Here is a 112,520-nt window from a genome sequence, read left to right as displayed (position 1 = left end):
CCGGCGCAGACAGCAGCGGAACTCGAAGACCTCCGCGCGCCGCCGCTTTTTTGGCCAACCGGACCGCTCCCTGGTCCGGTTATTCGCTATTACCTTCTTGAATACGATCGTGCGCTTTTCACCTGCCGTAAGCCATCAACGGAGCGTCAGGGCATCGTACCGGTTCCCAGTCAAAAGATAAATCTACAGAATGCAAATCGATGTCGGGATGATGCGTGTGCACCATGTAATTGAAGAGCGGATGACGCGCTTCTTCCCAACGCTGACGCGCCGCGGCGACATCTTTCGCGAGCACGCGATGCGGCAGGCCGCCCACGTGCGACATCGGCAGGAATTCGTTGACGCCGAAAACATCCTTGAACAGCATCGCCTCGTACTCCCGATCCAACGGCGTGCGCGCCGTGATCACCATGTAATCGATCTCGTGCAATTCGCAGAACATCCAGAGCGCCTTGCACAACGCCACCTTCACTACTCGTCCAACCATGCCGCCCGCGACGCCCAGACGCGTCGCTTCCGCGAGGCGGCCGGTCGCCAGATTCTCGGGCAGACGCACCGACTGCTCGACGGCGAGCGGACCATACGCATTGGTCTGAATGCGCATGGTGCCGAGCGGCGCGCCGTCCAGCTTCGATTCCGCCAACAGCACGGCCGAGCCGCGATCGCGATCCGACTGCTCGATCGTCATCTTTTCGGCGAATTCGGGCAGATGCCGCCCGTAGGCCGAACGTCTGATGCTCACGGCTTTCTGCAATCCGCCATCGTCTTGGACGATACGAATAGTAAACGGCATGCGCTCCGTTTTCTGAAGTGCGGGGACGACCGTGAGAGTCGGGCGAACCGCCGATTCGGTTTGGTTAGCGGCGGCATTGTTGGCAAGGTTCAGACGTTCCATTTGTAAACCCCATTTTTTCTTGGCGATTGGAAAGTGCCGCGTGTTGAGGACGTTTATTGGTGGGTTCCTTACACGGGCGAATCGAGCCTCTCACGAAGTCAAATAACGAGGTGCGCGCTTGCCACTGTTTCTCAGCAACTTTCAGGCTAATTCAGTGGAAGAAAGCTTCTAATTGGCAGGTAGCCAATCGCCGGCAGTCGCCGCAAACGAATATGCATATGCCGTCCAGGAATATGCGAGCCCGATCAGGGTGAAAGAACGAGGGTAAGCAGCCATCGCTCGACGCGAGAGGCAATCAGGAGAATAGCGTTCGCCGAACAGTCGCGGATCATCGCGTAAACGCTGGAAAACACTTAAAAAAAGGGGTTCGGTAACGTTTGCTTACATTTTTTCTTCGCAGAATGTGCGAAACGGCCAAAGCGCAAAGATTGGGATTCGAGGCGGGCGGGAGAGGCCAAATTAAAAAGCGGGCGTCCTTTCAAAGGAGGCCCGCTTATCACGACATAATCATGTCGACAGTATGAAAACCGCTAAAACGAATTAGAAAATCAGTCTTCGTCGTCGAGCCAGGGGATATCCACGTCGGTAATGAACGCGACCATCGCGAGCGGACGGCCTTCCTGCCGCCCGATATTGCCGTCGGCGCGTTGCCATTCGCAGCGGAAAATCGTCGCGGGCGTATCGGCGAGCAGCGTGATGGTGCGAATCTCGTCGGGATCGTTATCTTCGACCGGGCCATCGAGCGACACGAGTAATTGCTGGGGCCACACGCCATCGGCGGGATCGTAGATTTTGTCCCCGTCGTGAATGACGACGTGCGCCTCGACGCCGATCGTCGCCGACGCCTCGACGATCATCTTTCCGAGGGCGCGCAGCACTGCGGTGGCGCGGCCCGAGTTGGCCTGGCGGATCGCGAGATCGCCGCGCGTCAGCGCCTGCTCGAGTTTGGGATTGGTTTTCTGTTGCGCCATATCTCTCTCTAGGGGTTCGTTGCGACTTTCGACGGGCGCTGCCCGGCTTAAGTTGCAGGCGGATCGTAGCATCGCACCAACAAAGATAGGTCGCGCGGGCGTCGGCGGCAAACCGGAAGGCGGCCGAAGCCCTCTCGACGGATAGACGACTTCGCGCTCAAGTTTGCGCACGATCGGCCGATATTGGGCTCATCCCCACCGAAATGCGTGACTGCCGTGCCGTTCATCGACCTGACTGCTCCTTTGCGCGTTCGTCCGCCGGCGCTCGCTTCCCGTATGCCGTCTGCGAGTGCCGCGCCGCGGACGTCGCGCGAGCGCGCCTGAACGTGCCGACCGGACACACGGAGGTCGTCGACGGCATCAGGCTGCGCACGCATCTGCAACCGATCTACAGCCTGCCGCATCAACGCGAAGTGGGCTACGAGGCGCTGTTGCGCGGCGAAGCATGCGACGGCACGCTCGTCGGGCCGTTCGATCTCTTCGGGCGCGCGATCGTCGCGGGTAAGCTGACCGAGCTCGACCGGATGAGCCATCTCACGCATCTGCACAATGCCGCGCCCATGCTGCCGGCCGCGCACTGGCTCTTCGTCAATATCAATCCCGCGACTTTTACCGATCCCGGCTATGCCGCGCGGCTCGCTTCGGCGACGCGCGAATCCGGTCTCGCGCCCGAGCAAGTGGTGATCGAAGTGCTCGAATCCGGCGGCACGGACGTCGCCGAAATCGCGCGCGCGACGCGTGCTTTTCGCGCGCAGGGCTTTCTCGTCGCGGTGGACGATTTCGGCGCGGGGCATTCCAACATCGACCGGCTGCTCACGCTGCGGCCGGACATCGTCAAGCTCGATCGCAGTCTCGTGCGCGCGAAAAGCGCCCACATGCGCGACGCGCTGTTGCCGAAGCTCGTCGATCTGCTGCACGAGTCGGGCATGTTCGTGGTCGCCGAAGGCATCGAGACGAACGAGGATCTGATGCTTGCCGCGCGCTCGAACGTCGATTTCGTGCAGGGTTATCTACTCGGCATGCCATCGGCGCAACTCGCCGAGCGCGGCGCGGCCACGCCGCTATTCGAAAGCGTGTTCAACACGCTCGCGCAGATGCGCCGCACCGAGCGCCTCTCGGGCGACCTGCTTCTGCTGCCCTATCGCGCGGGTCTCACGCAGGCGGCGCGGCGCTTCGCGTCGGGCGCGACGACCGAAGCCGCCTGCGCCGACCTGCTCGCGCAGCCGTCCACGCTCAGTTGTTTCTTCCTCGATCAGGGCGGCCGCGAGTTCATGCCTGGACTGGCGGGCGCGGCCGCGAAAGCGCCGACCGAGCGGTTCGCGCCGATCGCCGATCCTTCGACCGGGCGCTGGGACAATCGCCCGTATTTCGTCGATGCCCACGCGAAGCCGCAGCAAGTGATCACGAGCGCGCCGTATCTTTCGGTGACGGGCACGTCCTTGTGCGTGACGCTCACGATCGCGACGCAGCGCGCCGCGAAGCCAGTCGTGATCGGCGCAGATCTCGACTGGCGCCGGCTCACGGAAGCGACGCCCGCGATTTTCTGAGCGTCAGGCGCTCGCGCGCTTCGTCTGCGCGATCGCCTTGGCGAGCGCCGCCGCGCCCGCGCGCAATGCCGCGAGATTGCCCGGCTCGAAAGTCCAGTGCCCCGCTGCGTTCACGACGGCCAGGTCCGCGCCCGGCCAGCGCGCCGCGAGATCGAGCGCCTGATCGGGCGGACACACCATGTCGAAGCGGCCGTGCACGATCCAACAAGGCAGATGCGCGATGCGCTCGATGAGCGGCAACAGCGGCGTCGGCGGCAATTCGTTCGCCATGTAGTGACGTTCGAGCAGCGCCATGGAAATCGCCGCCGCGTTGGCTTCGGCGCTCGGACGTTTCTCTTCCTCGGCCGGTTCCTTCTCGGGCTTGTTGACGACGGAAAGCGTCGTCTCGTACTGCGTCCATGCGCGCGCGAGCCGCGTCCCGGCCTCGTCGAAGCGTGCGAGCGGCGCTTCGGTCATCCGCAGTATGTCCTGCGCGTTCGCGGGACGCTTGCCGCACGCCGCCTCGATCGCGTCGAGAAAGGCCCGATGCGCCTCGGGGAACACGCGCCGCACGTCCCACAGGAACCAGTCGATGTCCTCGCGCCGCGCAAGGAAAATGCCGCGCAGCAGAAAGCCCGTGCAGCGCTCCGGATGCGCCACGCCATACGCGAGCCCGAGCGTCGTGCCCCACGAGCCGCCGAAAATCGCCCATTGCTCGATCTGCAACGCGACGCGCAGCTTCTCCATGTCGTGGACGAGCGCAGCAATGCCGTTCGACTCCAGCTTGCCGAACGGCGTGGACTTGCCGCAGCCGCGCTGATCGAAGAACACGACACGCCATTCGTCCTGTTCGAGCACCTCGGCCCATTTGATGTTCATCGCGCCGCCGGGACCGCCGTGCACGACGAGCATCACGGGCGCGTCGCGCGGGCCTTGCGCGCGCCAGTAAATCGAGTGACCTTCGCCCACGTCAAGCATGCCTTCGTCGAATTGCACCGGCGATTGGTTTTCCATTGCGCATCGTCCTTGCTGTGTTTCACCGGGCTCCATTGTTGCATCGGTTCGATGACGCCGCATGACGCGCGATGCCGTCCCGGCGCGTTTCGGCCGATACGCTATGCTTGCGGATTCCCGCCGTTCGTCCCCTACCCGTCATCCTGCTATTCCCGATGCGACGCACCCTCGTCAAGTGGCTATTTGCAACCTATGTGCTCGGCAGCGGCATTGTCTGGTCGACCCTGATCCTGCCGCTGTTTCCGTTCGTCGGCCGCAACGGGCGTTACCGGCTCGCGAGGCTCTGGTGCCGCGCGATGGTCGCGATGATGCGCGTGATCACCGGCGTCACGTGCTCGGTCGAAGGACTGGAGCATCTGCCTGACGGGCCGTGCATCATCCTGTCGCGCCACGAATCGACCTGGGAAACGCTCTCGTTCATGGCGCTGTTTCCCCGGCGCATCAGCTTCGTGTTCAAACACGAACTCATGAACGTTCCGTTTTTCGGCTGGGTGCTGCGCGGACTCGACATGGTGAGCCTCGATCGCGGCTCGATCCGTCAGGCGCACGCCGCCGTCACGCGTGAATGCGCCGACCGGCTGAAAAAAGGCGATTCGGTCGTGATTTTTCCGGAAGGCACGCGCGTCGCGCACGATGCGCCGCTCAAGCTGGCGTCGGGCGGCGTGCGTCTCGCGTGCGCAACGAAAGTGCCGGTCGTGCCCGTCGTGCACGACGCGGGCAAGGTCTGGCCGGCGAAAGGCTGGCCGGATCGCGGCGGGCACATCCGCGTGATCGTCACGCCTTGCCTGCCGCTCGAATGTCAGGTTCCGCAGGAGTTGAACCGCCTCGCGCAGTCGCAGATGGACGAGGCGCTCGCCGTGTTGCGGTAGGCGGCGATCAAAAAGGCGGCCGCCTTTTGGCCGCGCACAGGCGGTTCACCGCGGCGATCAGCGTTCCCATGTCGACGGGCTTGCGCAAATAGCCGTCGTAGCTGACGAACGCCGGCGGATTCGGATGCCCCGAAATCATGAGGAAAGGAATGTGCGCGAGCGCCGCGTCGTTCTTCATCGTCTGGCAAAGGAGCGCGCCGCCCAGGCCGGGCATCATCCAGTCCGATACGACGATGTCCACTCTCTGTTCGCCGAGTATCGATAACGCTCCGTTGCCGTCGAACGCGCATAGAACATTGCAATCCTCGCCTTGCATGCAGAGGGTCCAGGCTTCGATGGTGGCGCGGTCGTCGTCGACGAGCAGTACTGTCTTCATCTTGCGAACATGTTCGAGTGCGGCGCGTGTGTGCGGGGAGACGTCCACGACAAAGGCTGCGGACGGCCCCGGATGTGACTGCCGCCCTCGGCGTTGGTTGCAGTCACCGCGTATCTGAAGCTTTTTGTCATAGTATTTCGTTCGCGCCAAATATGCGCGGTAAATGCTGCTTCAGCAACTTGCGCGCCGCTCGCATTGAGCGGTCATTTGGCCCGGGCGCGCGAGCGGCCCGCCTCGCGCAGCGCGTCCACGAGCGTCTCCTCGACCGGCGTGCGCGCGGCGTCGTTGCGACGGATCAGGCCGATGGGCTCGTCGGTGCCCGCGAACGGCATCGGCAGCGCGCTGAGCAGTCCGAGCCCGATGTCCTGCTCGACCGCACCGGCCGGCACGAACCACACGGCGTCGTTGTTCATCGCGAGCGAGCGCCCGAGCGACACCGACAAGGTTTCGACGAGCGCCGTCAACGCATGCGCGCCGAACGCGGTCAACACGCTTTCAGCCGATTGGCGGATCAGCGTGCCAAACGGCGGCACGACGATCACGAAGCGCGCGAGCAGCGCGGGCGTGAGCGGCGTCTCAAGCGTAAGCGGATGCTCGCGGCGCACGACCACCGCGAGCGGCTCGCGATAGATCTGCTCGAACGACAGCCCGTGCATCGCTTCCGGCTCGGACAGCCGTCCGACGACGAGATCGACGTCGCCCGCCTTCAGCTTCTGCAGCAGGAGCGCGTTGGAATCCGTCCAGACGGACAGCGACACCGCCGGCCACTGCTGCCGGAACGAAATCAGCGCGGGCGACAGGAGCACCGGCGCGACCGTCGGCAGAATGCCGATTGCAATGGACCCCGGCATGTCGCCGCGTTCGCGCAGCAGCATGTCGACGCCCTCGCGCAGGGACGCAACGCACGCGCTCGCGTGCGGCGCAAAAAGGCGCCCCTCACGCGTGGGCACCGCGCCGCGCCGCCCACGCTCGAACAGCCGCACGCCTAGAATGGATTCGAGCTCGCCGATCGTTTTGGAAACCGCGGGCTGCGTGATCGACAGACTATCGGCGGCGCGCTGCACGCTGCCGAATTGCGTGACGGCCAGAAAACACTGCAGATGCCGGAACTTGACGCGGGTATTGGTGAAGTCTGAATCCATGACGATCCGTTATGCAAGATGGCACAAAACATCATTTTCCATAACTTCGGTCGTTCTATAAAGTAGCCGTCAGAAATATCCTATTCAACTTCCACAAATACAGGAGACAGTCGACATGACATCCCCCATCCTCACACCGCGTGACTGGGAATCCCATCCCGCGTATCTGTCACCGGGCTACCGGTCGTCGATTCTGCGCAGCCCGGGCTTGCCGCTCGTTCCGCTGAAGGAAAATCTGCGCAACCGCCGCGTGCCGGTCTACGGTGCTGAAGATCTGGGCGTGCTCGACAACGACCTCACCCGCAACGCCGCGAAGAACGGCGAACCGCTCGGCGAGCGCATCATCGTGACGGGCCGCGTGGTCGACGAAGGCGGCCGTCCGGTGCGCAACACGCTCGTGGAAGTGTGGCAGGCGAACGCCGCGGGCCGCTACGTGCACAAGGCCGACCAGCACGACGCGCCGCTCGATCCGAACTTTCTCGGCGCGGGCCGCTGCCTGACCGACGAGGAAGGCCGCTATCGCTTCATGACGATCAAGCCGGGCGCGTATCCGTGGGGGAATCATCCGAACGCGTGGCGTCCGCAGCACATCCACTTCTCGCTCTTCGGCGAATACTTCGGCTCGCGTCTCGTCACGCAGATGTATTTCCCCGGCGATCCGCTGCTCGATCTCGATCCGATCTACCAGGGCATTCCCGAGCACGCGAGAAAGCGTCTCGTTTCGTCCTTCTCGATCGACACGACGCAGGAAAACTACGCGCTCGGCTACGAATTCAACATCGTGCTGCGCGGCCCGGACCAAACGCCGACGGAGTAACCGAACATGACCACGCTGAAACAGACCCCTTCGCAGACCGTCGGACCGTACTTCGCTTACGGCCTGGTTCCCGAGCAGTACAACTTCGATCTGAAGAGCCTCTTTACCGCATCGGCTGCGGATCGTGAAGTGCCGGGCGAGCATGTCGCCATCGTCGGCAATGTGTTCGACGCCGAAGGCAAGCCCGTCAACGACGCGCTGATCGAAATCGCCCAGGCCGATGCGAACGGCCGCTACGTGCAGAGCGCGCAGGAAGCGCGCGAGTCGGGCTTTCGCGGCTTCGCGCGCTGCGGCACCGGCACGGACCCGAAGTTGCGCTTCATCTTCGATACGGTGAAACCGGGCGCCACCGCCGACGATTCGGCGCCGCATCTCGACGTCATCGTACTGATGCGCGGCATGCTGCTGCATACCTACACGCGCATCTATTTCGAGGACGAAACCGAAGCCAACGCGAAGGACACCGTGCTGCAAAGCGTTTCTTCAGAGCGCCGTCATACGCTGATCGCGAAGCGCGAAGCAGGCGCATCGGCCAAGCCGGGTTCGTCGGGCACGATCTATCGCTTCGACATCCATCTGCGCGGCCCGAACGAGACGGTTTTCTTCGACCTGTAAAGTTTCTCGCAGCAGTTGTTTGAAACGATGGCGTCCGGCACTGCGTTATAGTGTCGGACGCCTTTCGTTTTCTTCGCTTTTTCCATGTCCGACGCTCTCACGCCAAGCCCGCTCTACGTCAAGCTCCTCGCGGAAACCGCCCAAATCGGCTGGTCCGAACTGGAGCGCTTTTTTGCGCAAGGCAAGCTCATCTGGGTGAAGCGCGATCTCGATCTCGTGAGCGTCGCGGAAGCCGTGGCCAACGACGACAAGCAACAGGTCGCGCAATGGCTTTCCGGTGGTCTGATCGAACGCATGCAGGTCGAGACCGCCGCCGATGTCGCCGCGCGCGATCCGCAATTGTGGGCGGTGGTTCTGTCGCCGTGGGTGTGCGTGCAGGAACGCGGCTGAGCGGAGTTCGATCGTGCTCGCCCGCGTAAGCGCGATGCACACGCCGTAAGCGCTAACTGCGCTTGTCCACGTAATCCGTCCACAGCACGACGAGAATCGTCATCAGCGCCGGGCCGATGAAAAGGCCGATCAGCCCGAACGTCTCCGCCCCGCCCAGAATGCCGAACAGCACGAGCAGAAACGGCAGTCGCGTCGATCCGCCGATTAGCACCGGCCGCACGAAATGCTCCGCGATGAACACCACGATCATCCCGAACCCGGCGACGCACGCCGCCGCGATCATCGAGCCTTGCGCGAGCAGCCATAGCGCCGCGCCGAGAAAGACGATCGGCGCGCAGAACGGCAGCATGGCCGCGACGGCGGTCAGCATGCCGAGCAGCGTGGCGTGCGGCACGCCCGTCACCGCATAGGCGACGCCGAGCAGCGCGCCCTCGCCCAGTCCGACGACGACGAGCCCCACCACCGTGCTGCGCACCGATTCGGCCATGCGCCGCACGATCGCGGCGCCGTCCGGGCCGAACGCGCGGCGCGAACCCGCGAGCAGTTGCTGACCGAGTTTCGAGCCCGCGAGAAACACGAAGAAGAGCGTCATCAGCATGAAGCCGAAGATGACCATACCGTGCACCACACGCCCGCCGAAGTGCCGCGTCATCGCGACGACCGTCCCGCTGTGCAGGTTCTTTACCGCGGGCGACGCTTCGAGCGGCGTCGACAGATTCTCTTGCCACCAGCGCGCAACCTGTTGCGATCCCATCGGCAGATGCTCGACGAACGCGGGCATCGGAATGCCGGTACGCAGCACCTCGTGGAACCAATGGAGCATGTCGCGCGCTTCGTTCACCGTCTGCGCCGCGACGATGAAAAACGGCACGACGAATAGCAGGCCGATCGCCGCCGTCAGCGCAACCGCGAGCAGATTGTGATGGCGCTTGAACATCGATCGCCGTTCGAGCCAGCCGAACGCCGGCCAAAGCGCAATCGCGATCACGCTCGCCCATACGACCGCCGGAATGAACGTGCGCGCCGTATAAAGCGCGACCAGCACGAGCACGGCATAGAGCACGGCGGAAGCGGTGCGCTGCATCTTGCGCGTGCGCTCGGATGCGTCCGGGGTGGAGTCGTTGCGCGGCTGAATGGGCATGAGTGATCGGGCTCTGTTCGTGGTATTCGATGACGGGCGAAACATGAAATGCCCGCCAGCATTGTAATCACGCACGAATCATTCCACTCGACGCGAGCGGCAAATCAACGATATTTACATAATGAACGTTTCGCGCTCCCTATAATCCAGGTTCGATATCGGCGCAGGAAATATGCAATGAAGGCAAAAGCTTCGCGGTCAACGGTTGGAGCATGCGTGTCGCTCGCGCTGCTCGCAGGATGTTCCAGCGGCCTCAATCGGTCGAAGGAAGATCAACTGAACGCGCAATACGGCATCGCCATGTTGCCGGTCAGTGGAGGCGTGGAGATGCGGCTGCCCGAAGCGCCGCTCTTCGCGACCGACGAATCGACCCTTCGCCGCAGCGATTCGCCGATGCTCGATCGCGCGGCGCAAGTGCTGAAGCGCAGCATGCGGCCCGTGCTTATCGAAGGCCACACCGACAACGAAGGCTCGCTCACTTATAACCAGGCGCTGTCGGCGGCGCGCGCCGATTCCGTCGCGCAAGCGCTGATCGCGCGCGGCGTGCCCGCCCAACGCATCACGACGAAGGGGCTCGCGTATCTGCGGCCGATCTCGACGAACGATACGCGCGAAGGGCGCGCACTGAACCGCCGCGTGGAAATTCTCGTGCGCGCCGAGAGCGAAGAGACGCTGCTCGGCGCGCCCGCCAAGGTCAAGCGCTAGCGGCCTGCTCGACCTCCAGCACGAGCAATTGCGAGCCGTCGGCGACCTGATCGCCGACTTCGAACAGAATCTCGCCGATCTTGCCCGTGGCCGGAGCCACGATCGTGTGCTCCATCTTCATTGCTTCCATCACCATCAGCGGCGCGCCCTTCGTAACCGATGCGCCCGTTTCGACGAGCACCGCGATTACCTTGCCGGGCATCGGCGCGGTGAGACGGCCTTCGTGCTCGACATCGCCCGCGTGAGCCATCAGGTTCTGCCATTCGAACTGGAACGCCGCGCCTTCGTGGAAAACGTGGAAGACGTCGCCGTCGGTGAAGACGTGGCCCTTGATCAGCGCATCGTCGAGTTGGACCGCGAACGAAGTCTCGCCGCTATGCGACCAGTCGAAGCGCGCGCTGTCGTCATCGAGACGCAGGCGCTTCTCGCCGTTCTTCGTGAACACGACCTTCAGCGTTTCATCGGTGTCGAGCGCGCGCCAGTTCAGGTCCTGGCTATAGCCGCCCGCCATGCGCCAGTGCGACAACGCATCCCACGGCGAGTGGCCATGCGCCTCGCCGCCCTCGCGCGTGAGCAGCGCCGCGCACGCGAGCGCGAGCGCCTTCTTGCGTGAGACGTGCGTGGGCGCGAAGAGCGCATCGTGATGACGCTCGATCAGCCCCGTGTCGAGATCGCCCGACGAGAACGGCTCGCTCTTCACGATGCGCTGCAGGAACTCGACGTTCGTCGACAGCCCGACGATCTCGCATTCCGCCAGCGCGCGCGCCATGCGAGCGAGCGCATCGCGACGATCCCGGCCATGCACGATCAGCTTCGCGATCATCGGATCGTAGAACGGCGTGATCGCGTCGCCCTGACGCACGCCGCTGTCGACGCGCACGTCGCCGTCGATCGAAAATTCCACCGCGTGCGGCATGCGCACGTGCTTGAGCGTGCCCGTCGACGGCAGGAAGCCGCGCGCCGGGTTCTCCGCATAGATGCGCGCCTCGATCGCGTGGCCGTGCACCTTCAGTTCGTCCTGCTTGAGCGGCAGCGGTTCGCCGGCGGCCACGCGCAGTTGCCATTCGACGAGATCGAGTCCCGTGACCATCTCCGTCACCGGATGTTCGACCTGCAGGCGCGTGTTCATCTCCATGAAGTAGAACTGGCCGTCCTGCGTCATGATGAACTCGACCGTGCCCGCGCCGACGTAGTTCACCGCGCGCGCTGCCGCGACCGCGGCCTCGCCCATCGCGCGGCGGGTTTCATCGTCGAGGCCCGGCGCGGGCGCTTCTTCCAAAACCTTTTGATGGCGGCGCTGCACGGAACAATCGCGATCGAAGAGATAGACCGCATTGCCGTGCTTGTCCGCGAACACCTGCACTTCGACGTGACGCGGGCGCAGCAGATACTTTTCGATCAGCACGCGATCGTTGCCGAAGCTCGACGCCGCCTCGCGCTTGCACGACGCGAGCGCCGCCGCAAAATCCTCGCTCTTTTCCACGACGCGCATGCCCTTGCCGCCGCCGCCCGCGCTGGCTTTGAGCAGCACCGGATAGCCGATGCGGTCCGCTTCGCGCTGAAGCAGCGAAGGGTCCTGATCGTCGCCGTGATAGCCCGGCACGAGCGGCACCGATGCGGATTGCATGAGCGCTTTCGCGGCGGCTTTGGAACCCATCGCGCTGATCGCCTCGACGGGCGGCCCGATGAAAACGAGCCCGGCCTTCTCGCATGCGTTGGCGAACTCTTCGTTCTCCGAAAGAAAACCGTAGCCCGGATGAATCGCCTGCGCGCCGGTCTTCTTCGCCGCCTCGACGATGCGCCCGATACGCAGATAACTCTCCGACGCAGCCGATCCGCCGACGTGCACCGCTTCGTCGCAGACATCGACATGCTTGGCTTTGGCATCGGCGTCGGAATACACGGCGACGCTGCCGACGTTCAGGCGCTTCGCCGTCGCCGCGACGCGGCACGCGATCTCGCCGCGGTTCGCAATCAGTATTTTGTTGAACATGGCATCACATCCGGAATACGCCGAAGCGCGTGTCTTCGATAGGTGCGTTCATCGTCGCGGCGAGGCCGAGACCGAGCACGTCGCGCGTTTGCGCGGGATCGATCACGCCGTCGTCCCACAGGCGCGCGCTCGCGTAGTACGGATGCCCCTGCACCTCGTACTGATCGCGGATCGGCGTCTTGAACGCTTCTTCTTCCTCCTTCGACCACGTGCCGCCCTTCTTCTCGATGCCGTCGCGCCGCACGGTCGCAAGCACGGACGCGGCCTGCTCGCCGCCCATCACCGAGATGCGCGCGTTCGGCCACATCCACAGGAAACGCGGCGAATACGCGCGGCCGCACATGCCGTAATTGCCCGCGCCGAACGAACCGCCGATGATCACCGTGAACTTCGGCACCTTCGCCGTGGCGACCGCCGTCACCATCTTCGCGCCGTTGCGCGCGATGCCTTCGTTCTCGTACTTGCGCCCCACCATGAAGCCCGTGATGTTCTGCAGGAACACGAGCGGAATCTTGCGCTGCGCACACAGCTCGATGAAATGCGCGCCCTTCAATGCGGATTCGGAAAACAGAATGCCGTTGTTCGCGACGATGCCGACCGGATGCCCCCAGATATGCGCGAAGCCGCAGACGAGCGTCGTGCCGTAGCGCGCCTTGAACTCGTCGAACGCGGAATCGTCGACGATGCGCGCGATCACTTCGCGCACGTCGAAGGGCTTGCGCGTATCGACGGGAATCACGCCGTAAATGCTGCGCGCGTCATGACGCGGCGGCAGCGGCTCTTTCAATGCGACCGAAGGCGTCTTCACGCGGTTCAGATTGCCGACGATGCTGCGCGCGATGCCGAGCGCATGCGCATCGTTTTGCGCGAGATGATCGACGACGCCCGAAAGCCGCGTGTGCACGTCGCCGCCACCGAGATCTTCGGCGCTGACTTCCTCGCCGGTCGCGGCTTTGACGAGCGGCGGACCGCCCAGAAAGATCGTCCCCTGATTCTTGACGATGATCGATTCATCGCTCATTGCGGGCACATACGCGCCGCCGGCGGTGCACGAACCCATCACCACGGCGATCTGCGCGATGCCTTGCGCCGACATGTTCGCCTGGTTGTAGAAGATGCGGCCGAAGTGATCGCGATCGGGGAACACGTCGTCCTGATTGGGCAGATTCGCGCCGCCTGAATCGACGAGATACACGCACGGCAGGCGGTTCTCCTCGGCGATTTCCTGCGCGCGCAAGTGCTTCTTCACGGTGACGGGATAGTACGTGCCGCCCTTCACGGTCGCGTCGTTGCACACGACGACGCACTCCTGCCCCGCAATGCGCCCGATGCCCGTGATGATGCCCGCGCCCGGCGCATCGTCGTTGTACATGCCATACGCGGCAAGCTGCGACAGTTCGAGAAAAGGCGTGCCCGGATCGAGCAGTTGCGCGATGCGATCGCGCGGCAGCAGCTTGTTGCGCGATACGTGCTTGTCGCGCGCCGCCTGTCCGCCGCCTTCCGCGATCTTCGCGATCTTCTCTTTGAGGTCCGCGACGAGCGCTTCGAGCGCGGCCGTGTTCGTGCGAAATTCCTCGCCGCGCGGATTCAGTTTCGATTCGATGATCGTCATGACGCGCGCCTCAAGCCGTCTCTGCGAACAATTCGCGGCCGATCAGCATGCGGCGAATCTCGCTCGTGCCCGCGCCGATTTCATAGAGCTTCGCGTCGCGCCACAGACGGCCCACCGGATATTCGTTGATATAGCCGTTGCCGCCGAGCACCTGAATCGCTTCGCCGGCCATCCACGTGGCCTTTTCCGCGGTGTAGAGAATCACGCCCGCGCAGTCCTTGCGCACCTGGCGCACGTGACCGGAGCCGAGCGTGTCGAGCTGACGGCCGACCGCATAGAGATACGCGCGGCACGCCTGCAAGGTCGAGTACATGTCGGCGACCTTGCCCTGAATGAGCTGGAACTCGCCGATCGCCTGACCGAACTGCTTGCGGTCGTGGATATACGGCACGACCGCGTCCATGCACGCGAGCATGATGCCGGTCGGGCCGCCCGCGAGCACCGCGCGCTCGTAGTCGAGGCCGCTCATCAACACTCTCGTGCCGCCGTTCAGTTGCCCGAGGATATTTTCCTTCGGCACTTCGACGTTCTCGAACACGAGTTCGCCGGTATGCGAGCCGCGCATGCCGAGCTTGTCGAGCTTCTGCGCGACCGAAAAGCCCTTCATGCCCTTCTCGACGATGAACGCCGTGATGCCGCGCGGGCCGGCTTCGATGTCCGTCTTCGCGTACACGACGAGCGTGTCGCAATCCGGGCCGTTGGTGATCCACATCTTCGTGCCGTTGAGCACGTAATGGTCGCCCTTTTCCTCGGCGCGCAGCTTCATGCTGACGACGTCGGAGCCGGCGTTCGGCTCGCTCATCGCAAGCGCGCCGATATGCTCGCCGGACACGAGCTTCGGCAGATACTTTTGCTTCTGCGCTTCCGTGCCGTTGCGATGGATCTGGTTCACGCAGAGATTCGAATGCGCGCCGTAAGACAATCCGACCGACGCCGACGCCCGCGAGATTTCCTCCATCGCGACCATGTGCGCCGTGTAGCCCATGTTCGCGCCGCCGTATTCCTCGGAGACGGTCATGCCGAGCACGCCGAGATCGCCGAACTTCTTCCACAGGTCCATCGGGAACTGGTCGCTGTGATCGATTTCGCCCGCGCGCGGCGCGATTTCCTTCGCCGCGAAATTGGCGAGCGAGTCGCGCAACATGTCGATGTCTTCGCCCAACGCGAAATTCAGGCCGGGTACGTTGCTCATGGGTCGTCTCCTCCAGATGCGATGTTTTCGGTGCGTCCTGAAATTTGAGTTTTACTCACACAGGACGGCAAACCACGGGATGGGGCAATTTCACGCTCAAATCGCCTAGCCGTCAATAGATTTTTGAGCTACGCTCACATTTATTTCCCCTCGTTTCCCGCCAATGTCCACGCAAACCACCGCCACCGGCCGCCGCGCGCCCGCCGGGATCAAATCGCAGCAGCGCGTGAAGGACATCCTGCAGGCGGGCCGCGATGTCTTCGCCGAGAAAGGTTACGACGCCGCGACGAGCGCGGAGATCGCGCAGCGCGCGGGCATTTCGGAAGCGACCGTGTTCAGCTATTTCAGCGGCAAGCGCGAGTTGTGCGCACGCGTCATCGCCGATTGGTACGACGAAATCATCGATGCGTTCGAGACCGGCTTGCCGCGCGACGGCACCGTGCGCCAGCAGTTCGCGTTCATCGTCAGGACGCACATGCGGCTGATGCTGATGAACGGCACCGGGCTATGCGCGCTCGTGCTGTCGGAAGGCCGCACCAAGCAGCACGACCTGTCGGACACACTGACTGAACTGCAACGCCGCTACACCGCCCCGCTGATGAACGTGCTCGCGCGCGGCCAGGCGCTCGGCCACGTGCGCGCGGACATGCCGCTGCGGCTGTTGCGCTCGCTCGTTTTCGGGCCGATGGAGCATGTGCTGTGGGACGCGACGCTCGCGAAGCGCCGCCTGAGTCAGACTCAGATCGAGACGACGGCGAACGAACTGGTGGAAGTGTTGTGGGCGGCGCTGCAGCCGCAGAACGCGCAACTGGCGGCGCTGGCGCAGTTCCGTCAGGAAGTCGAGGAAGCCTCGCGCCGGTTCGACGCGGCATCGAAACCGGCGGAATAAACGCTGGCTACTTCCTGATGAAGCGCAGCGCGAGACGCGCCAGTTTCGGCACGGTGGCCGGACGAAGCAGGCGCGCGTCATAACCGCTCATGCGCCGATCGTTTTCGGTGAGACATAGTTCGATCAACGAGCGAACCGATACATCGCCCGCGACCGAATCGCCGACATTCGCCGGGAAATTCGCGTCCTGCGCCGCGCCGCTCTTGTCGAAGCCGCGCGCGAGCGAGATTCGATCGCGAATCAGCGAAAACCACACGCTCGCGATCTTCGCCAGAAACCACGGTTTCCGATACCACGGCAGGCTGCGCCGATACCATGCGACCCAGTTCGCGAAGAACAGAATGTGCCGCGCCTCTTCCTGAATGACGGGCTCGAAGGTTTCGACGAGCGCTTCGGGGAAATATCCGGACTGGCGCGCCGCCTCGAAGAGGCCGAACGCGAAGAAACTGTCGATGCACTCGCTGTAGCCCGTGAGCATCCACGCGCGCAACGCGTCGTCGGGAGCGGGATACGGCGGCTCGGCCGCGAGCGCGATGCCATAGGCCTCGACCAGCTTCGATAACACCAGCTTGTGGCGCGCTTCCTCGCCGCCGTTCATGCGCAAGGCTTCGCGCAGATGCGGATCGTCGACCGTGCCCGCGTAGGTCGCGACGCGGATCGAAGCGCGCCCTTCCGTCTGCACGGCGATATCCCAAATGGGCAGCGCGGTCACGCGCTTCAACGCGGCCGGATCGAGCTTCGGCCACTCGATGACGGCCGGCTTGTACGGGTTGTGCGTCGTCAGCAGCATCTCGCAGAACATGCGCTTGTGCAGGTCCGAACCGATCGGAATTTTCCCCGTCGACCGGTACGTCCAGTTGCGCATCGCATGATCTGCTTCCACCGGGTTGAGCGTGTCGGACATATTCGAATATCGGCCGCCGGTTGGGTAGGTCCTGCGGATTTTGGCATACAGGACGCAAACTCGCAGCAGCGCGCGCATTTTCGCTTAACCCGAGATTTTCTCCAGCGCGAGATCGCGCGTTCTCGGCCCCATGATGCCGATCGCCGCCATCACGACCAGCATCGCCGATGCAATGAACACGAACACGCCCGGCGTCCCGAAACCCTTCAACACGCCCGCGATGATGAACGACGTGAAAATCGCCGAGAAACGGCTCCACGAATACACGAAACCGACGGCGCGCGCGCGGATGCTCGTCGGGAACAGCTCGGTCTGATACGCGTGATAGCTGTACGACATGACGTTCGCGGAGAGCGTGAGGCCGACGCCCATCGCGATCAGAAACCCCGCGTTGCCCGACTGGCTGAAGGCGAGGCCACACACGATATTGACCGCCGCCATCGCGACGATCGCCGTCTTGCGCTCAATCCTGTCGGCGATGGCGAGCCCGATGATCGGCCCGAGCGGCGCCGCGATCGCGATGATGCTCGAATACATCAGGCTCGACGTCACCGTGATGCCCTGCTTCACGAGCAGCGTCGGCACCCAGTTCGCGAAGCCGTAAAAGCCTACGGTCTGGAACACGTTGAAGATGATCATCATCGCGGCGCGCTTGCCGTAGGGCGGCTTCCACATGTCCGCGAAAGCGCCGCGCCGGTCGGCCGTTTCGACGACGGGCTCGGGCGGCGGCAGCGGTTTGCCGTACTCGCGCGCGACTCTTTCTTCGAGTGCGCGCAGCACGCGATCGGCTTCGTCGAGCCGCCCTTTTTGCGCGAGCCAGCGCGGGCTTTCCGGCAGCGTGCGGCGAATCCACCAGACGAAGAGCGCACCGTGCGCGCCGACGATCACGACCCAGCGCCAGCCGTCGATGCCGAAGGGGGCGCGCGGCACCAGCAAATACGCGAGGAACGCGACGACCGGCACCGCCATGAAGCCGACCGCCTGCTCGCACGCGAACGCGCGCCCGCGTATGCGCTTCGGGGCCAGCTCGGAGATATACGTGCCGATGGTCACGAGTTCCACGCCGATACCCACGCCCGCGATGAAGCGCCAGATGTTCAGGCCCGTGGCGGTGTCCTGGAACGCCATGATGAGATTGGCGCCGGTGTACCACAGCAGCGAGTACGTGAAGATCGCGCGCCGTCCGAAGCGGTCGGCGAGAAAACCACAGGCGATCGTGCCGATGAAAAGCCCCGCGAACAGCGACGCGATGAAGCTCGCGACGCCCGTCATGCCGAAGAGACCGGTGGTCGTCGCCGTGAGAATGCCGCTTTTCACGAGACCCGGCGCGACATAGCCGGAATATAGAAGATCGTAAAGCTCGAAGAAAAATCCGAGGCTCAGAAGGACGATGAGCGTCCAGACGGAGCGCGTCGCGGGCAGGCGATCGAGCCGGGCCGAAATGCCGCCGGCGGTGACGGGAAGCGCCGCTGCGGGCGTGGCGCGAGGTGTTGCCATCAGGTTGTCTCCTCTTTAGGCGGGCTGCGCCGCGCTGCTTCGATAGCTTCGATAGCTTCGATGGCGCGGCGCGGTCGAACGAGGGACGAATTTTAACCGCGTGGATAACCGCGCTGGCTTTAGCCGCGATCGATCAAGGTTGAATGCCGTTCATCAACAACGCGACGACGTGCCGCGCAAGCTGCTCCGCGCTGAGAGCCCGATCGCCTTCGCCGCGCCAGCGCACCGTCGCAAGCGGAAACACCGTCAGTCCAAACAGCGACGCGAACACGAGCGACGGCTCCAGCGCCGCATTCAGCTTTCCTTCTTTCTGCCAGCCGGCGATGCGCTCGATACCGCGATCCCTGTGCGCGTCGCCGAAGCGCTCGACCATGCGCTGGCGCAGCAGCCCGCCCTCGCTGATCATCTCGCGCACCCACAGCGCCGCGAACCACGGATACTTTTCCACCGTCGTGACGAGTGTCTCCACGAAGGCGCGCAGCGTCTCGACCGGCTCGGAATGCGGATCATTGAAAACGCGTGCGAGTTCGGCGCGCAACGGCACGAAACGCTCGTCGATGAGCATGTCGAGCAACTGATCGCGTGTCTTGAAGTAGTAGTGAACCATCGCCGGCGTGACGCCCGCCTCGCGCGCAATCGCGCCGAGCGTGGTCTCGCCGATTCCCTGCCGCGCGAACAGTTCGAGCGCGAGATCCAGCAGTTGCGCACGCGCCTGGTCGCCGTGCGCGCCGCTCGGCCGACCGGGCCGGCGGCCGGGTTTCTTCGGCGGCGCAGGAATTTGGGATTCGCTCGCGCCGGTGTTCAGCACATCGTTTGCCATAAGAAATTGACGAAAATTCTTCCGTCGTCTATATTAATCTTCGTGTTAATTAAATACAATCCGTCTGAGTCGCCGGGCCGCCCGCCCGCACGTGGATTCGTTAAACCGACCATCGAAATGACATCTTTGCATCAAACCGCCGCCGTGGGCGCGAACGCGTCCGACGAAACGGACCTCGCTTCGAAGCCGCCCATCTGGCTGCTGTTCACGGCGCTCATGCTCGTGATGCTGCTCGGCGCGCTCGACCAGACGATCGTATCGACCGCGCTGCCGACCATCGTCGGCGATCTCGGCGGGCTCGAAAACCTCTCGTGGGTCGTCACATCCTATCTGCTCAGTTCGACGATCGTCGTGCCGCTCTACGGCAAGTTCGGCGATCAGTTCGGCCGCAAGGTCGTACTTCAGGCGTCGATCCTGATCTTTCTCGTCGGCTCGATCCTCTGCGGCGTCGCGCAGAACATGACGCAACTGATCGCGTTGCGCGCCCTGCAAGGTCTGGGCGGCGGCGGCCTCATGGTCATCACGATGGCCGCGATCGCCGACGTCATTCCGCCCGCCGAGCGCGGCCGCTTTCAGGGGCTCTTCGGCGGCGTCTATGGCCTCGCGACGGTCGTCGGTCCGCTGGTCGGCGGTTTTCTCGTCGAGCATCTGTCGTGGCGCTGGATCTTTTATATCAACCTGCCGCTCGGCCTGATCGCGCTCGCCGTGATCCAGCTCGTGTTCAAACCGCACAGCGCGCACGTGAATCATCGCGTGGACTACATGGGCGCGGGCTTTCTCGCGGCGGCGCTCACCTGCATCATCCTGTTCACGAGCGAAGGCGGCACGCTCCTTCCGTGGAGTTCGCCGCAGCTCTGGTGCACGCTTTTGCTCGGGCTCGTGTGCCTCGGCGGCTTTGTCTATGAAGAACGCATCGCCGCCGAGCCGATCATGCCGCTCTCGCTCTTCAAGGAACGCACTTTCGTGCTCGCGGGGCTGATCGGCTTCATCGTCGGTTGCGCGATGTTCGGCGCGGTGACGTTCCTGCCGCTCTATCTGCAGGTCGTGAAGGGCTCGACACCGTCGCAGGCCGGCCTGCAGATCACGCCGATGATGGGCGGCGTGCTGCTGTCGTCGATCGTGAGCGGGCGCATTATCAGCAGGATCGGCAAATATCGCTTTTTCCCGATCATGGGCACGGCATGCGTTGCCGCTGCGATGCTGCTGCTCTCGACGCTCGAACTCGACACGCCGCTCGCGATCATGAACATCTATATGGCGCTGCTCGGACTCGGGCTCGGCATGGTGATGCAGGTGCTCGTGCTCGCGGTGCAGAACGTCGTCGAATTCCGGTTGATGGGCGTGGCGACCTCCAGCGCGACGCTGTTTCGTTCGATCGGCGGCTCGGTCGGCGTGGCCGCGTTCGGCGCGATCTTTTCAAACGGCTTGCGCTCGCGGCTCGAAGCGCTCGTTGCGCCCGGCACCGAACTGCCGCAATCGCTCGGGCCGCAGACGGTCGCGCACCTGCCGTCCGCATTGCGCGACGACTATCTGCACGCATTCGCGGGATCGATGCACACGGTTTATCTCGTCGCCGCGTGCGTCGCGTTCATCGCGTTCGGGCTGTCGTGGTTCCTGAAGGACCATCCGCTCAGGAAGCGCTGACGCGCGCACGAACACGAGTAAACGCTCTAAAGCCCCGCTATCGGGGCTTTTACTAGCTCCCGAACTATTTTGGCTTGGTAACCTTCTGCCGATTCTGAGCGGACACGATCCGCGGAATATCATGCTCCGGCGCGCAACGACGCGCCGGACGCCCGGGACGAGACCTTCCGGGCGGAACTGACTACCTTCTGGAGTTAAAACAGTGAAGAAACTGCTCGCGGCACTGACGATTTCCCTCCTCGCCGCCACGTCGCTCACGGCCGTCACGCCGGCGCTCGCGAAGGACTATTCGACGATCCGTTTCGGCGTCGACGCAAGCTACCCCCCGTTCGAATCGAAGGGTTCCGACGGCAAGCTGGTCGGCTTCGACATCGATCTCGGCAATGAAATCTGCGCCCGCCTGAAGGCGAAGTGCGTGTGGGTGGAAAACGACTTCGACGGCATGATCCCCGCGCTCAAGGCGAAGAAGTTCGACGGCGTGCTCTCGTCGATGTCGATGACGCCGCAACGCGCCGAACAGATCGCTTTCTCCAGCAAGCTCTTCAACACGCCGACGCGCCTCGTCGCGAAAAAGGGCAGCAACATCCTGCCGACGGCGGAGGGACTGAAAGGCAAGAACGTGGGCGTCGAACAAGGCACGATCCAGGAAACCTATGCGAAGACCTACTGGGCGCCGAAGGGTGTGACGGTGACGCCGTACCAGAACCAGGACCAGGTCTACGCCGATCTGATCTCGGGCCGTCTGGACGCCGCGCTGCAAGACGCGGTGCAGGCTGAAATCGGCTTCCTGAAGACGCCGCGCGGCGCGGGCTACGACTTCGCGGGCAAGGCTATCGACGATCCGAAGACGCTCGGCAACGGCGCGGGCATCGGTCTGCGCAAGGAAGACACCGATCTGAAGGCGAAGATCGACAAGGCGATTGCCGACATCATCAAGGACGGCACCTACAAAAAGCTCGAAAAGAAGTACTTCGAGTTCGACGTGTACGGCAGCTAAGCCGCTCGCCACGGCCCGCACCGGCTGACGAACGGGCTCCGCGCTCAAGGGCGCGGAGCCCGTTTGCTTTTCGGACACGCGGCGCGCGCGGGCATTCGGGCTCCCGTCGCGTCGATTTCGGCTAAGATCGAACGTCCGACAGGACGGCCGCGGACGGAGACACCGCGGCGGCCGGCACATTCCAGAGGCAAGACCCGCGCATTCAGGCGCGCGACCACTATGCAAACCAGAACTCACACGCTCATCTCGCCGACGCTCGGCACTTCCCGCACCATCACGAGTTTTCACTACGGCCCCGGCGGCGGCCAGAAGATCTATGTCCAGTCCTCGCTGCACGCGGACGAACTGCCCGGCATGCTCGTCGCGTGGCGTCTGCGCCGTCAGCTCGCCGAATTCGAAGCGGCGGGCAAGTTGCGCGGCGAAGTCGTGATCGTGCCGGTGCCGAATCCGATCGGCCTTTCGCAGCATCTGCACGGCACGCTGATGGGCCGCTTCGAGACCAATAGCGGCCACAACTTCAACCGCAATTTCTACGATCTCGCCGCGCTGATCGCCCCGGGCATCGAAGCGCGCCTCGGCAACGACGCCGGCGCGAACAAGCTCGCCGTGCGCGCCGCGATGAAAGAAGCGCTCGACGAGCAGACGCCGCGCACCGAACTCGAATCGCTACGGCTCGCGCTGCAAAAGCTCTCCTTCGACGCCGATGTCGTGCTCGATCTGCACTGCGATCTCGACGCCGCGCTGCATCTCTACACCAATCCGGACATCTGGGACGAAGTCGAACCGCTCGCACGCTATCTCGACGCGAGCGCGTCGCTGCTCGCGCTGAATTCGGTCGGCAATCCGTTCGACGAGATCCACAGCTTTTGCTGGTCGGATTTGCGCAAGCGCTACGGCGAGCGTTTCCCGATCCCGAACGGCGGCATTTCGGTGACGGTCGAATTGCGCAGCCAGCACGACGTGTCCTACGAACTCGCAGATAAAGACGCGCAGGCGATCGTCAACTATCTGATCTACCGCAGCGTGATCGATGCGCCCGTGCCTGAGCAGCCGCCGCTCGCCTATCCCGCGACGCCGCTCGCGGGCGCTGAACCGATCGTCGCGCCGGCGTCGGGCGTGCTCGTGTTCCGCGCGCAAGTGGGCGCGTTCGTCGAAGCGGGCGAGCCGATCGCCGATATCGTCGATCCGCTCACCGATGTCGTCACCACGCTCAAATGCACGACCTCGGGCGTGATGTACGCGCGGCACATCACGCGCTTCGCGACGGCCGGGCTCGAAGTGGCGCGCATCGCGGGCGCGAAGGCTTATCGCACGGGATCGCTGCTGTCGGCGTAAGCGTTCGCCATCAGAACGGCGCGAGGCAGCATTGCGCCGCCACGACCTTCCACGCGCCGCCGATGTCGCCCCACGTTCGCGTGTAGCGCAAGCTGCCCGCGAACGGCGCGCCCGCGAAGGTTCCTGAAATCGCCGCGCGCGTCACCGTGACGGCAAAGCCGCTGTACACGCGCACGCTCTGATCCTCGACGTCCAGCTTTTCGATGCGCTGCATGCCGTAGCGATGCCCGTTCAGGTCGTCGGCCTTCGTCCAGACCTTGCCGGTCGCGTCGACGAAACTCAGGTCGTCGGCCAATAGCGCATCGAGCGCGTCCACGTCCGACGCCACCATCGCCTTCTTCAGGCGCTCCTCCAGTTCGCGGATTCCTTGCTCGTCCATGATTTCGCTCGCGGTGACAGAACCGTGAGCATGGCATTGGACCCGCCGGATACACAAGCGCCGATCCGTCGCCGGCCCTGTTGCACGCGCGACACACCGCAAGCCGTCCGACAGCACTGTCACATTTCTTTCTTTGGCGCCCGCTACATTTGCGCCGGTCGCCGCCACGCGCCGTCAGAGCGCGACGCACCGCAGACACCGTCGACCACCACACCGCGAACCAACTCACGGAGCATGTTTTGAAGAAGAATCTCTTGGCGACCGCCGCGCTCGCCGCCTTTGCCGCCCTCGCCGCCCCCTCCGCGCAAGCTCAAAGCAGCGTCACGCTGTACGGCATCATCGACGCGGGTATCAGCTACGTGAACAACAGCACGCAAACCGCGACGCGCGCCGGCGATTCGCTCGTCAAGTACGACGATGGCGTCGCGCAAGGCAGCCGTTGGGGCCTGAAAGGTTCGGAAGACCTCGGTGGCGGCCTGAAGGCAATCTTCACGTTGGAGAACGGCTTCAACAGCGGCACCGGCACGCTCGGCCAGGGCGGCGCGATGTTCGGCCGTCAGGCATACGTCGGTCTCGCGAAGAACGACGTCGGCTCGCTGACTTTCGGTCGTCAATACTCGTTCTCGACCGACTACCTCGGCAGCAACTATTCGATCGGCGGCCAGACGCTCGCGGGCAACTACGCGTACCACATGAACGACATCGACCAGCTGACGTCGAGCCGCATCAACAACGCGGTCAAGTTCAGCAGCGCGAGCTTCTACGGCGTGACGTTCGGCGCGATGTACGGCTTCTCGAATCAGGCAGGCGCGTTCGCGGGCACGCCGAACACGACCGTCGGCACGACCACGACGGCGGGCTCCTCGCGCGCATACAGCTTCGGCCTGAACTACAAGGCCGGTCCGTTCGGCCTCGGCGCGGCGTACACCGACATCCGCTACCCGGCGGCGGCATCGCCCGCGTTCAGCACGGCCGTGGCGAACATCCAGACGATGGGCACCGCGAACGCCGGACGCGATCTGCGCACGTTCGGCGTCGGCGCGAACTACGCGTTCGGCGCGGCGACCGTGTTCGGCCTGTGGACCAACACGCTGTTCGAGCCGATCAACGGCGCGAGTTCCAAGCTCAACGCGTTCGATATCGGCGGCAAGTACGCCTTCACGTCGGCGCTGTCGGCAGGTCTCGGCTACTCGTACCTGAACATGACGGGCAACTCGACCGGCCACTGGAACCAGATCGACGCGAGCGTCGACTATGCGCTCTCCAAGCGCACCGACGTGTACGCGCTCGGCATCTACCAGAAGGCTTCGGGCTCGAACCGCGGCGTGGAGAACCAGGCGTCGATCGGCTCTTCGTCGTCGAGCTACTTCGGCACCTCGGGCCTGGGCGAGAACGACCAGCTCGCGTTCCGCGTCGGCATCCGTCACAAGTTCTGAGCTTCTCGTCCGATCTGAAATGAAACCGGGCCGCATCGCGCGGCCCGGTTTTTTTGCTTCACACGTTTTACTTCGCTTTATCGGACTTCTTGCCGACGGCCTCGTGGTAGCGCTCGATGTACTCGTCCATCAACTTGCGGATCGCGCGGCCGATCTGCATGTAGTCGCTCTCGTTCAGATTCGCGAGCGACACGCGCCCCGACGGATGTGGCGTGCCGAAGCCGCGCCCCGGCAGCAGCACGACACGCGCGTCCTTCGCGAGCCGGAAGAGAAGCTCCGAAGGCTCCGTATTCTTGATGATCCAGTCGACCAGATCACGGCCATGCCTGCGCTCGCCGAGATATTCGATATCGAGGATCGTGTAGTAGTCCACCGCGTTCACGTCGTTGGCTTCGAGCGCGATGCCGATCTCGCGATAGAGCGCCTGCTTGCGGCTGCGGATCAGGCGCTTGAGCGCGTTCTTGTACGCGTCGGGCGTGTCCATCAGCGAGAAGAGCGAGAACAGCACCATCTGCACCTGCTGCGGCGTCGAGAGGCCCGCCGTATGGTTCAGCGCCACGGTGCGGCTGTCCGCGACGAGGCGATCGATGAACTTGAGCTTGTCGGGCGCCGTCGTGATCGATTCGTAACGCTCGTGGAGCTGCGCCTTTTTATCCTTCGACAGCGCGGCGAGTTGCGCGTCGAGCACGTTCTCGCGATGCGTCGCGATCGCGCCCAGGCGCCAGCCGGTCGCGCCGAAATACTTCGAATACGAATAGACGAGGATCGTGTTCTTCGGGCACAACGCGAACAGCGACACGAAATCGTCGGCGAAGGTGCCGTAGACATCGTCGGTCAGCAGGATCAGATCGGGGCGCTCCTTCACGATCTCCGCAATGTACTGGAGGCTTTCGTCATCCATCTTCACCGACGGCGGATTGCTTGGGTTCACGAGGAAAAACGCCTTCACGTTCGGGTCGCGCAGCTTGTCGAGTTCGGCCTTCGAGTATTGCCAGCCCCGGGCGACGTCGGCTTCCAGATTGACGACCTTCAGCTTGTAATCGTTCAGGCGCGGAATCTCGATGTACGGCGTGAAGATCGGCGTGCCGAGCGCGATGGTGTCGCCGGGCGCGATCAGGAAGTTCTCGCGCATCGTGTTGAAGATGTAGGTCATCGCGGCCGTGCCGCCTTCGACCGCGAAGACATCGAATTCGCCGACGAACGGATGCTTGCCGATCATCTCGCGCCGCAGATATTGCGCGACGATCTGCTCCGAAAGCTTAAGCATGCGGTCCGGCACCGGATAGTTCGATCCGAGAATGCCTTCGCACATTTCATAGAGGAAGTCGCCGGCGTTCAGGCCAAGCTGATCGCGCACGTAGGAGACCGCGCCCGCAAGAAACGCGATGCCCGGTTCGCCCTTGTTTTCGCGCGCGAAGATCTCGAAGCGCTCTTCCAGCCCCTCGCGCTTCGGGAAGCCGCCGACGCCTTCGGGCATGTACGCGAACGAGCGCTCGGACTCGCGCATCGCGAAAAGGCCGAGTTGCCAGAAACCATGCCGCGGAATCGTCGCGAGAAAGTTCGGATTGCCGCGCCCCGCGTTGAGCATCGAGAGATTGGCCGGACGTTCGACCGCCCCGCCGCCCGCCGCCTTGATGAGTTCGTCCTTCAGCTCGAACGGGCTGAGCGCCGCCATGCCGGCGCGGTCGTTGGAACCCGATTTATCGGACTTTGCCATTCGATACCTCCTGAATTGATGATGAAAACAGTGAGACGGAAAAGCCGCGTCACGTGAGCAGCATCACGATGATCATCCCCCAGATCGTGAGCAGCGTATTGCCGACCGCATAGGTCACCGTGTAGCCGAGACCCGGCGCCTGACTCTTCGCGGCGTCGCAGATCATGCCGAGCGCGGCGGTCGTCGTGCGCGCCCCGGCGCAGATGCCGAGCAGAATCGCGGGATGAAACTTGAACACGTACTTCGCGATATACATGCCGATGATGAGCGGCACCGACGACGCGAAGATGCCCCACAGAAAGAGACTGACGCCGAGCTTTTGCAAACCCGCGACGAAGCCCGGCCCAGCCGAGATACCCACCACGGCGATGAAGACGTTCAGGCCCACCGAGTTCATGAACCAGATGGTCGGCGACGGAATGCGGCCGAAGGTCGGATGAATCGCGCGCAGCCAGCCGAACACAATGCCCGCGATGAGCGCGCCGCCCGCCGTCGACAGCGTGAGCGGCACCGCGCCGACATGCAGCACGAGCGCGCCGATCAACGCGCCGAGCGTGATCGCCAGGCCGACGAAAGCCATGTCGGCGGCGTCCGTCGGACGGTCCAGCACGCCGAGCGCCTTCGCGGCCGCCGACGTATCCTGCGTGCGGCCGATGAGCGTGATCGTGTCGCCGCGATACAGCTTCGTGCTCGGCAGAATGGGAATCTGCGTTTCGGTCGCGCCGCGCTTGATCTTGCGCAGAAACACACCGCGCGAGTTCGGCGACTGCGCGAGTTCCTGCAGCGTCTTGCCTTCGATGGCCTTGTTCGTCACGTAGACATCGACGCCTTCGATCGGCACCGCGAGCAGTTCGGCGTCGTCCACTTCCGTCGCGACGCTGCCGAGCAGATCGACGAGCAACTCGCGCCGCCCCGAAATCGCGACGACATCGCCCGGTTGCAATATGTCGTCGATCTTCGCTTCCTGGATGGTCCCGCCGCGTCTGATCCGCTCGATGAAAAGCCGCGCGCCGGCCGGCTCCAGCGCCTCGGCCTGCGCGACCGACATGCCCGCCGCGCGCCCGCCCTCCGCCACGCGATAGGCGCGCAGCTCGAACTTGTGCCATGCCTGGCCCGCGCCGCCGAGATCGCCGCCGCCGCCGAGGGTCGCCTCGTACTCCTTGCAGGCCGCGACGAGATCGATCTTGAGCAGCCGCGGACCGAGCATCGCGAGAATGAGCGCGGAGCCGATCGTCCCGAAGATATAGGTCACGGCGTAGGCGGTCGGCATCGCGTCGAGCAGGGCCTTGGCTTCATTGGGCGGCAGGCCGAGGCGGTTGACGGCGTCGGTGGCGAGGCCCATCGATGCCGAGATGGTTTGCGAGCCCGCGAACAGGCCCGCCGCCGAGCCGATGTCGTAACCCGCGATCTTCGCCGCCGCCAAGGGCGCCGCGAGACACAACACGCACTGGATAACCGCGAAGAGCGCCTGCGGCAGACCGTCCTTCGCGATGCCGCGCACGAACTGCGGGCCGACGCCGTAACCCACGGCGAACAGGAACATCAGAAAGAAGACCGATTTGACGTTCGGCGAAATGGTGATGCCCAGTTGCCCGATGGCGATGGCCGCGAGCAAGGTCGCCGTCACCGCGCCGAGGCTGAAACCCCGAAAGCTCTTTCCGCCGACCCAATAACCGACGCCCAGTGACAGAAAAATCGCGATTTCGGGGTAACTACGCAGTGTTGCGGTGAACCAGGACATAGGCACTCCTTACGGGTATGAACCGAGCCCGCATCAGCGATGAAGGAAATGGACGATCCGAAGGCAAGCAATATACTATTTGCGGCTCCGTTGAAAGAGGGCGTGGGACACCGCGCCGCACAAACGAAAACAGCGGCCGAAGCCGCTGTTTTTTGTGGAAATGCGAAACTGCGAAACGTTTTATTCGGCCGTTTCGAGCAACGGATAGTCCGTGTAGCCCTCGGCGCCCGGCGCATAGAACGTCGAAGTATCCCAGTTGTTGAGACCGGCATCGACTTCGAAGCGGCGCACGAGATCCGCATTGGCGATGAAAGGCTTGCCCCACGCAACCGCGTCGGCGTCGCCGCGCGCGATGATCGCTTCGGCGCTTGCCTTCGAGAAGCCTTCATTGACGATATACACGCCGCCGAACGCCTTCTTCAGTTGCGGCCCGAGGCTGTCCGCGGCTTCGTGTTCGCGCGCCGCGATGAAGGCAATCTTGCGCTGACCCAGTTCACGCGCGACATACCCGAAGGTCGCGGCGCGGTCGCTGTCGCCCATCGTGTGCGAATCCGCGCGCGGCGCGAGATGCACGCCGACACGATCCGCGCCCCACACATCGATACACTGATCGACGACTTCGAGCAACAGACGCGCGCGGTTTTCGATCGAACCGCCGTATGCGTCGGTACGCGCATTGGTGCTGTCCTGCAGGAACTGGTCGAGCAGATAGCCGTTCGCGCCATGCACTTCGACGCCGTCGAAGCCCGCGCGCTTCGCGTTTTCCGCGCCCTTGCGGAACGCTGCGACGACACCGGCGATTTCATCGAGTTCGAGCGCGCGCGGCGTCACGTACGGACGCTGCGGACGCACGAGGCTCACGTGCCCGCCCGCCGCGATCGCGCTCGGCGCCACGGGCAGTTCGCCATTGAGGAACACCGGATCCGAAATGCGGCCGACGTGCCACAGTTGCAGGAAAATCTTGCCGCCCGCGTCGTGCACCGCTTTAGTGACGAGCTTCCAGCCTTCCACTTGCGCGTCGGACCAGATACCCGGAGTGTCCGCATAGCCCACGCCTTGCGGCGTGACCGAGGTCGCTTCGCTCAGAATGAGACCGGCCGATGCGCGGTCCGCGTAATACTGCGCCATCAGCGCGTTGGGCACGCGTTCGACGCCCGCGCGCTGACGCGTGAGCGGCGCCATGACGATGCGGTTCTTGAGCGTGAGTGCGCCTACTTTGAGCGGATCGAAGAGAATCGACATAAATTGGAATCCTAATAAAATTGAAAGCAGACTTTCACCGTACGGTAAGCAGACTCAGAGATTCCCGATGGAATCGCGAAACGCCTGAATGACCGCCTCGTCGCGCTTGAAGAACACCCACTGTCCAACGCGCTTCGTGGTAACGAGTCCGGCTTTGTGCAAGGTCGCGAGATGCGCCGAAACGGTGGACTGCGACATACCGCAGCGCCCATCGATCTGACCCGCGCAGACGCCATGCGACAACGGCAGTTCCTGACTCGGAAACTGCCGCTCCGGCTCCTTCAGCCATTCGAGAATCTCGCGGCGAAGGGGGTTGGCGAGGGCCTTGTGAATTGCGTCGATGTCCATTTCGTTGCTCATGCGTCTGACGAACGGCACGCACTGCCTTTCCGAATCGTCTTGAGGCGAAGTATATATCGTAATTTTCCGATATGCAAATGCGGCAGCGAATGCGTCAACCTGCGACCTGCCGCCGCGCGGCGGCGTCTGGTACGCTCCCCGGTTTCATCGGCTGCAAAAAAGACTACGAAACTCTTATGGATACTCCTTTCAACGAACGCGGCGTGACACTGTCGCGCGCCGGCCTGTCGGCGTCGGGTCAGATGATTCCGCTGCGCGATCTGCGCACCGCGCGCGTCGTGATGATTCCGCGCCAGAAGCCATTGCCCGTCATCATCGCGCTGATCGGGATCGTCGTGCTCGGCGCGGGCATTTTCACCGGTTCGGGCGCGGCGCTCGTGATCGGCGTGATGACGGCCGTGGTGGGATACCTCACGTGGATCACGCAAGACGTGATCTATCAACTGATGGTCGCGACGCCCGACGGCGAGCGCGAAGTGCTCATCACGAAGGATCAGGAATTCGCGGATAAAGTGGCGGCGCTCGTCGGCGAGGCGGTCGCGAAACATGCGGCGAGCGCGGCGGCGAACCCAGCGCAGGCCTGATCTTGATGCGGCGTTTATACGGCGGCGCGTCTCTTTAGCCCGGCCTTTAGGCGCGCGGCGCTAGATTGCAAGCATTGCCACTACGAGCCGTCGCCGGACGGCTTAAATCGATGGACATCCGCACTTTCGACTCCTCCGCCCTTTCCCGCGCGCTCGATGGCGGCTCGCCGCGCCGCCGCGAAACGCGTCACTGCGAAACGCGTCACTGCGTCGCGTTCGATCTGACCGTTCCGGGGCTGGATTCGTCGGCCGCGCGCGAAGTGCTCTCGTATGCGTTCGGCGCCGGCACGCAGGCTTATATCGTGGGGACGAGCCGCCTCCACGATTGCACCACGCTCTATGTCGAGACCGACAGCGAGGACATCAACGACGTCATCGGCACACTCACCGCGCATTTTCCGAATGCGACGCTCGGCCGCGTAACGCGCGTCACGCGCGTCACGCGGCACTGAATGCGTCGTCGTCAGGTGATCTGCAACGGCTCGATGTGCCAGATATCGCGCGCATACTCCGCGATCGTGCGATCCGACGAGAAAATGCCCATGCCCGCGACATTCTCGATCGCGCTCCTCGTCCACGCCTCCTTGTCGCGGTACTTGAGGTCGACTTCGGTCTGCGTCTGGTCGAAGCTGTCGAAATCGGCGAGCACCATGTAGTGATCGCCCCAGTCCACGAGCGTGTGGAAAATGTCGTAGAACCGGTGCGGCTCCTCCGGCGAAAAATGCCCGAGGCGAATCTGGTCGAGCGCGAGCTTCAGCTCCGGGTTCTCCTCGTAGATCTGCCGCGGCCGATAACCCGCCGCGCGCAGCGACTCGATCTCGTCGGTCGTATTGCCGAAAATGAAGATGTTCTCGCGCCCCACGGCATCGCAAATTTCGATGTTCGCGCCATCGAGCGTGCCGATCGTCAGCGCGCCGTTCAACGCGAGCTTCATGTTGCCGGTGCCCGATGCCTCGGTGCCGGCCATCGAGATTTGCTCCGACAAATCCGCCGCGGGAATGATGAGCTCGGCAACGGACACACCGTAGTTCGGAATAAAGCCCACCTTCAGCCGGTCGCCGATGAGCGGGTCCGCGTTGATCTTGCGCGAGACATCGTTGATGAGCTTGATGATGTTCTTCGCCATCTTGTATGCCGAAGCCGCCTTGCCCGCGAACATCACCACGCGCGGCGTCCAGTCCTTCGCCGGATTTTCGCGAATGCGGTTGTAGCGCACGATCACATACAGGATGTTCAGCAATTGCCGCTTGTATTCGTGAATGCGCTTCACCTGCAGGTCGAACAACGCCTCCGGATTAATGATCGCGTTGGCGTCGCGTTTCGCGCGCTCCACTAGCCGAAGTTTGTTGGCGAACTTCGCGTCGTGAAACGCCTTGCAGAACTCGGGATCGTCGCGCCATTCGCGCAGACGGCCGAGCTCGAACAGATCGGTGCGCCAGCGCGGCCCGAGCCGCTTGTCGATCAGCGCGGACAGCGACGGACTCGCCTGCGCCAGCCATCGGCGCGGCGTGACGCCGTTCGTCACGTTGGTGAAGCGATCCGGATACATGCGCGCGAAATCGGAAAAAATGTTCTGCACCATGAGTTGCGAGTGCAGCTTCGATACGCCATTCACCTTGTGGCTCGCGACGATCGCGAGATGCGCCATGCGCACGCGCCGCTGACCGAATTCATCGACGAGCGAGATGCGACGAATCAGTTCGACATCGCGTCCGAACTTCTCGGTGACTTGCTTGAGAAATTGCGCGTTGATCTCGAAGATGATCTCCAGATGCCGCGGCAACAAGCGCGCGAGCATCTCGACGTCCCACGTTTCGAGCGCCTCGGGCATCAGGGTGTGGTTCGTGTAGGAGAACATCTGCTGTATGAGCTTCCACGCCTTGTCCCACGGCAGATGATGCCGGTCGACGAGAAGCCGCATCAGTTCCGGAATCGCCAGCACCGGGTGCGTGTCGTTCAGATGCACCGCGACCTTTTCCGCGAGCCGCCCGAAGTGCGAATGCGTGCGCTGATAGCGGCGAATCAGATCCTGCATCGTCGCGGAGACGAAGAAGTATTCCTGACGCAGACGCAACTCGCGTCCGGCCTGCGTCGAATCGTCCGGATACAACAGGCGCGACACGTGTTCCGATGTGTTCTTCGCCTCGACCGCGCGGCGGTAGTCGCCCTGATTGAACGCGGAGAGGTCGAACTCGTCGGTGGCGCGCGCGGACCACAGGCGCAGCGTATTGGTCGCCGTCGTCGCGAAGCCGGGAATGACCGTGTCGTAGGCCATCGCGTTGACGTGCTCGGTATCGATCCAGTCGGTGCGATCGTCGTGCTGCACGGTGCGGCCGCCGAAATGCACGGTGTACACGACCTCGGGCCGCGGAAACTCCCACGGATTGCCCGCGCGCAGCCAGTAGTCGGGCATCTCGACCTGATTGCCGTCGACGATCGTCTGCCGGAACATGCCGTATTCGTAACGGATGCCGTAGCCGAAGCCGGGCACGCCGACAGTCGCCATCGAGTCGAGGAAACACGCCGCGAGACGCCCGAGGCCGCCGTTGCCGAGCGCGGCGTCCGGCTCCAGATCTTCGAGCGCCGCGAGATCGACGCCGAGCCCGGCCAGCGCATCGCGAACCTCGTCGTAGATGCCGAGCGCGAGCAGCGCGTTGCTGAAGGTTCTGCCGATGAGAAACTCCATCGACAGATAGTAGACGCGTTTCACGTCTTGCTCATATTGAAGCCGCGTGGTGCGCATCCAGCGCGCGACGAGACGATCGCGCACGGCCAGTTCGGCTGCATGGAGCCAGTCGCGCGGCTGCGCGGTGACTGCATCCTTGCCGACGCCGTACATCAGGCGGTTCGAGATGGAGCGCCTGAGCGCATCGACGGTGCTGTTGAGCTGGTCGAATTCCAGGTCGACGGATGTCATCGAAACCTCCGGTTTTTGCAACATATGCAATGACCGCGAAAGCGCGACTGGAGTTCACATCGGACGCCCCGAAATGGCGCCCTGCCCCGGTCGGGCGGGTGCGGACGTGCCTGAACGTGCAGGTTACGCCAGTTTTATTTTTTTTGGTATGACGAGGCGGAACCGGGCGAGGCCCGCGAATTGCTAGTGAAGAAATTCGCAGACTCGCGATACCGACGGTATTTACTTCGGATTCCGTATGTTTATCGCGCGATGGCACGTGGCGCGCGGGCGGCGATCAGAAGAAGCGCCGCGAACGATATGGCCAGCGGAATCAGCGAGAGCGCCGAAGCCGGCAGGTAATAGCCGCGATTCACCTGCCCCACGACGACGATCGGCACGGTCGCGAAGCCGGGCGGATACACCGTGAGCGTCGCGCCCAGTTCGCCGAGCGAGAGCGCGAAACCGAGCGCGAGACTGGCGCGGATCGCGGGCACGAGTTGCGGCAATACCACGCGCGCGAGCACCATGCGCGGCGGCGCGCCGAGGCTCGCGGCGGCTTCGCGCAGCGTCGTGAGCTCGGGACGCAGCGCGGCGGCGGCGCATCGGTAACAGAACGGCAACACGAGCGCGAGTTGCGCGAGCACGACGATCGCGGCCGAGCCGGACAGATCGAGCGGACGCTTGTGATACGCGATCAATACCGCGAGCCCGAGCACGACGCTCGGCACGCCGCTGCCCATCATCGCGACGGCGTCGACGAGCGCGCCGAGCCCGCGCCGGTCGCGTCCTTCCAGCGCGAGCGCGAGCCAGAGCCCGAGCGCCGTGCCGAGAAACGCGACGCCTACGCCGATTTCGAGACTCGTCGTGACAGCATCGAGATCGCTCGATGAAAGCCGCGCGAACCAGCGCGTAGTGAAACCGTCAGGCAGGATGGTGCCCGACCAGTGCGACGCGACGCTCGACAGCGCAACGACGACCACCGGCAGCACGAAGAGCCAGAAGCACAGAAGCGCGAATAATGCGGTGAACGCATGACGCAGCAGCGCCCGAGGCCCAAAGGCAGCAGCGATGCGTTGCATGTCAGCGCCCTCCCGAGCGTCGACTCGTTTGCCGATCGACGCGCCGGTATAACGCATAGAGCGACAGTGACATGAGCAGCATCGCGACCGAGCCCGCAGCCGCCGTGGGCAGATCGAGATCGACGGTCGCGGCGCTGTAGATCGCAATCGGCAACGTGATCAGATGCGCGCTGCCGAGCACGAGCAGAATGCCGAACTCGTTGAGCGTGAGCAGAAAGCACAGGATCGTTCCGGCCGCGATGCCCGGCCACGCGAGCGGCAACACGACTTTCGTTGCGACCATCCAGCCATCGGCGCCGAGACTCCTCGCGGCTTCGACGAGCCGCATGTCGAGCGTTGCATACGATGCGAGCGTCGGGCGCACGACGAAGGGCGCATAGAACACGACTTCCGCGAGGATCACGCCGCCGATACCGAAGAGGAAATCAAGCGGCGGCGCATCGAGCGAAAAGAGCCGCTGCAGGCCGATGCCCACCGACCCTTGCGAGCCGTACAGAAAGATCAGCGTGAACGCGACCAGAAACGATGGAAACGCGACGAACAATTCCAGAAAGCGCGTGAGCAGACGCGCGAGCGCGAACGGCCTGAAGAACAGCATCGACGCGAGCGCGACGCCGAGCAACGAAGCGATGCTCGCGCTCGCGAAGAGAATGCCGAGCGTCGTGCCGATCATCCCGCGCGTTTCGGGGTTGCCGAAGAACGCGGTGTACGCATGCAGCGAGAAGCCGTGCGGCCCCGTTACGCTCAACATGACGAGCCGTGCGAGCGGATAGACCACGAGCGGCCCGAGCACGACCACGAGAATGAAAAGCAGATGCCACTGCCCTTTGCGCTCGCGGCGTTGCGCTTCTTCGGCATGAGCGGCGAATTGCGCGGAGAGATCCGCGTCGCCGACGCCGCTCTCGTCGCGCGCGACGCTGTCAGGGACGAACAAGGACGACATCGTCAGCCTCGAAGCGAAGAGAAACGCGCGTGCCTTTGTCCGGCACGCGGGAATGGCTGCGCTGCGTCGTCACGAGCATGGGCTCGCCGGGCAGCGCATCGAGCGCGACGGAAACGGAAAGCGCCGCGCCATACCATTCGACGGACGCAATCGTGCCATGCAGCGGACCATCGCCCAGCGGCTGAATCGTGAAACGTTCCGGACGAATGCACGCGAGACGCTCGCGCTCGTCGTGCCGCGTATCGCCAACGGGATACACCACGCGCGGCGGCAACAGGTTCGCCGCGCCGAGATAGCGCGCGACGAAGGCATCGTTGGGCGCGTCGTACAACTCGCGCGGCGCGCCGAGCTGCGCGATGCGGCCATCGCGCATCAAGAGCGTGCGATCGGACAGCACGAGCGCATCGTCCCGATCGTGCGTCACGCAGACGATGGTCAGATTCGGCAGCCGCTCGTGCAACGCCTTCAGTTCGCTGCGCACGGACGCGCGCAGATTTGCATCGAGCGCGGAGAGCGGTTCGTCGAGCAGCAGCACATCTGGTTCGATGACGAGCGCACGCGCCAGCGCCACGCGTTGCTGCATGCCGCCGGAAAGCTGCGCGGGCATGACGTGATCGGCGTCGGCAAGCTGCACGAGCTTGAGCGCATCGGCGACGCGTCGCGCTACCTCGCCCTTCTTCAGCTTGCGGGCGCGCAAGCCGAACGCGACGTTGTCGAACACGGACAGATGCGGGAACAGCGCATAGCTTTGAAACAGCAACCCGAGATTGCGCTGATGCGGCGGCACATGCGTGAGATCGCGGCCCGCGGCCGAAACCGTGCCGGCGAGCGCATCGGCCTTCACGAAACCCGCGATGAAGCGCAGCAGCGTGGTCTTGCCGCAGCCGCTTCGGCCGAGCACGGTGAGAAACTCGCCGCGTTCGATCCGAAGCGAGAGATCGTCGAGCACGATGCGCGTGCCGTAGCGCACCGTCAGACGATCGATATGCACGCCCGGCGTCTGCTGAACGCCGGGCGCTTCCTTGGGAATTGCGTTCATCAGGACTTCGGCTTGACGACTTCGGTCTGCTTGCCGGTATTGCCGATCACTTCGGTCTTCCAGCGCCTGGTCCAGCCCGCCTTCTTCCGCAGGACTTCGTTCCAGTCGACCGGAATCAGCTTCACGCCCGAGATCGCCTGCTTGACGGCGTCGCCGTTCTTGCCTGCGAGCGGCACGTCGGCGCGGGCCGGGATGCCATAGATATCCGGCACCTTCGACTGCACATCGGACGACATCAGATAGTCGATCAGCTTCTTTCCCGCCGCCGGATTCGGTCCGCCCTTGACGAGAGCGATCACATAGGGAAACTGGAACGTGCTCGGCGCTTCGCCCGCCTTGTGCGAGAGAAACGACGGCTTGATCGAGAGACCGCCGTTCGCGGCATCGTCGAGGGCCATTTGCAGATCGCCGTTCGCGAACGCGATCTCGTTACGCGAGAGCAGCACGTTGAGATAGCCCGTGCCCTTCGTATGGAACTTGGCGCTCGGTTCGAGCGACTTGAGGTATTCGAACGCCTTGTCCTCGCCCATCAGCGCGGACGTCAGGATGATGACGGCCAAGCCGTCGCCGGCCGTGGCCGGATTCGAATATGCGATCTTGCCCGAGTAGTTCGAATGCAAAAGATCGGCGAACGTTTTCGGCGCGGTCTTCGTGACTTCGGGATTGATTGCGAACGAGAAATAGTTGTTCACGAACGTGGACCATGCGCCGTCCTGCGCTTTCCCGATCGCGGGCACGTTCTTGTAGTTCACGCTCTGATACGGCTGCAGCAGACCGCCTTGCTGCGCCTGCTGAATGAACGGCGGCAGCGTGACGAGCACGTCGGCCTTGGGCGAATCTTTCTCGACGATCGCGCGATTCGCCACTTCGCCGCTTCCCGCCGTGACGATATTGACCTTCACGCCTTCCTTCTTTTCGAATGCGGGGAGCACGTCCCTGTACAAATTTTCCAGGCCGTCGCCGGTGTACAGGACGACGGCGTCGGCGGCGTGAGAGGGCATCGCGGCAAGCAGGGTTAAAGCGGCGGCGAACGCCGGCAGCGCGTTGCGCGCGAAGCGGAAATCGCGAGTCATTGAGGGTCTCTCGTGTCGGGGATGTGGAATGGTCGGTCGCGACCTTCGACCCGAAGGATTACAGAGATCGGTGACAATCGACGTGAAGGCGCCACGGTTCGCCAACTATCTGCACATTTCACCGAGGGGGTTGGATCTTGCTTTCGGTTTTTGCTTGGCGCTTGTGGTCCGGCGAAAAACCAGGCCACAATCACCTCAAGCCCACGGGCGCTCAACGCCCGCCGCAAACCCCTCTCGGGCGCAGCTTCACAAACCCGAACCGCACCGCCTCGAACCCGGGGATCCGAACCGGCGTAACCAGGCCAAACCTGGAGGAATCAGCAACCATGACCGGACAGGCAGCGGACGGAATCATCGTTCTCCGCACTTCGGCGGCGAGCCGCGAATAATCCGTGAGTCCGCTTCATTCGCGATACCTCCCGCTCCGACGAAAGCAAAACTCATATGATACCGCGCAGGCTGCTGAATCGTATTGAGTCCGAACGTCGCATCTTCGAGATCGGCGATCTCGCCGCCGAGCATGCTCACGCGATTGCCGTTGCGCCGCGCGAGCAACATCGCGATACGCCAGCCGATGTCGCTCCGCCAACGCACGCGCCACCGCCTGCGTCGTGCTGCCCGAATCGATGACGAGCGACGCCCCGTCCCGCACGAACGCCGATCGCATGCCTCGCCACCGCGTTCCCCGCCTCGCGCACATCGACGTGCGGTTCGCGCCGATCGACCGATAACGCGCCGCGATGCGTCGTTGTCACGAGACCGCGCCCGGCGAGCGTGTGCGGTTGCGCCGCACGATCTCCGCCACCGCGCGCGCGCCATGCTTGTCCAGTTCGAAAAGGATGCGCTGGTGACGTTGTTCGGCGAGCATCATTCGAGGAAGAAAGGAAGCGAGGCGGCGCGTGGAGTTTAGCGGCCTTTTGTGGCATTTCTTTGGCAAGCGCGATTCGTCAAGCCGCGACACGCAATGCATTCTTTCCGGCGAGTGAGCAATCCATGCGCGCTCGTCCGCTAGACTTCGCCGTTCCGCACAGGCTTCGAGCGAGGCAATCCGATGTACAAGAAAGGCGTGGTGATCGAAATCCAGTTTCCTCCCGAGCGTCTGAACGACGCGGCGGGCGATCCGTACTGGATCGATCTCACGCTCGACGAAGCAAAGCGGTTGCATGCGCAACTATCGCGCCGCTTCGAAGGCGATGCGCGCGCCAATCAGCCGCTCGACACCTTCACGATCGAATGACGCGCCGCGCCGAAGTGCACGGTTAGACAAGACGCGCACGCGCCTCGCGGCCAATACTGCGGCATCTCGTTTCGCCGCATGCCTCACATGGTTTCGATTCTCGCTGCGCCCCTCTTCGTGTTTCTCTGGTCGACCGGCTTCATCGTCGCCCGGGCGATCACGCCCTACGTCGATCCGAATCTGTATCTGCTCGCGCGCTTCGCCGGCACGACGCTGTTGTTTCTCGCGATCGCCGCGATCGCGCGCGCGCCGTGGCCGAAGGGCCGCGACATCGGCCGGCATCTGCTCGCCGGCGCGCTGCTGCAAGGCGTCTATCTCGGCGCGGGTTACTGGGCCGTTGCGCAAGGGCTCGGCGCGGGCATCATGGCGCTGCTCGGCGCGCTGCAACCGCTTCTGACCGCCGCCGTCGCGGCGCGGCTCTTCGGTGAACGGCTCTCGCCGCGCGCGTGGAGCGGGCTCGCGCTCGGCCTCGCCGGGGTCGCGCTCGTGCTAGCGCCGAAGATCGCGGCAAGCGGCGCGCACGTCGCACAGGCATCGTCCGGACACGCGCCGCAATGGGTCGTCGTAACGATCGCGGTGCTCGCAGTCGTCGCGATCACAGCGGGCACGCTGTATCAGAAGACCTCGCTCGCGAGCGCCGATATCCGCAGCGCCAGCGCCCTGCAGAACGCGGGCGCGACGATCGTCGCACTCGCGCTCGCGCTGGCGCTCGGCGAGCACCGCTTCATCGCATCGGGGACGACGTGGCTCTCGCTCGCGTGGGGCATCGCGATGCTCTCGGGCGTCGCGACGACGCTGCTCGTGTGGATGGTCCGTCGCGGCGATGCATCGCGCGCGACCGCCCTGCTCTTTCTCGCGCCGCCGCTCGCCGCGCTCGAAAGTTATCTCGCGTTCGGCGAGACGCTCGACGCCTTGCAACTCGCGGGCTTCGGCGTGGCGCTCGCGGGCGTGCTGCTCGCGCGCTCGAAATAGCGTCGGACGCGGCTCAGTCGACCGTGTCCGCGCCCGCAGGAATATGCTCGCGCACCGACTTACCCGGACCCGGAGCCCATGCGGGCCGCGTTTTCCTGTCCGTATCGACGACGACGAGATAGTGCCCCGCCCACGGCGTCGTCTTGCGCGTGGCCTTGAGGACCCACATCGACTGGCCTTCTTCGGATGCGCGCGCCTCGTATTGCGCATCGAGGATGCCGTGATGATCGAAGAACGTGTTGAGCGTCGACGGAATGCGCACGCAGCCCTTCGAATGCCGCATGCCGAGCAGCGGCTCCAGTTTCTCGGGATCGGTGGCGTGCATCTGGAAGCGCATCGGCGACTTGCCGCCCTTGCCCCAGCCGCGCTCGCCGTCGGCCCAGCCGAAATCGTAGATGCGCATGTCGCGCGCGCCATAGCCGCGGATCTTGAACTCGTTGAGCGTGCCTTCGGCGCGGAAGTCCATGTTGCCCGGCACGTGCTGGAACACGCCGAGCGGCGTGACGAAGTGATCGTAGCTGCCGGGACGTCCCGTCGATACCGGCGATGCGCCGATGAGCGACCACGCATCGCCCGGCTTCGCGCGGAAATAGACGAAGATCGCTTGCACGTTCGCACTGCGATCGACCAGCACGACGAACTCGTTGGCGAGGTTGCCGTGGCCGTCTTCGTCGAGCGCATGTTGCAGCAGACGGCCATAGCCCTGCTGATCCGCGGCCTGCACGTTGAGCCGCCGATCGACTTCCTTTGCGAAGGTCTGGCGCATGGCATAGGCGCCAGCCGGCGGCATGCCATTGCGCTGCGCGAGATTCGGTTCGGGCGGCTCCGGCGGCAAGGGCACTTCGGGCGCCTGCGCTTCCGATGCCGCGCTCGCCTCCGACGCCCCGCTGGCCGCACTCGCCGCCGACGCAGCCGACGCCTCGGCCGCAGCCGATGCCTCCGCTCCCGGTTGCACGGGCATCGGCACGGGCATTGCCGGAAGCGCGCGCGTGCCGTGGGGAATGCTCGCGCTGTGCGGCATCGGTGGCACGGGCACGGCGGGCACGACGGGCGCAATGGGCATCGCCGTCACGCGTCCCTGCGCGAGCGCCCCCGAAGCGCCCGAGGCCGCCTGAGGCTGCGCGTAAGCCGCTGTCGTAATCGAAAGAAGCGCGCCTGCTACCGCGGCCACGAGAAAACGTGCGCCGATCGGCGTCTTGTTCTTTCCTGCCTGATGCATCGATTTGAATGATCCGCTTTGCTATTTGCCAGCGGACGATCCGCCGGATCGCCCAGTTCGAGCGGGCTATGCGCGAATTGCGCGCATCGACAAAAAAGCCGGTGCGCACGAGGCACCGGCTTCGCCGCTACATGACATTCGTCAGGGGACAATCAGCAAAGTTCATTCCGGCGTGCGGGCAACGCGGCCCACGCACGCGAAAACGTCAATGCAGGCGGATGGATGCGTCGCCGGACGCCGAGGCCCGAGCGCGCAACGGTTCGTCCTTGAAGCGCTGATGACACAGCTTTTGAGCGATCGCCTCGCCGATGTAAGGCACATCGGTCGCGAGCCTGGCGGTCGCATAGGCGTGGGCGGTGCCCGCGCCGTGAACTTCGATATCGCTCGCATACTTGCCGAGCTCATGCTCCAGAAAACGCCGCACGTCGCGCGCGGCGCAGCGTGGAGGAAGGTTCCAGACGAGCAGGTTCATCGCCGTCACCTTCTTGCGCGCACGGGCACGGGCCGCCGGTTCTGCTTGACGATCATGCGCGCCGCGAGCGTACCGACAACGAAGAGGAACACATAGGCGAACATCATGGCGAATCCACAACTAGTTTCGAGATAGCTCCATACTAATACCGTAGACCGGGCGCGTGCTGCGACATTCCGCCTTTTTCAATAGATGTTCTAAATCGGACGGATGCAGGGAATGCATCGTCAGAAGCCCGAACAGGACATGCTGGAGAGATTCGGATAGCGATTCGGCCAGTCGCCCGCCATCGCAGTCTGCGCGTCCTTCAACGTCATGTCGCCGGTGCAGACGCAGCGCTTCAGATTGACCGCGAGCCGTTCCTTGCGCCGCTGGCCCTCACGCCCTTCCCAGCGGCGCAAATCGAGATTCGCGGGCGAATTGGGCGAGCCGCCGAGCAGCACCGGCATGCGGTGATCGAGCGCATATTCCGACGCGAACGATGCATCGATGCTCCGCTGCTTAAGCAACCGCTCTTTCTGGCGCATCTGGATTTCAAACGACGGCAGCACGCGATCGACATAACCCGGCATGCAGATCGTATCGACGATGGTCGCCTGCGTGACGCGGCCATCGAGCCATTCGGTGCGCTGCGCGCGTGCGGCGCCGGCCGCGAATGCGAGCATCGCACAGCAGCACGCGAGCGCCGCGCGCGCGACTCGGCGGACGCGGCCCGCGCTTGTTTTCGGTTTCTCGGTGAACCCGGTTTCCCTTCGACTCATGCCTTTCGTGCGCCATCGATCGCGGCCTCGGATCGCCGCTCGTTTTTGAGATGATCGGAGGTTCAATTAAAACACACGAAACGCGGGCTGCACGCGAAGAGTTGAGCGCGATGTTTGAAGTACATCACGTCGATGCGCCGGATATGGGCGAAACACACGCGGCTGGGCCGGCGAGCGCGGCGTCGAGCGCCTCGGCCGCCGCGACAAATGCCGCGAACGACGCCGCGATGCGCGCATCGTCCTCGCCGTTGCGATCCTCGTCGACTGCCTGCTCGCAGTCACGCTGCAACGCGACGCACGCGCGCATGAACGACGCCGCGCCGATCACGGCCGCCGCGCCTTTCATGCGATGCGCGATATCGCGCAAATGGGCGTGGTCGCTGTGCGCGAACGCGGCGTGCGCGTCGGCGAGATCTTGCGCGTTGGCGGATTTCAACGTGTCGACAAGCGTGGCCGCCTGATCGCCGAAACCGGCGAGGATCGCGGGATCGAATGCTGGAGCGTCGAATTCGTGCGCCTTCGCCGCGCCGGAAGACGCAACCGGCGCGCGGCCATCGCGCGTCGCGGCGAGCAACGCCTCGCGCAACGCGTCGAGGCCGAGTGGCTTCACGAGACACGCGTTCATGCCGGACGAGATCGCGCGCAGCGCCGCCTCGGGCTGCGCGTTCGCGGTCAGGCCGACGATCGGCACGGCGCGCGTCGCCGGATGCTTCGCTTCGTCTGCCCGAATCGTTCGGGCCAGTTCCTCGCCGCTCATTTCGGGCATCGAGCAGTCGGTCAGGATGACGTCGAAGACGCGCGGCCCGGCGCGCCAGTGGGCAAGCGCGCTTTTGCCGTCGACGGCGAGTTGCGCGACGCCTCCGAGCAGCCTGATCTGTCCGTCGAGCACGATGCGGTTGGCCGGATGATCGTCGACGACGAGCACGCGCAAGCCCGCGAGCGATTCCGCCAATGCGCCCGCCTGCACGGGCGGCGCATCGGCGGCGGGCGTGACGGCGTCCGCCTCGGGCAAGTGGAGCCGCACGGTGAAGCGCGTGCCGCGTCCCGGCTCGCTCGCCAGCTCGATCGCACCGCCCATCATCGTGACGAGCCGCTTGCTGATGGTCAGGCCGAGGCCCGTGCCGCCCATGCTGCGCGCGCGGCCATCGTGCGCCTGCACGAACGGCGTAAAAAGCATCGCCTGTTTGTCGGGCGCGATGCCGATGCCGGTATCCGCCACCGCGAGCGTCACCGCGCGCTTGCCGTCGAGCGCCGGCGCGATGTCGTATTCGAGTGTGACCGCGCCGGTATCGGTGAACTTGATCGCGTTCGAGAGCAGATTGCCGACGATCTGCCGCAGGCGCGGGCCATCGGCGAGAATCCAAGCGCCGTCGCCCGAACGACGCTTCACGACGAGCGCGATGCCCTTCGCGCGCGCGGCGGGCTCGTAGATGGCCGCGACGCCCGCGATCCACGCTTTCACGTCGAGCGGCGCGGGCGCGAGCACGAGGCGCTCGGCTTCGATCTTCGCGACATCCAGCAGATCGTCGATCATCCCGAGCAGATCGCGCGCGGCGTGATGCGCGGTCGACAGCGCGCGCTCGGTCGCGGCGCGCTCGCCGGGCGCGCGCAACTCCATTTCGAGCAGTCCGAGCACGGCGTTCATTGGCGTGCGGATTTCGTGGCTCATCGTTGCAAGAAAGGTCGATTTCGAGCGGTTGGCCGTCTCCGCCTCTTCCTTCGCGGCGCGCATGGCCCTTTCCGCGGCGATCCGGCGCGCGATCTGCACGCGCAGCGTCAGCGCCCAGCCCGCGAGCACGAGCACGAGCGCGAAGCCGAGCAGCGCGCCGAGCTCGACTTGCGGACGACGGCGTTCCCAGAGCATCTCCGGATGCTCGGAAAGCTTCCAGCGCGCGCGGATCGATTCGAGCTCCGGCGGCGGCAGGCTCGCGATCGCGCGATTGACGATGCCGAGCAGCACCGGCTCGCTCGCGGCGACGACCAGTCCGTGCGGAATCGGCTTCGTCGACAGCACGCCGGAGATCGTGAGCGTGTCGCGGAACGGATTGCCCACGGCGTAATTCGCGAAGGCGAGATCAGCGACGGTTGCGTCGGCGTCGCCGTTCGCCACGGCGCGAAACGGACCGTCGAACGACTTCGCATCGACGATGCGCGCGCGCGGCGAGTCTTCCCGCACAAAATTCACCAGCGGCGCATCGCTCGGAATAGCGACGCGCTTGCCGGCGAGCGCGGCGGCGTCGCGCAAGGGCGGCCGGCCCGCGGCGGTCAGGATCACGAAAATGCTTTCGCCCGTCGGCGTGGTCGCCTCGCCGCCGGGCAGCGACGACAGCGCACCAAGGCTGAACGGCACGATCGCGGATTCGCCGCTCTTCAGGTCGGCGCGCAACTGCGCCATCGACGTGCGCATGCGCGCCTCGAAGCGCAGGCCCGTCACGCGCGCGATCGCGTCGAGGACGTCCACGGCGATGCCCGCCGCGTTGCCGCGCTGATCGCGGAACATGAGCGGCGCGGCCTGCGCGAGCATCGAATAATGCACGACGGGATGCGCCGCGATCCACGCGGTTTCCTCGGGCGTGAGCGCGATCGGCGTGTTGCGTCTGATCGCGGGCGCGGCGGCGTGCCAACGATCGCGCGTCACCAGCGCAAAGCTCGGCGGCAGCGCGGCGAGTGCATCGTCGACGCGTTGCCGCAGCGCCATCGCGTCGGCGCGGCCCGGCGCGAACGCAAAGCTGTAGCCGCCTTCGTCGAAGGTCGCGAAACCGGTGATCATCAGATTCGGCAGGTCGAAATGGGCGATTGTGTACGAGGCCGCGGTTATGTCGCCGACGAAGGCGTCCGCATCGGCGAGCGACACCGCGAGCAGCGCGCCGGTCAGGTCGGGATAAGCGACGGGCACGAGCGACGGATACGCCGCGCGCAAGCGGGCCGGCGACGTCTGCGCGGCGACGTAAGCGAGCCGTCCGGTCGGCGCGTGCGCCTTGAGCGGCTCGATGTATATCTGCCGCGTCGGCAGATACGGCCGGCTGAACGCGAGCGGCTCGCCGGCGTCTGCGCCTGTCGCGCCCGTCGCCATGTCGATGTCGCCGTGCATGAGCGCCGCGATCATCGCGGCGCGGTCGGGAAAGAATCGCCAGTGCGGAGCCATTGCGAGCGCACTCGCGACGGCGTTCGCGAAATCGGTAGAGATGCCGCGCGGCAATGCCGGTTGCGCCGATCCACGATTCACGGAATCCGCCATGTCGAGCGGCGGCGCCATACCCGGCACCGCGCCTATCACGATGGATCCCTTTGCGTGCACGAGCGCGCACGTGATGCAGAAAACGCACCCGAACACGGCGAGCGCGCGCAGACGACGGTACGCGAACGCCGCCCGCCCGAGGTGCGCACGATGCCGCGCGAAATTGAACAAGTCACGCCCCGATAGACCAGTGTGCGGCTAGTGTCTCAAAAACGCTGGGGCGCGTATATCGACGGCGCGACGCACGAAAGCGCGTTTCGTTGCGCGCCGCGAAACGCGCCTCAGGCCGGCACCGACTCCGCCTTTTGCGCGCGCGACCACACGCGATGCTTGCTCATCGCTTCGATGAAAGTCTTCAGCACCGCTTTGGCGTCGCTGCCCACGGCGACGCCTTCCTCACCGCCCGGCAAATGCGCGGCCGCGAGCACGTCCTCGCCGTCGCCGATCGCGCCGATCGCCTTCAGATGCTTGAACGCCTCAAGCACGAAGTGACGCGCGTCGCCGGATTCCGCCAGTGCCTTCGCGCTATCCTTGCCGCCCGCGACGATCACGCCGTCGAACATGATCGACGGCATGCCGAGAATGGTCGCGTCGGGCTCGACGCCCTGGGCGGGCGAGCCGAGCGTCGGCGAGATGACCAACGCGCGCGCGCCCTCGGCTTTCAGCGCGTCCTGCACGGCCTTGATGCTCGCGGCATCGGCGCCCGGCGCGGCGAGAATCGCGACCTTGCGCGTCTTGATCGACGGCTTCGTCTTCGCGATGATCGACAGCGCCGGCGATTCCGTCACCGACGATTTGCCGAGTTCGTCGGCGTCGGCGTTCTTCTTCGGCGCGGGCAATCCGAGATTGACGGCGACGCGCGCGGCGAGCGTCTCGTCGATATTCGCGAGAATGCCGAGCTGGCGCTCGCGAATGTTCTTGCGTTCGACCTTGGAAAGCTCGAACGAATAAGCGCCGACGATGTGATCCTTTTCCGGATCGGTCATGCTGTTCCAGAAGAGCGTCGCCTGCGAATAATGGTCCTTGAACGACGGGCTGCGCACGCGGATTTTCGAGCCTTCGACGCGCTCCGTGTAGCTCTCGAAGCCGCCGCCCGCCGCGGCCGGCGCGGTTTCCTTCGGCCATCCGCCGTCGATCGAATTCGGCTCGTAGGACGCCTGCCCTTTGGGGATCGTCTGGCGATGCATTGCGTCGCGCTGGCCGTTGTGCAGCGGCGCGAGCGGACGGTTGATCGGAATCTCGTGAAAGTTCGGGCCGCCGAGACGGCTGATCTGCGTGTCGGTGTACGAGAACAATCGGCCTTGCAAAAGCGGATCGTTCGTGAAGTCGATGCCCGGCACGATATGCCCCGGACAGAACGCGACCTGCTCGGTTTCCGCGAAGAAGTTCTCGGGATTGCGATTCAACGTGAGCTTGCCGATCATCTTTAGCGGCACGAGCTCTTCGGGGATGATCTTGGTCGGGTCGAGCAGATCGAAGTCGAACTTGTGTTCGTCCGCTTCCTCGACGATCTGCACGCCGAGTTCCCACTCGGGATAATCGCCGTTATCGATCGCTTCCCACAAATCCCGCCGATGGAAGTCCGAATCCTTGCCCGCGAGTTTCTGCGCTTCGTCCCACAACAACGACGCCGAACCGATCGTCGGCCGCCAGTGGAACTTGACGAAGCGGCCGTTGCCCTGCGCGTCGACGAAGCGGAACGTATGGATGCCGAAGCCTTCCATCGTCCGCAAGCTGCGGGGAATCGCGCGGTCGGACATGGTCCAGAGCACCATGTGCGCAGATTCGGGCACGAGCGACACGAAGTCCCAAAAGGTGTCGTGCGCCGATGCGCCTTGCGGCATTTCGTTGTGCGGCTCGGGTTTGACCGCGTGGACGAAGTCGGGGAACTTGATCGCGTCCTGGATGAAGAACACCGGCATGTTGTTGCCGACGAGATCGAAGTTGCCTTCGTCCGTGTAGAACTTCACGGCGAAACCGCGCACGTCGCGCACGGTATCGGCCGAACCGCGCGAGCCTTGCACGGTCGAGAAGCGCACGTAGACGGGCGTTTCCTTCGACGGGTCTTGCAGGAACGCGGCCTTGGTCAGCCCGGCCTGCGATTCGTACACCTTGAAGACGCCGTGCGCGGCCGAGCCTCGCGCATGGACGATGCGTTCCGGAATGCGCTCGTGGTCGAAGTGCGTGATTTTTTCACGCATGATGAAGTCTTCGAGCAAGGACGGGCCGCGCTCGCCGGCGCGCAGGGTGTTCTGGTTATCGGCTATCTTGACGCCCTGGTTCGTCGTCAGGGCCTGACCGGTCGCGTCGGTGCGGAAGGCTTCGAGGGATTCGACTTTCTTGTTGGTGTTGCTTCGCGACAGGGTGCGGGCGACGCCGCTCGCGGGCGGCTGCTTCTTTGTTGCCATTGTGGGGACTCCGGGTGGGTGAGATTTTGCGGTCGGGGTCGCAATTGATGTACCCGGAGCCTCGAACACAAAATTTATGACAGGCTCGATAAACCGCGCGAGCGAGCCACACCCTCCACCCAAGCCCGCCCGCGCAGAAAAATCACCCCCCATCAACCGGCGACAACGCCCCCAACTTGTCCGCCGTGGTCTTCTGCAGCGTCACGATCCGGCTCATCGCCGCATGATTGGCCGTCGCTTCGTCGTACATCTTCGCGAGATCCGCCTTGAGTTGCGTTCTCGACCCGCCGTCGAGATAAACCATATGTCCCGACGGATAAAACGTCGCCGACAGATTCTGCCGCACGGTCTTGTCGATCAGGGGCATCTGCTGCAAGTCGATGATCGTCTGATAGAACGGCGTCACGAAGTCATACATCCCGTTGGCGGACAGCACCTTCAAATCGACGTTCAACGCCATCACCGCGGCGAGATCGCCCCCCGTGTACAGAATGATGTTGCCCTTCGAGTCGAGCCCCTTCTGCGCGCCCGTCGGGTCCGTGTGCTTGAAGTCCCAGTTGAGGAACGCCTGGTCGTTCAGGTCGGTGAACGACGACGTCGACGTGAACTTCAGCTGCTCGTTCAGGTAGCTGTTCCACATCGTCGTGTAGACGCCGCTCACCGCCGTCATCGTCGGATCGTTGCCGCCCGAATTCGGGTCGATCTTGCCGGCAATGCCGGTCGAGATCGCCGTCACGCGGCCATCGTAGGAGCCGAGCGATTCGCCCTTCGACTTGAGCAGCGTCGTGAGAAAAAGCGAATTGCCGCGGCTGTCGTAAGCCGCGACGTCGAGGCTCCATGCAAGCAGCGTCGCGCGGTCGATGCCCGTGTACTCGGACAGCTTCTCGACCACTTCGTCGTCCGTCTGCGGAAACTTGCGCAGCGCGTTCAGATAGTCCGTGCGAGAAAATTCCGCGACTTCCTCCGCGAAGCTCAGAAGGTTCGTCGGCGTCGGATGCACGCCGAGTTTCTTGTGATACCACGCGTCAGCGGCCGCGGTTGGCAGCGCGCCAACCGGGTTGCCCGCCTGCCGGTAATCGAGAATCGACGATTGCAGCGTGACGCCGTTCAGATCGATGCCGTCCTCGTGCAGCTTGTACGCGAGCACGCAACTGCGCGCCGTGCCGTACGACTCGCCGAACAGGAACTTCGGCGAGTTCCAGCGATTGTTCTTCGTCAGATAGCGCTTGATGAACTGCGCGATCGAGGCCGCGTCCTGATCGACGCCCCAGAAATCGCGATTCTTGTTCGGCGCGATCGCGGCCGAATAGCCCGTGCCGACCGGATTGATGAAGATCAGGTCGCTGCGGTCGAGCAGGCTGTCCGGGTTGTCTTCCATCTGATACGGCGCGGGCGGCGTGAAGCCCGGCATCGCCGTCTTGATGCGGCGCGGCGCGAACGAGCCGAGCAAAACGAATACCGACGACGACCCCGGTCCGCCGTTATAGAAGAACGTCAGCGGACGCGCCTCCTCCTTCGCGCCGTCTTTCGTGAACGCGACGAAGAACATCTTCGCGCTCGGCTTCGAACTGCTCGGGTCGACGGTCACGAGATGCCCGACCGTCGCCGTGTACGCGATCTTCGCGCCGCCGACCGTCACGCTGTGATGCGTGATGGCCGCGTTCTCGTCCGCCTCGGTCGCCGCGACCGCGTCGTCGGGACCGTTGCCGTATGCGACCGGATCGAAGTACGGATGATCCTTCTTCGCCGTCGTGGTCTTCTTCGGCGCTTTTTTCGCGGCCGCGGTCAAGCCCGGCTCTTCCGCGTTCGAAGGTTTGTCGCTCGCTGCCAGTGGATCGGAGTTCATCGTCGTCGCTCCAGAATCGTCGTCGTGGTTGTTGTTCACTGTCTTACGCCATGCTCAGTGCTTCGCGGACGCAAGCGCGTTCGCGATCTTCGCGCCGTCGGGGCTGCCCATGCCGGTACACGCGTCCCAGCCCGCCGCCGCCGAGAAACTGCCGTTGCTGCCTTCCGTGATGTCGCGAAACGCCGTCTTCGCGCCGTAGAGCTTCGGATTGACGAAGCCCGAGGGCGACCCGTTGATCGCGTTGATGCGCGCGATCAGCGCAGCCCACAACGGCGCAACTGCGCTCGTTCCGCCGACGACCGTATCTTCGCCGTCTATCAGCACTTCGTAGCCGGTTTGCGGCGACGCGTCGCCCGCAACATCCGGCACGCCGCGCTTCGCGAGCGCCGTTTGCTTGCCGTTGCGCGTGACCGGCAAGCCCTTCTGCCACACCGGCAGCGCGAACACGCCGGACACGCCGCCGCCGCCCGAGCCGCCCTGGTCGCCGTCGTTCCACACGACTTCTTTCGCGATGCCCGTTCCGGACGCCGTGAGGCTCGTGCCGCCGCAGCCGAGCACATACGGGCTCGACGCGGGAAAGTCGACGTGGTCCGCGCCGTCACCGGCGCCGTCGGACGAGCCGCTATCGCCCGACGCCGCGCAGACCGTCACGCCGAGCGCGGCCGCGCTTTGCAGCACGTCGTTGAACGCGCCGATGGATTGCGACGACCAGTTCGCTTCGGGGCCACCCCAACTGATCGATATCACGGAAGGCTTGTTGGTGGAATCGTGCAGCGCGCGATTGACGGCGTCGACGAAACCGGCGTCGCTGTTCGGCGCGAAGTACACGGCGATGGTCGCGCCCGGCGCAATGGCGCCCGCGACCTCGATGTCGAGCGTCACCTCGCCGTCCGGGCCGTTCGGGTTGCCCGTGGGCGCGTTCTTCGCGTTGTCGACGCCGATCGCGACGACTTTCGGCGCCTTAACGCCGAGCTTCGAGAAATACGCGGAAAGATCGGTATCGCGATAGCCGCCGCCCAGCTCGATGATCGCGATGCACTGGCCGGCGCCGTCGCCATCGGGGAAGTCGTAGAGACGCGCGAGATCGACCGGCGTGAACGACGAACTCGCCACGCCGCGCGCCGGCTTGAACGGCGGACGGAAACGAAAGTGGGGACGCGCCTGCGGCTTGCTGTCGAGTCCGAGCACGGCGGTGACGGCGTCGTGCATGTCCTCGGGCACGTTCACCGGACCCAAGCGGCCGCGATATTCGCCGATGTTGTGATGTTGAAAGCGCTCTAATTTGACATCGAAAGCTTTCTGGAATTGTTCGATGCTGCCCTTCAGCACGACGCTGCGCGTTTCGGTTTCCGCGCGCACGACCGTCAGACCGTATTGCCTCGCGAAGGCCTCGACCTTCGCGACGTCGTCGTCCGACGCGGTGAAACGCTTGTCGAATTCCTCGCGCGAAACGGCTTGCGCGGGCGCCTCGCCGGAATCGATGCGCGCCATCATCTGCTTGAAGCCCGCCTCGTCCTTGCGCCGCAGCATCACGATTACTTCGATCTGCTCGGAAGGGTCGCAATCGCCGATGCACTGCGCGTCGTCGGGATGAATCTTGTCGCTGCCGCTGACCGGTTTCTTCGTCATGGTATCGATGCTCCTCGTTGGCCATGAAATACAAAGGTTCTCGATCCTGCCGCTGCCGCGCCTATGAACGCTTGTTGCAGCCTGCACAGCGCACGCCGCTTATCGTCTTATTTTCTGGGCGCGAATGCAATTGCTCGGACCGTTGACGAGAGCATGCGGTTCCGGCGAGACAAAAGTTGTCCCGGTCTTCAGCGGCTCGTCTCGATCTGTTTTTCGACGGGAGGCGTGAGTCCGAGGCGCTCCATCAGGCGGCGCGCATCGAACGGCGCCCGCACTTTCTGGTCGTTGTCGAAGTAACAGAAGACGTCGCGCCCGGCGCGCGGGCGCGCTTTCGCCGACGAGATCAGCCGCGCATCGCCGATCTGTGCGCCCGCAGCCCAGCATTCGATGCGGCGCGCCCACTCGTCGAGCGCTTCGTCCTTGTAGCTGCCGCCGTAAAGCGTTTCGCTGCCGTGAAGCCGCAGATACGCGAAGTCCGACGTGAGGTCTTCGGCATACGGCCAGCCCGCGACCGAATCCGACACGACGAGCGCCGCGCCGTGCTTGCGCAGAAGCCGCACGAATTCATCGGTGCAAAAGCTCGCATGGCGGATCTCGATCGCGTGCCGCAGCGCGCGCTTTCTTCCCGGCTCGAACCACGGTTCTTTGACGCGCGTGTCGTGCCCCTGGGCGAGACGCGCGGCGGCGGCGGTATCCTTCGGCAGCAGTTCGAGAAAACGCTCGAAAGCTTCGGGACGGAAGGAAAAGTTCGGCGGAAACTGCCAGAGAAACGGACCGAGTTTGTCGCCGAGCGCGAGCACGCCGGACGCGAAAAAGTTCGAGATCGCCGGAATCGCGGTTTCGTCGCGAAAACGCAGCATGTGCGTCAGATAGCGCGGCCCCTTCACGCTGAAGACGAAGCCCGCCGGCGTCGCGTCGCGCCACGCGCGGTAGCTCTTCACGCTTTGCAGCGAATAGTGCGATCCGTTGATCTCGACCGTCTGGACCGCGCGCGACGCGAAATCGAGTTCGCGGGCCTGCGCGAGCTTCCGCGGATAGAACACGCCGCGCCAGCCGGCATAGCGCCAGCCCGAAATGCCGATGCGGATGCGCCCGGCCATCGCGCACCTAGTGCGGACGCTCTTCGACGTACTCCGGACGCGCGCCCTGCGGCAGCCAGGGTTCGCGATGCTTGGTCCACAGTTCGTAGGCCGGTTCGAACACACCGGTTTCGTCGAATGCGCCGATGGGCAGATCGACCTCGTCGCGCGTCGTGAATTCCATGTACGCGACCGAGCCGCACACCGGGCAGAAATGCCGCCGCCCGTCGTCGGAACTCTGCCATGTGGAGAGGCTGCCGCTCATCATCACGTCGCCGCGCGCGTAAATCGCATAAGCTCCGAAGGCGGAGCCGTGCACTTGCCGGCACGTCATGCAGTGGCACATGCAGGCGCGCTTGGGCGTGCCCGTCGCGCGAAAGCGAAACGCGCCGCATGCGCATCCGCCTTCATGAACCTTGGTCGCCAGCTCGTCGTCCTTTTGAACGTTCATCGATCTCTCCCGTAAATACGACGGTTTGTTACGATAACTCTTCACGATCGGAGATGGCACTCATGAGCACACCGAGCACGACCGGCAGCACGAACACCACGAGTACCTTGTCCCTGCTGAAGCTGCTTCCCGGCGCCGGATCGGAGTTCGGTCCGGCCGCGTCCGACCTCGTCGCCCACGTGCTGTCGCATGACCGCTTCGATGCGGCCGCGAACACGAACGCGCCGCGCGAAACCTTCCGCGGCGTCACCGTGGAAGACGCCATGAACGACGAATACGTCTTTCCGCTCGGGCGCACCGGCCAGTCGATCGTGCTGACGGGTTATCGCATCGCGGCGGGTTTCATCGCCGAACGCGCCGCCGACGAATGGCTCGAACTCGCCCACAAGGAACGCCTCGCAAAAGGCTTGCCCGCTGCGCCGCAGGGCAGCGAGCCGCACCTCTCGCCCGATCCCGCCGAAGCCGATGAGCTGCTCGACCGCGCCTATGAGTGCGCCCAGCGCATTCTCGATCCGGCCGCCGGCGAGCCGGTTCTCGCGCTCTTCGAGACGCACTATCGTGGCGGACGGGAGTTTTTGCGCCTCACCTGGGAAGGCTTGCCGGAAGATCTCGTGCCGGAGTCGCGCCGTCCGCTCGCGGCGCTCGCCGCCGCCGTGCAAAACGGCGAGCGCCGCGAGAAACGCGATTACGATCCCTACGGTCTCGGCGGCGTCGACGACTACGATGTCGACCGCCCGCTTGCCTATCGCGAGAAGATCGGGCCGTTTCTCTTCACGATGACCTATCGCCACGAGTATCCGCAGGTCGACGACGAACGTCTCGGCACCGCGTTCGCCGTGTTTCACGAAGCGGGCAGCGACATCGTCGCGGCGGCGGTGCGGCTGCAACTCGTCAAGGTGCCGCCGCTCACGAGCAGCGCCGATCTCGTCTACACGCTCGACACGTACTCGGGCGAAATGCTCTCGCTCGCGCTCGCCTCGACCGAAGCGCTCGGCCCGGAAAAGCTGTGCGAGGTTTTCAACGCGCATCGCGTGATCTACATCAGCCTGTGGGAAGTGAGGAAGCCGTGGCGCGGCGAGGGTCTTGGCGTCGCGCTGCTGCATCAGGCGTTGGAACGGCTTCCCGTCGATGTCGATGGCCGGCCGAACGCGCTCTGCGTCGCACCCGAGCCGTATCAGACCGAAATGCGTCACTTCGAGAAACTGCCCGGCGTGCTGCGCGAAGAGTTGAAGACGCCGGCGAAACGCCTCGTCGCGCATCTGAGCAACTGGCTCGAACGCTCGAAGCTGCCCATCGCGACGCACTTCTTCGTGCCGATGGCCAAGCACGCGGGCATTGGCTCGGCGGGCGAGAACGCGCGGCTCATCGACCGGATCATGGAGAGCGAGGCCTGATGCGATGCTCGTCATCGTCGACATGCAGGCGCGCCTCCTGCCGCATCTGGACGGCGCGCAACGCCTGACCGAGCGCGTCGGCACGCTGCTGCGCGCGGCGAATCTGCTCGACGTGCCGGTGGTCTGCACGGAGCAGAATCCGCAGCGGCTCGGCGGCACGGCGGATAGCTTGCTCGGCGATCTTCGGTCCGCGAAGCCCATCGAGAAGCACACATTCGATGCAACGCTCGCGCCCGCGTTCATCGACGCATTGCCGAGCGCGCCCGCGACGCTGTGGGTCGCCGGGGCGGAGGGGCACGTATGCGTCCTGTTAACGGTGCTCGGCCTGTTGCGGCTCGGCTATCGCGTGGAATATGTGGCGGACGCGGTCGCATCGCGCCGCGCGGCCGATCGCGCCGTCGCCATCGAAAGAGCGCAGCAGGACGGCGCGCGGCTCACGACCGTCGAAACGACGATTTTTGGATGGCTCGGCAGTTTCCGGCATCCGCGCTTCAGGGATGTGCTCGCGCTTCTCAAGTGAACTCGACGGCGGTTCCCAAAACAGACCGTTAGTTGCGCAAACGATGTTTCCGGGCACGAACCCGGCAGCAGGCAAACACGGCCGCCATGTGATTTCGCGCGCCGCCGCGCCTGATTTACGCGCGCATGCAGCATTTACCCGCACGGTCCGCCCGATGAGCCCGTCAGCCCTTTTCCGGGGCGCATGGCATCCGACTTGCTGTAGTCTGCGATTGCGGATCGACGAACGTTCGGTTCCCTTACAGTTGCCGGACGACTGCGAATCCGCGCCTCACGCGCCGCCCCGAGGACTCAAGCATCGGCGCTCCGCCCGATCTGTCGCGATCGGTCGCGAGCGAATGCCCATGAAGACTTGAGCCCGTCGACGCCCCTTCGAACGAGCGAGGAGCAACCGATCGCCATGTCCCCAGCCGATACCCATCCTCACGACGAGAGCGACACGGCGCAAAAGCCGTCACGCCGACGTTTCCTGCAATCGGCCGCCGCCGCGGCAGCCGTCACCGCCGCGCCGCACGCGCATGCGCAGCAACAGGCCGCGACGCCCGCGACCGCGCCGACGCCATCCGCCACGCCGATGATGCCCGTGAAGCTCGTCATCAACGGCCATCCGCACGAACTGCAGGTCGAGGCGCGCACGACGCTGCTCGACGCGCTGCGCGAATACGCGAATCTCACCGGCACGAAGAAAGGCTGCGACCGCGGCCAGTGCGGGGCGTGCACGGTGATCGTGTCGGGACGGCGCATCAACTCGTGCCTGACGCTCGCCGTGATGCACGACGGCGAATCCGTCACGACCGTCGAAGGCCTCGCGCCCGATGGCGACACGCTCGCGCCGATCCAGCGCGCGTTCATCGAGAAGGACGCCTTTCAGTGCGGCTACTGTACGCCCGGCCAGTTGTGCTCGGCGACCGCGCTCATCGCGGAATATCGCGCGGGCGACGCGAGCGCGGCCACCGCCGACGTGCGCTTTCGGCCGGCGCAACTGTCCGACGATGAAATCCGCGAGCGCATGAGCGGCAACATCTGCCGCTGCGGCGCGTATCCGAATATCGTCGCGGCGGTGAAAGCCGTCGCGTCGGGCAACGCCTGAGGAGAAGCACATGGACGCGATCTCCTATCAGCGCGCCGCCGACATCGGCACGGCGCTAACGGCTGCGAGCCAGCCGGGCACGATGTTCATCGGCGGCGGCACGAATCTGCTCGATCTCATGAAAGGCGGCGTGATGCGGCCGATGAAGCTCGTCGACATTACACACATCGATGCATTGAACGGCATCACCGCCCTGCCCGACGGCGGCCTGCGCTTAGGCGCGCTGGTGCGCAACAGCGATTGCGCGAATCACGCGTGGGTGCGCGAGCGCTATCCGCTCTTGTCGCAGGCGCTGCTCGCGGGCGCATCGGCGCAATTGCGCAACATGGCGACGGTCGGCGGCAATCTGATGCAGCGCACGCGTTGCGCGTATTTCTACGACACCGGCTTTCCTCAATGCAATAAGCGCACGCCGGGCAGCGGCTGCGCGGCCATCGACGGTAACAATCGCATGCACGCGATACTCGGCGCGAGCCGTCAATGCATCGCGACGAATCCTTCCGACATGAGCGTTGCGCTCGCGGCGCTCGATGCCGTCGTGCGCGTTACCGGCCCGAACGGCGAGCGGACGATTCCATTCGCGGAGTTTCATCGGCTGCCGGGCGACAGGCCGGATCTCGACACGACCTTGCAGGCGGGCGAACTGATCACGGCGGTCGATCTGCCGCCGCCGCTTTTCGCGGCGCACTCGAAGTATCTGAAAGTGCGCGACCGCGCGAGCTATGCGTTCGCGCTCGTGTCCGTCGCGGCCGCGTTGCAGATGGACGGCAACACGGTGAAGAGCGCACGCATCGCGCTGGGCGGCGTCGCGCACAAACCGTGGCGCGCGACCGCGACCGAACGCGCGCTCGTCGGCCAGTCGCTGGACAAGGCGACGCTGCAAAGCGCCGCCGCACTCGCCGTGCAGGGCGCGCAAGTGCAGCGCGACAACGCGTTCAAGGTCGCGCTCGCACAACGCGCGATCGTGCGCGCGGTTCAACAGGCCGGAGGTGTCGCATGACTGTCATCGGAAAATCGCTCGATCGCACCGACGGCGTGCTGAAAGTCACCGGCCAGGCGCGCTATTCGGCCGACAACACCGACGCCAAGCTCGCGCACGCCGTGCTCGTTACGAGCACGGTCGCCCGCGGCCGCATCGCGTCGATCGACACGAGCCGCGCAGAGGCGCTGCCCGGCGTGCTGCTCGTGATGACGTATCAAAACGCGATGCGCCTGCCGAACAACGGCGTCCCCGACGCGCAGCCGCCCGCCGTGCGCAAGCTCACGCTGCTGCAGACCAACGAGGTGCGCTATAGCAACGAGCCGGTGGCGGTCGTCGTCGCCGATTCGCTTGAGCACGCGCAAGACGCGGCGCGTCACGTCGCCGTGCGCTACGAAGCCGCGACGCCCAATGCCGATTTTGGGCGCGCGAAAGCGTCCGCGTATCAGCCGGAAAAGATGATGGGACGCGCGATCACGACGACGCGCGGCGACGTCGACGCCGGCTTGCGCCAAGGTCCGACGCGCCTCGACGCCGTCTACACGACGCCCTACGAGCATCACAATCCGATGGAGCCGCACGCGACCGTCGCCCGCTGGGACGGCCCGAATCTCACGCTCTACGACGCGACGCAAGGCGTCTCGGGCGCGAAAAGCGCGGTCGCGAAGTTCTTCGGCATCTCAGACGACCACGTGCGCGTGATCTGCCCGTTCGTCGGCGGCGGCTTCGGCTGCAAGGGCTCGGCGTGGTCGCACGTGGTGCTGGCGGCGATGGCGTCGAAGCAGACCGGACGGCCCGTCAAGCTCGTGCTCGAACGTCCGCAGATGTTCGGCATGATCGGCAACCGGCCGTACACCGAGCAGCGCATTCAGGTGAGCGCGCGCGATGACGGCATCATGACCGGCATGCGTCACGACGTCATTTCGACCACCTCGACGTTCGAAGACTGGACCGAAAGCTCCGCCATCGTCACGCGCATGCTCTACGCGGTGCCGAACCAGTCGACGTCGCACAAGCTCGTGAAACTCGACATCGGCACGCCGACTTTCATGCGCGCGCCCGGCGAGACGAGCGGCTCGTTCGCGCTCGAAACGGCGATGGACGAGATGGCGTATCAACTGAAGATGGACCCGCTCGCGTTCCGCATCAAAAATCACGCGGACATGGAGCCGCAGGAGAAGAAGCCCTGGTCGGAGAAGGCGCTGCTCGAATGTTATCGGCGCGGCGCGGAAACCTTCGGATGGTCGAAGCGCAATGCCGCGCCGCGCTCGATGCGCGAAGGCAATACGCTCGTCGGCTGGGGCATGGCGACGGCGACATATCCGGCGAACCGCAGCGAGGCGTCGGCGATTGCGCGCATTCTGCCCGACGGCACCGCGATGGTCGCCTCCGGCACGCAGGATCTCGGCACCGGCACCTACACGATCATGACGCAGGTCGCCGCCGACGCACTCGGCTTCCCGCTCGATTACGTGCGTTTCGCGCTCGGCGATTCGTCCTTGCCGAAGGCGCCGGTATCGGGCGGCTCGCAATCGGCGGCGAGCGTGTCGCCAGCGGTGCGGGCGGCGTGCATGCAGGCGCGCGATCAGCTCGTCGCGATGGCGCTCGCGGATCGCGGATCGCCCGTCGCCGGTCTCGCGCGCGAAGACGTGACCGTGTCCAACGGCTGGGTCGTGAGCCTGTCGAATCCGGACAAGCGCGATCCGGCGGCCGCGATCATCGCGCGCAACGGCGGCCGCGCGATCGAAGCGCTCGCGACGACGCGCCCCGGCGACGAGAAAAAGCAGTACGCGTTTCACTCGTTCGGCGCGGTGTTCGCGGAAGTCCACGTCGATGCGGACCTCGGGATCGTCCGCGTGCCGCGCATCATCGCGGTCTACGATGTCGGCACGCTGCTCAACGAGAAGACCGCGCATAGCCAGTTGATGGGCGGGATCGTGTGGGGCGTCGGCTCGGCGCTCTTCGAAAAGAGCGAACTGGATGTGCGTTACGGCCGCTATACGAACGCGAATCTCGCGGAATATCACGTGCCGGTGAACGCGGATATCGGCACGCTGGATATCTCGTTCGTCGGCGAGCCGGACCCGCATATCAATCCGCATGGCGCGCGGGGCATCGGCGAGATCGGCATCACGGGCGTGGCGGGCGCGCTCGGCAACGCGGTGTATCACGCGACGGGCGTGCGCGTGCGCGACCTGCCGATCACTTTGGACAAAGTCTTGCCGCCGACGATGACGTGACGTAACGCGAAGCAACGCACGCGGCGGTCTTCACGATCGCCGCGTGGCTTTTTTGTGCTTGCGAGGTCGTTCGATGCGCCGCACAATCCCGATTCGATCCCCACACGAGCACCCGCGATGACTTATTCGTCGAACGCGACCGGCATCTTGCTGGCGGCGGGACTCGGCACCCGTTTCGACCCGTCCGGACTCCACAACAAGCTGCTCGCGACCCTGACCGACGGAACGCCCGTCGTGTTTCAGTCGGCGCGCAGGCTGCTCGCGGTTTCCTCCGAAGTGGTCGCGGTCGTGCGTCCCGGCGCCGAAAAGCTCGCCGACGTGCTCAACAAAGCCGGCTGCAACGTCATCTTCAGCGTCGATGCCGAGCGCGGCATGGGCGCGACGCTCGCCGCAGCCGTGCGGGCGACGTCGGAAGCCGATGGCTGGCTCGTCGCGCTGGGCGACATGCCGTGGATCGAAGCCGCGACGTATGAAGCGGTCGCGCGCGCGCTCGACGGCGGCGAAGCGCTCGCCGCGCCTTTTTATCGCGGCAAGCGCGGGCATCCGGTGGGCTTCGGCATCGCGCATCGCGAGGCGCTCGGCGCGCTCGACGGCGATGCGGGCGCGCGCGGCATCTTCACCACGCACAAGCCGTTCGAAGTCGTGGTCGACGATCCGAATTCGCTGCGCGACGTCGATCTGCCGAGCGATCTCAGACCGGCTTGAGCGTGGGCTTTACGCCGCGATCGCCACGGTATCCGCTGAATCGTCGGCGCCGATCGGCAGATAGCGTCTGCTGACTTCGAGCAGCGTCGCGCCGAATCCCTTCTTCGCCCGAAAATCCGTCCTCACGCTCGTCAACACGCGCGGCGACGCGCTCCACTCGATCCGCGCGCCGGTCGCCATCAGCGCTTCGACGAGCGCCACGTCCTCACTCGACTCCAGCGGCGCGAACCCGCCCGCGCGCACGTACGCCTGCGCCGACACGCCCATATTCGCGCCATGAATATGCCGATGGCCGTCCGCATCGGTATAAGTGCGCCCGAAGTGTTCGCGCACCGCGCCGATATGCGGCGACCAGTCGTGCACGCCGATCACCCCGCACACCGCGTCCGCGCAGCAATCGAGCTGGCGCACGAGCCAGTCTTCGGCGACGGTCGTATCGGCATCGGTGAATGCGAGCCAGCGCGCGCCCAGCGCCAGCGCCTCTTGCGCGCCGTGCGCCCGCGCTATGCCGACGTTGCGCGCCTCGATGCACGACACTTGCGCGCCCAGCGCACGCGCGATGTCGGCGGTTTCGTCGCTGCAACTGTCGGCCACGACGATCACGCGCGCCGCCTCGCCGAGCAACTGATGATGATCCGCCGCGCGACGCGCAGCCGCCACGCACGCGCCGATATGAGCGGCTTCGTTGTGGGCAGGAATGACGATGGCAAGCATGACGGCTCCATATATGAATATCTGTGCAGGCAATCGAACGCCGCGATGGATCGATTTCAGCAATGACCGTTCCTATGTCCGGCGGCCTCGTCCCGTCAAAAAGGGCGCGACCATCGCTAAATAGTTGCTGAAAAGCCGCTGGCATCGCTAGAATTACTGTATGGATATACAGTACTTTTCCGATTCCACTCGCCGATGAAAAGCATCACCATCGATCCGTCGTTTGCTGCGTGGCGCACCGAGGCGCGCAATCTCCTCATGGAAGACGTGCGCCCGGAAAACGTGCAGTGGCTCGAAACCGATGCGTCGGCAACCGTGTTCGGCTCCATCGCTCGGTCTCCGTCCGGCTCGTCGGACCCGAACGCGAAGAAGCCGGTCAAGATCGCGCGCGAATTCCTCGCCATGCTCGAAACGGCGGCGTGCTATCGCGCGCCGGACCGCTGGCCGTTTCTTTACAAGGCGCTGTGGCGCTGGACGCAGGGCGACCGCGCGATCGCCTCGACAGACGACGCGGACGGGCATCGGCTGCGCCGGATGATCGAATCGGTCGAGGCCGAAGAGCGCGAAATGCGCCGCGTGTTGCGCTTCCGGCATCGCGATTCGTCGCTCGGGCCGCCCGAGTTCATCAGCTGGTTCGAGCCGGTGCACGACGTGCTGGAGCACGCCGCGCTGCATTTCGCGAGGCGCATGGGCAGCGCCACGTGGATGATCGCCACGCCGCACGGCGCCGCGTTCTGGGACGGCGCGCTCTTGCGCGTGGACCGCACGAGCGAGCCGGAGGAAAAGCCGATGGATTTCGGCGACACCGCGATGAGCGGCGAGGCCGTGAGCGGCGACGCCATCGAGGCGCTCTGGCTTGCGTACTACGAGAGCACCTTCGCGCCGGCGCAGGAGAACGCCGCCGAAGTGGCCTCGCATATGCCGGTGCGCTATTGGAAAAGCCCGGAGAACGCGCGCACCGATCCAGCGCTGATCTCCCGCGCCGATCCTTATTCGCGGCGCGACCGCCATCCGCGTAACGTGCCGTCCGAAATGGAAGTGGCCATCAACACGGATCTGGAGCCGATCAAGGGCACGATGCTGACCGAGCCGCCGTCGCTCGACGCCTGCAAGCGCTGCGCGCTCTGGCGCAATGCGACGCAGGTCGTGCCGGGCGTCGGTCCCGGCAATGCGCGCGTGATGCTGGTCGGCGAGCAGCCGGGCGATCAGGAAGACCGCGAGGGCAAGCCGTTCGTCGGGCAGGCGGGCAAGCTGCTCGACGAAGCGCTCGCCGAGGCGCAGATCGCGCGCGAATCGCTCTATCTGACCAACGCGGTGAAGCACTTCAAATGGGAAGCGCACGGCGAGGAGCGCGCGCATCTCCAGCCCGCGCAGCGCGAACGCGAGGCCTGCCGCTACTGGCTCGACGAAGAACTGCAACGCATCGGGCCGAAAGTCGTCGTCGCGCTCGGGGCGACGGCGCTGAAGGCGCTCACGGGGCATCGCACGGCGTTGTCCGAGTATCTCGGCAAGACCATCGAGCACAAGGGGCACATCATCGTGCCGACTTATCACCCGTCGTATCTGATGCGTCTGACCGACGACCAGGTGCGCGCGGAAGTTTTCGGGACGATCGTCGAGGCGCTCGTTTTCGCGCAACAGATCGCGGACGGCACCGCGACCATCCGCACGCCGGTCACGGACCGCACGCGCTGACCAAGCGAAGAAGTGCAACAGGACGAAACAGGACGCAACAAGACGAAAGCGCCGTCAACGTTCCTGTAAGCCGCGCGTTATACCGGTGTCGCGCCGCTTTGGCGCTCACCGATAGTCCCGACGACACTCTCCATGGCCGCTCTCCCGCTCGCAGAACTCCGCCGTCAACAATCGCAGGGCTTGCACACTCGCGCCCTCGTGCCGAAATCGGCCGGGCAACTGAAGACCGAACGCGAGCGCATCGTCGCGCGTCTGCACTTGCTGCTGAAGGTCACTATCGCGGTGGCGCTCGCGGGCGTGATGCTCATCGCGTGGCTGCCGTTCTCGCCGATGCCGCACGAATTCCGCTTCGGCGCGCAGGAAGTGCTCGGCGTCGCGGTGTTCGCGTCGTGCCTGTTCATCCTGCACGAGCGCGCCGAACTGGAACTCGGGCTGTACGACTACGAGCCCGTCGAGCAGACGACGCAAGGCGAATTGCGCGCGCTGCTGCATCACGTGCCGGAAGGCGCGTCGTATCAGGAAGCGCTCGCCGCCGACCAGCGCACGTTCGTGACCGGCGAAGTCGACGGAATCCGCCGCCGCGCCGACGCGTTCACCCCGAAGACGCTGCCCGCCGACGACGGCAACGCTTAAAACCCGAGCGCTTCGCCGCGCAACCCACATCGAAGCCGCCGCCTCGCCATCGCGAGGCGGCGGCTTTTTACATCGACGCTGAAAACTTCGCGCCTTGACGAGCGCCGCCGCGCCTCCTTCAATACGTGACAGATGCCGCATCCGACGCTCGATCCGTCACGATTCAGGCGCAATGTGTGACGATGGCGCGCGCTTTTTCAGGCAAGACGCGCCAGAAGCGCGCCGGGCATGGCGGGTGCTTGCCAAGCGCGCGGCCCCGCGGATTTGCGTCGAATCCAGCGAGGCCACGCCACCTGCAGGAGCCAAGATGCGAGCCAGTCCCCTTTCCACGTTGAGCGAAGACCTCACGGCCACGCTCGTCCCCGATGCGCCGAGCGCGCCGCCGAGCGCTCCCGCCGTTCCGTGCGCCGCCGCGAGCGACGATTACGACGCACTGGCCGCGTTCCACGGCATCGAGCGCGAGCGTCTGGTGCTGATCCATCCGGGCAGCCACCACGCCGCGCCCGTCTGGTCCGCCGAACGTTATGCCGATGTCGCCGACCAGCTCGCCGCCGATGGCTGGCAGATCGCGATCGTCGGCGACGCGCCGGATCCCGAGCGCACCGCCGGCGTCCTCGGCGCGATGCAGACGGCCGCGCTCTTTCTCGCGGGCGCGGTCGGGCCGGCCACGCTGCCGCGCCTGATCGCCAATGCGCGCCTGCTCGTGTCCGACGACGCCGAAGCGTCCTCGCCCGTCGCCGCCGCCCGCGCGCTCGGCACGCCGCACATCGTGCTTGACGAGCATCCGCGCGATACCGGCAGCGACGCGATCGTCGCGCGCGCCCGCGCCGCGCTCTCGGATACCGGCGACGCGCATCCGGGCGAGCCGTTCACGCTGCACATGCCGGCGGCGCACGAATCGGCATAGACGAAGCGCCACCTTTCAGGGGACATCATGAAATTCGACATGCAGACCACTCCCGTTCCGGATCCCATCGCGGACCCGAACCGCGATCCGGAAGCCGATCCGCTCACGCCGCCCTCGCCGGGTCATCGGCCGGACGAGCCGCAGCATCCCGACGCGCCGCCCGACAAGGACCCGATCCGGCGACTCTGAAACGCCGCGCTCTCGCGAGCGCTTACGAACGCGACGTTATTCGAACGCCCAAGGTCGGGCGATCGCCCCGGCGCGGGCATTCATCATCATCGCGTTGCCCTCGACGAAAAGCCGCTCCGGCCCGGAGGTGACGTTGCCGCCGAGCCGGTAGTGGACGGTATACCGGCCGGTTCCCGCGAAGCAGTCCTTGCCGTGCGTTTCGATGATGCGTCGCAGGAAACGCCGGTCGCCGCCCCAGCCCCACAGCCAGAAGTGCGAGACGTCCATCAGGAAATCGGTGCGAAAAAAATAGCAGCTCGTATCGATGAGATGGCCGAAGACGCCTTCGTGCAGACCGAGGCTCTGACAATCGTCTCGGCAGAGAAAACTGCCGTCCTTGCGATGCACGTTGCGCAGCGCGTACACCATCTGAAGCGGCGACTCGGGCTGTGACTGGATCGCCTCGATGCACGTGGCGACGTGGTCGGGGCGCAGCCAGTTGTCCTGATCGAGCATCATCGCGTAATCGTTGTTGATCAGATAGCCCGCGGCGCACATCACGCGCGCGCCATACCAGTGGCCGCCCTGCGACGCCGGAATGCGCGCCGTGCGCCGAGCGCCCGTGTTGAACGGCAGGACGAGCGTGTGTATGCGCGCGAGCGCGTCGGGCGGAAGGTCCAAAGGCCGGACGAACCCGGGGCCGTCGAAGACGACGAGCACGTCGGTCGGCACGGTCTGATCCAGTACCGATTGAATGGCGCACTCGAGTTCGGGCGCGCCGATGGTGGGAATGACGACGATCGCGGGTTTCATTTTTCGTTGAGCTAAAGACCGGACGGACTGCCGCACGCTGACGGTATCGGGGCCGACATGCTAGCCGCTCGCCTCTGCCGCCGTAACCAGAAATATCCGAACTCGGTCGCGACGACTTGTCAGCCTCCATCCATCCAGCCCCAAAACCCGCCCTACGGGAATTCCCGCCCTACGTCCGCCGCCCGAACCTGCCGTAAAGCGGGCATGCGGCGGCGTGCGCCGTCGCAAAGACAACGCAAACAGGCGACGGGCGCAATATGAACAGAATGACGTTGAACAGGAAGCTCGGCTCGCTGATCGCCGTGCTGTGGATCGGATTGATCGCGATCGGGATCATCGGGGCGTGGCAGAACCGGACCTCGATGATCGACGACCGCAAAGAGCAGTTGAAAACGCTCGTCAACGAGGCGCACGCGGTCACGGCGCACTACGCGGCGCTCGCCGCGAACAAGACGCTCACCGAGGATGAAGCGAAGAAGCGCACGCTCGAAGCGGTCGGCGCGATGCGCTACGGCACGGACGGCTATCTCTCGATCAACGATTCGCATCCGACGATGGTGATGCATCCGATCAAGTCCGCCATGAACGGCCAGGATCTGTCGAGCTACACCGATCCGGCGGGCAATCGCCTGTTCGTCGATATCGTGAAGGCGGGCGATCAGTCCGGCGGCGGCTACATCAGCTATCTGTGGCCGAAGCCCGGCAGCGACAAGCCGGTCGGCAAGCTCTCCTACGCCCAGCGCTTCGCGCCGTGGGACTGGTATCTCGTCACCGGCATGTACATGGACGACGTGCAGAACGCGTTCTACGCGAGCGCGCTGCGCTGGCTCGCGATCACGGCGTTGCTCGGTGGCATCGCGACGGCCGCGATGCTGATCGTCCTCTCAAGCATCAAACGCAATCTGGGCGGCGAGCTGGAACTCGCGGTGGGCGCGGCGCATCGCATCGCGCGTGGCGATCTGACGAGCAGCGTGGAGGTCCGTCCGAACGACACGACGAGCCTTTTGCACGCGCTCAGCGTGATGCAGCGCGGGCTCGTCGAGACGGTTTCGCGCGTGCGCAGCGGCACCGAGAACATCAACGTCGGCGCGTCGGAGATCGCAGCGGGCAACACCGATCTGTCGCAGCGCACCGAGGAACAGGCCGCGGCGCTCGTGCAGACCGCGTCGAGCATGGATCAGATGACCGCCAACGTGAAGAACAACGCGGAAAGCGCAGCGCAAGCCGCGCGGCTCGCGGAACAGGCAGCGGACGTGGCGACGCGCGGCAGCGGCGTGGTCGACGACGTGATCGACACGATGACGCGCATCACCGCGAGCTCGCAGCAGATCGGCGACATCATCGGCGTGATCGACGGCATCGCGTTCCAGACCAACATTCTTGCGCTGAACGCGGCCGTCGAAGCCGCGCGCGCGGGCGAACAGGGACGCGGCTTCGCGGTCGTGGCGGCCGAAGTGCGCAGCCTCGCGCAACGCTCGGCGACGGCGGCCAAGGAGATCAAGGCGCTCATCGAAACCTCGACGCAGACGGTCGAGCAAGGCGCGTCGCTCGTGACGAACGCGGGCGCGACGATGACCGAGATCGTGCAATCGGTGCGCCACGTGAACGAGATTCTCGACGAGATCAGCCACGCGTCGCGCGAGCAGAGCGCGGGCATCGAGCAGGTGAATCGCGCGGTCGTCGAGATGGATCAGGTGACGCAGCAGAACGCCGCGCTCGTCGAAGAGGCGGCCGCCGCCGCGCATTCGCTGAAGGATCAGGTGGACGTGCTGCGCGAGGCGATCGGGAGTTTCAGGCTTCCGGCTTGACGCTGCGCGCGTGGAGCGTCTTTCTGTCAAGTCACGCCAGGAAACGCTCCACCAGCCGGGCCCAGTAAGCCGCGCCGACCGGCAGATTCTTGTCGTTGAAGTCGTAGCGCGGGTTGTGGACCATGCAGCCGTCCTCGCCCGCGCCGTTGCCGATGCGCAGGAACGAGCCCGGCCGCTCCTGCAGCATGAAGGCGAAGTCCTCGCTGCCCATCAGCAGATCCGCGTGCGCGACGACCTTCTCGTCGCCGACCAGTTCGCGCGCGACCTGAATCGCGAACTCAGTTTCCGCGTCCGAATTCACGACGACCGGATAACCTTCCACATACTTCACCGTCGCCGTCGCGCCGTAGCTCGCGGCCTGCGCTTCGACCAGTTCCTTGATGCGGCGCTTGAGCAACTCGCGCACTTGCGGATCGAACGAGCGCACCGACAGTTCGAGCGTCGCGCGATTCGGGATGACGTTGTTCACCGTTCCGGCGTGCATCGAGCCGACGGTGACGACGGCGGGCTGCGCCGGATCGACGTTGCGCGCGACGATCGTCTGCAGCGCCATCACGATGCTCGCCGTCACCACGACCGGATCCACCGACAGATGCGGCCGCGCCGCGTGCCCGCCAACGCCCTCGATCACGATCGAAACCTGATCGCCCGCCGCCATGAACGGCCCCTTGCGGAACAGGAACGTGCCGGGCTGCGCGCCGGGATGATTGTGCACGCCGAACACGGCATCGCAATGAAAGCGCTCGAAGAGGCCTTCCTCGATCATCTTCTGCGCGCCGCTCGGCACGCCGTGCTCCTCCGCCGGCTGAAAATACAGATGCACCGTGCCGTTGAAACGCCGCGTGCGCGCGAGGTGGCGCGCGGCGCCGAGCAGCATCGTCGTATGGCCGTCGTGGCCGCACGCGTGCATCTTGCCGTGCGTCTCGCTCGCGTAAGGCTTGCCGGTCTGCTCGATGATCGGCAGCGCGTCCATGTCGGCGCGCAGGCCGATGCTCTTCGCACCGTCGCCCGCTTTCAGACTGCCGACGACACCCGTGCCGCCGACTCCGCGCGTAACCGTCCAGCCCCACGCCTCCAGCCGCTCGGCGACGAGCGCCGCGGTGCGCGTCTCCTCGTAAGACAGTTCCGGATGGCGATGGATATCGTGGCGAATCTCGCGCAGCGACGGCGCATCGTCGGAGAGATCGGCGATGACGGTGAAGTGTTGGTCGTACGAAGTCGTCATTGAGAAACCCTTGCTGATGAACGGAAACGGCGGCAAAACGGCAGGAAAGCGGCGCACATGATCCTCCACATGCGCCGCGCTTGCCAGTTTTTGCGCGAGATTTTTTCGATGACGATAGACCGATCGTGAAATTTCGACCGCTTTCAGCGCATAAATCGATCGATCACGCCGCCGAGTTTCGCGAAAGCCGGGGCGATATCCTCGTCCGGCACGCACGCATAGCCGATCAGCAAGCCGGATTCCGCGTCCGGCCGATGCGCGTAATACCCCGACAGCGGCCGCACGACGATGTCCTCCGCGAGCGCGGCGGCGGCGAGCGCGCGATCGTCCACGTGTCGGGGCAGCTTCAGCACGAGATGCAGCCCGGCATCGCCGCCGGCAATCGAAAGCGTGTCGCCGTAGCGCCCGGCGATGGTCGCGAGCATCACGTCGCGGCGCTGGCCGTAGAGCGCGCGCATCCGCCGGATATGCGACGTGAAATGTCCCTGCTCGATGAACTCCGCGAGCACGGCCTGCTGTAGCAACTGCCCCTCGCGGTACAACTCGGCGCTCGCCGTGGCGAAGCTTTCCGCGAGCGCTTCCGGCACGACGACATAGCCCATGCGCAGCCCCGGAAACAGCGTCTTGCCGAAACTGCCGACGTAAATCACCTGACCGGCCGTATCCATGCCCTGCAGCGACGCGAGCGGCCGGCTGCCATAGCGGAACTCGCTGTCGTAATCGTCCTCGACGATCCAGCAGCGATGCTGGCGCGCATATTCGAGCAGCATGCGGCGGCGCGCGAGGCTCATCACCATGCCGAGCGGATATTGATGCGACGGCGTGACGAGCATCAGCTTCGGCGGCGACGCGAGATCGGCGGGCGTCGGCGCGATGCCTTCCGCGTCGACGGCAATCGCCTTCAGATGAAGCCCCGACACCTGCAGCACGCTGCGCACGCCCCAGTAGCACGGATCTTCCGTCCAGATCGTGTCGCCCGAATCGGCGAGCAGGCGCGCGGCGAGATCGACCGATTGGTGAATGCCCGTCGTCACGACGATCTGCTCCGGCGTGCAGCGCACCGAGCGCGACGTGCGCAGATAGTGCGCGAGCGCGTGGCGCAGCCCCGCGTGGCCGCCGCCGGGCGCGTAAGTGAGCAGATCGGGCAGCGGCTTGCGCCAGTATTTCGCCTGCAGCCGGTTCCACGCGCGCGACGGAAACCGCGACACATCCGGCACGCCGGGCATGAACGCGCCGCCCTGCCGCTTCGACACGCCCGCGCCCGAAATCAGCCGCGCGCCGCGCGTAGAGAGCGTCGAGCGCGCATCGGACAGCGCGATCGACGCGGGCGGCGCGTCGTCGAAAACGATTTCGTCGGGCGTGCTGTCCGCGACGAAAGTGCCGCGCCCCGTCGCCGACGAAACGTAGCCTTCCAGCGCGAGCTGCTCGTAGACCTGCGTCACCGTGTTGCGCCCGACCCCCAACTCCGCCGCGAGCAGCCGCGACGACGGCACTTTCGCGCCCGCCGCGAGTTCGCGCGTGAGGATTGCCTGCTGAAGCAACCGATGCAATTGCCGGTAGATCGGCTGGCCGTTTGCGCGGTCGATGCGCTGCGCGAGCCAGTCGGACAGCACGCTTGCGCGGATCGACATCGAATTGGCTCCTATAGATTTATTGAAATGGCTCTGAACTTAAGGGCCAAATCTTACTATAGTCGTCTCTAAATTCAGTCGGCCGATGCGGCCACCACCGACACGCGCCTCGCGCGAAGGAGATTCCTGTGAGCACCAATCTGAAGAACGCCGATCTGCACGCCCGCAAGAACGCCGCGACGCCGCGCGGTGTCGGCGTGATGTGCGATTTCTACGCGGCGCGCGCCGAGAACGCGGAACTGTGGGACGTCGAAGGCCGCCGCTTCATCGACTTCGCGGCGGGCATCGCGGTGTGCAACACGGGGCATCGTCATCCGAAGATCGTCGAGGCGATGCGCGCGCAGCTCGACTGCTTCACGCACACCGCGTATCAGATCGTGCCGTATGAGTCGTACGTGTCGCTGGCCGAGAAGATCAGCGCGCGCGCGCCCGGCTCGCACGCGAAGAAAACCGCGTTCTTCACGACCGGCGCGGAAGCCGTCGAAAACGCCGTGAAGATCGCGCGCGCGGCGACGGGCCGGCCGGGCGTGATCGCGTTCACGGGCGGCTTTCACGGCCGCACGCTGATGGGCATGGCGCTCACCGGCAAGGTCGCGCCGTACAAGATCGGCTTCGGGCCGTTCCCGTCGGACGTGTTCCATGCGCCGTTCCCGAATCCGCTGCACGGCGTGTCGGTGGAAGATTCGCTGCGCGCGATCGAGCATCTTTTCAAGGCGGATATCGAAGCGACGCGCGTCGCCGCGATCATCTTCGAACCGGTGCAGGGCGAAGGCGGCTTCAATCCGGCGCCGGCGGACTTCGTGCGCGGCCTGCGCAAGATCTGCGACGACCACGGCATTCTGCTTATCGCCGATGAAGTGCAGACCGGCTTCGCGCGCACGGGCAAGCTCTTCGCGATGGAGCATTACGACGTCGCGCCGGATCTGATGACGATCGCGAAGTCGCTCGCGGGCGGCATGCCGCTGTCGGGCGTCGTCGGCCGCGCGGAGATCATGGACGCGCCCGCGCCCGGCGGTCTCGGCGGCACGTATGCGGGCAATCCGCTCGCGGTCGCGGCGGCGCACGCGGTGCTCGACATCATCGACGACGAGAAGCTCTGCGAGCGCGCGACCGAACTGGGCGACAAGCTCAAGGCGAAGCTGGAATCGCTCAAGGGCGACGTGCCGCAAATCGCCGACGTGCGCGGTCCCGGCGCGATGATCGCGGTCGAGTTCTGCAAGCCCGGTTCGCACGATGCGGACGCGGCTTTCGCCAAGCTCGTGCAGACGCGCGCGCTGGAGCGTGGCTTGCTGCTGCTCGTGTGTGGCGTGTATTCGAACGTGGTTCGCTTCCTGTTTCCGCTCACCATTCAGGATCAGATTTTCGATGAAGCCGTAAGCATTCTCGAAGATGTGCTGACGGAAACCGTCGCGGCCACGGTTTGATTTTTCGCTTTTCCGTTTGGTCGGAAACAGGATTTCACGCAAGCGCGAGCGAGCCCTGATCGATCGAAAACCCAACACGAAAGGACGCACGGAAAATGAGCTTGAAGGACCAACTAAAGGACCCGGCGCTGCTGCGTCACGCGGCCTACATCGACGGTGAATGGCAGCAAGCCGACAACGGCGATACCTTCGACGTCGTGAACCCGGCGACGGGCGAATCGCTCGGCGCGGTGCCGAAGATGGGCACGAGCGAAACGCGTCGCGCCATCGATGCCGCCAACGCCGCCTGGCCCGCGTGGCGCAAGAAGACCGCGAAGGAACGCGCAATCATTCTGCGCCGCTGGTTCGACCTGATGATGGCGAACGCCGACGATCTCGCGCTCATCCTCACGACCGAGCAAGGCAAGCCGCTCGCCGAAGCCAAGGGCGAAATCACCTACGCGGCGTCGTTCATCGAATGGTTCGCGGAGGAAGGCAAGCGCGTTGCCGGCGATACGCTCGCCACGCCCGCCGCCGACAAGCGCATCGTCGTGACGAAAGAGCCGATCGGCGTCTGCGCCGCGATCACGCCGTGGAATTTTCCCGCCGCCATGATCACGCGCAAGGTCGGACCGGCGCTCGCGGCCGGCTGCCCGATCGTTGTGAAACCCGCCGAAGCCACGCCCTTCTCCGCGTTCGCGCTCGCCGTGCTCGCGGAGCGCGCGGGCCTGCCGAAAGGCGTGCTCAGCATCCTGACCGGCGACCCGAAAGCGATCGGCGGAGAAATGACGGCCAATCCGATCGTGCGCAAGCTATCGTTTACCGGCTCGACGGCGGTCGGGCGTCTGCTGATGGCGCAAAGCGCGCCGACGGTCAAGAAGGTGACGCTGGAACTCGGCGGCAACGCACCGTTCATCGTGTTCGACGACGCCGATCTCGACGCCGCCGTGGAAGGCGCGATTGCATCGAAATATCGCAACAGCGGACAGACCTGCGTGTGCACGAACCGCTTCTACGTGCACGAGCGCGTCTACGATGCGTTCGCGCAAAAACTGGCGGCGGCCGCGGGCAAGCTCAAGGTCGGGCGCGGCACGGAAAGCGGCGTGGCGCTCGGGCCGCTCATCAACGAAGCGGCCGTGCAGAAGGTGGAATCGCATATCGCGGATGCGCTCGCGAAAGGCGCCGCGCTCGCTTCGGGCGGCAAGCGTCACGCGCTCGGCCACGGTTTTTTCGAGCCGACCGTGCTGACCGGCGTCACGCCGGAAATGAAAGTGGCGAAGGAAGAGACCTTCGGCCCGCTCGCGCCGATCTTCAAGTTCTCGTCCGACGATGAAGTCGTGCGCCTCGCCAACGACACCGAATTCGGCCTCGCCGCGTACTTTTATAGCCGCGACATCGGCCGCATCTGGCGCGTGGCTGAAGCGCTCGAATACGGCATGGTCGGCATCAATACCGGCCTGATTTCAAACGAAGTGGCGCCGTTCGGCGGCGTGAAGCAATCGGGCCTCGGGCGCGAAGGCTCGCATTACGGCATCGACGATTACGTCGTCATCAAGTACCTCTGCATGGCGGTGTGATCGAGTAGCGGTGACGCCAAATGGAAAAAGCCTTGGCGCTCGCGTGCCGAGGCTTTTTGTCTCTCGGGACGTCTCGTCGATCGACGTGTCCGAGCGATTGTTCCTGTGCGCGCGTCGTCAAAGGCGTGCCCGGCGTCGAACCGGTAGAATCGGCCCCGTATCCGGCACGGGCGTTCATCGCCCGTCTCCTTGCCGCTTCCCCGATCTCTCCAGGAGCGCTATGCGACGCTCGGCATTCTTTCTCCGCTTCATCGGCATCGGCGTTCTGTTTCATATCTATGTGGGCATGCGCCTCATTCCGGACGCGCCCGTCGGCCTGCCGCTCAAGGTGCTGGCGGCGGTGTTGCTGGCGGCTTCGGTGATCGTCATTCCGCTCGGCATGGCGGCCCGGCAGATCGAACCGCAGTCGCTCGCGGATCGCCTTGCCTGGTTCGGACTGACGGCGCTGGGCCTTTTCTCGTCGCTGCTTTTGCTGACCTTCGCGCGCGACGTGATGCTGTTCTTCGTGCATCTGGCCGACTGGCTGCGCGGCGTGCCGGTCGGTTCGCCCGTGCTGGTCGCCTATAGCGCGCTCGCCGTGCCGCTCCTCGCCGTGCTCTTTACCGCGATCGGTTTCTACAACGCGCGGCGGCGCGCACCGGTCGTGAGCGTGGACGTGCCCATCGATAATCTGCCGGCCGCGCTTCACGGCTTCACCATCGCGCAGATCAGCGACATCCACGTCGGACCGACGATCAAGCGTCACTATGTGGAACGTATCGTCGCCGCGGTGAATGGACTGAAACCGGATCTGATTGCCGTGACGGGCGATGTCGTCGACGGCACCGTGCCGAATCTGGCCGACCACACGCGCCCGCTCGCGGGGCTCAGCGCGCGGCACGGCACGTTTCTCGTCACCGGGAATCACGAGTATTACTCGGGCGCCGACAAGTGGATCGCCGAATTCCGACGCCTGGGCCTGACCGTGTTGCTCAATCAGCACGTGGTGCTGAACCATGATGGCGCTCAGGCCGTGGTCGCGGGCGTGACGGATTTCAGCGCGGGAAGTTTCGATCCGGCGCATCGCAGCGATCCCGCGAAGGCGATCAGCGGCGCACCCGACGATGCCACCGTGCGCGTGCTGCTCGCGCACCAGCCGCGCAGCGCCACGGCCGCCGCCGAAGCGGGTTTCACACTGCAGCTTTCGGGACACACGCACGGCGGCCAGTTCCTGCCGTGGAATTTCTTCGTGCGGCTGCAACAGCCGTTCGTCGCCGGACTCGTGAAGTTCAACGGGCTCTGGGTCTATACAAGCCGGGGCACCGGTTATTGGGGACCGCCCAAGCGGCTGGGCGCGCCTTCCGAGATCACGCTGGTTCGACTGGTTGCTTCGGCGTCTGCATAAAAAAAAGGACGCGCGGAGTTGAAGCCGCGCGTCCAGCGCTTGGGGATAAGCGCCGCGCCCGAACACGGGGATGAACCGGCGCGCTCGAATTGGCAGGCGGGGCCCCGCCATCGAGAAGCTCAAAAATACGGGAATGTAAAAGCCAAGACCACCAGATTTTTCCTAATCCGTGGCATGCCCGCTCGAAAAAACGCGCTACGAGTAGTTAGCTGACCTTCGCGGTTGCCGACATCGCGGCCGGAGTCGTCGCGTAGACGCTCCTGTGCGGAGCCGTGCCTTCCCTCGGCCAGTCAGAGCGGGCATCGAAAAACCATTCCGCGCGCTCGCGGCCCTTGCGGATCAACGCATGGATCAGCGCCGGATTGCGATCGAGCTTGGATGCATAGTCGAGCGGCCCGGGATAATCCTTCGCGTCGAGATGCATCTGCACGACGCGAACCTTGATCGGCTTGTAGCGCTTCGCGAGCGACGCGTCCGCCGCCAGCAATTCGTTCACGCGCGTCGTGAAATAAAGCTCCTGCCCGAGCGCGAGATTGCCGGAAAGCTCGTTGCGACGATCGATGATCTCGCTCATCGATTCGGGCAACTCACGTCGATACTGCGGATTGATCTGCACGACCCAGATTTCGTCGGGCCGCAGATCGAGCGCGAAGTCGGTGAACTCGCGCACTGGCGGATTGCTGCTGAAGAGGCCGTCCCAGCACATGCGCCCATCGGCCGCGACCGCGCGATACAGCGGCGGCACCGCAGCCGATGCAACCAGTTGATCCTGATCGAGCCTGTCGCCGGGAAAGATCACGCGATCGCCCGTGCGAACGTCCGTCGCGCCGACGAGCAGCGTGGGCTGCGCACGCCGCTGCGGGTCCGCCGGCAGCGCCGCGAACGGCAGATGCTTGTCGAGCAGTTCTCGCAGGCGCTCTTCGGCCAACGGCGGATAGAGATAAGGACTGATCTCCGCGTTGATGGGCAAGCGCGCGTACCACGTGCCGACCGCGTTGGCCACGATATCCGGCCCTTCGCGCGCCTCCAGATCCTTCCAGAATCCGGCGAGGCGCCGCCTGGCGTCGGGCGGGCCGCCGAGCAGCAGTCCGCCCCAGACGAGCGCGCTGCACATCGCGCCGCCCGACGTTCCGGACAACCCGACGAGTTCGAAGCGGTTGACGAATTCGCCGCTCAACAGCCGGTCGAGCACGCCGGCGGCGAACGCCGCATGGCTGCCGCCGCCCTGACACGCGATCGCTACTTTCGGAATGGCCGACATCGCCTCACCTCTCGCGTCCGTCGATATCGGACGTACGCTACAGGATAGGCGACGCGCGCCGCTATGCCAGCGCCGCCAGCACCTGCTGCGTCGAACGAATGCGCCCGATACGCGGGAAGATGTAGCGACAGGTCGATTCGTGCGTGTCGGCGTTGAGATCGCTCATGGCGTCTTCCACGAAAACCTGCTGATAGGCGCGCTCGTGCGCCCCGCGCGCGGTCGAATCGACGCCGATGGCCGTCGCGATGCCGCCCAGCACGATCGTGCCGATGCCGCGCCGGCGCAGTTGCGAGTCGAGATCCGTGTCGTAGAACGCGCCCCACTGCCGCTTGACGACGACGATATCCGACGCCTGCACGCCCAGTTCCGCGCACAAGTCGCTCCAGCGCGCCGGCTCGGGGGCTTCCTGGGCCTGCCCCGCGTCGGTGATCGGACGCAGACCGCCGGGACCGTTCGGAAACGCGACCTTGACGAGCACGACAGGCCCACCGAGCGCGCGAAAGCGATCGGCGAGCGCACGCGCATTGGCAAGCACGCTCGCGGCGGCGTGAGGCTGCACGGGCAAGGCGGCGATTCCCGCCTGCAAATCGATCAGCACGAGCGCGGTCTTGGCGGCATCGAGCTTGAGTTCGGGTGCGTTCATGGGAGAGCCTGAGAGAAGGTGAATGAGTGCGCGATGTCAGGCTTCGTCGTGCAGGAATTCGAGCGCCGCGCCGTTCATGCAATAGCGCAGGCCGGTGGGCTTCGGGCCGTCGTCGAAGACATGACCGAGATGTCCGCCGCAGCGCCGGCAATGGACTTCGTTGCGCATGTGGCCGGTCGCGTCCGCGTGCATGGCGACCGCGCCGTCGACCGGCTTCCAGAAGCTCGGCCAGCCGGTGCCGCTGTCGAATTTAGTTGCCGACGAGAACAGCGCGAGCCCGCATCCCGCGCACGCGTAGGTGCCTTCGCGGCGTTCCTTGAGCAGCGGACTCGCGAACGGCGGCTCCGTGCCGCCGCGCCTGAGCACGCGGAATTGCTCCGAGGACAGACGGCGTCGCCAGCCGGCACTGCCGTGATCGATTTCGTACGATCTGGCGGGCGCCGAGGCAGCCCCGCCGCCTGCGAAGGCGGTCGCCATCGCGCCGAAAAAGTTGCGCTTCGTGCGCCTCATGATCTTCATACGATGAACGCCCTCATGCGCTTATCCGAACCGCCGGCGCCGCGCTACGATTTGAACCGGTATCCGGTCTTGAAGATCCACGCGACGATCGCGATGAATACCGCGAGAAACACCAGCGTCATGCCGAAACTCACGCCGACCTCTACATCGGCGAGCCCGTAAAAACTCCACCGGAAGCCGCTGATCAGATAGACGACCGGATTGAACAACGCGACGGTTTTCCAGAACGGCGGCAGGATGTTGATCGAATAGAAACTGCCGCCGAGAAACGTGAGCGGCGTGACGATCAGAAGCGGAATGATCTGCAGCTTCTCGAAGCCGTCCGCCCAGATGCCGATAATGAACCCGAGCAGGCTGAACGTTACCGACGTGAGCAGCAGGAATACGATCATCCAGAACGGGTGATCGATTCTGAGCGGCACGAATATTCTTGCGGTCAGAAGAATGATCAGGCCGAGGACGACGGATTTGGTCGCCGCCGCGCCCACGTAGCTCACGACCAGCTCGAAGTACGATACCGGCGCGGACAGCAATTCGTATATGGTGCCCGTGAACTTCGGAAAATAGATGCCGAACGACGCATTGGCGATGCTTTGCGTGAGCAGCGACAACATCACGAGGCCCGGCACGATGAACGCGCCGTAGCTGATGCCATCGACTTCCGGAATGCGCGAGCCAATGGCCGCGCCGAACACGACGAAGTAAAGCGACGTGGAAATGACGGGCGACACGATGCTCTGCATCAGCGTGCGCCCGGCGCGAGCCATCTCGAAACGGTAGATCGCGCGAACAGCATAAAGATTCATTTGGCTTCCCTGACGAGGCTCACGAAAATGTCTTCAAGCGAGCTTTGCGTCGTTTGCAGATCCTTGAAACGCACGCCGGCTTCGTCGACGTGACGCAGCAGCGCGATGATGCGGCCCGGCTCGTCGTGCGCGTCATACGTGTACGTGAGCTCGCCGCCGTCCGCCGAACGCGCAAGGCCGTAAGGCTTAAGCTGCGCCGGCATTTCCACGAGCGGATGCTCAAGTTGCAGCGTGAGCTTCTTCTGCCCGAGCTTGCGCATCAACTCGCGCTTTTCCTCGACCAGCACGATCTCTCCACGATTGATCACGCCGATGCGATCCGCCATCTCCTCCGCTTCCTCGATGTAGTGCGTCGTCAGAATGATGGTTACGCCGTTGCTCTGCAGCTCGCGCACGAGGTTCCACATGTCGCGGCGCAGTTCGACGTCGACGCCCGCGGTGGGTTCGTCGAGAAAGAGAATTTCGGGCTCGTGCGCAAGCGCCTTCGCGATCAGCACGCGCCGCTTCATGCCGCCCGAGAGCGTCATGATCTTGTTGTCTTTCTTCGCCCAGAGCGAGAGCGATTTCAGCACCTTCTCGACATAAGCCGGATTCTTCGGCCGGCCGAAAAGACCACGGCTGAACGACACGGTCGCCCAGACGGTCTCGAAGGCGTCGGTGGTAAGTTCCTGCGGAACGAGGCCGATCATGGCGCGCGCGGCGCGATAGTCCGTGAGGATATCGTGACCGGCGACGGTCACTTTTCCTTCGCTCGGATTCGCGATGCCGCACACGGTGCTGATGAGCGTGGTCTTGCCTGCCCCGTTCGGGCCGAGCAGCGCAAAAATCTCGCCACGACGTATTTCCAGGTTCACGTCCCGGAGCGCGCGAAAGCCCGACCCGTAAGTCTTGGACAGATTCGAAATTGTGATGATTGTCGGCATGGCGTGGACGATAGCAGATAGCGCGCGATCCGGCTCGGAAGACGGGGTCGGCCATTCGGCTAATGTTCGACACGCGCGGCGCTGCCTACAATGCACTGCTGAATGCAAGGAGCCGACACCATGTTGTTCGAACAGATCCAGACCACCTGCCTCAACGACGCCGACCTGCCGTGGGTCCCGTTCACGCCGTATAGCGAGCGCGTGCTCGTCAAGTATTTCAAGCTCGATCCGGTTCGCGGCGAGGTCATCGCGCTCATGAAGGCGCCCGCGAAAGGCCAGATGCCGCGCCATCGGCATACGGGAACCGTGATCGTCTATACGGTTCAAGGGCGCTGGAAATACCGCGAGCACGACTGGATCGCGGAGCCGGGAAGCGTCGTGTACGAGACGGCGGGTTCGAGCCACACGCCCGAGGCGCTGCCACCGGATTCGGGGGGCGCGGACATCGTCACGCTCAATATCATTCAGGGCGAACTGCTGTTCGTGAACGACGACGGGCAGGTGCTCGCCGCTGAAAGCTGGAAAAGCGGCTGGGACCGTTACGCCGCCTTCTGCCATGCAAACGGCATCGTCCCGAAGGATTTGACAGCTTTCGGGTAACGCCACGGCCTTTTCCGCTGGTTAGAATCGATGCCTGGACGCGCCTTGCGCGCTTTCGACCATTTCCGGTTTGCCGGCCTCACGCGCCGGCGCAGATCAAGAGGAGCAAAAGCATGAAGATTCAGACCGTCGGCATCGTCGGCGCGGGAACCATGGGCAACGGCATCGCGCAGATCGCGGCCGTTGCGGGCTTCAAGGTCGTGCTGATCGACGTCACCGACGCGGCGCTCGCGAAGGGCATCGCCACGCTCACGGGCAGCCTCGACCGGCTCGTGTCGAAGGACAAGCTGGAAGCATCGACGCGCGATGCGGCGTTGACGCGCATCGAAACATCGACCGATTATGGGCGTCTCGCGCAAGCCGACATCGTCATCGAAGCCGCGACCGAGAACGCCGAACTCAAGAACCGCATCTTGAAGCAGATCGAGGGCGCCGCGCGCGCCGATGCGATCATCGCGTCGAACACGTCGTCGATCTCCATTACCTCGCTCGCCGCGACGCTCGCCACGCCCGAGCGCTTCATCGGCATGCACTTCTTCAATCCGGTGCCGCTGCTGCAACTCGTCGAAGTGATTCGCGGCGTGCAGACGAGCGACGAAACCGCGTCGGCCGTGCGCGAACTCACCGAGAAGCTCGGCAAATCGCCGATCGGCGTGCGCAACTCGCCGGGCTTCGTCGTCAACCGCATTCTCGTGCCGATGATCAACGAAGCGTTCTATGTGCTGTACGAAGGCGTTGCGAGCGCGGAGGAAATCGACGCGGGCATGAAGCTCGGCGCGAATCATCCGATCGGCCCGCTCGCGCTCGCGGACCTGATCGGCCTCGACGTGTGCCTCTCCGTGATGGACGTGTTCCTCAAGGACTTCGGCGATTCGAAGTACCGCGCATGCCCGCTCCTGCGCGAGCTCGTCTCGGCGGGACGTCTCGGACGCAAGACGAAGCGCGGCGTGTATCGGTACGACTAGGCCGCGGCGAAATCGAGCAGCGGTCCGGCGGGCACGACGCCCGTCGGATTGATCGTCCGATGACTCTCGTAGTAGTGCCGCTTGATGTGCTCGAAGTTCACCGTCGCGGCGACGCCCGGCATCCGGTAAATGTCGCGCACGAACTTCGACAGACTCGGATAGTCCGCGATGCGCCGCAGGTTGCACTTGAAGTGACCGGCATACACCGCGTCGAAGCGCACGAGCGTCGTGAAGAGACGAATGTCGGCTTCGGTAAATCGGTCGCCTGCGAGATAGCGGTGCGTGCGCAGACGCTCTTCGAGGAAGTCGAGCGACTCGAAGAGCGGCATCACCGCTTCCTCGTAGGCGGCTTGCGTGGTCGCGAAGCCCGCCTTGTAGACGCCATTGTTGACCGTGTCGTAGATGCGCGCGTTGAGCACGTCGATCTCTTCGCGCAACTCGCGCGGGTAGTAATCGCCCGGCTTCGCGCCGATGCCGTCGAACGCCGAATTCAGCATGCGGATGATTTCCGACGACTCGTTGTTGACGATCGTCCCGCGCTGTTTGTCCCAGAGAATCGGCACGGTCACGCGGCCGGAGTAATGCGGGTCGGCGGCGGTGTAGACCTGATGCAGATAGCGCGCGCCGTTGATCGTGTCGGGCACGACGCCGGGGCCGTCGTGGAAAGTCCAGCCGTGTTCGAGCATCAGCCAGTTCACGACCGAGACGTCGATCATCGCTTCCAGGCCCTTCAGCGCGCGCATGATGAGCGCGCGATGCGCCCACGGGCACGCAAGACTCACGTACAGGTGATAGCGCCCCGCCTCGGCCTTGAAACCGCTATCGCCGTCCGGCGTCACCCAGTTGCGAAACGCCGCGTCCTTGCGCACGAAGCGCCCGCCCGTGGCCGACGTGTCGTACCACTTGTCCTGCCATTTTCCGTCGACGAGAAGTCCCATTTCGATTCTCCCTGGATGCCGCGGCGCAAGACACGCGCCACGGCATCCTCACATACATGTCAGTTCGATGAAGGCGCGTCGATGAAGCGCACGAGTTGCGCCATCGTCGCATCCGGCGCTTCTTCCATCAGCCAGTGGCCCGCGCCCGGCACGACCACGCCCTGCACGTTCGTCGCGACGAGCTTCGCCTGATCGATCAGGAACGTGCCCGACGCGCGCTCGCCGGTGAGAACGAGCATCGGCATCGGAAGCGGCGTTTTCGCGAACGCGGCGAAATCGTCCGCGTCTTGCGGGAACGCGTGAAAGTATTCGAAGCCCGCGCGCATGCGGCCGTTGCGCGCGTATTGCGCTGAATAGTAACGGCGATCGGCTTCGCTCACCGAACGCGCGGGATCGGCGGCGAAGTCGTTCCAGAAGTGCTCGAAGAAGACGCGCTCGCGGCCGCGCACGAGCTTTTCCGGCGTGTCGCCATAGAAGTTGAAGTGCCATTTGTCGCGCAAGAGCCAGACCTTTTGCCAGTCGCCGACGCCGGGCAGAAACGCGTCCATCAGCACGATGCTCTCGACTTCGTCGGGATATTGCGCGGCGTACGCATACGCGACCATCAAGCCGATGTCGTGCCCGACGAGCTTCACACGGCGAAAGCCGAGCGCGCTCACCATCGCGTGGATGTCTTGCGCGAGCGTTTTCTTGTCGTAGCCGGAAGCGGGCATCGCCGAGCCGCCCGCGCCCGGCAGATCCGGCGCGATCACCACGCCCTCGCCCGCGAGACGCGTCATCAGCGGTTGCCACATGCGGCTCGTTTCCGTGTATCCGTGCAGCAGCACGACAGGCGTCGCGTCGCCGTGTCCCGCTTGCAGATAGTGCAGTTCGACACCGTTCGCATCGATCGTGCGGGACTGGATCGCGCTCGCGGCGGCGGCCGGTTGCGGCGGGCGCGGCGCGTTCGCGGCATACGCGGACGGATGCAGCGCGGCGGCGGCGAGAAGCACGCCGGCGGCGCGGCGGATCGCATGCAGGAAGGTTTTCATCGTTCAGCTCCATCGAAGGTTCGGTTTGCTCGATGACCCAATGTTGGACCGGCGCGCCGCTTTTGCCGTACGATCCGGACGATGAACTCGTTCGATGGAGCCGAACATGTTGTCAGAGGAAGAACTCTCGCTGCTCGATGCGATTCGTGAAACCGGCAGCCTGTCGCGCGCGGCGGCGCGGCTCGGCAAGGCGCCGTCCACCGTGTCGCATGCCGCGCGGCAACTGGAAACGCGCTTCGATGCGCTGCTCTTCGACCGGCGTCGTTACCGTCTGCAACTGACGCCCGCCGGGCATCTTCTCGCCGACGAAGCCGCGCGCCTGATGCTCGACGTCTCGCGGCTCGCGCAGCGCGTGAAGCAGATCGCAAGCGGCTGGGAAGACCGGCTGTGGCTCGTCTGCGACGAAATCCTCGAATTCGAGACGTTGCTGCCGGTCGTGCAGGCGTTCGATGCGCTCGATTCCGGCGTCGCGCTGCGCATCACGCACGAAGTGCTGAGCGGCACGTGGGAAGCGTTGCGCGACGGCCGCGCCGATCTCATCGTCGGCGCCACGAACGAGCCGCCCGCGATTCCCGGTCTGCGCTGGTTCGAACTCGGCGTGATGCAATGGGCGTTCGCCGTGTCGCCGCGTCATCCGCTCGCGAGCGTGAGCGGCGCGTTGAAGCGCGAGCAGATCGCCGCGCATCGGGCGGTCGTCGTCGCGGATTCGTCGCGTTCGGCGGGCCGTGCCTATGGCGTGCTCGGCGGTCAGGCCGCGTTCGCCGTCCCGACAATGCGCGCGAAAATCCTCGCGCAGCGGCAAGGGCTCGGCACGGGCTGGGTGCCGCGGCATCGCGTGGAGACGCTCTTCGCGCGCGGCGAACTCGTCGAGAAGGAAACCGCCGATCCGCGCGAGCCGAACGTGTTGTATGTAGGTTGGCGCGGCGATCACGAAGGCCGCGCGCTGCAATGGTGGATCGAGCAATTGCGGCAACCGCGCCTGGCGAAACGCCTTGTCGACGGCATCGACGCGTTCGCCTGACGGTATCGCGTAAAACCTCGTTACAAATTGCGCGTCGCCGCAGCGACGGAAACGCGCCCGCCGCTCCGTTCAAGTTCTCGTCGCAACCTCGAATCGACGGAACCCATCATGAGAAAAACACGTTCGCCGCTGCGCGCGGCGCTTTCGGCCGCCGTGCTCGCGCCGGCCGTCGCGGTTTCGTTCGCCGCCCTGCACAGCGGTCCGGCTAACGCGCAGGCGATCATCGTCGCGCCGTCCGCGCCGCCGCCGCCGCGCGTCGAGCCGCTGCCGCCCACGCGCGCGGGCTACGCGTGGGACCCGGGCCACTGGCGCTTTGCCCACGGCGGCTATGTCTGGGCGCCGGGCCACTGGCGGCCGGTGCGCGCGGGGTATCGCTGGATTCCGGGCCATTGGGTGCAACACGGGCCGAACTGGCGCTGGATCGACGGACACTGGGCGTGAAACGCGCGCCCCCCGTGCGCCGCGCCGCAACGGAACCGGAGTGGCCCATCATGCTGAAGGCATTGCTCGCCGCGGCGCTCGTTGCCGCGACGCTCGCCGGGTGCGTCGTGTATCCGGCGCATCCGGTCTACTATCGCGGGCCGGTCGTCGTTTACTGAGGATGCGGACGAAAGCGGCAACCCGCCCGTCGCCCGGGCAGTCCGACATGCGCAACGAGACCCGACATCACATTGAACGAAGAAGAAGATCCGGATACCGCGCTCATTGCCCGCGTCGGCAATCGGGAACCGGGGGCCGTCCGCGAGATCGTCGCGAGAAAGCTCCCGCGCATCGTCGCGCTCGCGGCGCGCTTGCTCGGCGATCGTGACGAGGCCGACGACGTGGCTCAGGAAGCGTTTCTGCGCATCTGGAAAATCGCACCGAAATGGCGGCGCGGCGAGGCACGCTTCGATACGTGGCTGCATCGCGTGACGCTCAATCTGTGTTATGACCGCCTGCGCCGTCATCGTGAGACGACGATGTCCGACGAGATGCCGGAGCAAGCCGATCTCGCGCCGCTTCCCGATGAGCGTCTCGATACGACTCACGCAAACGAGCGCATGCAGAAGGCGCTCGCGACGCTGCCCGCGCGCCAGCGCGAAGCGCTCGTCTTGCAGTACTACCAGGAGTTGCCGAACGCGCAAGCGGCGGCCTTGATGGGCGTGAGCGTTGAAGCGCTCGAAAGCCTGCTCGCCCGCGCGCGCCGCAATCTCAGAGCCGCGCTCGACGCACCGAAGGAACATCGATGACACCCGAACGATTCCGCCACATCGCCGAGGCTTACGGCGCGTCGCCCGCGCGCTGGCCCGCCGACGAACGCGACGCCGCGCTCGCGCTCGTGAACGCAGGCAACGCCGAGGCGCTCGCCGCGCTCGCCGACGCCCGCGCGCTCGACGGCCTGCTCGACGCGCACGCCGTCGCCGCGCCGGGCGTGGAACTCGCGCGGCGCATCGTCGATTCGGCGCCGACGCGGCCCGCGCGCGCCATCTGGCAACGCCCGCGCGTCTGGTTCTCGGGCGTGGGCTTCGTCGGCGCGGGCGCGGCGGGCGTCGTGGCGGGCGCGCTCCTCGTGTCGCTGCTCGCGCCCGCATCCGCACCCGCGCCGGGCGAGAACGCGCACGGCGGCTGGTTCGAGCAATCTTATTCGGGCACGGCCTTCGGCGGCGCCCCAACCGACTGGAGCGATCAATGAGTCCACGCACGCTGAAGACGCTCGCGGCGGTGTCGCTCGTGCTGAATGTGTTTCTGATCGGATCGATCGCGGGCGGCGCGTATCGACTGTTCGCGCATCAGCGCACGGAGGCGGCGCAGCAACGCGGCATCCGCTTCGCCGCCGCCGATCTCTCCGCCGAGCGCCAGCGCGAACTGCGCGACGCGTTGCGCAAGACCCGGCGCGAAAGCCTGCCGCTGATTCGCGACGCGCGCGACGGACGCATCGATCTCGCGCATATCCTGGCGGCGCGCGATTTCGATCGCAAGGCGCTCGACGACGCCCTCACACGCACGCGCGAAGCCGATGTCGCGTTGCGTGCGCGCGTCGAAGGCACGGTCGCGGATTTCGCCTCGACGCTTTCGCCGGAAGAACGCGTGAAGCTCGTCGGCGCGATGGAGCGTTACGGTCCGCTGCGCGCCGTTGCGCCCGAAGAGCGGCCGCAGCCGTGACACGACACGGCGCGACGGATTTCCCGCGCACGCGCGTTTAACCCGCATCGAGCACTTCGGAGCCTGACATGGCCATCGCGCCGTCACTCTCGCCTGCCGCCATCGCGGTGAATCGCTTCGGGCTCGGCGCGCGTCCGGACGAGCCGCTGCCCGCCGATCCGCGCGGCTGGCTCATCGAGCAAACCGATTCACGCAAGCGCGCGTATCAACCGATGCCGCCCGCGTTGAGCGGCCAGCCGTCGAGCGCCGCGCTCGGCGCGCAAATCGCGGAACGCCAGCGCGCGCTGCGCGACGCGAGCGACGCCGACAAGCCCGCCGTGCGCAAGCAATACGGCGAGCAGATCCGCGATATCTACCGCAATGCCGTCGATGCGCGCGTGATGAGCGCGCTCACGACGAGCACGCCGTTCATCGAACGCCTCGTGCATTTCTGGGCGAACCACTTCGCCGTATCGATCGAAAAGCCGCCCGTCGCGATGCTGGCGGGTTCCTTCGAAAACGAGGCAATCCGTCCGCACGTGCTCGGGCGCTTCGAGGACATGCTGGTCGCGGCCGAGCGGCATCCGGCAATGCAGATCTTTCTGGATCAGGCGCGTTCGGTCGGCCCGGACAGTCCCGCGGCCATGCGCGCCGCGGCGAAGAATCCCGGCAACCAGCGCGGCCTCAACGAAAACCTCGCGCGCGAGATCATGGAACTGCATACGCTCGGCGTGCGCAGCAGCTACACACAGGCGGACGTCACCGAATTCGCCCGCGCGCTCACCGGCTGGAGTCTCGGCGCGATGACGGCGAACGCCGCGCAGAATTCCAGCAATCCCGCCGATCCGGCGCCGCCCGGCGCGTTCGTGTTTCGTGCGCGTCTGCACGAGCCAGGCGCACGCACCGTGATGGGCAGGCAATACGCGCAATCGGGCGAAGCGCAGCCGCTCGCCGTGCTGCACGATCTGGCGAGCGCGCGCGCGACGGCGCATCACGTCGCCGAAAAGCTCGCGCGCCACTTCGTCGCGGATAGCCCGCCGCCCGCGCTCGTCGACCGGCTCGCGGACGTTTTCAGCGATACGGACGGCGATCTGCCTTCGGTGTATCGCGCGCTAATCGACGCGCCCGAAGCATGGCCGCGCGCGCCCGCGAAGTTCAAGACGCCGTGGGACTGGACAGTGTCGTCGCTGCGCGGGTTGGGCCGCACCGATCTGCAAGGCATGCACGCCGCGCCGCTTCTCACGCAACTCGGCCAGCAAGTCTGGCGTCCCGGCTCGCCCGCCGGTTACGACGATGTCGCCGCGAGCTGGGCCGCGCCCGATGCGCTCGTGCGCCGCGTCGAGCTTGCGCAGCGTTTCGCGGCCCGCTTCGGTCAACGCGCGGGCGACACGCTCGACGCCCGAGCGCTCGGTCCGCAACTGCTCGCGGGCTCGCTGTCCGACGCGACCGCGAGCGCCGTCGCCCGCGCGGAAAGCGCGCCGACCGCGCTCGCGCTCCTGCTCGTGTCGCCCGATTTCCTGAGGAGATGAACCCATGCTGACGCGTCGCCGATTCTTATGGTGCGCGGGCGCGAGCGCCGGTGCGATGCTCGTCGCGCCGCAACTCGTTTTCGCATCCGCCGAAACCGACCGCCGCTTCGTCTTCGTGATTCAGCGCGGGGCGGCGGACGGGCTGAACATCGTCGTGCCGTATGGCGATCCTGATTACGCGACGTTGCGCGGCCCGCTCGCGATCGATGCATCGGCCGCGACGAAGCTCGACGGCACGTTCGCGCTGCATCCCTCGCTCAGGCAGGTCGCGCGGATGTACACCGGCAAGGAAGCGCTGTTCGTGCACGCGGTGGCGTCGCCGTATCGCGAGCGCTCGCACTTCGACGGCCAGAACGTGCTCGAATCGGGCGGCAACGCGCCGTATCGACTGAAGGACGGCTGGATGAACCGGCTTCTTTCGATGCTGCCGTCACCGCGCGCCGACGCCGTCGCGTTCGCGCCGACCGTGCCGCTCGCGCTTCGTGGCGGCGCGGAAGTGACGTCTTACGCGCCGTCGTCATTGCCGCAGGCGCCCGACGATCTCATCGGGCGCGTGTCGCAACTCTATGCCGCCGATGCGCAACTCCACCCGCTCTGGGATGCCGCGATGGAGGCGCGCGGCCTCGCCGCGGATGCGGGCGCGCGTCAGGACCCGGCGAGTCTCGGCAAGCTCGCGGCGACCTTTCTCGCGAAGCCCGACGGTCCGCGCATCGCGATGATCGAAACCGCCGGCTGGGACACGCACAGCGCGCAGAACCCGCGCCTCGCCGCGCAATTGAAGGCGCTCGACACGATGCTCGGCGCGCTGCGCGACGGCCTGGGCGAACACTGGCCGGCCACGACGGTGCTGGTCGCGACCGAGTTCGGACGCACGGCGGCGGCGAACGGCACGGGCGGTACGGATCACGGGACAGCGACGGCGGCGATGATCGTCGGCGGCGCGGTGTCGGGCGGCCGTGTGCTCGCGGACTGGCCGGGGCTGTCGAATGCGTCGCTTTACGAGGCGCGCGATCTGAAGCCGACGATCGGGCTCGATGCCGTGATCGCGAGCGCGGCGGGCGAGACCTTCGGCATCGATCCGCAACGCGCCGCCGCGACGCTCTTTCCCGATAGCGGCGCACAACGCTTGGGACAACGAATCCTGAGAGCGTGAGCGGCAGACTTCAGCCTTTCGACAGCAACTCCGCGACGCGCATCGAATGCGTCTGCTCGGCGATGTCCTTCGCCGTCATGCCGCGATCGTCGCGCAGATCGCGTTTCGCGCCGCGCGCGAGCAGCATCGACGCGGTCTCTTCGCGGTCGTAGCCCGCCGCCCACATCAGCGCGGTCAGATGATTGCGATACGCCGCGTTCACATCGACGCCCGCATCGAGCAGGCGCTGCACGATGGCCGTGCGCCCTTGCCCCGCCGCATACTCGATCGCCGTCTTGCCGACGCGATCGGTCGCGGCGAAATCCGCGTGATGCGCGATCAGCAGCGCGGCGATTTCGTCGTTGCCGTCGAAAGCCGAGGCCATCAGCGGCGTGATGCCCTGCACGTCCGCCTGGCTCACGTTCGCGCCACGCTCGATCAACATCCGAGCCATCGGCGTCAGACCTTTCTTGCACGCGCTGATGAGCGGCGTGTCGCCGATGCGATTGCGTGAATCGATCGCCGCGCCTTCATCGAGCAGGCGTGTGACGGCGGCCTGATCGCCTTCGCGCGCGGCGGAAAGCAGGCGTTCGTTGAGCGTGTAGGCGTCCTGCTGCGCGTAAGCGAACGCGCTCGCGCATGTCAGCGACAAGAAAATGGCCAGCAGGCGAAGGGTTCTTGTCATCGTTATTCGCGCCTTCGTAGTGCGTCATTGCAGATTCGCGATGTAGTTCGCCAGATTCTCGATATCCGCGTCCGTCAGACTCTTCGACACGCTCGTCATGTTGCCCGCGTCGTTGGTGCGCTTCCTGTCGCGGAAGTCCTGCAACTGCTTCACGATATACGGATACTGCTGTCCGGCCACACGCGGAATCTCGTTTTGCCCCGTGAAACCGCCGAGGTGGCACATCGTGCAGAGAATCTCTTCCGACTTCTTCCTGCCCGCCTCGACTTTGACCGGGTCCGCCTTGAAGTCGGTGGCGATGGGTTTTTGCGCGGCGAAATAATCGGCGAGGGCGTGCATGTCCTCGGGCGTGAGATTCGCGGCCATCGGCGACATGCGCGGATCGTTGCGGCGGCCCGCCTTGAAGTCGCGCAACTGGAAATAGAGATAGCGCGACGTCTGCCCCGCGAGCGACGGATAATCGCCGGTCGTCGAATTGCCGCCGATGCCATGACACGACGTGCAAATGGCGGCCTTCGTCGCGGCAGCCGTCTGCGCATCCGCGCGCGAAAGCGAAGGCAGCGACAACAGCAGGCACGCGACGAGCCACAACGCGTAGACGAGCCAGACGCGCACGCGTTTCGATCGCGTCATCATCAAGGCAGGGCGAACACGAGCAGGCTGTTGCCGCGCTTGAAATCGAGCTGCGTATTGCCGCCCGCCGCGACCGCGATGTACTGCTTGCCGTTCACCATGTACGAGACCGCCGGCGCATTGACGCCCGCGCCGCACTGGAACTCCCAGAGCTTGCGGCCGGTGGCGGCGTCGAAGGCGCGGAACAGGCCGTTGCCTTCGCCGTTGAACACGAGGCCGCCCGCGGTCGCGAGCACCCCGCCGATCAGCGGCTGATCCGTCTTGTAGCCCCACGCGATCTTGCCGGTATCGACATTCACCGCGACGAGCCTGCCCCACTGCTGCTCGGCCGGAATGGTCTTGAACGCGCCGCCGAGCCAGATCTTGCCGCCCGGATACGCGGCCTCCTCGACCTGATACGTCATCGGCTGATGCAGGTTCGCCGCGTAGGCCATGCGCGTCTTCGGGCTGAAGGCCATCGGCGACCATTCGACGCCGCCGTTCGCGCCCGGCAGCATGCGCGCGCCGGTCGGCGTCGGCAGGGTCCAGACGCCTTCTTGCGGAATCATCGCTTCGGAGACGCGGATGAGCCTGCCGTCGCGGCGATCGTGCACGTAGACGAATCCCGTCTTGCCGCCGTGGATGATGCCCGGAATCGTCTGCCCGTTCTTGTCCTTCACGTCGATGAGAATCGGCGGGCTCGCCGCGTCGAGATCCCATACGTCGTGCGCGATGTACTGGAAGTGCCACTTGTACTTGCCCGTATCGAGATCGACGGCGACGAGCGAATCCGTATAGAGATTGTCGCCGGGACGAATCGCGCCGTAGAGGTCCGGCGACGGATTGCCGACCACGAAGTACACCGTGCGCGTCTTGCGATCGACCGCGGGCGCCATCCACACGCCGCCGCCGAGCGTCTTGTTGAAGTCGCCGCCCTTCTCCGCGAGCGTCTTCTTCTCCGCCGCGATGTCGCGCTTCATGTTGCGGCCGACGGCGTCGTTTTCGGCCCAGACGCCTTCGCTGCCCGTGTCGGGAATCGTGTAGAACGTCCACAGCAACTGGCCCGAATTCGCGTCGAACGCCTTCACGAAGCCGCGAATGCCGTACTCCCCGCCATTCGTGCCGATCAGCACCTTGTCGTCGATGACCACGGGCGCCATCGTCTCCGAATAACCTTCTTCGGGATCGGCGATCTGCGTCGACCACAGCACGTTGCCGGTCTTCGCGTCGAGCGCGACGAGCTTCGAATCGAGCGTGCCCATGAAAAGCCGGTCGCCCGAGATCGCCACGCCGCGATTGTTCGGCCCGCAGCAGAAGGTCGTGACCGGTCCCATCTTGTGCTTGTAATGCCAGAACTCCCGGCCCGTGACCGCATCGATCGCGTAGACGTGGTTATAGGACGTGGTCAGGAACATCACGCCGTTCGAGACGATCGGCGCGGTTTCCATCGACTCCATCACCGCTGTCTGGAAGATGAAAGCCGGCTTGAGCTTCGCGACGTTCGACGTGTTGATCTGCGTCGCGGGTGCGTAGCGCGTTTCGGCATACGATCCGTTCGAATGCAGCCAGGACGCGCTGTCGCCTGCGGCGCCGTCGAGCTGTTGCTGCGAGATGGGTCGCAGCGAACTCGGGACCGGCGAGGCTTGCGTCGTGTTGGCGTTCTGGATTTCGTCGGCGGCTTTGATTCCGGGCGATGTCACGATCCCGAAAGCACCGAAGGCAACAATGAGCGGAACGAGCGAGGTACGGGAAAAACCGGCCATGACAGTCTCCCAAATCGTTCTTGTTGGCCTCGTTATGCGCGGCGGGACATGACGTGCCCTCTTCTGCGCCCGCAAAAAAGAATAGGCAATTTAAAAAGGCATTTCCAGGATTCGTGCGAAAGACTTCGTTTGTTTCGCCACGCCGAACGAAGGGTATTTCAGGCGCAGCGGCGCACCGATTTTTAGTAGTATGGATTGGATGCCGTTATGATTGCGCCCGTCACGCCGGGAGCGGCTTGCCGGATCGCCTGCTTTCGCTTATCGCTTGTTCATCGCTCGTCGCGCGCCATTTCGTATCCGGGCGGCGCTTCGATCATCACCTTCACCCGGACGCATCATGCCAATCCTATCCAACGGGCAGCCGAATCCGAATCCCCGCCAGCCGGTGGATATCGCCCGCATCCTGCTCGTCATCACGATCCTGACCGCGCTCACGGTCGGCAGCCTCTATGTCCTGCGCCCGTTCCTGCCGGGGCTCATCTGGGCCACGACGATCGTCGTCGCGACCTGGCCGCTCATGCGCGGCGTGCAGCGCCGCGTGGGCAACCGCCGCTGGATCGCGACCACCGTGATGCTGCTGATCCTGCTGATCGTCATCGTGCTGCCGCTTTATGAAGCGATTTCGACGCTCGCGTTGCACGGCGGCGAGATCATGGCCGCGATCAAGAGCCTGCCGTCCTACGCGCTGCCGCCGCCGCCGGGCTGGGTACACGATGTGCCGCTCGCGGGCGCGCGCGTCGCCACGGAATGGCAATCGCTATCCGACGCCGGCCCCGGCGGCCTGCTCGCGAAGCTCGAACCCTACGTGACGATCGCCGCGCGCTGGATGCTTTCGCACGCGGCCGTCGTCGGCGTGTTCGTGATGCACATGGTGATCACCGTGATCATCGCCGGCATTCTGTACATGAACGGCGAGGCGGCCGGCCGCTTCGTCGAGCGCTTCGCGACGCGCATCGCCGCGCAGCGCGGCGCCGAAGCCGTCAAGCTCGCGGGTCTCGCGATCCGCGCGGTGGCGCTCGGCATCGTCGTGACGGCGGTAACGCAATCGGCGCTCGGCGGCATCGGGCTCGCACTTGCGGGCGTGCCGGCCGCGGGCATCATCACGGCCGTCATGCTGATGCTGTGCCTCGCGCAGATCGGCCCGCTGCTGCCGCTGCTCGGCGGCGTCGCCTGGCTTTTCTGGCACGATTCGACCGTGGCCGCCTCGCTGCTGCTCGTCTGGTCGATCATGATCGCAATGCTCGACAACTTCCTGCGGCCGCTTCTCATCAAGCGCGGCGTGAATCTCTCGATGTTGCTGATCCTTTCCGGCGTGCTCGGCGGCATGTTTGCATTCGGAATAGTCGGATTGTTCATCGGTCCCGTAATTCTCGCGGTGACGTCGACAATTCTGAATGCGTGGATCAACGAGCAGCCGCCGCTGCCGCAAGTCGAAGCGATGACCGACGAGGAAATCGCCAAAGCCCCGTCCGCACGTAATCTCGCGGATGCGCCGAGAAGACAGACCTGATCGATAAACCTAGTCGCACTTCGTTGCATTTATTTGTAGCAATCGGATTGCACTTAAATCGCATTTCGGACTCTGACTAAAATGATATTTTTCCGCGATTCAGCACAGTGTTTCACGATTATTAGACGGTATACATCCGCTACAATGCTGCCTTTGTTATTTGCCTGACAGGGCGCAGGGGTCGACCATGTCTTTACGTGACGTGGACGTTATCGATTACATCGGGGTGAATTTTCTCTTCCAACGCGTATATGTCGGGCTCTTCGACGAGCTCGACTGGAGCGATGAACGGGAGCATCGGGCTTTGCTCTCGAAGAAAATCGACCGCTATGTCCGTTATATTCGTTCAGGTAAATTGCTGTTGAGTTATCCACACGTTCGAGGCTACGAAATCGTCTTCGAATACGTTTCGATGCGTCCCATGACGCCCTCGGGACTCGCATACTGGAAATCGCGCGAGCGCATGCTGGCCGAGGCCGGTTACGAGGCGCATATCCGTGGCGTGGACGTGCGCCATTCGCTGGGCATTGCCGTGGAACAACCGGAGCAGGTCGAAACAGAACCGGTCGAGCCGGCCGAACCGCCTGCTCTCGAAGCATCGCCGGCAGAAAATCGACCCGTCAATGTCGCCGATATCGCGTATCTCCCGCCGTCGAAGCCCGCATCGCGCAAGGCGCACGCGCTGCCCGCGGTCAAACGTCTTTCGATACGCCCGGCGGCCGGCTAAACGAAACAAATGGTCCCGCCATTGCAAAAAAGCGGCGCGGCTCGAATGTGAGCCGCGCCGCTTTTTTCTTGCGCGCGACAATCGCCGCATCACGTCACATTACTTCGCGCCGCTAAGCGCCGATGCCGCGATCGACGGCACCGAAATGCCGTTGGTCTTCGCATACGTGACCGCTTGCGAGAGCGTCTGCATGAGTGACTGCAATTGCCCCGGCGCGGATTGCGCGACATAGCTCGCCGCCTGCACGGTCGCCGGATTCGAACCGGCCTGCATCAGCGACGACATGTTCATCGAATTGCTCACCGAGCCGAGATTCGATTGCAGGCCCGCGTACTGCTTCACGCCCTGCCCGAGCGACGCGAGACCGTCGCTGAACGTCTTCTTGCTCGCGGCTGTCGGCGGCGTCGTGGAACCGCCCGCGAACGCCTGCATCAACGATTGCGACACGCTCTGCTGCGTGCCGCCGAGTTGCGACAGCACGCTCGTGCTCGGCACGCCATTGCCACCCGATGCGCCCGACAGCAACCCCGCCGCCGATTGCGCCTGGCTCGCGACACTCGACATGCCCATCGCCGATGCAAGGCTCGATTGCCCCGTCAGCACTTGCTGATTCGCGCCCAGATAACTCTGCACGAGCGAATTCAACGCCGAGGGCTGCGCCGCGCCATTCGCGCCTGCCGCCACGTCCGCCTTGCCGCTGCCAAAGCCGAATTGCTGAAGATTAAGTTGTGCGTACGATACGGTCGGCGCGACCAACGCGAATGCGATGCCGGCCGACAAAAGCGCGATCCGTTTCCCAGGATTCGGCATGATCGGTTCCTCCTCTTGAATTGTCCGATGATGGATGAGCCCATTCGACCATCGGCCATCTCGACGGTTCGGCACCGAAACATTTTCTTGCGAATTCAGACGGGAGGTTACGCGCACAGGTCGGCGAGCGGATGCATCTCTTTGCGCCACGGGGATGACAGAAAGTGCTGCACGCGCTCGGCCCGCACCTGCGCGAGCGTGGTCGGCGCGAAACGCGGCCGCTCGTCCTTGTCGATGATGAGCGCGCGCACGCCTTCGACGAAATCGCCGTCATCGATCGCGCGGTACACGACGCCTAGTTCCATGCGAAAGCAATCCGAAAGCGACATCTGACGGCCGCGCAGCAGCGCGTGATACGTGACTTCGAGCATCGTGGGCGAGTGGCTTTCGAGCAAGGCGAGCGTCGCGCGCGCCCAGTCCGATTCGTCCGTCGCGAGCGATGCGGCGATGCGCTCCACGCCGCCCGTTGCGGGCACGGCGAAGTGGCGCTTGATCTGCGCGCGGATATCGTCGAGCGGCGCGTGCCGTTCGATGTTCGCGCTCGGCACGAACACGCGCTTCAGTTGCGCCAACGCGTCCTGCTCATCGTCCCAGCGAATGCTTTCGAGACGCTCGATAAAACCGCGCAGCCATGTAGACGGCACGCATTCGTCCGCGAGACCGACGCGCCTCGCATCCGCGCCCAAAAGACGCGCGCCGGTCAGCCCGACGTACAACGCGAGATCGCGCGGCAGCACGCGCAGAAAATGCGTCGCGCCGACATCGGGCAACAGACCGATGCGCGTCTCCGGCATGGCCATGCGCGTGCGCTCGGTCGCGATGCGCAACGCAGCGCCTTGCGCGAGCCCCATGCCGCCGCCCATCACGATGCCGTCCATCAGCGCGATTACCGGCTTCGCGAAACGATGCACCGTGAAATCGAGGCGATATTCATCGATGAAAAATTTCAGCCACGGTGTCTCGTGAAGCGGATCGTTGCGCGCCGCGTGATAGAGCTTGCGCACGTCGCCGCCCGCGCAGAACGCCTTGTCGCCCGCGCCGCGCAAAACGACCGCCACGATCGAATCGTTAGCGGCGCATTGCGCGAAGATATCGGCGAGAAGCGCGATCATGCCGTGCGACAGCGCGTTCAATGCGTGCGGCCGGTCGAGCGTGACGATCGCCACGCGGTTCACAACCTCGAACGCGACTTCCGGCGCGTCGCGTAAAAGTCCTTGCGTACTCATGACGCGCTCCGTCGCGGCTTGCGCCTTTCACGAACGGCGGCGACGCCTTCACGCTGATTCGCGCCGTCGCGCGTGACTTCTAACATCGTGAGGATTCCTTGATTTAATCGACCTTGCCGGTCTGACGCAGCTCCGGAAAGTCCTCTTCCCAGAACTCGAACTCGCCGCGCGCGCCGTCCTGCGTGCGCGCGATTTCCTGTCTGCGCAAATCGACGCGGCGAATCTTGCCGGAGATCGTTTTCGGCAATTCCGCGAATTCGAGGCGCCGGATGCGCTTGTAGGGCGCGAGCCGGTCGCGCGAAAACGCGAACACGCTTTTCGCGAGTTCCGGTCCGATCGAATAGCCGTGGCGCAGCGTGACGAACGCCTTCGGCACTGAAAGACGTAGCGGATCGGGACTCGGCACGACGGCCGCCTCCGCAATCGCCTCGTGCTCGATCAGCACGCTCTCCAGTTCGAACGGGCTCAACCGATAATCCGACGACTTGAACACGTCGTCCGCGCGGCCGACGTAGACGAAGTAACCGTCCGCGCCGCGCGCGGCGACGTCGGACGTGCGATAGAAGCCGCCGCGCATCGCGCTTTCGGTGGCCTTCGGGTTATCGGCGTAACCGGTCATCAGGCCGAGCGGCGGCGGATCGAGCGCGAGTGCGATCTCGCCTTCTTCGGCGGCATTGCCGTCCGGATCGAGCAAGGCCACGCGATAACCCGGCAGCGGACGCCCCATCGAACCCGGCACGACCCGCTGGCCCGGCGTGTTGGCGATCTGCGCGGTGGTTTCGGTCTGACCGTAGCCGTCGCGGATCGGCAGGCCCCAAGCATGCTGCACGCGCTCGATGATTTCCGGATTCAGCGGCTCGCCCGCGCCGACGATCTCGCGCAGCTTCACCGCGTACGACGCGAGCGGTTCCTGCACGAGCATGCGCCACACGGTCGGAGGCGCGCACAGCGTCGTGACTTCGTGCTTCACGAGCATGTCGAGCGCGCGAGCCGCATCGAAACGGCTGAAGTTGTAGATGAACACGCATGCCTGCGCATTCCACGGCGCGAAAAAGCAGCTCCACGCGTGTTTCGCCCAGCCGGGCGAGCTGATGTTCCAGTGCACGTCGCCGGGTTGCAGGCCGATCCAGTACATCGTCGAGAGATGCCCGACCGGATAGCTCTGGTGCGTATGCGCGACGAGTTTCGGCTTCGACGTCGTGCCCGACGTGAAGTAGAGCAGATACGGATCGTTCGCGTTCGTTTCGGCATCCTTATGAAATTCCGCCGATGCGTCGTACGCGGCTTCGTAAGCGAGCCAGCCGTCCGCTGCGCCACCCACCGCGATACGCAAACCCGGTACATCGATGCCGTCGAATTTGCGCGTCTCGGCCGCATCGACGATCACGTGTTGCACGCCGCCGAGCGCGATGCGCTCGCTCAGGTCGGCGGGTGCGAGCTGCGTCGTCGCGGGCAGCACGATCGCGCCGAGCTTCATCGCGGCGAGCATCGTTTCCCATAGCTCGACGCGGTTCGGCAGCATCAGCAGAATGCGCTCGCCGCGCTTCACGTTCAGGCCGCGCAAATGATTCGCAACGCGCGCGGAACGCTCGCTCATCTGCGCGAACGAAAGACGCGTCTCGTCGCCGCTTTCGCCCACGATATGCAGCGCGGGCGCGTCGTTGCCGCGCGCCATCGGATCGAAATAATCGAGCGCCCAGTTGAAGCGATCGAGCGACGGCCATCTGAAGTCGCGATACGCGGTGTCGTAATCCGTGCGATGAGCAAACAGAAAGTCTCGTGCTTCGATGAATCCCTGGGCTTCGTTCATTGCGTCTCCATGTGTTCTTGTTCTGGCGGCGATCAGACGTTGCGCGCGATCACCATTCGCTGCACTTCGCTCGTGCCTTCATAGATCTGCGTGATGCGCGCATCGCGATAGTGACGTTCCACCGGATAGTCCTGCAGATAGCCGTATCCGCCGTGAATCTGGATCGCATCCGAACACACGCGCTCCGCCATCTCCGATGCAAAGAGTTTCGCCTGCGACGCCTCCGACAGACACGGCACGCCTTCCGTGCGCATACGCGCCGCGTGATGGATCAGAAGGCGCGCGGCGTTGATCTGCGTCTGCATATCGGCGAGCTGATTCGCGACCGATTGATGCTCCCGGATCGGCTTGCCGAACTGCACGCGCTCCGAAGCGTAAGCGCGCGCCGCGTCGAAGGCCGCGCGCGCGATCCCGAGCGCCTGCGCCGCAATGCCGATGCGGCCGCCCTCCAGATTCGACAACGCGATCTTCAGGCCCTCGCCGCGCTTGCCGAGCAGATTGGCGGCGGGGATCGCGCAATCGTCGAAGTTGATCGGACACGTATCCGACGCGCGGATGCCGAGCTTGTGTTCCGGCGCGCCAACGTTGAAGCCGGGCGTGTTCGTCGGCACGATGAACGCCGAAATGCCGCGCTTGCCCTGGTCGGGATCGGTCACGGCGAAGACGATCGCCACGCCCGCGCGCTTGCCGTTGGTCACGAACTGCTTGCTGCCCGAAATGACCCACTTGCCGTCTTTCTCGACGGCGCGCACGCGCAGGTTATTCGCTTCCGAGCCCGCCTGCGGCTCCGTCAAACAAAACGCGCCGATGATCTCGCCGCTCGCGAGCTTGGGCAGCCATTCGGCTTTTTGCGCGTCGGTGCCGTAAGCGAGGATCGGCCCGCAGCCGACGGAGTTGTGCACGCTCATCAACGTCGCGCACGACGCGCAGCCGGCGGCGACCTCTTCCATCGCGAGCGCGTAGGCGGTGTAGTCGCTGAACGTGCCGCCGAGTTCGGCGGGCACGATCATGCCGAGCAGGCCGAGTTCGCCCAGTTGTCGCACGACGGCCTCGGGGATGGCGCCGTCCTTGTCCCACTGGCCCGCGTTCGGCGCGAGCACTTCGGTGGCGAACTGGCGAGCCGCGTCGCGGATCATGCGCTGCTCTTCGGTGAGAAATGCGTCGATCATGTTCTGAATTCGGTGATTGGGCTGGGGCGGCGAGCCTTGCCGCATCGATCGTTTAAACTTTCTGCCGCCGCGCGCCCGGTCGATGAGGGGCGGCTGGGCCGTCTGAGCACGAGTCTAGGCAATCGCCTAACGTTAGCCGATGCCCAAAACGATCACGCTAACTGAGCGCTTTGGCCACCTAGTGACAACCCCAAGTCCCAAAAAGAAGATCGAGCGCGACTCGATTTCCGTGAGTCTCGTCGAAGCGGCGTTGCGCTGCGCCGAAATGCGGGGCGTCGCGCGCGAGCATTTGCTGGCCGCGGCGGGCATCGCGCCGGCCACGCTCGATTCGCCTCGGGCGCGCGTGTCGCCGGTGCAGTACGGCAAGCTCTGGAACGCCACCGCCGATGCGCTCGACGACGAGTTCTTCGGCCAGGACGCGCATCCGATGCGGCGCGGCAGCTTCGTGCTGCTCTGCCACGCGGCGCTTTCCTCGCGCGACGGCGCGCAGGCGCTCGCGCGCATCGCGAGCTTCATGCGTCTCGTGCTCGACGATCTCACGTTCGAACCGGACATCGACGGCGAACGCGTGCGCATCTGGCTCGCGGACAAGGCCGCGCCCAAGACGATGTTCGCCTACGCGACGGGTTTCATCCTCGTGTATGGGCTCTTGTGCTGGCTGGTCGGGCGGCGCATTCCGGTGCTCGCGGCGCACCTGCGCTGCCCCGAACCCGCCGACAGCGACGAATATCGCCTCATGTTCTGCAACGACCTGCGTTTTCGTGCGGCGCGCTCGTTCGTCGATCTGTCGGCGGAATGTGCCGCGCTGCCGGTCGTACAGACGCCCGCCACGCTCAAGCGCTTTCTGCGCGATGCGCCGGCGAATTTCATCGTGAAGTATCGCAATCCGGATTCGCTCGCGGCGCGCGTCAGAACGCGCCTCAGACAGACCGCGCCGACGGACTGGCCGGAAGCCGAAAGCGTCGCGGCCGCGCTCCACATGGCCGAAGCCACGCTGCGCCGACGCCTGAAGCAGGAAGGGCTGACCTATCAGACGATCAAGGACGCGTTGCGGCGCGATCTCGCCATCGCGCGGCTCGCGCATACGCAGGAGACAATCCCGCAGATCGCCGATGCGCTCGGCTTCGCGGAGCCGAGCGCGTTCCGGCGCGCATTCAGAAAGTGGACGGGCGTGCGCCCCGCGGATTACCGCCGGGAAGCCTGACTGCGCGGGATCGGCGCGACTGCTATATTGAATCGACCATCACTTGCATCGTGGAGCGCGCCATGACGAAAGCCAGCCGAGATGAACATTCGAAGCCGCAGCGGTCGAAATCGGAGAACGAAGAGGATCTGCTCGACGAAGCGCTGGAAGAAACGTTCCCGGCAAGCGACCCGATCGCCGTGCACCCGGAGCCGGAACCCCCGAAGGACGGCAAGAAGAAGCAGTGACGCGCCCTTGATTCGCCCTTTATTCGCCCGCCTCGGGTTCGTCCGGGCTGGAGAGCAACGCCACGAGCTTGTCGACATGCTGATGTAACAGCTTCACGTGTTTGTCGATCTGTTCGAGACGCCCGGTCAGGTCGGCCTTCGCCGCCTCGCTCATGCGATCCGACGTGATGAGTTCATCGACCTTCGGCTGCATCGATTCGACCTGAAGCAGGCCGAGCTGGCGCTCCAGGCGGCGCAAATCCTGTGACAGCAACTCGCGATTCTTGCGGAAAACCAGATCGCGGCGGTTCACCTCGGCCTGTTGCTGGGCGAGATCGGCGACGCGGCGGGTCGCTTCCGTCTGGGAAAGCAGCGGTTCCGGGCCGCGTAGAACGGAGCGCTTCGGCGCGGGATGCGCCGTGCCGCGAAACACCGCCATCGGCGTTTCTTCGTCGATCGCGCGCAGCACGTCGGGCGGAACCTCCTCCAGCTCGCGGCGTTCGTCCATCCAGTGCGGCGGCAGGCCGGTCACAAGCTCGATGCCGCGCACGAATTCCTCGTTGAAATCGCGTCGACCGGCGACGATCAGCTTCATGAACGTCGGCGAGAAGTTCATCATGCGCGCGAGGCGCCGGGCGCCTCCGGGAGAGCCGACCAGAACGCTCAGGTTGGCTCGCCAGACTATGAACAGCGTTTCGTCGAAATCTTCCATGAACAGGCTCCAGGCAGACCGACGCGCCCGAAGGTGCACATCGGATTTGCGCGCGGCGGCGCGGCGCGCATGCGTATCCGGTTCCCGCGTTTTCCGATTGCCATCGTGCACCGTGGCCGGTGCGTCGTCTATATACGGCATAAAACACCATACTACCTTCATCGGCAAGCGTGACGGACAACACAGTCCGCGCCGATGGCCCAAGCGTGCAGCGAGACACGGCATGGCCGCGTCTCGCACGCCGCCGGGGAGCTTACGGCTCGTTACGCAAATAGCCTTCCTTGCTCGGATCGAGCATGCGCCACGAAACGACGAGCGAAATGGCGCACATCACCGTTACGTACCAGAAGAAAGTCGATTCGCTGCCGATCGATTTCAGCTTCAGCGCCACGTACTCCGCCGAGCCGCCGAACACCGCGTTGGCGACCGCATACGACAGGCCGACGCCCAGCGCGCGCACTTCCGGCGGGAACATTTCCGCCTTGATCAAACCGCTGATCGACGTATAGAAGCTCACGATCGCGAGCGCGATCACCACCAGCACAAACGCCATGACCGGGCTCGTCACCGTGGAGAGCGCGTGCAGCAGCGGCACCGTGCCGATGGTCGCGAGCGCGCCGAACCACAGCATCGACGCGCGGCGGCCGATCCGGTCCGACAGCGCGCCGAACGCCGGCTGCAGCAACATGTAGATGAAGAGCGCGGCGGTCATCACGTTGCTGGCGGTCTTCGCGTGCATGCCGGCCGTGTTGACCAGATACTTCTGCATGTAGGTCGTGAACGTGTAGAAGATGAGCGAGCCGCCCGCCGTGAAGCCGACGACCGTCATGAACGCGGCCTTGTGCTGCATCAGGCCGGCGAGCGTGCCCGCTTCCTTGCGATGGCGCGTTTCGGCGGTCGAGGTTTCGTCGAGCGAACGGCGCAGGTAGAGCGAGACCAGCGCCGCGCACGCGCCGATGAAAAACGGCACGCGCCAGCCCCAGGCCTTCAGCTCTTCGGTCGACAGGAACATTTGCAGGATCACGAGCACGAGCAGCGCGGCAAGCTGGCCGCCGATCAGCGTCACGTACTGGAACGACGCGAAGAAACCGCGCCGGCCGCGCAGCGCCACTTCACTCATGTAGGTCGCGCTGGTGCCGTATTCGCCGCCGACCGACAAGCCCTGGAACAGGCGCGCGATGAGGAGCAGGAACGGCGCCCACGCGCCGATCGACGCGTAAGTCGGCAAGAAGGTGATGACGAGCGAACCGCCGCACATCATCAGGACGGAGATCATCATTGCGTTGCGGCGGCCGTGCTTGTCCGCGATGCGGCCGAAGAGCCAGCCGCCGATCGGGCGCATCAGGAAGCCTGCCGCGAACACGCCCGCGGTGTTGAGCAACTGAACCGTGGGATTGCCGCCCGGAAAGAACGCCGCCGAGAAGTACAGCGCGAGGAACGAGTAGATATAAAAGTCGAACCACTCGACGAGGTTGCCCGACGAGGCGCCGACGATGGCAAAAACGCGGCGCCGGGTGTCCTCTGGGGTATAAGCGGGAAATTCGGTCATATTGTTTCTGATCTCTTGGTCACTGTCTGGATGACATATGGCGGGGCTTTCGACCCCGACCGGGGCGGTCTTGGCGGCGTTCGGGCGCAAGTTTATACGCGCTTTGGCGCGCAGCGCTCGATCGTGGCGCGCGAAACACGGCCGGAGGCGATAGATAAATTCGGCCAAGGGCGCGGTAATGGCATTTACGCAGCGGTGGTCCCGCGCCCGCTCAGGCTTGCGCCAAAAGCATTCGCCGCGCTCGCGAACGCTTGTATGCAACGCTTCGACCTGAATGCTCCATACCTCGTCCGTTCAGACTAGGTAATTACCCCGATCAAAGATTTTGCCGACTATTTATCGATAAAGTCTCGGGATCACGATTCGCATCGACGAGGACTCCATGAGCCAGCATCAACCAATCACCCTCGACGCCGCGCTCGCGTCGAAATTCGCGCAAGTCGCGCTCGGCCATCTGACGCGCGAATATCCCAATAAGCTCGATCACGTGATGGCGAGCGAAGCCGATGTGCAAAGCCCGCGCGCGCTGCATCCGATCTTCTACGGCAGCTTCGACTGGCATTCGTGCGTGCACGGTTACTGGCTGATTGCGCGCCTTGTCGACCGCTTTCCCGATTTGCCGGACGCGCCGCGTATCCGCGCGGTGATCGACGAGCATTTCACCGATGCCAATGTCGCCGCCGAAGTCGCTTATTTGCAGCGTCCGGCCGCGCGCGGCTTCGAGCGGCCTTATGGCTGGGCGTGGCTGCTCGCGCTCGCGGGTCAGCTCCGCTCGATGCGTTCCGATGACGGCGCGCGCTGGGCCCGCACGCTCCAGCCGCTCGCGGACGCATTCGTCGCGCGCTTCGAGGAATTCCTGCCGAAGTCGACGTATCCGCTTCGCGTCGGCACGCACTTCAACATGGCGTTCGCGCTGACGTTGGCGACGGGTTACGCGCGCGTCGCGCAAAACGCGGATTTCGAGCGCCTGCTGAGCGAGACCGCCTTGCGCTGGTTCGCGCAGGACGAAGGCTGTCAGGCGTGGGAACCGGCGGGCGACGAGTTCCTCTCGCCATCGCTGATGGAAGCCGTGCTGATGCGCCATGTGCTGCCGGCCGAGCGCTTCGTCGGCTGGTTCGACCGGTTTCTGCCGCGCATCGCCGCGCGCGAACCCGCGACGCTCTTCACGCCCGCCACCGTCACCGATCGCAGCGACGGCAAGCTCGCGCACCTCGACGGTCTGAATCTCTCGCGCGCGTGGTGCCAGCGTCAAATCGCGCGGGCGCTGCCGGCGGGCGACGCGCGTATCGCCGTGCTCGAAGCGGCCGCGCACGAGCATCTGGCGTCGGGCATCGCGCATGTCGCGGGCGATTACATGGGCGAGCACTGGCTCGCGACGTTCGCGCTGCTGGCGCTGGAAGCGTGAGCGGTTCTAGACGCGCGGCTGAAACGCGATCACGCCCATGCCGATGAGCGCGATCGCCGCGCCCGCGACATCCCACGCCGTCGGCCGGATGCGCTCGACGGCCCATAGCCACGCGATCGCCACGCCGATATACACGCCGCCATACGCCGCGTACACGCGCCCCGCCGCCGCCGCGTGCAGCGTGAGCAGCCACGCGAACAGCGCGAGCGATAGCGCGCCGGGCACGACGAGCCACGGCGAGCCGCCCTCCTTGAGCCATCGATAAGGAAAATAGCAGCCGGCGATCTCGGCGATGGCCGTGACGACGTAGAGCGCGAATGTTTTCATGACGTGCATTATCGACATTCGCGTGAGGTTGCGTGGTTGGCCGCCGCTCCGGACAATGACGCCCTTGCACGAAATACCAGGCCGAACATCTTGCAGACGTCCCCCCAAAACGATTCGACCGATGACACCGCGCTGCCCGTCCGCTGGCACAGGCGCGTGCTGACGCTCGCGTTTCCCATCGTCCTCGCGAACCTCACGCAGCCGATTCTCGGCGCCGTCGACACGGCCGTCGCCGGGCATCTGGACGGGCCGCAGTATCTCGGCGGCGTCGCGCTCGGAGGGCTCGTGTTCAGCTTCGTGTTCTGGGGCTTCGGCTTTCTGCGCATGGGCACGACGGGACTCGTCGCGCAGGCGTTCGGCGCACGCGACGACGACGCCTTGCGCGCCAGCGTTCTGCGCGCGCTGCTGCTCGGGCTCGCGATCGGCGCGACGGTGCTGGCGCTGCAAGTGCCGATCGTTCGCTACGCGCTCGTCGCGCTGGGCGGCAGCGCCGCCGTGCAGGACACCGCGAGCGCGTATTGCCACGCGCGCATCTGGGCCGCGCCATTCGCGCTCGGCAATTACGTCGTGCTCGGCTATCTTCTCGGCTGCCAGCGCGTGCGGCTCGCGCTCGTCACGCAGATTTTCATCAATCTGGTGAACATCGTCGCGGTGCTGCTGTTCGTGTATCGCTTCGACTGGGGCGTCGCGGGTATCGGCGCGGCAACCGCGTTCGCGGATTTCTGCGGCTTCGCGCTCGGCCTCGCGATCCTTTGGCGTCTGCGTCCGCGCGGCCTCGCGCCGCTCGCGCCGCGTTCAATCTTCGATGCGCACGCGCTCAGGCGACTCGTCGCGATCAACCGCGACATCTTCGTCCGCACGATCTGTCTGCTCGGCTCGTATGGCTGGTTCGCGCATCTCGGCGCGCGTCAGGGCGATGCGGTCCTCGCCGCCAACGCCGTCCTGCTGAACCTCCAGACCTTCATGTCCTTCGGCCTCGACGGCTTCGCGCACGCGGCCGAAGCGCTCGTCGGCGCGGCGGCGGGCGCGCGCGACCGGCACGCGTTCCGTCAAGCCGTGAAAGTGACGATGTTCTGGTCGGCGATCGGCGCAGCGGGTTTCTCCATCGTCTTCTGGTTCAGCGGCGAATGGATTATCGGCAAGCTCACGGATCAGGCTGTCGTGAAGGCGGCGGCGGTGCGCTATCTGCCGTGGGCGTCGATTCTGCCGCTCGCGTCCGTCGCGGGGTTTCAGCTCGACGGCGTGTTCATCGGCGCGACGCGAACGCACGAGCTGATGAAAGCGATGGCCGTTTCGCTCGCCGTCTTCCTGCTCGCCGCGTGGGCGCTCGCGGGATCGCTCGGCAATCACGGGCTGTGGCTCGCGCTCACCATTTTCATGGTCGCGCGCGGGATCACATTGGCAGTTCAGGTGCCGGCCATCGAGCGCGCGTCGTGCGCGGTCCCGCGAAGCTGAGTCACGGCGCGTTCGGCTTCAACGCGGCGAGGCCATCGAGCAGCGCCCTGTGGAACGCAGCCGGGTCCTGCATCTGCGGCGCGTGGCCCAATTCCGGAAACTCCACGAGCTTCGCACCCTCGATGCGCTCCTTCGCCAGCTTCGCGAGATCCGGATAGCGGCCGAGCGTCGGGCGAATCTCCGGCGGCGCGAATTCCTTCCCAATCGCAGTCGTGTCCTTATCGCCGATGAGCAAGAGCGTCGGCGTCTTCAACTGATCGAATTCGTAGACGACCGGCTGCGTGTAGATCATGTCGTAGAGCAGCGCCGAGTTCCACGCGACGATGTCTTTACCCGGTCCGCGATACATGCCCGCGAGCATCTGCACCCACGGTTCGTAATCGTCGCGCCAATGGCCCGCGTAGTATGTGCTCGTCTCGTAGCGGCGAATGCCGTCGGCGCTCGTCTTCAACTCGCGCGCATACCAGTCGTCGATGGAAATCGACGGCACGCCTTTCGCCTTCCAGTCTTCGAGCCCGATCGGATTGACGAGCACGAGCTGTTCCGTCTCGCGCGGATACATGAGCGCGTAGCGCACCGCGAGCATGCCGCCCGTCGAATGCGCGATGAGCGTCGCCTTCGACACGCCGAGCGCCGCGAGCAGTGCGTGCGTGTTGCGGGCAAGCTGCTGAAAACTGTATTGATATCGCTCGGGCTTGGTCGACTTGCAAAAGCCGATCTGATCCGGTGCGATCACGCGATAGCCCGCATCGGTCAAGGTCTGGATGGTCTGCTTCCACGTCGCCGAACAGAAATTCTTGCCGTGCAGAAGTATCGCGGTGCGGCCGTTCGGATGCGGCGGATGCACGTCCATATACGCCATGCGCACGAGCTGGCGCTGCGACGTGAGCGAGAAGCGCGCGACCGGATACGGATAGTCAAAGCCTTGCAGCTCGGGGCCGTAAGCGGGGCCGTCGTTGCTGGCCGGCTGCGTGGCTTCCTCGGCGTGCGCGTGAGGCGTGACGAACATCGCGACGAACATCGCGAGGCACAACATCAGGGATCGAAAGACGGACGGCTTGCTGCGCGCTGGATTCATTTTCTATTCGGAGATGACGTCGGCCGACGCATTCTAGCGCGCCTGAATTTCACACGCGCCCGCCCGCCCCGCGCGCTGTCGCCAGCGCTTATACTTTGCGACCCCGATCGTCGTCAGGACCATCCCAAGCATGCAATTCCGCATCAAGACGTTCGCCGCCGCGCTTCTCGCTTTCGTGTGCGTCGGCGCATCCGCGAGCGACTGTCCGCAGTTCAGTCCGAACGGCCAGGCGCCGGTCGTCGTCAATTCGAAAATGCGCGCGTCGACGCAGGAAGTCTGCTACACGGACTTCGCGCTGCTTCACTCCGGCATCACGAAAGGGCCGCTCTGGTCGGCGGAGCATCTGACAGCGAGCAGTGTCGATCAGGCGAAGAACAATACGCGCACCAATCGCTTCTTCGTCGACAAGCGCCTGCCGTCCGATGAGAGCGCGCAACTTTCCGATTACAAGAAGAGCGGTTACGACCGCGGCCACATGAGTCCCGCGGGCGATCGCGCGAGCAAGAAAGGCATGGCCGAATCGTTTTCGCTCGCGAACATCGTTCCGCAAGATCCGTCGAACAACCGGCGCATCTGGTCGCGAATCGAGCAAGCGGTGCGCAGGCTCACGGAAGATTCGGGCGAAGCGTATGTCGTCACCGGGCCGCTTTTCTCGGGACGCCAGTTGCAGACGATCGGCGAGTCGCGCGTGTTCGTGCCGACGCAACTGTATAAAGTGGTCTATTTGCCTCAGCGTCAGATCGCGTTCGCGGTCGTGGTCGAGAATACGCCGACGAACACCTACACGATGAAAACCGTGCACGAGCTGGAAGCGATGAGCGGACTCGCGTTTCCCGGCATCCCGGACGGACTGAAGGACAAGCGAATTGGAGGATTGAGCGGTGTTTAAACCATTTGCGAACGATACCGATGTGTTGAATATCGCGGGCGACGCGATCAACATCGAGAACGGCGTGAAGCGTCTCACGATCAGCGGCGATTTGACGATCGCGCGCGACAAGGCCGGGCTCGCGAATGCGCTGGCGCTTCAGAAGGCGATCGGTGCGATCGTCGAGGCCTTGCAGAGCGATGCGTCGCTGCCGGCGAAGCTGCCCGACGAACCAGGCGCGCCGTCCGGCACCGCCGACAATCCGTTCATCTGAAGCGGCGTTAGCGAAAGACAGCCGCGCGGAGAATCGAAGTGATCGAATGTCATGTCGGCCCGAGCCCGCTCGGGCACATCCTGTATCGCGCCGAAAACGACTGCTTGACGGGGCTCTTTTTCGTCGGACAGAAGCATTTTCCCGACGGTCTTTCGCCGCCGACACTCTCCGAAACAGCGCCTCGATCGCGTGTGATCGCCGAGGCACGCGAGCAGGTCGGCGAATACTTCGCTGGCGCGCGACGCGAATTCTCGCTTGCGCTGCAATGTCACGGAACGGCGTTTCAGCGACAAGTCTGGGACACGCTTCGCCAGATCCCGTTCGGCGACGCCTGGACCTACGGCGATCTCGCGCGCCGGCTCGGCTTGCCCGCGCGCGCGGCGCGGGCCGTCGGCGGCGCGAACGGACGCAATCCCGTTGCGATCATCGTGCCGTGCCATCGCGTGATCGGCGGCGACGGAGAATTGACCGGGTATGCCGGCGGTGTGGAGCGCAAGCGTCACTTGCTCACGCTGGAAGGCGGACCGGGGCGCGAGCAACTCGCGCTCTTTTGAGTGATCGGGCGCGACTGCTACGCGCCATCGTCGAGATTCGCAGCCTTCAGCAGTTCCGCGCGTGCTCTTCCGCAGGCAGCGACGAGTAAATCCGCTGTTCAACCGATTCAGGTAGAAACGCGCCGTGCGAATTGATCGCCCGACGGATGCAATCGTTCGGGTGCGATTAAACCGTCCGGCGAGAAAATTCTCGGATCCAGCAAATCGACGCGCATCGGCGAGAAAATGCGTTGATCCGCATGAAACTGAAACGGCGCGTCCGCGAGGATATGCGCGTCAGGCAACTGCGTCGCCGCGCGGCAATTCGCCGTCGGCGCAAAAAAGAGCGGAATAGAACAAAAGGCGAGCGCGAAGGCACTCGAAAAAATATTCGAACGTTGCATGGCGTGAAAGGACGTTGGCTGGCGCGTTGAAGCGCCGTGAGTCGAAGCGGTCGAAGGAGACAAGGCCGCGCGTGAATCAATGCCCATGATTTCAGCAGCGAACGCATTCGTTGCACATGGGACAGTTCTCAAAGCCGTCCCATGCGCGCCCCTGGCAGGCGTAAAAAATGCATACGAAAAACACCTGCCCGTTCAGCCATGCGCTCGAAGCGCCCGGCAACGTTGCGCGCGAATGCACCGTAAGCGCGCGAACGCCCGCCGCACAACGGAAAGAAGGCACGGCGGCACTTCGAAGGAAGGGATTTGGGACGAACTTTCCCTACCTCAGCCATAATTCCCGCGCGCCGGAAGCCCGCACGGCCAAGTAAAAACGAAAATGCCATGAACCAAGACGACAACCACTCCGCCGATCAACCCAGGCAGCCCGCCGTCAACAACGGCAACGTAACGACCGGCGTCGCGGGGCTGGACGATATCCTGGGCGGCGGGCTGGTCGAAGGCGGCCTGTATCTGATCGAAGGAATGGCGGGCGCGGGCAAGACGATTCTTTCATCGCAGATCGGCTTTCACCGCGTCGCGCAGGGCGACATGGTGCTGTACGTCACGCTGATCGCCGAATCGCACACCAAGCTCTTGTCCCATCTGCGGGCGCTCTCGTTCTACAACGCCGACGCCATCTCCAACCGGATGCTCTTCGTCTCCGGCTACCACGAGCTGATACGCGACGGCTTGCCGGGCTTTCTCGCGCTGATCGCGTCGACGATCAAGGCGAGCAGGCCGCGCTTCATGGTCATCGACGGCTTTCGCAGCGCGCGCGAATTCAGCTCGACGGAGCTCGAACTCTCGCAGTTCATCCACGAGCTTTCGGCGTTCGTGAACGCCGCGCGCTGCACGACGCTGATTCTCGCGCCGCTCTCCGGCAACGAGCCGCATCCGGAGCACACGCTCGTCGACGGGCTCATCGAGCTGAACCGCTTCAACACCGGCATGCGGCGCGCGCGCGAAATCGAGGTTCACAAGCTGCGCGCCCGCGATCATCTGCTCGGCAAGCACTTTTTCAAGATTACGGAAAACGGTCTCGTAACCTTTCCGCGCATCGAGGCGTTGCCCGCGAACGATCAGGGCACGCCGGACTTCAAGAGCAAATTCGGCTTCGGCTTTCCCGATTTCGATCAGATGCTCGGCGGCGGTGTCGTGCGCGGCTCGACGACCACGCTCATCGGGCCTTCGGGCATCGGCAAGACGCTGCTGTCGCTCAAATTTCTGCAGGCGGGCGTCGAACGCGGCGAGCGCTGCGTCTATTTCGGACTGTACGAATCGCCCGAGCGACTGCTCGCGAAAGCGCTGTCGGTCGGCATCGATCTCGCGCCGGCCGTGCAGGACGGACGTCTCGCGATTCACTGGCATCCGGCGGTCGAACTCTCGATCGACGAACTCGCCGTCGAGTTGCTGACGGCGGTCAGAAACGTGAACGCGACGCGGCTAGCGGTCGACGGCATCGACGGTTTCTTTCAGTCCGCGAACCGCACCGAGCGTTTCGGTCTCTTCCTCAATGCGCTCACGCACCGCCTGCGCGACGCCGGCGTGACAACCGTGCTCACCGAGGAACTGCCGCTCTACGGCGATCCGGCGCCCCCCGCGAGCTTGCGCGCTTCCGCCATGACCGAGAACATCGTGCTCATGCGTTACCTGGAGGCGAACTCCGCGCTGCATCGCGTGGTGTCGATCGTCAAGCAGCGCGAGGGCGCGCACGATTCGGCGATCCGCCGCCTCACGATCGACTCGCGCGGCCTGCATCTCAGCGCTGGCTTCATCGGCGCGACGGGGCTGCTGTCCGGGCACCCGTCGATCCCGCCCGCGTTTGCCGTGTCGGACCCCGGCGCACGCGCATGAAGAAAATCCTCGTCGTCGACGATGAATTCGACATTCTGACCACGTGGCGGCTCGTGCTCGAAATGGAGGGCTATGAGGTTTCGACCGCGTCCAACGGACGCACCGCGCTCGACGCAGCGCGCGCGAATCCACCCGCGCTCGTCATTACCGACTGGATGATGCCGCACATGGACGGCGTGGAGCTGATCCGTCAACTGGCCGCGAGCGACGGACTCGCGCGCGTGCCCGTGATTCTCATGAGCGCGGCGGCCCATGCGCCGACGCTCGAACACCCGCAGGCGCAGTTCCATCGCAAGCCTTTTTCGATCGACGATCTGATCGACGCCGTCAAGGGCCTGATCGGTCCGGCGTGAGCGGTGCGGGCACGCTGCGTGCTGTAGAGGAACGTTCCGGCGAATCCGGATTTACCAGATAACGCTCAACGAAAGGGAGGCACCATGGTGCAAGATCAAGTGGAAGGCGTAGCACAGAAGGTCGTCGGCAAGGTGCAGGACGTGGCCGGCGCAATTACGGGCGATGCAGGGACGCAAGCCGAAGGCAAGGTGCGGCAGGCATACGGCAACTTGCAAGAAAGCTACGGGCAGACGGTCGACAACGTGCGTCTCGCAGTCGCGAACCAGCCGCTTCAGGGTGTGCTGATCGCGGCGGCCGTCGGCTTCGTGCTCGGCGCGTTGTGGAACCGCGATCGTTAATGCGCTGCTCGCCACGCGTATGACGAATCGGCAAGAAGCCGGCGCAGGAAACTGCGCCGGCTTCTTTCTTTATGGCGTCTCGCGCACGATGCCCACGAGCGTCGCTGACCGCGCGCAGCCGACGGCGATGAGAACGGCCGCTACGAAGAGCGCGCCATGCGAACCGGCGATCGCCGCCGCGAGCGCGAGTCCGCAAACCGCCGCTGCGCTCATCGCGCACGCGACCGGCGCGACAGCGCTGCCGCCCATCGCGAGCGACAAGTGCGCGCCGATGAGCGCGAGCATCGCAATCACCGAGACCACGGCGGGCGCGCCCGATTGCGCGCCGACCACGTAGGCCAAAGCCGCGCACGCGCCTGCGCAGGCCAGATGCATCGATCGAAGGCTCGTGCTTTCGCGGCTCGCGCGCATGCGGATGACGCAACCCAGCGCCGCGACCGCCCCGCCCGCCAACACCGCGAACGCGCTGTCCGGGCCCGGCAGCATCCACGCGACGAACGCGATCGTGGCGAAGAGCGTCTGCGCCGATGCGCCCGCCGCGCCGCGGTCGAATCGATACCCGATGAATCCCGCGACAACGGCAAGCACGAGCGCGACCGCGCCCGGCCCGCCGATTGCACCGCACGCGGCGGCGGCGACGACCACGCCCGCCTTCCACCACTCGTTCGAAGCGCGCATCGACGGACCCGCCGACAGCGCCGCGAGGACGCAAAGCGCGCCCGCCAGAACACCGGACATGCGTCGCTCCTTCAGGCGTCCAGCACGTTCGACAGCGTGCCGATGCCCGCAATCGACACATCCACGCGCGCGCCGTCCTTGATCGAGCCGACCCCGATCGACGTGCCGCACGCGATCACGTCGCCGGGAACGAGCGTCATATCCTGCGACAGCAGGCTGACCTGTTCGGCGGGCGAAAAGATCATGTCGTCGAGCGGATAATTCTGGCGCTCGACGCCTTCGAGCGTGGTGACGACGCTCGCCGCGCGCCAGTCGAAGCCGTTGCCCGGCGTGACGATCGCGGGGCCGAGGCACGCGAACGTGTCGAAGCCTTTCGAGCGGCACCATTGCGCGAAGTTGGGATCTTCCTGCAGCAGTTCGATCGCGGTGACGTCGTTCACGCACGTATAGCCGAAGATGGCCGCCTCGGCCTCTTCCACCGACGCCCCGCTCACCGTCTTGCCGATCACGATGCCCAACTCGCCCTCATACGCGATCTTGCCGTGATAACTCTTCGGCCGACGGATCGACGCGCCCGGCCCGATCACAGACATCGGCGGCTTGATGAGAAAAAGCGGATGCTGCGGCGGCGCTTTATCGAGCTTCTGCGACAGCGCGTAGTAGTTGTTCCATAGCGCGATAACCTTGCTCGGCTGACACGGCGCGAGCAGCGCGAGATCGTCGACGGCGAAGGAGATATCGGTCGCGCGCGGGCGGTCGAACATCGCGCCTTCATGCTGCACGACGCGGCCCGAGTGCTGATCGAGCGTGCCGAAGCCGATGCTGCCGCCGGCATCGCGGAAACGAATCCAGTGTGTCATGTTTGCCTCCGTTATAAGGAGCGCGGGCATTCGTGGCCCGCGCTCTCGTCCCCTCCTCCTTACATCAGATCAAACCGGCGCCGCGCGCCCACTTGTACTTCGCGCCGAGCACCGCGACCGGCAACTCCGTCGAATAAGCGTAGGACGGCACGCCGTGTTCGTACAAGTATTCGGCGGCTTCCTCGACTTGCACGTCGCCCGCGAGCGACGCCACGATCGGCTTCTCGATGCCGAGCGCCTTCATCTCCTCTTTCACTTCGATGACGAGCTTCGCGAAGACCATCGGCGGCGTGATGATCGTGTGCCAGTAGCCGAGGATGATCGAATGAATGCGATCGTCTTCGAGACCGAGGCGGATCGTGTTCTTGTACGTCGACGGCGGCTCGCCTCCGGTAATGTCGACGGGATTGCCCGCCGCGCCGAACGGCGGGATGAACTTGCGGAACGCGGCGTCGAGATCGTCGGGCATCGTCATCAACGAGAGACCGTTGTCGACGCATGCATCCGACAAAAGCACGCCCGAGCCGCCCGCGCCCGTGATGATGACC

General features: G+C 64.8%; 109 protein-coding genes and 1 pseudogene (1 of these 110 only partly in view). 53 read left to right on the top strand and 57 right to left on the bottom strand.

Translation table 11 applies throughout. The features are described from left to right. Positions 1–118: 118 nt before the first annotated feature. Entirely contained in the window at positions 119–793 is a 675-nt protein-coding gene (locus AWB82_RS00780; RefSeq protein WP_235023118.1) for an N-acyl amino acid synthase FeeM domain-containing protein, read from the bottom strand. Positions 794–1,443: 650 nt separating this feature from the next. Continuing rightward, on the bottom strand, positions 1,444–1,866 hold the full coding sequence (locus tag AWB82_RS37870) for a hypothetical protein (RefSeq protein ID WP_086964828.1): 423 nt from the start codon (positions 1,864–1,866) through the stop codon (positions 1,444–1,446). A gap of 326 nt (positions 1,867–2,192) precedes the next feature. Here AWB82_RS37870 and AWB82_RS00770 point away from each other — a divergent pair, with 326 nt between their 5' ends. Next, on the top strand, positions 2,193–3,413 hold the full coding sequence (locus tag AWB82_RS00770; protein WP_086965174.1) for an EAL domain-containing protein: 1,221 nt from the start codon (positions 2,193–2,195) through the stop codon (positions 3,411–3,413). Positions 3,414–3,416: 3 nt separating this feature from the next. Here the strand turns inward: AWB82_RS00770 and pip are convergent, their stop codons facing one another. Next, positions 3,417–4,406, bottom strand: coding sequence for a prolyl aminopeptidase (pip, locus tag AWB82_RS00765; protein WP_086964826.1), 990 nt, complete (start codon positions 4,404–4,406; stop codon positions 3,417–3,419). 155 nt (positions 4,407–4,561) lie between these two features. On the opposite strand from pip, the gene AWB82_RS00760 reads away from it, so the two are divergent. After that, entirely contained in the window at positions 4,562–5,275 is a 714-nt protein-coding gene (locus AWB82_RS00760) for a lysophospholipid acyltransferase family protein (protein WP_086964824.1), read from the top strand. Positions 5,276–5,282: 7 nt separating this feature from the next. Here AWB82_RS00760 and AWB82_RS00755 read toward each other — a convergent pair whose 3' ends face one another. Further along, positions 5,283–5,651: a response regulator transcription factor gene (locus AWB82_RS00755; protein WP_235023117.1), complete on the bottom strand. Its 369-nt coding sequence runs from the start codon at positions 5,649–5,651 to the stop codon at positions 5,283–5,285. A gap of 203 nt (positions 5,652–5,854) precedes the next feature. After that, on the bottom strand, positions 5,855–6,793 hold the full coding sequence (gene pcaQ / locus AWB82_RS00750) for a pca operon transcription factor PcaQ (RefSeq protein ID WP_086964820.1): 939 nt from the start codon (positions 6,791–6,793) through the stop codon (positions 5,855–5,857). 115 nt (positions 6,794–6,908) lie between these two features. Between pcaQ and pcaH the strand changes: the two genes are divergently transcribed. The 3 genes from pcaH to AWB82_RS00735 all read left to right on the top strand — a co-directional run bounded on the left by pcaH (position 6,909) and on the right by AWB82_RS00735 (position 8,615). Then, entirely contained in the window at positions 6,909–7,610 is a 702-nt protein-coding gene (pcaH, locus tag AWB82_RS00745; RefSeq protein WP_086964818.1) for a protocatechuate 3,4-dioxygenase subunit beta, read from the top strand. 6 nt (positions 7,611–7,616) lie between these two features. Continuing rightward, on the top strand, positions 7,617–8,225 hold the full coding sequence (pcaG, locus tag AWB82_RS00740) for a protocatechuate 3,4-dioxygenase subunit alpha (protein ID WP_086964816.1): 609 nt from the start codon (positions 7,617–7,619) through the stop codon (positions 8,223–8,225). Between the two features lie 84 nt (positions 8,226–8,309). Next, a complete protein-coding gene (locus AWB82_RS00735; RefSeq protein WP_086964815.1) occupies positions 8,310–8,615 on the top strand; it encodes a DUF2288 domain-containing protein in 306 nt (101 codons plus the stop codon). A gap of 52 nt (positions 8,616–8,667) precedes the next feature. Here the strand turns inward: AWB82_RS00735 and AWB82_RS00730 are convergent, their stop codons facing one another. Continuing rightward, positions 8,668–9,756 (bottom strand): AI-2E family transporter, encoded by a 1,089-nt coding sequence (locus tag AWB82_RS00730; protein ID WP_086964813.1) that lies wholly within the window; start codon positions 9,754–9,756, stop codon positions 8,668–8,670. A 177-nt stretch (positions 9,757–9,933) separates the two neighbouring features. Between AWB82_RS00730 and AWB82_RS00725 the strand changes: the two genes are divergently transcribed. Continuing rightward, positions 9,934–10,461: an OmpA family protein gene (locus tag AWB82_RS00725; protein ID WP_086964811.1), complete on the top strand. Its 528-nt coding sequence runs from the start codon at positions 9,934–9,936 to the stop codon at positions 10,459–10,461. Here the strand turns inward: AWB82_RS00725 and AWB82_RS00720 are convergent. The 3 genes from AWB82_RS00720 to AWB82_RS00710 are packed head-to-tail and all read right to left on the bottom strand — an operon-like array spanning position 10,451 to position 15,258. Continuing rightward, on the bottom strand, positions 10,451–12,454 hold the full coding sequence (locus tag AWB82_RS00720; protein WP_086964809.1) for an acetyl/propionyl/methylcrotonyl-CoA carboxylase subunit alpha: 2,004 nt from the start codon (positions 12,452–12,454) through the stop codon (positions 10,451–10,453). The two genes, AWB82_RS00725 and AWB82_RS00720, sit on opposite strands and share 11 nt — an antisense overlap. 4 nt (positions 12,455–12,458) lie before the next feature. Continuing rightward, on the bottom strand, positions 12,459–14,066 hold the full coding sequence (locus tag AWB82_RS00715; protein ID WP_086964807.1) for a carboxyl transferase domain-containing protein: 1,608 nt from the start codon (positions 14,064–14,066) through the stop codon (positions 12,459–12,461). Between the two features lie 10 nt (positions 14,067–14,076). Next, positions 14,077–15,258, bottom strand: a complete 1,182-nt coding sequence (locus tag AWB82_RS00710) for an isovaleryl-CoA dehydrogenase (protein ID WP_086964805.1) — start codon at positions 15,256–15,258, stop codon at positions 14,077–14,079. A 163-nt stretch (positions 15,259–15,421) separates the two neighbouring features. Between AWB82_RS00710 and AWB82_RS00705 the strand changes: the two genes are divergently transcribed. Beyond that, positions 15,422–16,147, top strand: coding sequence for a TetR/AcrR family transcriptional regulator (locus tag AWB82_RS00705; protein WP_086964803.1), 726 nt, complete (start codon positions 15,422–15,424; stop codon positions 16,145–16,147). A 7-nt stretch (positions 16,148–16,154) separates the two neighbouring features. Here AWB82_RS00705 and AWB82_RS00700 read toward each other — a convergent pair whose 3' ends face one another. From AWB82_RS00700 to AWB82_RS00690, 3 genes are all read right to left on the bottom strand, one after another. Beyond that, positions 16,155–17,051, bottom strand: a complete 897-nt coding sequence (locus AWB82_RS00700) for a ferritin-like domain-containing protein (protein WP_086964801.1) — start codon at positions 17,049–17,051, stop codon at positions 16,155–16,157. 84 nt (positions 17,052–17,135) lie between these two features. Continuing rightward, positions 17,136–18,548 (bottom strand): MFS transporter, encoded by a 1,413-nt coding sequence (locus tag AWB82_RS00695; protein ID WP_086964799.1) that lies wholly within the window; start codon positions 18,546–18,548, stop codon positions 17,136–17,138. A 133-nt stretch (positions 18,549–18,681) separates the two neighbouring features. Continuing rightward, complete coding sequence (locus AWB82_RS00690; RefSeq protein ID WP_235023116.1) at positions 18,682–19,356, bottom strand: TetR/AcrR family transcriptional regulator; 675 nt, start codon at positions 19,354–19,356, stop codon at positions 18,682–18,684. Between the two features lie 129 nt (positions 19,357–19,485). Here AWB82_RS00690 and AWB82_RS00685 point away from each other — a divergent pair, with 129 nt between their 5' ends. From AWB82_RS00685 to AWB82_RS00675, 3 genes are all read left to right on the top strand, one after another. Then, positions 19,486–21,012, top strand: coding sequence for an MDR family MFS transporter (locus AWB82_RS00685; RefSeq protein WP_200818011.1), 1,527 nt, complete (start codon positions 19,486–19,488; stop codon positions 21,010–21,012). Between the two features lie 202 nt (positions 21,013–21,214). Next, on the top strand, positions 21,215–22,009 hold the full coding sequence (locus tag AWB82_RS00680) for an ABC transporter substrate-binding protein (protein ID WP_086964795.1): 795 nt from the start codon (positions 21,215–21,217) through the stop codon (positions 22,007–22,009). Positions 22,010–22,228: 219 nt separating this feature from the next. Further along, positions 22,229–23,344, top strand: coding sequence for a succinylglutamate desuccinylase/aspartoacylase family protein (locus AWB82_RS00675; protein ID WP_086964793.1), 1,116 nt, complete (start codon positions 22,229–22,231; stop codon positions 23,342–23,344). 10 nt (positions 23,345–23,354) lie between these two features. Here the strand turns inward: AWB82_RS00675 and AWB82_RS00670 are convergent, their stop codons facing one another. Next, entirely contained in the window at positions 23,355–23,723 is a 369-nt protein-coding gene (locus tag AWB82_RS00670) for a nuclear transport factor 2 family protein (protein WP_086964791.1), read from the bottom strand. A 239-nt stretch (positions 23,724–23,962) separates the two neighbouring features. Here AWB82_RS00670 and AWB82_RS00665 point away from each other — a divergent pair, with 239 nt between their 5' ends. Then, a complete protein-coding gene (locus AWB82_RS00665) occupies positions 23,963–25,159 on the top strand; it encodes a porin (RefSeq protein ID WP_086964789.1) in 1,197 nt (398 codons plus the stop codon). 67 nt (positions 25,160–25,226) lie between these two features. Here the strand turns inward: AWB82_RS00665 and AWB82_RS00660 are convergent, their stop codons facing one another. The 4 genes from AWB82_RS00660 to AWB82_RS00645 all read right to left on the bottom strand — a co-directional run bounded on the left by AWB82_RS00660 (position 25,227) and on the right by AWB82_RS00645 (position 30,219). After that, positions 25,227–26,876, bottom strand: coding sequence for a bifunctional aspartate transaminase/aspartate 4-decarboxylase (locus AWB82_RS00660; protein WP_086964787.1), 1,650 nt, complete (start codon positions 26,874–26,876; stop codon positions 25,227–25,229). Positions 26,877–26,925: 49 nt separating this feature from the next. After that, positions 26,926–28,617: an aspartate-alanine antiporter gene (aspT, locus tag AWB82_RS00655; RefSeq protein WP_086964784.1), complete on the bottom strand. Its 1,692-nt coding sequence runs from the start codon at positions 28,615–28,617 to the stop codon at positions 26,926–26,928. Positions 28,618–28,797: 180 nt separating this feature from the next. Further along, a complete protein-coding gene (locus AWB82_RS00650) occupies positions 28,798–29,859 on the bottom strand; it encodes an alkene reductase (RefSeq protein ID WP_086964782.1) in 1,062 nt (353 codons plus the stop codon). A 54-nt stretch (positions 29,860–29,913) separates the two neighbouring features. Beyond that, complete coding sequence (locus AWB82_RS00645) at positions 29,914–30,219, bottom strand: ArsR/SmtB family transcription factor (RefSeq protein ID WP_200818010.1); 306 nt, start codon at positions 30,217–30,219, stop codon at positions 29,914–29,916. Between the two features lie 176 nt (positions 30,220–30,395). Between AWB82_RS00645 and AWB82_RS00640 the strand changes: the two genes are divergently transcribed. After that, complete coding sequence (locus AWB82_RS00640) at positions 30,396–30,803, top strand: DUF6232 family protein (protein WP_086964780.1); 408 nt, start codon at positions 30,396–30,398, stop codon at positions 30,801–30,803. Between the two features lie 110 nt (positions 30,804–30,913). Further along, the gene (locus AWB82_RS00635; protein ID WP_086964778.1) at positions 30,914–31,255 is read left to right on the top strand and encodes a hypothetical protein; all 342 of its coding nucleotides are present in this window, start codon (positions 30,914–30,916) and stop codon (positions 31,253–31,255) included. Positions 31,256–31,266: 11 nt separating this feature from the next. Here the strand turns inward: AWB82_RS00635 and AWB82_RS00630 are convergent, their stop codons facing one another. The 6 genes and pseudogenes from AWB82_RS00630 to AWB82_RS00605 form a co-directional block, all read right to left on the bottom strand. Further along, positions 31,267–33,720, bottom strand: coding sequence for a glycogen/starch/alpha-glucan phosphorylase (locus tag AWB82_RS00630; RefSeq protein WP_086965168.1), 2,454 nt, complete (start codon positions 33,718–33,720; stop codon positions 31,267–31,269). Between the two features lie 242 nt (positions 33,721–33,962). Next, entirely contained in the window at positions 33,963–34,781 is an 819-nt protein-coding gene (gene phnV, locus AWB82_RS00625; protein ID WP_096031408.1) for a 2-aminoethylphosphonate ABC transport system, membrane component PhnV, read from the bottom strand. Between the two features lies 1 nt (position 34,782). Further along, a complete protein-coding gene (locus AWB82_RS00620) occupies positions 34,783–35,724 on the bottom strand; it encodes a 2-aminoethylphosphonate ABC transporter permease subunit (RefSeq protein ID WP_086964770.1) in 942 nt (313 codons plus the stop codon). Further along, positions 35,702–36,763 (bottom strand): 2-aminoethylphosphonate ABC transport system ATP-binding subunit PhnT, encoded by a 1,062-nt coding sequence (gene phnT / locus AWB82_RS00615; RefSeq protein WP_086964768.1) that lies wholly within the window; start codon positions 36,761–36,763, stop codon positions 35,702–35,704. The genes AWB82_RS00620 and phnT overlap by 23 nt, the downstream gene beginning before the upstream one ends. Further along, on the bottom strand, positions 36,763–37,836 hold the full coding sequence (gene phnS, locus AWB82_RS00610; RefSeq protein ID WP_086964766.1) for a 2-aminoethylphosphonate ABC transporter substrate-binding protein: 1,074 nt from the start codon (positions 37,834–37,836) through the stop codon (positions 36,763–36,765). Before phnS ends, phnT begins: the two co-directional genes overlap by 1 nt. 185 nt (positions 37,837–38,021) lie before the next feature. After that, positions 38,022–38,704 (bottom strand): annotated as a pseudogene (locus AWB82_RS00605) (DeoR/GlpR family DNA-binding transcription regulator); the annotation flags it as partial. A gap of 183 nt (positions 38,705–38,887) precedes the next feature. Here AWB82_RS00605 and AWB82_RS00600 point away from each other — a divergent pair. Further along, complete coding sequence (locus AWB82_RS00600; protein ID WP_062258705.1) at positions 38,888–39,073, top strand: hypothetical protein; 186 nt, start codon at positions 38,888–38,890, stop codon at positions 39,071–39,073. An 87-nt stretch (positions 39,074–39,160) separates the two neighbouring features. Next, on the top strand, positions 39,161–40,045 hold the full coding sequence (locus tag AWB82_RS00595; protein ID WP_086964764.1) for a DMT family transporter: 885 nt from the start codon (positions 39,161–39,163) through the stop codon (positions 40,043–40,045). A 13-nt stretch (positions 40,046–40,058) separates the two neighbouring features. Here AWB82_RS00595 and AWB82_RS00590 read toward each other — a convergent pair whose 3' ends face one another. The 9 genes from AWB82_RS00590 to AWB82_RS00550 all read right to left on the bottom strand — a co-directional run bounded on the left by AWB82_RS00590 (position 40,059) and on the right by AWB82_RS00550 (position 53,148). Further along, on the bottom strand, positions 40,059–41,264 hold the full coding sequence (locus AWB82_RS00590) for a L,D-transpeptidase (protein WP_086964762.1): 1,206 nt from the start codon (positions 41,262–41,264) through the stop codon (positions 40,059–40,061). A gap of 205 nt (positions 41,265–41,469) precedes the next feature. Further along, positions 41,470–41,736, bottom strand: a complete 267-nt coding sequence (locus AWB82_RS00585; protein WP_086965164.1) for a hypothetical protein — start codon at positions 41,734–41,736, stop codon at positions 41,470–41,472. 227 nt (positions 41,737–41,963) lie between these two features. After that, complete coding sequence (locus tag AWB82_RS00580; RefSeq protein WP_086964760.1) at positions 41,964–42,497, bottom strand: hypothetical protein; 534 nt, start codon at positions 42,495–42,497, stop codon at positions 41,964–41,966. A 124-nt stretch (positions 42,498–42,621) separates the two neighbouring features. Then, entirely contained in the window at positions 42,622–45,906 is a 3,285-nt protein-coding gene (locus tag AWB82_RS00575) for an ATP-binding protein (protein WP_235023115.1), read from the bottom strand. A 110-nt stretch (positions 45,907–46,016) separates the two neighbouring features. Then, complete coding sequence (katE, locus tag AWB82_RS00570) at positions 46,017–48,296, bottom strand: catalase HPII (protein ID WP_268811011.1); 2,280 nt, start codon at positions 48,294–48,296, stop codon at positions 46,017–46,019. Then, positions 48,286–49,989 (bottom strand): S10 family peptidase, encoded by a 1,704-nt coding sequence (locus AWB82_RS00565; protein WP_086964757.1) that lies wholly within the window; start codon positions 49,987–49,989, stop codon positions 48,286–48,288. The genes katE and AWB82_RS00565 overlap by 11 nt, the downstream gene beginning before the upstream one ends. A 54-nt stretch (positions 49,990–50,043) precedes the next feature. Then, positions 50,044–51,618, bottom strand: coding sequence for a S53 family peptidase (locus tag AWB82_RS00560; protein WP_086964755.1), 1,575 nt, complete (start codon positions 51,616–51,618; stop codon positions 50,044–50,046). Positions 51,619–51,806: 188 nt separating this feature from the next. After that, positions 51,807–52,718, bottom strand: coding sequence for a DUF72 domain-containing protein (locus AWB82_RS00555; protein WP_086964753.1), 912 nt, complete (start codon positions 52,716–52,718; stop codon positions 51,807–51,809). A gap of 7 nt (positions 52,719–52,725) precedes the next feature. Then, the gene (locus AWB82_RS00550; protein WP_086964752.1) at positions 52,726–53,148 is read right to left on the bottom strand and encodes a GFA family protein; all 423 of its coding nucleotides are present in this window, start codon (positions 53,146–53,148) and stop codon (positions 52,726–52,728) included. A gap of 62 nt (positions 53,149–53,210) precedes the next feature. Between AWB82_RS00550 and AWB82_RS00545 the strand changes: the two genes are divergently transcribed. The 6 genes from AWB82_RS00545 (at position 53,211) to AWB82_RS00520 (ending at position 60,075) form a co-directional block, all read left to right on the top strand. Then, positions 53,211–54,542 carry an inositol monophosphatase gene (locus tag AWB82_RS00545; RefSeq protein ID WP_086965157.1) on the top strand — a complete coding sequence of 444 codons (1,332 nt, stop codon included), beginning with the start codon at positions 53,211–53,213 and terminating at the stop codon, positions 54,540–54,542. A gap of 4 nt (positions 54,543–54,546) precedes the next feature. Then, complete coding sequence (locus AWB82_RS00540) at positions 54,547–55,062, top strand: isochorismatase family protein (protein ID WP_086964750.1); 516 nt, start codon at positions 54,547–54,549, stop codon at positions 55,060–55,062. Positions 55,063–55,461: 399 nt separating this feature from the next. Continuing rightward, positions 55,462–56,151 carry a (2Fe-2S)-binding protein gene (locus AWB82_RS00535; RefSeq protein WP_086964748.1) on the top strand — a complete coding sequence of 230 codons (690 nt, stop codon included), beginning with the start codon at positions 55,462–55,464 and terminating at the stop codon, positions 56,149–56,151. Between the two features lie 10 nt (positions 56,152–56,161). Then, entirely contained in the window at positions 56,162–57,151 is a 990-nt protein-coding gene (locus AWB82_RS00530; protein WP_086964746.1) for an FAD binding domain-containing protein, read from the top strand. Then, a complete protein-coding gene (locus AWB82_RS00525) occupies positions 57,148–59,370 on the top strand; it encodes a xanthine dehydrogenase family protein molybdopterin-binding subunit (RefSeq protein WP_086964744.1) in 2,223 nt (740 codons plus the stop codon). Before AWB82_RS00530 ends, AWB82_RS00525 begins: the two co-directional genes overlap by 4 nt. 117 nt (positions 59,371–59,487) lie before the next feature. After that, positions 59,488–60,075, top strand: coding sequence for a nucleotidyltransferase family protein (locus AWB82_RS00520; RefSeq protein WP_086964742.1), 588 nt, complete (start codon positions 59,488–59,490; stop codon positions 60,073–60,075). Positions 60,076–60,084: 9 nt separating this feature from the next. Here the strand turns inward: AWB82_RS00520 and AWB82_RS00515 are convergent, their stop codons facing one another. Further along, on the bottom strand, positions 60,085–60,789 hold the full coding sequence (locus AWB82_RS00515) for a glycosyltransferase (RefSeq protein ID WP_086964740.1): 705 nt from the start codon (positions 60,787–60,789) through the stop codon (positions 60,085–60,087). Positions 60,790–60,984: 195 nt separating this feature from the next. Between AWB82_RS00515 and AWB82_RS00510 the strand changes: the two genes are divergently transcribed. From AWB82_RS00510 to AWB82_RS37865, 4 genes are all read left to right on the top strand, one after another. Beyond that, a complete protein-coding gene (locus AWB82_RS00510) occupies positions 60,985–62,484 on the top strand; it encodes a UdgX family uracil-DNA binding protein (RefSeq protein ID WP_086964738.1) in 1,500 nt (499 codons plus the stop codon). Positions 62,485–62,616: 132 nt separating this feature from the next. Continuing rightward, positions 62,617–63,117, top strand: a complete 501-nt coding sequence (locus AWB82_RS00505) for a hypothetical protein (RefSeq protein WP_086964736.1) — start codon at positions 62,617–62,619, stop codon at positions 63,115–63,117. A 307-nt stretch (positions 63,118–63,424) separates the two neighbouring features. Continuing rightward, the gene (locus AWB82_RS00500) at positions 63,425–64,024 is read left to right on the top strand and encodes a glycosyltransferase family 9 protein (RefSeq protein WP_086964734.1); all 600 of its coding nucleotides are present in this window, start codon (positions 63,425–63,427) and stop codon (positions 64,022–64,024) included. Between the two features lie 39 nt (positions 64,025–64,063). Continuing rightward, on the top strand, positions 64,064–64,213 hold the full coding sequence (locus AWB82_RS37865) for a hypothetical protein (protein ID WP_200818020.1): 150 nt from the start codon (positions 64,064–64,066) through the stop codon (positions 64,211–64,213). Between the two features lie 36 nt (positions 64,214–64,249). Here the strand turns inward: AWB82_RS37865 and AWB82_RS00495 are convergent, their stop codons facing one another. Further along, positions 64,250–65,005 (bottom strand): glycosyltransferase family A protein, encoded by a 756-nt coding sequence (locus AWB82_RS00495; protein WP_086964732.1) that lies wholly within the window; start codon positions 65,003–65,005, stop codon positions 64,250–64,252. A 266-nt stretch (positions 65,006–65,271) separates the two neighbouring features. Between AWB82_RS00495 and AWB82_RS00490 the strand changes: the two genes are divergently transcribed. Beyond that, positions 65,272–66,813 carry a methyl-accepting chemotaxis protein gene (locus AWB82_RS00490; protein ID WP_086964730.1) on the top strand — a complete coding sequence of 514 codons (1,542 nt, stop codon included), beginning with the start codon at positions 65,272–65,274 and terminating at the stop codon, positions 66,811–66,813. A 31-nt stretch (positions 66,814–66,844) separates the two neighbouring features. Here AWB82_RS00490 and AWB82_RS00485 read toward each other — a convergent pair whose 3' ends face one another. After that, positions 66,845–68,038 carry a M20 aminoacylase family protein gene (locus AWB82_RS00485; RefSeq protein ID WP_086965155.1) on the bottom strand — a complete coding sequence of 398 codons (1,194 nt, stop codon included), beginning with the start codon at positions 68,036–68,038 and terminating at the stop codon, positions 66,845–66,847. A gap of 143 nt (positions 68,039–68,181) precedes the next feature. Then, complete coding sequence (gene pdxR / locus AWB82_RS00480) at positions 68,182–69,663, bottom strand: MocR-like pyridoxine biosynthesis transcription factor PdxR (RefSeq protein WP_200818017.1); 1,482 nt, start codon at positions 69,661–69,663, stop codon at positions 68,182–68,184. Between the two features lie 146 nt (positions 69,664–69,809). Between pdxR and AWB82_RS00475 the strand changes: the two genes are divergently transcribed. From AWB82_RS00475 to AWB82_RS00465, 3 genes are all read left to right on the top strand, one after another. Continuing rightward, positions 69,810–71,093: a 4-aminobutyrate--2-oxoglutarate transaminase gene (locus tag AWB82_RS00475; RefSeq protein ID WP_086965153.1), complete on the top strand. Its 1,284-nt coding sequence runs from the start codon at positions 69,810–69,812 to the stop codon at positions 71,091–71,093. A gap of 95 nt (positions 71,094–71,188) precedes the next feature. Then, complete coding sequence (locus AWB82_RS00470; RefSeq protein ID WP_086964726.1) at positions 71,189–72,649, top strand: NAD-dependent succinate-semialdehyde dehydrogenase; 1,461 nt, start codon at positions 71,189–71,191, stop codon at positions 72,647–72,649. A gap of 220 nt (positions 72,650–72,869) precedes the next feature. Then, positions 72,870–74,033: a metallophosphoesterase gene (locus tag AWB82_RS00465; protein ID WP_086964724.1), complete on the top strand. Its 1,164-nt coding sequence runs from the start codon at positions 72,870–72,872 to the stop codon at positions 74,031–74,033. Between the two features lie 205 nt (positions 74,034–74,238). Here AWB82_RS00465 and AWB82_RS00460 read toward each other — a convergent pair whose 3' ends face one another. From AWB82_RS00460 to AWB82_RS00440, 5 genes are all read right to left on the bottom strand, one after another. Further along, positions 74,239–75,294 carry a patatin-like phospholipase family protein gene (locus AWB82_RS00460; protein WP_086964722.1) on the bottom strand — a complete coding sequence of 352 codons (1,056 nt, stop codon included), beginning with the start codon at positions 75,292–75,294 and terminating at the stop codon, positions 74,239–74,241. A 61-nt stretch (positions 75,295–75,355) separates the two neighbouring features. Beyond that, positions 75,356–75,937: a hydrolase gene (locus AWB82_RS00455; protein ID WP_086964720.1), complete on the bottom strand. Its 582-nt coding sequence runs from the start codon at positions 75,935–75,937 to the stop codon at positions 75,356–75,358. Between the two features lie 36 nt (positions 75,938–75,973). Next, a complete protein-coding gene (gene msrB, locus AWB82_RS00450; RefSeq protein WP_086964718.1) occupies positions 75,974–76,456 on the bottom strand; it encodes a peptide-methionine (R)-S-oxide reductase MsrB in 483 nt (160 codons plus the stop codon). Positions 76,457–76,500: 44 nt separating this feature from the next. Then, entirely contained in the window at positions 76,501–77,262 is a 762-nt protein-coding gene (locus tag AWB82_RS00445; RefSeq protein WP_086964716.1) for an ABC transporter permease, read from the bottom strand. Then, positions 77,259–78,185 (bottom strand): ABC transporter ATP-binding protein, encoded by a 927-nt coding sequence (locus AWB82_RS00440; RefSeq protein WP_086964715.1) that lies wholly within the window; start codon positions 78,183–78,185, stop codon positions 77,259–77,261. The genes AWB82_RS00445 and AWB82_RS00440 overlap by 4 nt, the downstream gene beginning before the upstream one ends. Positions 78,186–78,305: 120 nt before the next feature. On the opposite strand from AWB82_RS00440, the gene AWB82_RS00435 reads away from it, so the two are divergent. Then, positions 78,306–78,785 (top strand): 2,4'-dihydroxyacetophenone dioxygenase family protein, encoded by a 480-nt coding sequence (locus AWB82_RS00435; protein ID WP_086964713.1) that lies wholly within the window; start codon positions 78,306–78,308, stop codon positions 78,783–78,785. Positions 78,786–78,898: 113 nt separating this feature from the next. Then, on the top strand, positions 78,899–79,750 hold the full coding sequence (locus AWB82_RS00430) for a 3-hydroxybutyryl-CoA dehydrogenase (protein ID WP_086964712.1): 852 nt from the start codon (positions 78,899–78,901) through the stop codon (positions 79,748–79,750). On the opposite strand, the gene AWB82_RS00425 is transcribed toward AWB82_RS00430, so the two are convergent. Further along, positions 79,747–80,688, bottom strand: coding sequence for a glutathione S-transferase family protein (locus AWB82_RS00425; protein WP_086964710.1), 942 nt, complete (start codon positions 80,686–80,688; stop codon positions 79,747–79,749). The two genes, AWB82_RS00430 and AWB82_RS00425, sit on opposite strands and share 4 nt — an antisense overlap. A gap of 59 nt (positions 80,689–80,747) precedes the next feature. Beyond that, positions 80,748–81,719, bottom strand: a complete 972-nt coding sequence (locus AWB82_RS00420; RefSeq protein ID WP_086964708.1) for an alpha/beta fold hydrolase — start codon at positions 81,717–81,719, stop codon at positions 80,748–80,750. Between the two features lie 106 nt (positions 81,720–81,825). Between AWB82_RS00420 and AWB82_RS00415 the strand changes: the two genes are divergently transcribed. The 8 genes from AWB82_RS00415 to AWB82_RS00385 all read left to right on the top strand — a co-directional run bounded on the left by AWB82_RS00415 (position 81,826) and on the right by AWB82_RS00385 (position 87,543). Further along, positions 81,826–82,740 carry a LysR family transcriptional regulator gene (locus AWB82_RS00415; RefSeq protein ID WP_086965151.1) on the top strand — a complete coding sequence of 305 codons (915 nt, stop codon included), beginning with the start codon at positions 81,826–81,828 and terminating at the stop codon, positions 82,738–82,740. A 108-nt stretch (positions 82,741–82,848) separates the two neighbouring features. After that, positions 82,849–83,181: a YXWGXW repeat-containing protein gene (locus tag AWB82_RS00410; RefSeq protein ID WP_086965149.1), complete on the top strand. Its 333-nt coding sequence runs from the start codon at positions 82,849–82,851 to the stop codon at positions 83,179–83,181. Continuing rightward, entirely contained in the window at positions 83,178–83,339 is a 162-nt protein-coding gene (locus AWB82_RS37535) for a hypothetical protein (protein WP_159462545.1), read from the top strand. The genes AWB82_RS00410 and AWB82_RS37535 overlap by 4 nt, the downstream gene beginning before the upstream one ends. Positions 83,340–83,411: 72 nt before the next feature. Next, on the top strand, positions 83,412–83,969 hold the full coding sequence (locus AWB82_RS00405) for an RNA polymerase sigma factor (protein ID WP_086964707.1): 558 nt from the start codon (positions 83,412–83,414) through the stop codon (positions 83,967–83,969). After that, entirely contained in the window at positions 83,966–84,412 is a 447-nt protein-coding gene (locus AWB82_RS00400; RefSeq protein ID WP_086964705.1) for a hypothetical protein, read from the top strand. Before AWB82_RS00405 ends, AWB82_RS00400 begins: the two co-directional genes overlap by 4 nt. Continuing rightward, positions 84,409–84,882 carry a periplasmic heavy metal sensor gene (locus tag AWB82_RS00395; RefSeq protein ID WP_086964704.1) on the top strand — a complete coding sequence of 158 codons (474 nt, stop codon included), beginning with the start codon at positions 84,409–84,411 and terminating at the stop codon, positions 84,880–84,882. The genes AWB82_RS00400 and AWB82_RS00395 overlap by 4 nt, the downstream gene beginning before the upstream one ends. A 68-nt stretch (positions 84,883–84,950) precedes the next feature. Beyond that, a complete protein-coding gene (locus AWB82_RS00390) occupies positions 84,951–86,390 on the top strand; it encodes a DUF1800 domain-containing protein (protein ID WP_086964702.1) in 1,440 nt (479 codons plus the stop codon). Between the two features lie 4 nt (positions 86,391–86,394). Beyond that, positions 86,395–87,543, top strand: coding sequence for a DUF1501 domain-containing protein (locus tag AWB82_RS00385; protein WP_086964700.1), 1,149 nt, complete (start codon positions 86,395–86,397; stop codon positions 87,541–87,543). Between the two features lie 10 nt (positions 87,544–87,553). Here AWB82_RS00385 and AWB82_RS00380 read toward each other — a convergent pair whose 3' ends face one another. The 3 genes from AWB82_RS00380 to AWB82_RS00370 are packed head-to-tail and all read right to left on the bottom strand — an operon-like array spanning position 87,554 to position 90,582. Next, positions 87,554–88,207 carry an ankyrin repeat domain-containing protein gene (locus tag AWB82_RS00380; RefSeq protein ID WP_086964698.1) on the bottom strand — a complete coding sequence of 218 codons (654 nt, stop codon included), beginning with the start codon at positions 88,205–88,207 and terminating at the stop codon, positions 87,554–87,556. Between the two features lie 24 nt (positions 88,208–88,231). Continuing rightward, on the bottom strand, positions 88,232–88,843 hold the full coding sequence (locus AWB82_RS00375; RefSeq protein ID WP_086964696.1) for a c-type cytochrome: 612 nt from the start codon (positions 88,841–88,843) through the stop codon (positions 88,232–88,234). Continuing rightward, positions 88,843–90,582, bottom strand: coding sequence for a pyrroloquinoline quinone-dependent dehydrogenase (locus AWB82_RS00370; RefSeq protein ID WP_086964695.1), 1,740 nt, complete (start codon positions 90,580–90,582; stop codon positions 88,843–88,845). Before AWB82_RS00370 ends, AWB82_RS00375 begins: the two co-directional genes overlap by 1 nt. Before the next feature lie 337 nt (positions 90,583–90,919). On the opposite strand from AWB82_RS00370, the gene ydiK reads away from it, so the two are divergent. Both ydiK and AWB82_RS00360 read left to right on the top strand, forming a co-directional pair. After that, positions 90,920–92,092 (top strand): AI-2E family transporter YdiK, encoded by a 1,173-nt coding sequence (gene ydiK, locus AWB82_RS00365; RefSeq protein WP_143756664.1) that lies wholly within the window; start codon positions 90,920–90,922, stop codon positions 92,090–92,092. 160 nt (positions 92,093–92,252) lie between these two features. Beyond that, on the top strand, positions 92,253–92,819 hold the full coding sequence (locus tag AWB82_RS00360; RefSeq protein WP_235023113.1) for a DUF6572 domain-containing protein: 567 nt from the start codon (positions 92,253–92,255) through the stop codon (positions 92,817–92,819). A 99-nt stretch (positions 92,820–92,918) separates the two neighbouring features. Here the strand turns inward: AWB82_RS00360 and AWB82_RS00355 are convergent, their stop codons facing one another. The 4 genes from AWB82_RS00355 to AWB82_RS00340 form a co-directional block, all read right to left on the bottom strand. Beyond that, entirely contained in the window at positions 92,919–93,629 is a 711-nt protein-coding gene (locus tag AWB82_RS00355; RefSeq protein WP_200818009.1) for a hypothetical protein, read from the bottom strand. Between the two features lie 107 nt (positions 93,630–93,736). Continuing rightward, positions 93,737–94,855 (bottom strand): enoyl-CoA hydratase/isomerase family protein, encoded by a 1,119-nt coding sequence (locus AWB82_RS00350; RefSeq protein WP_086964689.1) that lies wholly within the window; start codon positions 94,853–94,855, stop codon positions 93,737–93,739. 103 nt (positions 94,856–94,958) lie between these two features. After that, on the bottom strand, positions 94,959–96,665 hold the full coding sequence (locus AWB82_RS00345) for an AMP-binding protein (RefSeq protein ID WP_086964687.1): 1,707 nt from the start codon (positions 96,663–96,665) through the stop codon (positions 94,959–94,961). Between the two features lie 32 nt (positions 96,666–96,697). Further along, positions 96,698–97,831, bottom strand: coding sequence for an acyl-CoA dehydrogenase family protein (locus AWB82_RS00340; RefSeq protein WP_086965145.1), 1,134 nt, complete (start codon positions 97,829–97,831; stop codon positions 96,698–96,700). 142 nt (positions 97,832–97,973) lie between these two features. Between AWB82_RS00340 and AWB82_RS00335 the strand changes: the two genes are divergently transcribed. Further along, entirely contained in the window at positions 97,974–99,038 is a 1,065-nt protein-coding gene (locus tag AWB82_RS00335; protein WP_407642963.1) for an AraC family transcriptional regulator, read from the top strand. Between the two features lie 62 nt (positions 99,039–99,100). Next, positions 99,101–99,265 carry a hypothetical protein gene (locus AWB82_RS37860; RefSeq protein ID WP_200818006.1) on the top strand — a complete coding sequence of 55 codons (165 nt, stop codon included), beginning with the start codon at positions 99,101–99,103 and terminating at the stop codon, positions 99,263–99,265. Between the two features lie 19 nt (positions 99,266–99,284). On the opposite strand, the gene AWB82_RS00330 is transcribed toward AWB82_RS37860, so the two are convergent. Then, positions 99,285–99,956, bottom strand: a complete 672-nt coding sequence (locus AWB82_RS00330) for a hypothetical protein (RefSeq protein ID WP_200818005.1) — start codon at positions 99,954–99,956, stop codon at positions 99,285–99,287. A gap of 253 nt (positions 99,957–100,209) precedes the next feature. After that, positions 100,210–101,505 (bottom strand): MFS family transporter, encoded by a 1,296-nt coding sequence (locus AWB82_RS00325; protein ID WP_086964683.1) that lies wholly within the window; start codon positions 101,503–101,505, stop codon positions 100,210–100,212. Positions 101,506–101,887: 382 nt separating this feature from the next. On the opposite strand from AWB82_RS00325, the gene AWB82_RS00320 reads away from it, so the two are divergent. Then, complete coding sequence (locus AWB82_RS00320) at positions 101,888–102,910, top strand: DUF2891 domain-containing protein (protein WP_086964681.1); 1,023 nt, start codon at positions 101,888–101,890, stop codon at positions 102,908–102,910. Between the two features lie 6 nt (positions 102,911–102,916). Here the strand turns inward: AWB82_RS00320 and AWB82_RS00315 are convergent, their stop codons facing one another. Then, on the bottom strand, positions 102,917–103,237 hold the full coding sequence (locus AWB82_RS00315; protein ID WP_086965141.1) for a YnfA family protein: 321 nt from the start codon (positions 103,235–103,237) through the stop codon (positions 102,917–102,919). A 90-nt stretch (positions 103,238–103,327) separates the two neighbouring features. Between AWB82_RS00315 and AWB82_RS00310 the strand changes: the two genes are divergently transcribed. Continuing rightward, a complete protein-coding gene (locus AWB82_RS00310) occupies positions 103,328–104,692 on the top strand; it encodes an MATE family efflux transporter (RefSeq protein ID WP_086964679.1) in 1,365 nt (454 codons plus the stop codon). 1 nt (position 104,693) lies between these two features. Here AWB82_RS00310 and AWB82_RS00305 read toward each other — a convergent pair whose 3' ends face one another. Then, a complete protein-coding gene (locus AWB82_RS00305) occupies positions 104,694–105,701 on the bottom strand; it encodes an alpha/beta fold hydrolase (protein WP_235023129.1) in 1,008 nt (335 codons plus the stop codon). A gap of 199 nt (positions 105,702–105,900) precedes the next feature. Here AWB82_RS00305 and AWB82_RS00300 point away from each other — a divergent pair, with 199 nt between their 5' ends. The 8 genes from AWB82_RS00300 (at position 105,901) to AWB82_RS00270 (ending at position 110,434) form a co-directional block, all read left to right on the top strand. Beyond that, positions 105,901–106,659, top strand: a complete 759-nt coding sequence (locus AWB82_RS00300) for a DNA/RNA non-specific endonuclease (RefSeq protein ID WP_086964675.1) — start codon at positions 105,901–105,903, stop codon at positions 106,657–106,659. Then, complete coding sequence (locus tag AWB82_RS00295; protein ID WP_086964674.1) at positions 106,652–106,912, top strand: hypothetical protein; 261 nt, start codon at positions 106,652–106,654, stop codon at positions 106,910–106,912. The genes AWB82_RS00300 and AWB82_RS00295 overlap by 8 nt, the downstream gene beginning before the upstream one ends. A gap of 38 nt (positions 106,913–106,950) precedes the next feature. Further along, complete coding sequence (locus AWB82_RS00290; RefSeq protein WP_086964672.1) at positions 106,951–107,466, top strand: methylated-DNA--[protein]-cysteine S-methyltransferase; 516 nt, start codon at positions 106,951–106,953, stop codon at positions 107,464–107,466. A 239-nt stretch (positions 107,467–107,705) separates the two neighbouring features. Beyond that, the gene (locus tag AWB82_RS37530) at positions 107,706–107,879 is read left to right on the top strand and encodes a hypothetical protein (RefSeq protein WP_159462544.1); all 174 of its coding nucleotides are present in this window, start codon (positions 107,706–107,708) and stop codon (positions 107,877–107,879) included. A gap of 137 nt (positions 107,880–108,016) precedes the next feature. Beyond that, the gene (locus tag AWB82_RS36895; RefSeq protein ID WP_143756663.1) at positions 108,017–108,217 is read left to right on the top strand and encodes a hypothetical protein; all 201 of its coding nucleotides are present in this window, start codon (positions 108,017–108,019) and stop codon (positions 108,215–108,217) included. A 13-nt stretch (positions 108,218–108,230) separates the two neighbouring features. Beyond that, positions 108,231–109,742 (top strand): ATPase domain-containing protein, encoded by a 1,512-nt coding sequence (locus tag AWB82_RS00280; RefSeq protein ID WP_086964668.1) that lies wholly within the window; start codon positions 108,231–108,233, stop codon positions 109,740–109,742. Then, a complete protein-coding gene (locus tag AWB82_RS00275) occupies positions 109,739–110,095 on the top strand; it encodes a response regulator (protein ID WP_086964666.1) in 357 nt (118 codons plus the stop codon). The genes AWB82_RS00280 and AWB82_RS00275 overlap by 4 nt, the downstream gene beginning before the upstream one ends. Positions 110,096–110,179: 84 nt before the next feature. Next, positions 110,180–110,434 (top strand): CsbD family protein, encoded by a 255-nt coding sequence (locus AWB82_RS00270; protein WP_086964664.1) that lies wholly within the window; start codon positions 110,180–110,182, stop codon positions 110,432–110,434. A 69-nt stretch (positions 110,435–110,503) separates the two neighbouring features. Here AWB82_RS00270 and AWB82_RS00265 read toward each other — a convergent pair whose 3' ends face one another. The 3 genes from AWB82_RS00265 to AWB82_RS00255 form a co-directional block, all read right to left on the bottom strand. Next, complete coding sequence (locus tag AWB82_RS00265; RefSeq protein ID WP_086964662.1) at positions 110,504–111,172, bottom strand: hypothetical protein; 669 nt, start codon at positions 111,170–111,172, stop codon at positions 110,504–110,506. An 11-nt stretch (positions 111,173–111,183) separates the two neighbouring features. Further along, on the bottom strand, positions 111,184–111,972 hold the full coding sequence (locus tag AWB82_RS00260) for a fumarylacetoacetate hydrolase family protein (protein WP_086964660.1): 789 nt from the start codon (positions 111,970–111,972) through the stop codon (positions 111,184–111,186). A 64-nt stretch (positions 111,973–112,036) separates the two neighbouring features. Next, positions 112,037–112,520, bottom strand: the end of a protein-coding gene (locus AWB82_RS00255; protein ID WP_235023112.1) for an acetate--CoA ligase family protein. The gene runs 1,724 nt beyond the window's last position; the window shows 484 of its 2,208 coding nt (coding positions 1,725–2,208); its start codon lies beyond the right edge, outside the window — the gene reads right to left on this strand; its stop codon occupies positions 112,037–112,039.

Origin of the sequence: Caballeronia glebae, from assembly GCF_001545035.1 — a bacterium.
Classification (GTDB): Bacteria; Pseudomonadota; Gammaproteobacteria; order Burkholderiales; family Burkholderiaceae; genus Caballeronia; species Caballeronia glebae.
This window is presented reverse-complemented; position numbering and strand designations above follow the sequence as displayed.

What these genes read in the sequence shown, in the direction of transcription:
- AWB82_RS00650 (WP_086964782.1), bottom strand. Translation starts at nt 29,859, where the DNA reads ATGTCGATTCTCTTCGATCCGCTCAAAGTAGGCGCACTCACGCTCAAG.
- AWB82_RS00685 (WP_200818011.1), top strand. Translation starts at nt 19,486, where the DNA reads ATGACATCTTTGCATCAAACCGCCGCCGTGGGCGCGAACGCGTCCGAC.
- AWB82_RS00320 (WP_086964681.1), top strand. Translation starts at nt 101,888, where the DNA reads ATGAGCCAGCATCAACCAATCACCCTCGACGCCGCGCTCGCGTCGAAA.
- AWB82_RS00315 (WP_086965141.1), bottom strand. Translation starts at nt 103,237, where the DNA reads ATGAAAACATTCGCGCTCTACGTCGTCACGGCCATCGCCGAGATCGCC.
- AWB82_RS36895 (WP_143756663.1), top strand. Translation starts at nt 108,017, where the DNA reads ATGCATACGAAAAACACCTGCCCGTTCAGCCATGCGCTCGAAGCGCCC.
- AWB82_RS00425 (WP_086964710.1), bottom strand. Translation starts at nt 80,688, where the DNA reads ATGGGACTTCTCGTCGACGGAAAATGGCAGGACAAGTGGTACGACACG.
- AWB82_RS00675 (WP_086964793.1), top strand. Translation starts at nt 22,229, where the DNA reads ATGCAAACCAGAACTCACACGCTCATCTCGCCGACGCTCGGCACTTCC.
- pcaQ (WP_086964820.1), bottom strand. Translation starts at nt 6,793, where the DNA reads ATGGATTCAGACTTCACCAATACCCGCGTCAAGTTCCGGCATCTGCAG.
- AWB82_RS00380 (WP_086964698.1), bottom strand. Translation starts at nt 88,207, where the DNA reads ATGACAAGAACCCTTCGCCTGCTGGCCATTTTCTTGTCGCTGACATGC.
- AWB82_RS00435 (WP_086964713.1), top strand. Translation starts at nt 78,306, where the DNA reads ATGTTGTTCGAACAGATCCAGACCACCTGCCTCAACGACGCCGACCTG.
- pcaH (WP_086964818.1), top strand. Translation starts at nt 6,909, where the DNA reads ATGACATCCCCCATCCTCACACCGCGTGACTGGGAATCCCATCCCGCG.
- AWB82_RS00595 (WP_086964764.1), top strand. Translation starts at nt 39,161, where the DNA reads ATGGTTTCGATTCTCGCTGCGCCCCTCTTCGTGTTTCTCTGGTCGACC.
- AWB82_RS00540 (WP_086964750.1), top strand. Translation starts at nt 54,547, where the DNA reads ATGCTCGTCATCGTCGACATGCAGGCGCGCCTCCTGCCGCATCTGGAC.
- AWB82_RS00715 (WP_086964807.1), bottom strand. Translation starts at nt 14,066, where the DNA reads ATGACGATCATCGAATCGAAACTGAATCCGCGCGGCGAGGAATTTCGC.
- AWB82_RS00755 (WP_235023117.1), bottom strand. Translation starts at nt 5,651, where the DNA reads ATGAAGACAGTACTGCTCGTCGACGACGACCGCGCCACCATCGAAGCC.
- AWB82_RS00265 (WP_086964662.1), bottom strand. Translation starts at nt 111,172, where the DNA reads ATGTCCGGTGTTCTGGCGGGCGCGCTTTGCGTCCTCGCGGCGCTGTCG.
- AWB82_RS00635 (WP_086964778.1), top strand. Translation starts at nt 30,914, where the DNA reads ATGGACATCCGCACTTTCGACTCCTCCGCCCTTTCCCGCGCGCTCGAT.
- AWB82_RS37870 (WP_086964828.1), bottom strand. Translation starts at nt 1,866, where the DNA reads ATGGCGCAACAGAAAACCAATCCCAAACTCGAGCAGGCGCTGACGCGC.
- AWB82_RS00415 (WP_086965151.1), top strand. Translation starts at nt 81,826, where the DNA reads ATGTTGTCAGAGGAAGAACTCTCGCTGCTCGATGCGATTCGTGAAACC.
- AWB82_RS00600 (WP_062258705.1), top strand. Translation starts at nt 38,888, where the DNA reads ATGTACAAGAAAGGCGTGGTGATCGAAATCCAGTTTCCTCCCGAGCGT.
- AWB82_RS00510 (WP_086964738.1), top strand. Translation starts at nt 60,985, where the DNA reads ATGAAAAGCATCACCATCGATCCGTCGTTTGCTGCGTGGCGCACCGAG.
- AWB82_RS37865 (WP_200818020.1), top strand. Translation starts at nt 64,064, where the DNA reads ATGCAGACCACTCCCGTTCCGGATCCCATCGCGGACCCGAACCGCGAT.
- AWB82_RS00710 (WP_086964805.1), bottom strand. Translation starts at nt 15,258, where the DNA reads ATGAGCAACGTACCCGGCCTGAATTTCGCGTTGGGCGAAGACATCGAC.
- AWB82_RS00515 (WP_086964740.1), bottom strand. Translation starts at nt 60,789, where the DNA reads ATGCTTGCCATCGTCATTCCTGCCCACAACGAAGCCGCTCATATCGGC.
- AWB82_RS00730 (WP_086964813.1), bottom strand. Translation starts at nt 9,756, where the DNA reads ATGCCCATTCAGCCGCGCAACGACTCCACCCCGGACGCATCCGAGCGC.
- AWB82_RS00565 (WP_086964757.1), bottom strand. Translation starts at nt 49,989, where the DNA reads ATGAACTCCGATCCACTGGCAGCGAGCGACAAACCTTCGAACGCGGAA.
- AWB82_RS00620 (WP_086964770.1), bottom strand. Translation starts at nt 35,724, where the DNA reads ATGTCGTCCTTGTTCGTCCCTGACAGCGTCGCGCGCGACGAGAGCGGC.
- AWB82_RS00495 (WP_086964732.1), bottom strand. Translation starts at nt 65,005, where the DNA reads ATGAAACCCGCGATCGTCGTCATTCCCACCATCGGCGCGCCCGAACTC.
- AWB82_RS00390 (WP_086964702.1), top strand. Translation starts at nt 84,951, where the DNA reads ATGGCCATCGCGCCGTCACTCTCGCCTGCCGCCATCGCGGTGAATCGC.
- katE (WP_268811011.1), bottom strand. Translation starts at nt 48,296, where the DNA reads ATGGGGGGTGATTTTTCTGCGCGGGCGGGCTTGGGTGGAGGGTGTGGC.
- AWB82_RS00735 (WP_086964815.1), top strand. Translation starts at nt 8,310, where the DNA reads ATGTCCGACGCTCTCACGCCAAGCCCGCTCTACGTCAAGCTCCTCGCG.
- AWB82_RS00585 (WP_086965164.1), bottom strand. Translation starts at nt 41,736, where the DNA reads ATGAACCTGCTCGTCTGGAACCTTCCTCCACGCTGCGCCGCGCGCGAC.
- AWB82_RS00465 (WP_086964724.1), top strand. Translation starts at nt 72,870, where the DNA reads ATGCGACGCTCGGCATTCTTTCTCCGCTTCATCGGCATCGGCGTTCTG.
- AWB82_RS00520 (WP_086964742.1), top strand. Translation starts at nt 59,488, where the DNA reads ATGACTTATTCGTCGAACGCGACCGGCATCTTGCTGGCGGCGGGACTC.
- phnT (WP_086964768.1), bottom strand. Translation starts at nt 36,763, where the DNA reads ATGAACGCAATTCCCAAGGAAGCGCCCGGCGTTCAGCAGACGCCGGGC.
- AWB82_RS00530 (WP_086964746.1), top strand. Translation starts at nt 56,162, where the DNA reads ATGGACGCGATCTCCTATCAGCGCGCCGCCGACATCGGCACGGCGCTA.
- AWB82_RS00440 (WP_086964715.1), bottom strand. Translation starts at nt 78,185, where the DNA reads ATGCCGACAATCATCACAATTTCGAATCTGTCCAAGACTTACGGGTCG.
- AWB82_RS00385 (WP_086964700.1), top strand. Translation starts at nt 86,395, where the DNA reads ATGCTGACGCGTCGCCGATTCTTATGGTGCGCGGGCGCGAGCGCCGGT.
- AWB82_RS00375 (WP_086964696.1), bottom strand. Translation starts at nt 88,843, where the DNA reads ATGATGACGCGATCGAAACGCGTGCGCGTCTGGCTCGTCTACGCGTTG.
- AWB82_RS00670 (WP_086964791.1), bottom strand. Translation starts at nt 23,723, where the DNA reads ATGGACGAGCAAGGAATCCGCGAACTGGAGGAGCGCCTGAAGAAGGCG.
- AWB82_RS00500 (WP_086964734.1), top strand. Translation starts at nt 63,425, where the DNA reads ATGCGAGCCAGTCCCCTTTCCACGTTGAGCGAAGACCTCACGGCCACG.
- AWB82_RS00660 (WP_086964787.1), bottom strand. Translation starts at nt 26,876, where the DNA reads ATGGCAAAGTCCGATAAATCGGGTTCCAACGACCGCGCCGGCATGGCG.
- ydiK (WP_143756664.1), top strand. Translation starts at nt 90,920, where the DNA reads ATGCCAATCCTATCCAACGGGCAGCCGAATCCGAATCCCCGCCAGCCG.
- AWB82_RS00630 (WP_086965168.1), bottom strand. Translation starts at nt 33,720, where the DNA reads ATGACATCCGTCGACCTGGAATTCGACCAGCTCAACAGCACCGTCGAT.
- AWB82_RS00695 (WP_086964799.1), bottom strand. Translation starts at nt 18,548, where the DNA reads ATGGCAACACCTCGCGCCACGCCCGCAGCGGCGCTTCCCGTCACCGCC.
- AWB82_RS00780 (WP_235023118.1), bottom strand. Translation starts at nt 793, where the DNA reads ATGCCGTTTACTATTCGTATCGTCCAAGACGATGGCGGATTGCAGAAA.
- AWB82_RS00330 (WP_200818005.1), bottom strand. Translation starts at nt 99,956, where the DNA reads ATGGAAGATTTCGACGAAACGCTGTTCATAGTCTGGCGAGCCAACCTG.
- AWB82_RS00490 (WP_086964730.1), top strand. Translation starts at nt 65,272, where the DNA reads ATGACGTTGAACAGGAAGCTCGGCTCGCTGATCGCCGTGCTGTGGATC.
- pcaG (WP_086964816.1), top strand. Translation starts at nt 7,617, where the DNA reads ATGACCACGCTGAAACAGACCCCTTCGCAGACCGTCGGACCGTACTTC.
- AWB82_RS00260 (WP_086964660.1), bottom strand. Translation starts at nt 111,972, where the DNA reads ATGACACACTGGATTCGTTTCCGCGATGCCGGCGGCAGCATCGGCTTC.
- AWB82_RS00535 (WP_086964748.1), top strand. Translation starts at nt 55,462, where the DNA reads ATGTCCCCAGCCGATACCCATCCTCACGACGAGAGCGACACGGCGCAA.
- AWB82_RS00760 (WP_086964824.1), top strand. Translation starts at nt 4,562, where the DNA reads ATGCGACGCACCCTCGTCAAGTGGCTATTTGCAACCTATGTGCTCGGC.
- aspT (WP_086964784.1), bottom strand. Translation starts at nt 28,617, where the DNA reads ATGTCCTGGTTCACCGCAACACTGCGTAGTTACCCCGAAATCGCGATT.
- msrB (WP_086964718.1), bottom strand. Translation starts at nt 76,456, where the DNA reads ATGAAGATCATGAGGCGCACGAAGCGCAACTTTTTCGGCGCGATGGCG.
- AWB82_RS00555 (WP_086964753.1), bottom strand. Translation starts at nt 52,718, where the DNA reads ATGGCCGGGCGCATCCGCATCGGCATTTCGGGCTGGCGCTATGCCGGC.
- AWB82_RS00400 (WP_086964705.1), top strand. Translation starts at nt 83,966, where the DNA reads ATGACACCCGAACGATTCCGCCACATCGCCGAGGCTTACGGCGCGTCG.
- AWB82_RS00395 (WP_086964704.1), top strand. Translation starts at nt 84,409, where the DNA reads ATGAGTCCACGCACGCTGAAGACGCTCGCGGCGGTGTCGCTCGTGCTG.
- AWB82_RS37530 (WP_159462544.1), top strand. Translation starts at nt 107,706, where the DNA reads ATGAAACTGAAACGGCGCGTCCGCGAGGATATGCGCGTCAGGCAACTG.
- AWB82_RS00275 (WP_086964666.1), top strand. Translation starts at nt 109,739, where the DNA reads ATGAAGAAAATCCTCGTCGTCGACGATGAATTCGACATTCTGACCACG.
- AWB82_RS00370 (WP_086964695.1), bottom strand. Translation starts at nt 90,582, where the DNA reads ATGGCCGGTTTTTCCCGTACCTCGCTCGTTCCGCTCATTGTTGCCTTC.
- AWB82_RS00355 (WP_200818009.1), bottom strand. Translation starts at nt 93,629, where the DNA reads ATGCCGAATCCTGGGAAACGGATCGCGCTTTTGTCGGCCGGCATCGCA.
- AWB82_RS00525 (WP_086964744.1), top strand. Translation starts at nt 57,148, where the DNA reads ATGACTGTCATCGGAAAATCGCTCGATCGCACCGACGGCGTGCTGAAA.
- AWB82_RS00560 (WP_086964755.1), bottom strand. Translation starts at nt 51,618, where the DNA reads ATGACGAAGAAACCGGTCAGCGGCAGCGACAAGATTCATCCCGACGAC.
- AWB82_RS00455 (WP_086964720.1), bottom strand. Translation starts at nt 75,937, where the DNA reads ATGAACGCACCCGAACTCAAGCTCGATGCCGCCAAGACCGCGCTCGTG.
- AWB82_RS00345 (WP_086964687.1), bottom strand. Translation starts at nt 96,665, where the DNA reads ATGAACGAAGCCCAGGGATTCATCGAAGCACGAGACTTTCTGTTTGCT.
- AWB82_RS00325 (WP_086964683.1), bottom strand. Translation starts at nt 101,505, where the DNA reads ATGACCGAATTTCCCGCTTATACCCCAGAGGACACCCGGCGCCGCGTT.
- AWB82_RS00460 (WP_086964722.1), bottom strand. Translation starts at nt 75,294, where the DNA reads ATGTCGGCCATTCCGAAAGTAGCGATCGCGTGTCAGGGCGGCGGCAGC.
- AWB82_RS00420 (WP_086964708.1), bottom strand. Translation starts at nt 81,719, where the DNA reads ATGAAAACCTTCCTGCATGCGATCCGCCGCGCCGCCGGCGTGCTTCTC.
- AWB82_RS00445 (WP_086964716.1), bottom strand. Translation starts at nt 77,262, where the DNA reads ATGAATCTTTATGCTGTTCGCGCGATCTACCGTTTCGAGATGGCTCGC.
- AWB82_RS00485 (WP_086965155.1), bottom strand. Translation starts at nt 68,038, where the DNA reads ATGACGACTTCGTACGACCAACACTTCACCGTCATCGCCGATCTCTCC.
- AWB82_RS00335 (WP_407642963.1), top strand. Translation starts at nt 97,974, where the DNA reads ATGCCCAAAACGATCACGCTAACTGAGCGCTTTGGCCACCTAGTGACA.
- AWB82_RS00470 (WP_086964726.1), top strand. Translation starts at nt 71,189, where the DNA reads ATGAGCTTGAAGGACCAACTAAAGGACCCGGCGCTGCTGCGTCACGCG.
- phnS (WP_086964766.1), bottom strand. Translation starts at nt 37,836, where the DNA reads ATGACTCGCGATTTCCGCTTCGCGCGCAACGCGCTGCCGGCGTTCGCC.
- AWB82_RS00300 (WP_086964675.1), top strand. Translation starts at nt 105,901, where the DNA reads ATGCAATTCCGCATCAAGACGTTCGCCGCCGCGCTTCTCGCTTTCGTG.
- AWB82_RS00505 (WP_086964736.1), top strand. Translation starts at nt 62,617, where the DNA reads ATGGCCGCTCTCCCGCTCGCAGAACTCCGCCGTCAACAATCGCAGGGC.
- AWB82_RS00640 (WP_086964780.1), top strand. Translation starts at nt 30,396, where the DNA reads ATGGATACTCCTTTCAACGAACGCGGCGTGACACTGTCGCGCGCCGGC.
- AWB82_RS00580 (WP_086964760.1), bottom strand. Translation starts at nt 42,497, where the DNA reads ATGAGTCGAAGGGAAACCGGGTTCACCGAGAAACCGAAAACAAGCGCG.
- AWB82_RS00645 (WP_200818010.1), bottom strand. Translation starts at nt 30,219, where the DNA reads ATGAGCAACGAAATGGACATCGACGCAATTCACAAGGCCCTCGCCAAC.
- AWB82_RS00545 (WP_086965157.1), top strand. Translation starts at nt 53,211, where the DNA reads ATGAGCACACCGAGCACGACCGGCAGCACGAACACCACGAGTACCTTG.
- AWB82_RS00590 (WP_086964762.1), bottom strand. Translation starts at nt 41,264, where the DNA reads ATGCATCAGGCAGGAAAGAACAAGACGCCGATCGGCGCACGTTTTCTC.
- AWB82_RS00410 (WP_086965149.1), top strand. Translation starts at nt 82,849, where the DNA reads ATGAGAAAAACACGTTCGCCGCTGCGCGCGGCGCTTTCGGCCGCCGTG.
- pip (WP_086964826.1), bottom strand. Translation starts at nt 4,406, where the DNA reads ATGGAAAACCAATCGCCGGTGCAATTCGACGAAGGCATGCTTGACGTG.
- AWB82_RS00305 (WP_235023129.1), bottom strand. Translation starts at nt 105,701, where the DNA reads ATGTTCGTCACGCCTCACGCGCACGCCGAGGAAGCCACGCAGCCGGCC.
- AWB82_RS00700 (WP_086964801.1), bottom strand. Translation starts at nt 17,051, where the DNA reads ATGTCCGACACGCTCAACCCGGTGGAAGCAGATCATGCGATGCGCAAC.
- AWB82_RS00705 (WP_086964803.1), top strand. Translation starts at nt 15,422, where the DNA reads ATGTCCACGCAAACCACCGCCACCGGCCGCCGCGCGCCCGCCGGGATC.
- AWB82_RS00725 (WP_086964811.1), top strand. Translation starts at nt 9,934, where the DNA reads ATGAAGGCAAAAGCTTCGCGGTCAACGGTTGGAGCATGCGTGTCGCTC.
- AWB82_RS00270 (WP_086964664.1), top strand. Translation starts at nt 110,180, where the DNA reads ATGGTGCAAGATCAAGTGGAAGGCGTAGCACAGAAGGTCGTCGGCAAG.
- phnV (WP_096031408.1), bottom strand. Translation starts at nt 34,781, where the DNA reads ATGCAACGCATCGCTGCTGCCTTTGGGCCTCGGGCGCTGCTGCGTCAT.
- AWB82_RS00350 (WP_086964689.1), bottom strand. Translation starts at nt 94,855, where the DNA reads ATGAGTACGCAAGGACTTTTACGCGACGCGCCGGAAGTCGCGTTCGAG.
- AWB82_RS00280 (WP_086964668.1), top strand. Translation starts at nt 108,231, where the DNA reads ATGAACCAAGACGACAACCACTCCGCCGATCAACCCAGGCAGCCCGCC.
- AWB82_RS00720 (WP_086964809.1), bottom strand. Translation starts at nt 12,454, where the DNA reads ATGTTCAACAAAATACTGATTGCGAACCGCGGCGAGATCGCGTGCCGC.
- AWB82_RS00430 (WP_086964712.1), top strand. Translation starts at nt 78,899, where the DNA reads ATGAAGATTCAGACCGTCGGCATCGTCGGCGCGGGAACCATGGGCAAC.
- AWB82_RS00550 (WP_086964752.1), bottom strand. Translation starts at nt 53,148, where the DNA reads ATGAACGTTCAAAAGGACGACGAGCTGGCGACCAAGGTTCATGAAGGC.
- AWB82_RS37860 (WP_200818006.1), top strand. Translation starts at nt 99,101, where the DNA reads ATGACGAAAGCCAGCCGAGATGAACATTCGAAGCCGCAGCGGTCGAAA.